The organism is Streptomyces longisporus, from assembly GCF_039532765.1.
GTDB classification, from domain to species: Bacteria; Actinomycetota; Actinomycetes; order Streptomycetales; family Streptomycetaceae; genus Streptomyces; species Streptomyces longisporus.
Genome location: NZ_BAAASG010000011.1, coordinates 286,433 through 399,192 on the forward strand (window position 1 = coordinate 286,433; position 112,760 = coordinate 399,192).

106 protein-coding genes, 3 tRNA genes and 4 pseudogenes (2 of these 113 running past the window's edge) are annotated in these 112,760 nt (G+C 70.1%); 56 read left to right on the forward strand and 57 right to left on the reverse strand.

The annotated features are described in order from the left end of the window. The 3 genes from ABD355_RS23710 to ABD355_RS23720 form a co-directional block, all read left to right on the forward strand. On the forward strand, positions 1-610 hold the 3' portion of the coding sequence (locus ABD355_RS23710; RefSeq protein ID WP_344402586.1) for an FtsX-like permease family protein. The gene continues 2,768 nt to the left of window position 1, outside the view; 610 of the gene's 3,378 nt are visible here — the last part of the coding sequence; its start codon lies off the left edge, out of view; the stop codon is at positions 608-610. 1 nt (position 611) lies between these two features. Further along, on the forward strand, positions 612-3,329 hold the full coding sequence (locus tag ABD355_RS23715; protein WP_344402981.1) for an ABC transporter permease family protein: 2,718 nt from the start codon (positions 612-614) through the stop codon (positions 3,327-3,329). 139 nt (positions 3,330-3,468) lie between these two features. Further along, entirely contained in the window at positions 3,469-4,422 is a 954-nt protein-coding gene (locus tag ABD355_RS23720) for an ATP-binding cassette domain-containing protein (protein ID WP_344402587.1), read from the forward strand. Positions 4,423-4,455: 33 nt separating this feature from the next. Here the strand turns inward: ABD355_RS23720 and ABD355_RS23725 are convergent, their stop codons facing one another. The 4 genes from ABD355_RS23725 to ABD355_RS23740 form a co-directional block, all read right to left on the reverse strand. Continuing rightward, on the reverse strand, positions 4,456-5,133 hold the full coding sequence (locus ABD355_RS23725; protein WP_344402589.1) for a DUF8185 domain-containing protein: 678 nt from the start codon (positions 5,131-5,133) through the stop codon (positions 4,456-4,458). Then, complete coding sequence (locus ABD355_RS23730) at positions 5,130-5,543, reverse strand: acyl-CoA thioesterase (RefSeq protein ID WP_344402590.1); 414 nt, start codon at positions 5,541-5,543, stop codon at positions 5,130-5,132. Before ABD355_RS23730 ends, ABD355_RS23725 begins: the two co-directional genes overlap by 4 nt. Before the next feature lie 6 nt (positions 5,544-5,549). Further along, positions 5,550-7,214 (reverse strand): energy-dependent translational throttle protein EttA, encoded by a 1,665-nt coding sequence (ettA, locus tag ABD355_RS23735; RefSeq protein WP_344402592.1) that lies wholly within the window; start codon positions 7,212-7,214, stop codon positions 5,550-5,552. 205 nt (positions 7,215-7,419) lie between these two features. Next, positions 7,420-7,734, reverse strand: a complete 315-nt coding sequence (locus ABD355_RS23740; RefSeq protein WP_344402593.1) for a hypothetical protein — start codon at positions 7,732-7,734, stop codon at positions 7,420-7,422. Between the two features lie 224 nt (positions 7,735-7,958). Here ABD355_RS23740 and ABD355_RS23745 point away from each other — a divergent pair, with 224 nt between their 5' ends. After that, positions 7,959-8,288, forward strand: coding sequence for a hypothetical protein (locus tag ABD355_RS23745; protein WP_344402594.1), 330 nt, complete (start codon positions 7,959-7,961; stop codon positions 8,286-8,288). Positions 8,289-8,489: 201 nt separating this feature from the next. Here the strand turns inward: ABD355_RS23745 and ABD355_RS23750 are convergent, their stop codons facing one another. Then, positions 8,490-8,891 carry a hypothetical protein gene (locus ABD355_RS23750; RefSeq protein ID WP_344402595.1) on the reverse strand — a complete coding sequence of 134 codons (402 nt, stop codon included), beginning with the start codon at positions 8,889-8,891 and terminating at the stop codon, positions 8,490-8,492. 264 nt (positions 8,892-9,155) lie between these two features. Here ABD355_RS23750 and ABD355_RS23755 point away from each other — a divergent pair, with 264 nt between their 5' ends. Then, on the forward strand, positions 9,156-9,617 hold the full coding sequence (locus ABD355_RS23755) for a PH domain-containing protein (protein WP_344402596.1): 462 nt from the start codon (positions 9,156-9,158) through the stop codon (positions 9,615-9,617). 412 nt (positions 9,618-10,029) lie between these two features. On the opposite strand, the gene ABD355_RS23760 is transcribed toward ABD355_RS23755, so the two are convergent. Then, a complete protein-coding gene (locus tag ABD355_RS23760) occupies positions 10,030-11,238 on the reverse strand; it encodes a M48 family metallopeptidase (RefSeq protein ID WP_344402597.1) in 1,209 nt (402 codons plus the stop codon). A 288-nt stretch (positions 11,239-11,526) separates the two neighbouring features. Between ABD355_RS23760 and ABD355_RS23765 the strand changes: the two are divergent. Further along, positions 11,527-12,507, forward strand: a pseudogene (locus tag ABD355_RS23765) (tyrosine-type recombinase/integrase); the annotation flags it as partial. Between the two features lie 159 nt (positions 12,508-12,666). Here the strand turns inward: ABD355_RS23765 and ABD355_RS23770 are convergent. The 6 genes from ABD355_RS23770 to ABD355_RS23795 form a co-directional block, all read right to left on the reverse strand. Then, positions 12,667-12,963: a zinc ribbon domain-containing protein gene (locus ABD355_RS23770; protein WP_344402982.1), complete on the reverse strand. Its 297-nt coding sequence runs from the start codon at positions 12,961-12,963 to the stop codon at positions 12,667-12,669. 89 nt (positions 12,964-13,052) lie between these two features. After that, entirely contained in the window at positions 13,053-13,427 is a 375-nt protein-coding gene (locus ABD355_RS23775; protein ID WP_344402598.1) for a hypothetical protein, read from the reverse strand. Between the two features lie 116 nt (positions 13,428-13,543). Then, positions 13,544-14,953: a Cys-Gln thioester bond-forming surface protein gene (locus ABD355_RS23780; protein ID WP_344402599.1), complete on the reverse strand. Its 1,410-nt coding sequence runs from the start codon at positions 14,951-14,953 to the stop codon at positions 13,544-13,546. 259 nt (positions 14,954-15,212) lie between these two features. Further along, a complete protein-coding gene (locus tag ABD355_RS23785; protein WP_344402600.1) occupies positions 15,213-15,689 on the reverse strand; it encodes a single-stranded DNA-binding protein in 477 nt (158 codons plus the stop codon). A gap of 283 nt (positions 15,690-15,972) precedes the next feature. Beyond that, the gene (locus ABD355_RS23790) at positions 15,973-17,862 is read right to left on the reverse strand and encodes a GTPase (RefSeq protein ID WP_344402601.1); all 1,890 of its coding nucleotides are present in this window, start codon (positions 17,860-17,862) and stop codon (positions 15,973-15,975) included. 3 nt (positions 17,863-17,865) lie between these two features. Then, positions 17,866-19,473, reverse strand: coding sequence for a dynamin family protein (locus tag ABD355_RS23795; protein ID WP_344402602.1), 1,608 nt, complete (start codon positions 19,471-19,473; stop codon positions 17,866-17,868). Between the two features lie 320 nt (positions 19,474-19,793). On the opposite strand from ABD355_RS23795, the gene ABD355_RS23800 reads away from it, so the two are divergent. Beyond that, positions 19,794-19,866, forward strand: a tRNA-Arg gene (locus ABD355_RS23800). 203 nt (positions 19,867-20,069) lie between these two features. Here the strand turns inward: ABD355_RS23800 and ABD355_RS23805 are convergent. The 3 genes from ABD355_RS23805 to ABD355_RS23815 form a co-directional block, all read right to left on the reverse strand. After that, positions 20,070-21,527 carry a tyrosine-type recombinase/integrase gene (locus ABD355_RS23805; protein ID WP_344402603.1) on the reverse strand — a complete coding sequence of 486 codons (1,458 nt, stop codon included), beginning with the start codon at positions 21,525-21,527 and terminating at the stop codon, positions 20,070-20,072. Continuing rightward, positions 21,524-21,724, reverse strand: a complete 201-nt coding sequence (locus ABD355_RS23810; RefSeq protein WP_344402604.1) for a helix-turn-helix transcriptional regulator — start codon at positions 21,722-21,724, stop codon at positions 21,524-21,526. Before ABD355_RS23810 ends, ABD355_RS23805 begins: the two co-directional genes overlap by 4 nt. 841 nt (positions 21,725-22,565) lie before the next feature. Then, a complete protein-coding gene (locus ABD355_RS23815; protein WP_344402605.1) occupies positions 22,566-22,823 on the reverse strand; it encodes a helix-turn-helix domain-containing protein in 258 nt (85 codons plus the stop codon). A 479-nt stretch (positions 22,824-23,302) separates the two neighbouring features. Here ABD355_RS23815 and ABD355_RS23820 point away from each other — a divergent pair, with 479 nt between their 5' ends. The 4 genes from ABD355_RS23820 (at position 23,303) to ABD355_RS23835 (ending at position 27,648) form a co-directional block, all read left to right on the forward strand. Continuing rightward, complete coding sequence (locus ABD355_RS23820; protein ID WP_344402606.1) at positions 23,303-24,148, forward strand: helix-turn-helix domain-containing protein; 846 nt, start codon at positions 23,303-23,305, stop codon at positions 24,146-24,148. A gap of 7 nt (positions 24,149-24,155) precedes the next feature. Continuing rightward, positions 24,156-24,845: a zinc finger domain-containing protein gene (locus tag ABD355_RS23825; protein ID WP_344402607.1), complete on the forward strand. Its 690-nt coding sequence runs from the start codon at positions 24,156-24,158 to the stop codon at positions 24,843-24,845. 683 nt (positions 24,846-25,528) lie between these two features. Further along, entirely contained in the window at positions 25,529-25,978 is a 450-nt protein-coding gene (locus tag ABD355_RS23830) for a plasmid mobilization protein (RefSeq protein ID WP_344402608.1), read from the forward strand. Continuing rightward, a complete protein-coding gene (locus tag ABD355_RS23835; protein WP_344402609.1) occupies positions 25,975-27,648 on the forward strand; it encodes a relaxase family protein in 1,674 nt (557 codons plus the stop codon). Before ABD355_RS23830 ends, ABD355_RS23835 begins: the two co-directional genes overlap by 4 nt. On the opposite strand, the gene ABD355_RS23840 is transcribed toward ABD355_RS23835, so the two are convergent. Genes ABD355_RS23840 through ABD355_RS23855 form a run of 4 tightly spaced genes read right to left on the reverse strand, consistent with a single transcriptional unit; the run spans position 27,649 to position 30,671 of the window. After that, on the reverse strand, positions 27,649-28,209 hold the full coding sequence (locus tag ABD355_RS23840; protein ID WP_344402610.1) for a flavoprotein: 561 nt from the start codon (positions 28,207-28,209) through the stop codon (positions 27,649-27,651). Next, positions 28,206-29,000 carry a WbqC family protein gene (locus tag ABD355_RS23845; RefSeq protein ID WP_344402612.1) on the reverse strand — a complete coding sequence of 265 codons (795 nt, stop codon included), beginning with the start codon at positions 28,998-29,000 and terminating at the stop codon, positions 28,206-28,208. Before ABD355_RS23845 ends, ABD355_RS23840 begins: the two co-directional genes overlap by 4 nt. Next, on the reverse strand, positions 28,942-29,631 hold the full coding sequence (locus ABD355_RS23850) for a YdcF family protein (protein ID WP_344402613.1): 690 nt from the start codon (positions 29,629-29,631) through the stop codon (positions 28,942-28,944). Before ABD355_RS23850 ends, ABD355_RS23845 begins: the two co-directional genes overlap by 59 nt. After that, the gene (locus ABD355_RS23855) at positions 29,628-30,671 is read right to left on the reverse strand and encodes a helix-turn-helix domain-containing protein (RefSeq protein WP_344402614.1); all 1,044 of its coding nucleotides are present in this window, start codon (positions 30,669-30,671) and stop codon (positions 29,628-29,630) included. The genes ABD355_RS23850 and ABD355_RS23855 overlap by 4 nt, the downstream gene beginning before the upstream one ends. Before the next feature lie 119 nt (positions 30,672-30,790). Here ABD355_RS23855 and ABD355_RS23860 point away from each other — a divergent pair, with 119 nt between their 5' ends. The 6 genes from ABD355_RS23860 (at position 30,791) to ABD355_RS23885 (ending at position 35,046) form a co-directional block, all read left to right on the forward strand. Beyond that, positions 30,791-31,210, forward strand: coding sequence for a hypothetical protein (locus ABD355_RS23860; protein WP_344402615.1), 420 nt, complete (start codon positions 30,791-30,793; stop codon positions 31,208-31,210). Then, entirely contained in the window at positions 31,210-31,626 is a 417-nt protein-coding gene (locus ABD355_RS23865; protein ID WP_344402616.1) for a hypothetical protein, read from the forward strand. The genes ABD355_RS23860 and ABD355_RS23865 overlap by 1 nt, the downstream gene beginning before the upstream one ends. A gap of 356 nt (positions 31,627-31,982) precedes the next feature. After that, complete coding sequence (locus tag ABD355_RS23870; RefSeq protein ID WP_344402617.1) at positions 31,983-32,129, forward strand: hypothetical protein; 147 nt, start codon at positions 31,983-31,985, stop codon at positions 32,127-32,129. Between the two features lie 16 nt (positions 32,130-32,145). After that, positions 32,146-33,336: a cupin domain-containing protein gene (locus ABD355_RS23875; RefSeq protein WP_344402618.1), complete on the forward strand. Its 1,191-nt coding sequence runs from the start codon at positions 32,146-32,148 to the stop codon at positions 33,334-33,336. Next, complete coding sequence (locus ABD355_RS23880) at positions 33,333-34,241, forward strand: aldo/keto reductase (RefSeq protein WP_344402619.1); 909 nt, start codon at positions 33,333-33,335, stop codon at positions 34,239-34,241. Before ABD355_RS23875 ends, ABD355_RS23880 begins: the two co-directional genes overlap by 4 nt. Then, entirely contained in the window at positions 34,222-35,046 is an 825-nt protein-coding gene (locus ABD355_RS23885; RefSeq protein WP_344402620.1) for a phosphotransferase, read from the forward strand. Before ABD355_RS23880 ends, ABD355_RS23885 begins: the two co-directional genes overlap by 20 nt. Positions 35,047-35,578: 532 nt before the next feature. Here ABD355_RS23885 and ABD355_RS23890 read toward each other — a convergent pair. The 4 genes from ABD355_RS23890 to ABD355_RS23905 form a co-directional block, all read right to left on the reverse strand. Further along, on the reverse strand, positions 35,579-36,448 hold the full coding sequence (locus ABD355_RS23890; protein ID WP_344402621.1) for an alpha/beta fold hydrolase: 870 nt from the start codon (positions 36,446-36,448) through the stop codon (positions 35,579-35,581). 130 nt (positions 36,449-36,578) lie between these two features. Beyond that, positions 36,579-37,745: a hypothetical protein gene (locus tag ABD355_RS23895; RefSeq protein WP_344402622.1), complete on the reverse strand. Its 1,167-nt coding sequence runs from the start codon at positions 37,743-37,745 to the stop codon at positions 36,579-36,581. Next, on the reverse strand, positions 37,742-38,191 hold the full coding sequence (locus ABD355_RS23900; RefSeq protein WP_344402623.1) for a DUF6114 domain-containing protein: 450 nt from the start codon (positions 38,189-38,191) through the stop codon (positions 37,742-37,744). The genes ABD355_RS23895 and ABD355_RS23900 overlap by 4 nt, the downstream gene beginning before the upstream one ends. Positions 38,192-38,237: 46 nt before the next feature. Further along, a complete protein-coding gene (locus tag ABD355_RS23905) occupies positions 38,238-38,852 on the reverse strand; it encodes a DUF6230 family protein (RefSeq protein ID WP_344402624.1) in 615 nt (204 codons plus the stop codon). A 187-nt stretch (positions 38,853-39,039) separates the two neighbouring features. Here ABD355_RS23905 and ABD355_RS23910 point away from each other — a divergent pair, with 187 nt between their 5' ends. Continuing rightward, on the forward strand, positions 39,040-39,744 hold the full coding sequence (locus tag ABD355_RS23910; protein ID WP_344402625.1) for a MerR family transcriptional regulator: 705 nt from the start codon (positions 39,040-39,042) through the stop codon (positions 39,742-39,744). 35 nt (positions 39,745-39,779) lie between these two features. Here the strand turns inward: ABD355_RS23910 and ABD355_RS23915 are convergent, their stop codons facing one another. After that, positions 39,780-40,004: a hypothetical protein gene (locus ABD355_RS23915; RefSeq protein ID WP_344402626.1), complete on the reverse strand. Its 225-nt coding sequence runs from the start codon at positions 40,002-40,004 to the stop codon at positions 39,780-39,782. Positions 40,005-40,174: 170 nt separating this feature from the next. On the opposite strand from ABD355_RS23915, the gene ABD355_RS23920 reads away from it, so the two are divergent. From ABD355_RS23920 to ABD355_RS23945, 6 genes and pseudogenes are all read left to right on the forward strand, one after another. Then, positions 40,175-41,779, forward strand: a complete 1,605-nt coding sequence (locus ABD355_RS23920; RefSeq protein WP_344402628.1) for an MFS transporter — start codon at positions 40,175-40,177, stop codon at positions 41,777-41,779. Between the two features lie 136 nt (positions 41,780-41,915). After that, on the forward strand, positions 41,916-42,485 hold the full coding sequence (locus ABD355_RS23925; protein WP_344402629.1) for a TetR/AcrR family transcriptional regulator: 570 nt from the start codon (positions 41,916-41,918) through the stop codon (positions 42,483-42,485). A gap of 311 nt (positions 42,486-42,796) precedes the next feature. After that, the gene (locus ABD355_RS23930) at positions 42,797-43,900 is read left to right on the forward strand and encodes a 4Fe-4S binding protein (protein WP_344402630.1); all 1,104 of its coding nucleotides are present in this window, start codon (positions 42,797-42,799) and stop codon (positions 43,898-43,900) included. Between the two features lie 44 nt (positions 43,901-43,944). Further along, the gene (locus ABD355_RS23935) at positions 43,945-44,325 is read left to right on the forward strand and encodes a winged helix-turn-helix transcriptional regulator (RefSeq protein ID WP_344402631.1); all 381 of its coding nucleotides are present in this window, start codon (positions 43,945-43,947) and stop codon (positions 44,323-44,325) included. Beyond that, positions 44,271-44,465, forward strand: a pseudogene (locus tag ABD355_RS23940) (ABC transporter); the annotation flags it as partial. The gene ABD355_RS23935 and the pseudogene ABD355_RS23940, both read left to right, overlap by 55 nt. A 188-nt stretch (positions 44,466-44,653) precedes the next feature. After that, a complete protein-coding gene (locus ABD355_RS23945; protein WP_344402632.1) occupies positions 44,654-45,223 on the forward strand; it encodes a TetR/AcrR family transcriptional regulator in 570 nt (189 codons plus the stop codon). Positions 45,224-45,247: 24 nt separating this feature from the next. On the opposite strand, the gene ABD355_RS23950 is transcribed toward ABD355_RS23945, so the two are convergent. Continuing rightward, positions 45,248-45,772, reverse strand: coding sequence for a TetR/AcrR family transcriptional regulator (locus ABD355_RS23950; protein WP_344402633.1), 525 nt, complete (start codon positions 45,770-45,772; stop codon positions 45,248-45,250). Between the two features lie 93 nt (positions 45,773-45,865). On the opposite strand from ABD355_RS23950, the gene ABD355_RS23955 reads away from it, so the two are divergent. Next, positions 45,866-46,681: an oxidoreductase gene (locus ABD355_RS23955; RefSeq protein ID WP_344402984.1), complete on the forward strand. Its 816-nt coding sequence runs from the start codon at positions 45,866-45,868 to the stop codon at positions 46,679-46,681. 77 nt (positions 46,682-46,758) lie between these two features. Here the strand turns inward: ABD355_RS23955 and ABD355_RS23960 are convergent, their stop codons facing one another. From ABD355_RS23960 to ABD355_RS23970, 3 genes are all read right to left on the reverse strand, one after another. Beyond that, positions 46,759-47,130: a DUF1330 domain-containing protein gene (locus ABD355_RS23960; RefSeq protein ID WP_344402634.1), complete on the reverse strand. Its 372-nt coding sequence runs from the start codon at positions 47,128-47,130 to the stop codon at positions 46,759-46,761. 32 nt (positions 47,131-47,162) lie between these two features. After that, positions 47,163-47,864, reverse strand: a complete 702-nt coding sequence (locus ABD355_RS23965; RefSeq protein WP_344402636.1) for an SDR family oxidoreductase — start codon at positions 47,862-47,864, stop codon at positions 47,163-47,165. 621 nt (positions 47,865-48,485) lie between these two features. After that, a complete protein-coding gene (locus ABD355_RS23970) occupies positions 48,486-49,256 on the reverse strand; it encodes a transposase (RefSeq protein ID WP_344402637.1) in 771 nt (256 codons plus the stop codon). Between the two features lie 78 nt (positions 49,257-49,334). Between ABD355_RS23970 and ABD355_RS23975 the strand changes: the two genes are divergently transcribed. Beyond that, a complete protein-coding gene (locus ABD355_RS23975; protein ID WP_344402639.1) occupies positions 49,335-49,706 on the forward strand; it encodes a VOC family protein in 372 nt (123 codons plus the stop codon). A 203-nt stretch (positions 49,707-49,909) separates the two neighbouring features. Here the strand turns inward: ABD355_RS23975 and ABD355_RS23980 are convergent, their stop codons facing one another. Then, a complete protein-coding gene (locus ABD355_RS23980) occupies positions 49,910-50,962 on the reverse strand; it encodes a LacI family DNA-binding transcriptional regulator (protein WP_344402640.1) in 1,053 nt (350 codons plus the stop codon). Positions 50,963-51,717: 755 nt separating this feature from the next. On the opposite strand from ABD355_RS23980, the gene ABD355_RS23985 reads away from it, so the two are divergent. The 9 genes from ABD355_RS23985 (at position 51,718) to ABD355_RS24025 (ending at position 63,174) form a co-directional block, all read left to right on the forward strand. Beyond that, positions 51,718-53,067, forward strand: a complete 1,350-nt coding sequence (locus ABD355_RS23985; protein WP_344402641.1) for an ABC transporter substrate-binding protein — start codon at positions 51,718-51,720, stop codon at positions 53,065-53,067. Between the two features lie 95 nt (positions 53,068-53,162). Continuing rightward, complete coding sequence (locus tag ABD355_RS23990) at positions 53,163-54,146, forward strand: carbohydrate ABC transporter permease (protein WP_344402643.1); 984 nt, start codon at positions 53,163-53,165, stop codon at positions 54,144-54,146. After that, complete coding sequence (locus ABD355_RS23995) at positions 54,143-55,045, forward strand: carbohydrate ABC transporter permease (protein ID WP_234311975.1); 903 nt, start codon at positions 54,143-54,145, stop codon at positions 55,043-55,045. The genes ABD355_RS23990 and ABD355_RS23995 overlap by 4 nt, the downstream gene beginning before the upstream one ends. A gap of 57 nt (positions 55,046-55,102) precedes the next feature. Beyond that, a complete protein-coding gene (arfA, locus tag ABD355_RS24000; protein ID WP_344402644.1) occupies positions 55,103-56,608 on the forward strand; it encodes an arabinosylfuranosidase ArfA in 1,506 nt (501 codons plus the stop codon). A 104-nt stretch (positions 56,609-56,712) separates the two neighbouring features. Continuing rightward, positions 56,713-58,758 carry an RICIN domain-containing protein gene (locus ABD355_RS24005; protein WP_344402646.1) on the forward strand — a complete coding sequence of 682 codons (2,046 nt, stop codon included), beginning with the start codon at positions 56,713-56,715 and terminating at the stop codon, positions 58,756-58,758. 94 nt (positions 58,759-58,852) lie between these two features. Further along, positions 58,853-60,508: a ribulokinase gene (gene araB / locus ABD355_RS24010; protein WP_344402647.1), complete on the forward strand. Its 1,656-nt coding sequence runs from the start codon at positions 58,853-58,855 to the stop codon at positions 60,506-60,508. Positions 60,509-60,530: 22 nt separating this feature from the next. After that, on the forward strand, positions 60,531-62,048 hold the full coding sequence (araA, locus tag ABD355_RS24015) for an L-arabinose isomerase (protein ID WP_344402648.1): 1,518 nt from the start codon (positions 60,531-60,533) through the stop codon (positions 62,046-62,048). Between the two features lie 14 nt (positions 62,049-62,062). Beyond that, complete coding sequence (araD, locus tag ABD355_RS24020) at positions 62,063-62,788, forward strand: L-ribulose-5-phosphate 4-epimerase AraD (protein WP_344402649.1); 726 nt, start codon at positions 62,063-62,065, stop codon at positions 62,786-62,788. A 5-nt stretch (positions 62,789-62,793) separates the two neighbouring features. Beyond that, positions 62,794-63,174 carry a VOC family protein gene (locus ABD355_RS24025; RefSeq protein ID WP_344402986.1) on the forward strand — a complete coding sequence of 127 codons (381 nt, stop codon included), beginning with the start codon at positions 62,794-62,796 and terminating at the stop codon, positions 63,172-63,174. 394 nt (positions 63,175-63,568) lie between these two features. On the opposite strand, the pseudogene ABD355_RS24030 reads toward ABD355_RS24025, so the two are convergent. Beyond that, a pseudogene (locus tag ABD355_RS24030) lies at positions 63,569-63,721 on the reverse strand (site-specific integrase); the annotation flags it as partial. Between the two features lie 150 nt (positions 63,722-63,871). Here ABD355_RS24030 and ABD355_RS24035 point away from each other — a divergent pair. After that, positions 63,872-63,936: transfer RNA gene (locus ABD355_RS24035), tRNA-Ser, on the forward strand. A 236-nt stretch (positions 63,937-64,172) separates the two neighbouring features. Here the strand turns inward: ABD355_RS24035 and ABD355_RS24040 are convergent. Continuing rightward, positions 64,173-64,451 carry a hypothetical protein gene (locus tag ABD355_RS24040; protein ID WP_344402650.1) on the reverse strand — a complete coding sequence of 93 codons (279 nt, stop codon included), beginning with the start codon at positions 64,449-64,451 and terminating at the stop codon, positions 64,173-64,175. 60 nt (positions 64,452-64,511) lie between these two features. Next, positions 64,512-64,850, reverse strand: coding sequence for a hypothetical protein (locus ABD355_RS24045; RefSeq protein WP_344402652.1), 339 nt, complete (start codon positions 64,848-64,850; stop codon positions 64,512-64,514). A gap of 137 nt (positions 64,851-64,987) precedes the next feature. On the opposite strand from ABD355_RS24045, the gene ABD355_RS24050 reads away from it, so the two are divergent. The 3 genes from ABD355_RS24050 (at position 64,988) to ABD355_RS24060 (ending at position 66,607) form a co-directional block, all read left to right on the forward strand. Next, the gene (locus tag ABD355_RS24050) at positions 64,988-65,785 is read left to right on the forward strand and encodes an HAD family hydrolase (protein WP_425585782.1); all 798 of its coding nucleotides are present in this window, start codon (positions 64,988-64,990) and stop codon (positions 65,783-65,785) included. 473 nt (positions 65,786-66,258) lie between these two features. Beyond that, a complete protein-coding gene (locus ABD355_RS24055) occupies positions 66,259-66,456 on the forward strand; it encodes a hypothetical protein (RefSeq protein ID WP_344402655.1) in 198 nt (65 codons plus the stop codon). A gap of 69 nt (positions 66,457-66,525) precedes the next feature. Beyond that, positions 66,526-66,607, forward strand: a tRNA-Arg gene (locus ABD355_RS24060). A gap of 40 nt (positions 66,608-66,647) precedes the next feature. On the opposite strand, the gene ABD355_RS24065 is transcribed toward ABD355_RS24060, so the two are convergent. After that, the gene (locus tag ABD355_RS24065; RefSeq protein WP_344402656.1) at positions 66,648-67,571 is read right to left on the reverse strand and encodes a zinc-binding dehydrogenase; all 924 of its coding nucleotides are present in this window, start codon (positions 67,569-67,571) and stop codon (positions 66,648-66,650) included. 77 nt (positions 67,572-67,648) lie between these two features. Here ABD355_RS24065 and ABD355_RS24070 point away from each other — a divergent pair, with 77 nt between their 5' ends. Further along, positions 67,649-68,047 carry a winged helix-turn-helix transcriptional regulator gene (locus ABD355_RS24070; RefSeq protein WP_344402658.1) on the forward strand — a complete coding sequence of 133 codons (399 nt, stop codon included), beginning with the start codon at positions 67,649-67,651 and terminating at the stop codon, positions 68,045-68,047. Between the two features lie 87 nt (positions 68,048-68,134). Here ABD355_RS24070 and ABD355_RS24075 read toward each other — a convergent pair whose 3' ends face one another. From ABD355_RS24075 to ABD355_RS24095, 5 genes are all read right to left on the reverse strand, one after another. Beyond that, positions 68,135-69,856 (reverse strand): LCP family protein, encoded by a 1,722-nt coding sequence (locus tag ABD355_RS24075; RefSeq protein ID WP_344402659.1) that lies wholly within the window; start codon positions 69,854-69,856, stop codon positions 68,135-68,137. A gap of 165 nt (positions 69,857-70,021) precedes the next feature. Then, positions 70,022-70,309: a Sec-independent protein translocase subunit TatA gene (gene tatA, locus ABD355_RS24080; RefSeq protein ID WP_344402660.1), complete on the reverse strand. Its 288-nt coding sequence runs from the start codon at positions 70,307-70,309 to the stop codon at positions 70,022-70,024. A gap of 33 nt (positions 70,310-70,342) precedes the next feature. Then, positions 70,343-72,976 carry a magnesium-translocating P-type ATPase gene (gene mgtA / locus ABD355_RS24085; RefSeq protein WP_344402661.1) on the reverse strand — a complete coding sequence of 878 codons (2,634 nt, stop codon included), beginning with the start codon at positions 72,974-72,976 and terminating at the stop codon, positions 70,343-70,345. Then, positions 72,969-73,331 carry a metalloregulator ArsR/SmtB family transcription factor gene (locus ABD355_RS24090; protein ID WP_115908095.1) on the reverse strand — a complete coding sequence of 121 codons (363 nt, stop codon included), beginning with the start codon at positions 73,329-73,331 and terminating at the stop codon, positions 72,969-72,971. Before ABD355_RS24090 ends, mgtA begins: the two co-directional genes overlap by 8 nt. A gap of 47 nt (positions 73,332-73,378) precedes the next feature. Further along, a complete protein-coding gene (locus ABD355_RS24095; protein WP_344402663.1) occupies positions 73,379-73,657 on the reverse strand; it encodes a hypothetical protein in 279 nt (92 codons plus the stop codon). A 195-nt stretch (positions 73,658-73,852) separates the two neighbouring features. On the opposite strand from ABD355_RS24095, the gene ABD355_RS24100 reads away from it, so the two are divergent. After that, complete coding sequence (locus ABD355_RS24100) at positions 73,853-74,812, forward strand: D-2-hydroxyacid dehydrogenase family protein (protein ID WP_344402664.1); 960 nt, start codon at positions 73,853-73,855, stop codon at positions 74,810-74,812. A gap of 13 nt (positions 74,813-74,825) precedes the next feature. Here the strand turns inward: ABD355_RS24100 and ABD355_RS24105 are convergent, their stop codons facing one another. From ABD355_RS24105 to ABD355_RS24125, 5 genes and pseudogenes are all read right to left on the reverse strand, one after another. After that, positions 74,826-75,698, reverse strand: a complete 873-nt coding sequence (locus ABD355_RS24105; protein WP_344402665.1) for a tyrosinase family protein — start codon at positions 75,696-75,698, stop codon at positions 74,826-74,828. After that, positions 75,682-76,149: a tyrosinase cofactor gene (locus tag ABD355_RS24110; RefSeq protein WP_344402666.1), complete on the reverse strand. Its 468-nt coding sequence runs from the start codon at positions 76,147-76,149 to the stop codon at positions 75,682-75,684. Before ABD355_RS24110 ends, ABD355_RS24105 begins: the two co-directional genes overlap by 17 nt. A 134-nt stretch (positions 76,150-76,283) precedes the next feature. Continuing rightward, positions 76,284-76,780, reverse strand: a pseudogene (locus ABD355_RS24115) (DUF5949 family protein). Between the two features lie 74 nt (positions 76,781-76,854). Next, a complete protein-coding gene (locus ABD355_RS24120) occupies positions 76,855-77,334 on the reverse strand; it encodes a hypothetical protein (protein WP_344402667.1) in 480 nt (159 codons plus the stop codon). A 21-nt stretch (positions 77,335-77,355) separates the two neighbouring features. Next, positions 77,356-78,090 carry a glycoside hydrolase family 16 protein gene (locus ABD355_RS24125; protein ID WP_344402668.1) on the reverse strand — a complete coding sequence of 245 codons (735 nt, stop codon included), beginning with the start codon at positions 78,088-78,090 and terminating at the stop codon, positions 77,356-77,358. 278 nt (positions 78,091-78,368) lie between these two features. On the opposite strand from ABD355_RS24125, the gene ABD355_RS24130 reads away from it, so the two are divergent. From ABD355_RS24130 to ABD355_RS24145, 4 genes are all read left to right on the forward strand, one after another. Next, positions 78,369-78,764 carry a hypothetical protein gene (locus ABD355_RS24130; protein WP_344402669.1) on the forward strand — a complete coding sequence of 132 codons (396 nt, stop codon included), beginning with the start codon at positions 78,369-78,371 and terminating at the stop codon, positions 78,762-78,764. A gap of 351 nt (positions 78,765-79,115) precedes the next feature. Further along, positions 79,116-79,391: a hypothetical protein gene (locus tag ABD355_RS24135; protein ID WP_344402670.1), complete on the forward strand. Its 276-nt coding sequence runs from the start codon at positions 79,116-79,118 to the stop codon at positions 79,389-79,391. Positions 79,392-79,453: 62 nt separating this feature from the next. Further along, the gene (locus ABD355_RS24140; RefSeq protein ID WP_115908088.1) at positions 79,454-79,771 is read left to right on the forward strand and encodes a hypothetical protein; all 318 of its coding nucleotides are present in this window, start codon (positions 79,454-79,456) and stop codon (positions 79,769-79,771) included. A gap of 59 nt (positions 79,772-79,830) precedes the next feature. Further along, positions 79,831-80,151 carry a hypothetical protein gene (locus ABD355_RS24145; protein ID WP_344402671.1) on the forward strand — a complete coding sequence of 107 codons (321 nt, stop codon included), beginning with the start codon at positions 79,831-79,833 and terminating at the stop codon, positions 80,149-80,151. 435 nt (positions 80,152-80,586) lie between these two features. On the opposite strand, the gene ABD355_RS24150 is transcribed toward ABD355_RS24145, so the two are convergent. Continuing rightward, positions 80,587-80,919 (reverse strand): hypothetical protein, encoded by a 333-nt coding sequence (locus ABD355_RS24150; RefSeq protein WP_344402672.1) that lies wholly within the window; start codon positions 80,917-80,919, stop codon positions 80,587-80,589. A gap of 324 nt (positions 80,920-81,243) precedes the next feature. On the opposite strand from ABD355_RS24150, the gene ABD355_RS24155 reads away from it, so the two are divergent. The 8 genes from ABD355_RS24155 to ABD355_RS24190 are packed head-to-tail and all read left to right on the forward strand — an operon-like array spanning position 81,244 to position 90,668. Beyond that, complete coding sequence (locus tag ABD355_RS24155) at positions 81,244-82,380, forward strand: glycosyltransferase (protein WP_344402673.1); 1,137 nt, start codon at positions 81,244-81,246, stop codon at positions 82,378-82,380. Between the two features lie 20 nt (positions 82,381-82,400). Continuing rightward, on the forward strand, positions 82,401-83,864 hold the full coding sequence (locus tag ABD355_RS24160) for an exopolysaccharide biosynthesis polyprenyl glycosylphosphotransferase (RefSeq protein ID WP_344402675.1): 1,464 nt from the start codon (positions 82,401-82,403) through the stop codon (positions 83,862-83,864). Between the two features lie 6 nt (positions 83,865-83,870). Next, complete coding sequence (locus ABD355_RS24165) at positions 83,871-85,289, forward strand: O-antigen ligase family protein (RefSeq protein ID WP_425585783.1); 1,419 nt, start codon at positions 83,871-83,873, stop codon at positions 85,287-85,289. Further along, positions 85,286-86,971 carry a lipid II flippase MurJ gene (locus ABD355_RS24170; RefSeq protein ID WP_344402676.1) on the forward strand — a complete coding sequence of 562 codons (1,686 nt, stop codon included), beginning with the start codon at positions 85,286-85,288 and terminating at the stop codon, positions 86,969-86,971. The genes ABD355_RS24165 and ABD355_RS24170 overlap by 4 nt, the downstream gene beginning before the upstream one ends. After that, positions 86,961-87,752: a polysaccharide deacetylase family protein gene (locus ABD355_RS24175; protein ID WP_425585784.1), complete on the forward strand. Its 792-nt coding sequence runs from the start codon at positions 86,961-86,963 to the stop codon at positions 87,750-87,752. The genes ABD355_RS24170 and ABD355_RS24175 overlap by 11 nt, the downstream gene beginning before the upstream one ends. Next, the gene (locus ABD355_RS24180; RefSeq protein WP_344402679.1) at positions 87,749-88,891 is read left to right on the forward strand and encodes a glycosyltransferase; all 1,143 of its coding nucleotides are present in this window, start codon (positions 87,749-87,751) and stop codon (positions 88,889-88,891) included. Before ABD355_RS24175 ends, ABD355_RS24180 begins: the two co-directional genes overlap by 4 nt. Beyond that, positions 88,888-89,559, forward strand: a complete 672-nt coding sequence (locus tag ABD355_RS24185) for a YveK family protein (RefSeq protein WP_344402680.1) — start codon at positions 88,888-88,890, stop codon at positions 89,557-89,559. Before ABD355_RS24180 ends, ABD355_RS24185 begins: the two co-directional genes overlap by 4 nt. After that, positions 89,556-90,668, forward strand: coding sequence for a GNAT family N-acetyltransferase (locus tag ABD355_RS24190; protein ID WP_344402681.1), 1,113 nt, complete (start codon positions 89,556-89,558; stop codon positions 90,666-90,668). The genes ABD355_RS24185 and ABD355_RS24190 overlap by 4 nt, the downstream gene beginning before the upstream one ends. 8 nt (positions 90,669-90,676) lie before the next feature. Here the strand turns inward: ABD355_RS24190 and ABD355_RS24195 are convergent, their stop codons facing one another. From ABD355_RS24195 to iolC, 11 genes are all read right to left on the reverse strand, one after another. Next, a complete protein-coding gene (locus tag ABD355_RS24195; protein ID WP_344402682.1) occupies positions 90,677-91,969 on the reverse strand; it encodes a glycoside hydrolase family 26 protein in 1,293 nt (430 codons plus the stop codon). Positions 91,970-92,088: 119 nt separating this feature from the next. Then, entirely contained in the window at positions 92,089-94,035 is a 1,947-nt protein-coding gene (locus tag ABD355_RS24200; protein ID WP_344402684.1) for an AMP-dependent synthetase/ligase, read from the reverse strand. 87 nt (positions 94,036-94,122) lie between these two features. Then, positions 94,123-95,685, reverse strand: coding sequence for a vWA domain-containing protein (locus ABD355_RS24205; protein WP_344402685.1), 1,563 nt, complete (start codon positions 95,683-95,685; stop codon positions 94,123-94,125). 147 nt (positions 95,686-95,832) lie between these two features. Beyond that, complete coding sequence (locus tag ABD355_RS24210) at positions 95,833-96,705, reverse strand: ABC transporter permease (RefSeq protein ID WP_344402687.1); 873 nt, start codon at positions 96,703-96,705, stop codon at positions 95,833-95,835. Continuing rightward, positions 96,702-99,506 (reverse strand): CocE/NonD family hydrolase, encoded by a 2,805-nt coding sequence (locus tag ABD355_RS24215; RefSeq protein ID WP_344402689.1) that lies wholly within the window; start codon positions 99,504-99,506, stop codon positions 96,702-96,704. The genes ABD355_RS24210 and ABD355_RS24215 overlap by 4 nt, the downstream gene beginning before the upstream one ends. 181 nt (positions 99,507-99,687) lie before the next feature. Further along, the gene (locus ABD355_RS24220; protein ID WP_344402690.1) at positions 99,688-101,088 is read right to left on the reverse strand and encodes an APC family permease; all 1,401 of its coding nucleotides are present in this window, start codon (positions 101,086-101,088) and stop codon (positions 99,688-99,690) included. Positions 101,089-101,331: 243 nt separating this feature from the next. Then, positions 101,332-102,834: a CoA-acylating methylmalonate-semialdehyde dehydrogenase gene (gene mmsA / locus ABD355_RS24225; RefSeq protein ID WP_344402692.1), complete on the reverse strand. Its 1,503-nt coding sequence runs from the start codon at positions 102,832-102,834 to the stop codon at positions 101,332-101,334. Between the two features lie 14 nt (positions 102,835-102,848). Further along, positions 102,849-104,735 (reverse strand): 3D-(3,5/4)-trihydroxycyclohexane-1,2-dione acylhydrolase (decyclizing), encoded by a 1,887-nt coding sequence (gene iolD, locus ABD355_RS24230; RefSeq protein ID WP_344402693.1) that lies wholly within the window; start codon positions 104,733-104,735, stop codon positions 102,849-102,851. Beyond that, positions 104,732-105,559: a 5-deoxy-glucuronate isomerase gene (gene iolB, locus ABD355_RS24235; protein ID WP_344402695.1), complete on the reverse strand. Its 828-nt coding sequence runs from the start codon at positions 105,557-105,559 to the stop codon at positions 104,732-104,734. Before iolB ends, iolD begins: the two co-directional genes overlap by 4 nt. 7 nt (positions 105,560-105,566) lie before the next feature. Continuing rightward, positions 105,567-106,448 (reverse strand): Cgl0159 family (beta/alpha)8-fold protein, encoded by an 882-nt coding sequence (locus tag ABD355_RS24240; protein ID WP_344402696.1) that lies wholly within the window; start codon positions 106,446-106,448, stop codon positions 105,567-105,569. Further along, positions 106,445-107,419, reverse strand: a complete 975-nt coding sequence (gene iolC / locus ABD355_RS24245) for a 5-dehydro-2-deoxygluconokinase (protein ID WP_344402698.1) — start codon at positions 107,417-107,419, stop codon at positions 106,445-106,447. Before iolC ends, ABD355_RS24240 begins: the two co-directional genes overlap by 4 nt. Before the next feature lie 124 nt (positions 107,420-107,543). Between iolC and ABD355_RS24250 the strand changes: the two genes are divergently transcribed. The 3 genes from ABD355_RS24250 to ABD355_RS24260 all read left to right on the forward strand — a co-directional run bounded on the left by ABD355_RS24250 (position 107,544) and on the right by ABD355_RS24260 (position 109,642). After that, positions 107,544-108,464 carry a sugar phosphate isomerase/epimerase family protein gene (locus ABD355_RS24250; protein ID WP_344402699.1) on the forward strand — a complete coding sequence of 307 codons (921 nt, stop codon included), beginning with the start codon at positions 107,544-107,546 and terminating at the stop codon, positions 108,462-108,464. Positions 108,465-108,784: 320 nt separating this feature from the next. Next, positions 108,785-109,009: a helix-turn-helix transcriptional regulator gene (locus ABD355_RS24255; RefSeq protein WP_344402700.1), complete on the forward strand. Its 225-nt coding sequence runs from the start codon at positions 108,785-108,787 to the stop codon at positions 109,007-109,009. Between the two features lie 60 nt (positions 109,010-109,069). After that, the gene (locus ABD355_RS24260; RefSeq protein WP_344402701.1) at positions 109,070-109,642 is read left to right on the forward strand and encodes a GNAT family N-acetyltransferase; all 573 of its coding nucleotides are present in this window, start codon (positions 109,070-109,072) and stop codon (positions 109,640-109,642) included. Here ABD355_RS24260 and ABD355_RS24265 read toward each other — a convergent pair. After that, positions 109,623-110,666: a zinc-dependent alcohol dehydrogenase family protein gene (locus ABD355_RS24265; protein WP_344402702.1), complete on the reverse strand. Its 1,044-nt coding sequence runs from the start codon at positions 110,664-110,666 to the stop codon at positions 109,623-109,625. The two genes, ABD355_RS24260 and ABD355_RS24265, sit on opposite strands and share 20 nt — an antisense overlap. Further along, a protein-coding gene (locus tag ABD355_RS24270; RefSeq protein ID WP_344402703.1) for an MMPL family transporter crosses the window boundary here: on the reverse strand, positions 110,617-112,760 show its 3' portion. Its footprint extends 163 nt past the window's final position; the window shows 2,144 of its 2,307 coding nt (coding positions 164-2,307); its start codon lies beyond the right edge, outside the window; the stop codon is at positions 110,617-110,619. The genes ABD355_RS24265 and ABD355_RS24270 overlap by 50 nt, the downstream gene beginning before the upstream one ends.

Here is a 112,760-nt window from a genome sequence, read left to right on the forward strand (position 1 = left end):
CGTGAACCGGCTGTTGCAGGCGCGGTACGGGACGAGCGTCACGCCCACGGAGTGGTGGCTGCGGACCGGCCCCGGCGAGTCGGCTGAGGTCGCGAAGGCTCTGCGGGCGCTGCCCGAGCTGGACCCGGCGCAGGTCGTGGTGCGGGACGAGACGGCCGCCCGGCTGCGGGACGATCCGTTCGGCGCGGGCGCGGAGGCGGCGTTCGCGGCGGCGGCCGGGGTGGCGGCGGCGCTGGCCGCGGTCGGTTTCGCGGTGAGCGCGGCGGGCTCCCTGCGGGAGCGGGGCGCCGAACTGGCCGTGCTACGGGCCCTGGGCGCCCCCCGCCGCCGACTGGCCCGCATGATCGCCGTCGAGCAGGGCGTGCTGGTGGCACTGGCGCTGGTGGTGGGGACCGCCCTGGGGACGGTGCTGAGCCGGGCGGTGATCCCGCTGATCCTGCTGACGGCACAGGCCACGCGCCCGGTGCCGCGAGTCCTGGTCGAACTGCCGGTGCCGCATGTCGCCGTACTGCTGGCGGCCATGGCGGCAACCCCGCTGCTCGCGACGGCAGCGCAGGCGATGCGGCGCGGACACCCGGCGGCGTCGTTGCGGGAACAGCGAGGTGAGTGACATCAACGCGATACCGGCCCCCTGGGTACGCACGCGACTGCAGGCCACGCCCGGTGCCGCCTGTGCGCTGGCGCTGCTGGTGGCGCTGACCGCCTGCCTGGCGGCCGCGTTCCCGCGGGCGGTCGACCGGTACGAGGACGCCGCTCTGCGCCGGGCCGTCGAGCGGGCTCGGCCCGCGACCACCGGCGTGGGGGTGTGGGCCGAGCAGCCCAGCCTGCTCCTGCCACGGGAGCAGCGCGAGGAGGCGCTGCGCCCCGGCACGCTCGCCGCGCAGTACGCGAAGGTCCGTGCGGCCGTGCCGCGGCCGCTCGTCGTGGATCCGGACCAGTCGACGTACGGGGTGCGCACCAAGCCCCAGGAGGTCCCGGACCGTTGGCTGCCCCGGCCGAGCGGGCTGCCGGCGCAGATGTCGCTGGCCGCGCAGCACGGCCTTGCCGACCACGCGACGGTACGCAGCGGACGCCTCCCGCACGCCGGCCGGGTCACCGCCGCCACCGCCGAGGTGGAGGCCGCCGTCACCGTCGAGACCGCCAAGAGCCTGCACATCAAGGTCGGTTCGGTCATCCACGTGCCCGGCGTGGAACGCGCCCCGCTGGCCGTCCGCGTCACCGGCATCGTCGCCCCGCGCGACCCCGCGGGCGCCTACTGGGCCACCCAGCCCCTCCTGCGCACCCCCGACCTCGTCCTGCTGCCGGGAAACGGCGCCGACCCCGACAAGTACTGGGCCGGCTCTCTGCTGCTCGCCCCCGAGGCGGCCCCGGTGATGCTGGGAACGGCCGTAGGCCCTTGGCGCTACTGGCAGTTGTCCCCCTCGCCCACCGCGCTCCACGCCCACGAGGCGGACCGCCTGAAGTCCGCCGTCGCCTCCCTCAAGTCCGGCCCCACCCTGCGCAAGGTCCGCATCCTCACCGACCCCTCCACGACGGTGGAGACCGACCTCGACACCGTACTGAACGACTTCACCGGTCTTCGGTCCGGCGTCCGCCCACTCGTGGCCGTCGCCGCCTTCGGCGCCGGCACGGTGGCCGCCGTGGTCCTGCTGATGGCGGGCGGCCTGGCCGCCGACCGCCGCCGCGCCGAACTCACCCTGCTGCGCGCCCGCGGCGCATCCCTGCCGGGCCTGGCGGGCCGCCTCCTCGCCGAGACCGCGGTGGTCGCGCTCCCCGCGGGCGCGGCGGGCCTGGCGTCAGCCCTGCTCGCGCTCCCCGGCGGCCGTGCCCTCTATGCGATCGCCGCGGCGGCAACCGTCACGGCGGTCGCCTGCGCGGCCCTGCCCCTGCGGGCGGCCGCCGCGCACCGGACCGTCCGTATCCATGGCGGCCGTGCGGACGTGGCCTCCGTACGGCCGTCCCGGCGCCGTACGGTCGCCGAGCTCACCCTGGTCGTGGTGGCCCTGGGCGCGGTCGGGACCCTGCGCAGACGGGGCGCGACCGGCGATCAACTGACGGCGTTGGCACCGGTGTTGGTGGGCGTGGTCGCGGCCCTGGTGCTCGTCCGTCTCTACCCGCTCCCGCTGCGCGGCCTGGCCCGTCCGGCGGCCCGGCTGCGCGGCGCGCTGGGCCATCTGTCGCTGGCCCGCGCGGGCCGCACCTCCGCCTCCGCGGTGCTGCCCCTGCTGGCGCTGCTCACCGCCCTCACCACGGCGGCCTTCGGCGGCTCGGTCCTCGCGGGCGTACGCGAGGCCCGCGACCAGGCGGCCCTGCTCGCGGTCGGCGCCGACGCCCGCATCGAGACGACGTCCCCGCTGCCGGCGGGCCTGCCGGACCGGATCCGCCGGACGCCCGGCGTACAGGGGCTCGCGGTCGCGAGCATCACGTACCAGGCCAAGCCGACCGACCTCACCCGGCCGGTACCGCTGGCCGGGGTGGATCCGCGGGACTACGCGGAACTGGCGGGCCGGACAGGCCTCGGCCCCTTCCCCGAAGGGGAGTTGAAGGACCCCCGGGGCCACGGTCCGCTCCCGGCACTCGCCTCCCCCGCGGTGGCGGGAGCCTACGGCACCCGGCCCTTCCCGATACGTCTGGAGGACGGCACCACGGTCACCGTCCGCATCACCGTCGTCCGGGACCGCACCCCGGCCGTCGCCGGCGACAACTTCCTGGTCGTGGACCGCGCCGGCCTCAACGGGCAGGCGTCCCTCCCCACCGCACTGCTGCTGACCGGCACCCACTTGAACGGACCCGCCCTGCGCGGAGCGGCACCCCACTCGGCGAACGTACAACTACGTGCCGAGGAACGCGCACGATACGCGGACTCCCCCCTCCAGACCGGAGCCGAACGCGTCTACACGACGGCGGTCGCCGCGGGCGCCGGCTACGCCGTACTGTCCCTGCTCCTGTCCCTTCTGCGCACGGCCCCCGATCGCACGGCCCTCCTGGCCCGCCTGCGCACCATGGGCCTGACCCGCACCCAGGGCCGCCATCTGCTGATCCTGGAGTCCCTGCCCCAGGCGGTCCTGGCGGCAGCCGGTGGCACCCTGACGGGCTGGGCAACGATCCGACTCCTGTCACCGGGCGTCGACCTGACAACCATCGCACTGTCCTCGGACCGAGCCCCGGCAACGGATGCGGTGCTACGAACGGACGCGACATCACTGCTGCTGCCGGCAGCGGCGATCGTCCTGCTGACGGTGGGGGTCTCGGGGGTCCAGGCCTGGTGGACGGGTCGCCGGGGGGCGGTGGCGGAACTGAGGGCGGGGGACGCGAGCGCACCGCCCTAGCTGGGGGCAGTCCTGCCGCTAGGGGCGGCACCCGTCCCAAAGAGAGCGGCACCCCGCGAGCGCGGGCAAGCATCCCCGCCCCAACAGCAACCCCCGCCCCGGGCCACTGTCAATTGAAACCGATGCCCAGGAGACCCAGATGCCCCCGGCACATCCCACCCTCACCGACCTGGCCACCCGCGCCGCAGCAAACCGCAACCGCCCCACCTACGGCCACGACGCCCTCATCACCTGCGACCGTCTGGTCCGCATCTTCACCACGGACGGCACAGAGGTCCAGGCCCTCCAAGGCCTGGACCTCCTGGTCCACGAGGGCGAACTCATGGCCCTCGTCGGCGCATCCGGCAGCGGCAAATCCACCCTCATGAACATCCTCGCGGGCCTCGACACCCCCACCGCCGGCACGGCCCGCGTAGCCGGCCACAACCTCCTGACCATGACCGCGAAGGACCGCCTGACCTACCGCCGCACCACCGTCGGCTTCGTCTGGCAGCAGACCTCCCGCAACCTCCTCCCCTACCTCACCGCGGCCCAGAACATCACCCTCCCCATGCAGCTCACGGGCACCCGCACAAAGCGCAGCACGCACACCGAACGCGCCATGGAACTCATGGAGTTGCTGGAGGTCGCCGACTGCCGCGACCGCCGCCCCCACCAGATGTCCGGCGGTCAGCAGCAACGAGTCGCCATCGCCGTGGCCCTCGCCAACAACCCGGCGGTCCTGCTCGCCGACGAACCCACCGGCGAACTCGACTCCCACACCGCGCAGCAGGTCTTCGCCGCTTTCCGCACCGCGAACGAACGGCTGGGCACCACCATCGTCATCGTCACCCACGATCAGGCGGTCGCCGGCGAGGTCCGCCGCACGGTCGCCATCCGCGACGGCCGCACCTCCACGGAGGTCCTGCGCCGCAGCGAGGTCGACGCGGCCACCGGCCACGAGACGGTGGTCGCCCGCGAGTACGCGATGCTCGACCGTGCCGGCCGTCTCCAGCTCCCGGCCGAGTACACCGAGGCCCTGGGCATGCGCGACCGCGTGGCCCTGGAACTGGAGCCGGACCACATCGCCGTACGACCGGACGACGGCAACTGATCACGTGGGGTGACCGCCGGCCTGCCCGGACGGCTACCGGACGCTGACGTCCAGCGCCCCAAGTCCCGCACGTCGTACGGCAATCGACCCGTACGGCGTACGCAGCCGCAGCCAGGCACCGGACGAGACCAACGCGAGGTCCTCGGCGCCCTGCGCGGACCGCAGGAACCCGAGCGACTGCGCCGCGTGCACCGCCCGTACCGGAAGGTGGGTGTCGCCGACGGTCCGGGACCAGATCTCCCGTCCGATGCGGTCGAGTTCGGGGCGTGTGCGCAGCTCGGGCGCCAACTCCCCGGTGCGGGAGCGGAATTCGGCGACGGCCGCGCCGACCATGGCCCGCAGGGCGTCGGGTGCGGGCAGCCCGGGCTCGGGCCGCCAGCCGCCGCGCGGCGGGAGGACGCCCGCCCAGGGCGGCCCGGTGACCGCCGCAGGAACGCCGGCCGTCGCGGCCGACTCGTCCACCGTCTCCAGGAGTTCACCGGCGGACACGGTCACGTCGAGCGTGACGTCGAGCCCCTTCTCGTACGGCTTGGCGAGCCGCACCGCGCGGATCGCCAGCACCTCGAAGGACGGCGGCCGCCCGAAGACGGCGAGCGCGGTCCCGGCGGCCTGGAGGCGTACCGCGGCACCGCGGTCGTAGTGGAGCAGCCTCGAGAGGAAGGCCGCGAGGTCCGCCGCCTCCCTCTCGTCGGCAAGGTGGAGCACCGTCATGCGGCGACGGCCTCCTCCTCGGTGTCGTCCCGGTACCCCTCGAGGAACTCCCGCTCCTCGGAGGTGATCCGGCGCGGCCGCTGCGTCTCGAAGTCGAACGGCACGACGACGGTCAAGGCCCGCACATAGACCAGGTCCTCGTCCTTCACCTCGTAGGTGACGGTGAAGGACGCGGCCCTGATCTCGGTGACCCACAGCTCGATGTCCACCGGGTCGGGCCGGTGGACGAGCTGCCGCTTGTAGTCGATCTCATGGCGCGCCACCACGGACCCCTGCTTGGACTCCTTGCCCCGAAGGGACAGGAAGTCGATGCGGGCCTCCTCCAGATACCGGAGGAAGATCGCGTTGTTGACATGGCCGTATGCATCCATGTCCGACCAGCGCAGGGGGCAGCGGTAGATGTGACGCAAGATCGATCAGCCCCGGGTCAGCTTCTTGTAGGTGGCGCGGTGCGGACGCGCGGCGTCCGGTCCGAGCCGCTCGATCTTGTTCTTCTCGTACGACTCGAAGTTGCCCTCGAACCAGAACCACTTGGAGTCACCCTCGTAGGCGAGGATGTGCGTGGCGACGCGGTCCAGGAACCAGCGGTCGTGGGAGACGACCACGGCCGCGCCCGGGAACTCCAGCAGCGCGTTCTCCAGGCTCGACAGCGTCTCGACGTCCAGGTCGTTGGTCGGCTCGTCGAGGAGCAGCAGGTTGCCGCCCTGCTTGAGGGTGAGCGCGAGGTTGAGGCGGTTGCGCTCACCACCGGAGAGGACACCGGCGGGCTTCTGCTGGTCGGGGCCCTTGAAGCCGAAGGCGGACACATACGCCCGCGACGGCATCTCGACCTGGCCGACATTGATGTAGTCGAGCTCATCGCTGACGACGGCCCAGAGGGTCTTCTTCGGGTCGATGTTCTCGCGGCTCTGGTCGACGTACGAGATCTTGACGGTCTCGCCGACCTTGATGGAGCCGGAGTCCGGGGTCTCCAGACCCTGGATCATCTTGAAGAGGGTGGTCTTGCCGGCGCCGTTCGGGCCGATGACACCGACGATGCCGTTGCGCGGCAGGGTGAAGCTCAGGTCGTCGATGAGGAGCTTGTCGCCGAAGCCCTTGCTGAGGTTGTTGACCTCGACGACCACGTTGCCCAGACGCGGGCCCGGCGGGATCTGGATCTCCTCGAAGTCCAGCTTCCGCATCTTGTCGGCCTCGGCGGCCATCTCCTCGTAGCGGGCGAGACGCGCCTTGGACTTGGCCTGCCGCCCCTTGGCGTTCGACCGCACCCACTCGAGCTCTTCCTTGAGCCGCTTCTGCCGCTTGGCGTCCTTCTGCCCCTCGACCTTGAGGCGGGTGGCCTTGGTCTCGAGGTACTTGGAGTAGTTGCCCTCGTAGCCGTGCAGGCGGCCGCGGTCGACCTCGCAGATCCAGCCGGCGACGTTGTCGAGGAAGTACCGGTCGTGGGTGACGGCGACGATGGTGCCCTCGTACTTGGCGAGGTGCTGCTCCAGCCAGTTCACCGACTCGGCGTCGAGGTGGTTGGTGGGCTCGTCGAGCAGCAGCAGGTCGGGCGCCTCCAGCAGCAGCTTGCAGAGCGCGACGCGGCGCTTCTCACCACCGGAGAGGTTGGTGACGGGCCAGTCGCCGGGGGGGCACCCGAGGGCGTCCATGGCCTGTTCGAGCTGGGCGTCGAGGTCCCACGCGTTCGCATGGTCGAGCTCTTCCTGCAGCTTGCCCATCTCGTCGAGCAGCGCGTCGGAGTAGTCGGTGGCCATCAGCTCGGCGATCTCGTTGAACCGGTCGAGCTTGCCCTTGACCTCGGCGACGCCCTCCTGGACGTTCTCCAGGACGGTCTTGTCCTCGCTGAGCGGGGGCTCCTGGAGCAGGATGCCCACGGTGTAGCCCGGCGACAGGAACGCGTCACCGTTCGACGGCTGCTCCAGCCCCGCCATGATCTTCAGGATGGTCGACTTACCGGCACCGTTCGGGCCGACCACACCGATCTTCGCGCCGGGCAGGAAGTTCAGCGAAACGTCGTCAAGGATGACCTTGTCGCCGATTGCCTTGCGCGTCTTGCGCATGGTGTAGATGTACTCAGCCAAGAGAAACCGTCCGGCAGCTTGAAATCTGGCAGTGGGCAGATACACCCCATCTTGCCTGACCGCCACCCCTGGGGGGAAACGGGTAAGGCCAGGGGGCTCTGACCTGCGACTCCTCCGTCACCCGCCCCGGCGCATCTGTCACTGTCGGTCGCCCTTGAGTAGCCTCGGGCGCCGTCGCACGGCCCAGAGACGGCCCAGGGGACGATCACTCGGCAGACATCCGCCACTCATCCAGTCGGACCCTGACCTGGTGGTTGTGGGCGTGCCAGACGACCTCCCCCTCGGCGGAGGCCCCGATGACAGGTAGCTCCATCCCCGGCGGCATGGCGGTGATCTCGGCCAGCGCCACGGCAGCGGGCACACCGTCTATGCGTATGAAGACGCCAAAGGGCTGGCGGCCGATGACCTCTCCAGTGATGCGGGTCCCGACTGGCAGAGCTGCGACGGTTGCCGCCCAGCTCCCGAGAACTACGTCTGCGTCCGGCAGGTCGGGGCCCGTAGGCCACGCGTACTCATCCATCGGCAGATCATGACGCAGCGATGGGCCGACGACAGTCACCCTCGACGGCGGGCGTGCCGACCGACCACGCACGCGTGTGCCTCGCCGCACCATCACCGGCCTCACCCGCGCCGCTGGTGCCGTCGACCGGAGCAAGGCGCGCCGGCAGACCCGTGGGGAGAACGCCGAAGCGGCTCGACTCCGAAAAACCCTCAGCTTGGGAGGCTCGGGCGCTTGAAAGAGGGATGGCTGCTGACCTGCGGGGCAAGGCCCCCTGCCATCGTCTCCTGCGACAATGCCGCGATGCGACGCTGGTCGTGGGGTTGGGGAAGGGAACGGCGTTGATCATTCGTGGGGTGCTCGGACTGCTCCTGTTGCTCGCGGTCAGCGTCTGCACGGCGGTGGCATGTGGCTACCGCGGTATCGACGTTTGGGTCTGGGATTGGGCAGACGTGGTGGTCACGCGTCGGACCCGGTACGGAACGCCCTGGAGGAGCCTTGCCACCATGCGGATCTACTTCGGCGTCATGGGGATCTTCTTTTTGGCGGGAGGGCTGCATACTCTGGCCGGCTGACAGCACTGGGAGTCGCTGGCGTCAGCGTTTACCGAGCATGCACAGGGTTCCGGTCCCACTGCCCTGAGTGGATGGGCGGCCCGACTCCCGCTGTAGCAATGTTCTGATCCGTAGCTCTACGGAGATCGGTCAGGAGAGGTCGTACAGGTTGCCCGGGGGCCAATGAGAGCCGGTGTGGGGTGCTGCCGGTTGCTGGGGGCCTCACCACCTCCGCCACCTGTCGGTGAGCTCGTACCTGCCCAAGCCGTGGCGGGCGGTCAGCCCGGGGACGTCCACGCCGCGCTCTGCGAGCGACTCGTCGATGTAGTCGCACAGCTGCTCGCGCTCGCCGGTCTCAAAGGCGCTTCCGTTGCGGGCGTCATTCACTCCATTGAGGGCTACGACGACTCGTTCCACCACGCCAAGTACATGTTCGTCGCTGGCCTCGCCAAGTCCAGGAAGCTCGCCCTCGAAGGCGTCAAGGACTTCGTCGGTCGCCGTAAGCAGCTCCTCGGGGAACAGCGCCGCCATGCAGGCGCACTCGGGATCCAGGGTGCCGGCGGCAAGCTCCTCGGCTTCCTCAGCTATGCCGTGACGCCAGCTCGTAGTCGGTCTCTCAGCCATGGCGGGACCGTACAGGCCAGGACTGACAGCACCTGTGCCACGGGAGTGCTCTCGACACTGAAAGCACGCTTTCCAACTGTGTTGGTGGTGGTGCGCGTCGTTCGGGGCCGTTCATCTGGGTTCATGGGTGGTTGGCCAGTGACGTGGAGGCGACTCCGGGGCGCGCCTGAACGACCGTGAAGGGGCTGGATGAGACGCAAACTGAGACGGTGGCCATGGACCGCTGGTTGGAGGCGGCAGTACCTTCGCACGGAGGAGGGTGCGGTGTCTGAGCAGGATGGTGTCATCGCAGTATGGCGAGCCAGCTCCCACGGACTGTTGGTCGGCTACGCCCTGGCTCTCTTGCCTGCCGTCGGAGCCGTTGTGCGGTGGCTGGCCCTGGCGGTCCGTCCTGATCTCGAGAACCTGGCTTCCGCGGCCGTGATGACGGCGATCGCACTGGCCTTCGGCCTGTTCTCGTGGTGGACCGTGCTCCGTGTGCGGCTCGAACTCGGTGCTGAGGTCATCCTCATGGTGAATCCCTGGGGGACGCAGCGTCTGCCCTGGTCCCAGGTCCGGGGCGTCACTCTCGGCGGGTGGGGTGCGGAGTTTCATACGCTCGACGGTTTCAAGTTCACGGCGAGTGCCCTCGGCAACTTCGGAGAACGCGGCCGCCGGCAGGACGAGCGGTTCGCCGGTCTCCAACGCCTGGTCGAATCGCGACTCGCGGATCGCCACCGGTTTTAGGAGTTCGATCACGGCCCGGCTCGGCCGTGGAGGTGCGTGATCGCCTTGGCCGAGCTGAGCCGTGCCCGTGTACTGGCGTGCAGGACCGTTGATGCCACTTCGTGGATGTCCGGTTGGGCTGGCGCTTGATGGACCGGACACCGGGAGGTACCTGTCACCACCTTCCGCTGATACCGACCACCTGTCTTCGTCGGCGCGCCACACTTCGCCATGCCGTCTCCCCTCCCCTGACCCACCAATCTGGAAGACGGTATATGGGAACGGCGGCTGACCTGGTAACTCCCTGACCTGGTCCGGAGCGCAATCGCCGTGGCTCTCGACGACGGCCACCCTGGGACGGAGCAACCGTCATTACCCGTAGCTGGGCGTTGCGCCCCGTCTAATCGTCCGTGGAATGAGTATGGGCACTAATTCAGGTCTGGATGCAGTCTTGAACGACTTTGCGAGCCAGCAAGCGCTTCGGTTCGCACAGTTCGTCCTCGATGGCATCAGCCTGGGCCGCGTCGAGCATGACCGTGGCCGGGTACGTCGTACCAATGGACAGCCGAGCAACACGCAGCTCGATGGCTGGGAGACCGGAATCCTTGGCTTGGCGGCCCAGAGGGTCGGAATCTGTAGTTTTCCCGTTGCCTGAGCTGACACCGTTGCGCTTGTTCCGTGCGCTGTCGGGCAATGATGCCGTGTGTGCGCCAACCTTCTCCCAAAGGGCCTGGTCTACGCTCCGCACATTGCCGGTCCGGCCGAATGTTCGTGCCGCAATCGCCAGTCGGTGTACTTCGACGGTGACGATGTCGGCCAGTTGCCGGTCGCGCAAGGCTGAGACAGCCGCCTGCGTAGAAGCTACACGAGCAGCCACAGCGTCCGCCTGGAACTCTGTGCGCCGAGCACTTGGCAGCGTGAGCCGAACCAACAGCCAAACGGCGCCCTTCATCAGCAATCCTGGGATCCAGAGTGCCCAATTCGTAGTTCGGCTATGAGCCTTGAAGCGCGCTGCTGCTAAGGCCATCTCGCCCGCATACAGGGCGAGCGGGGACGCAGCGAAGGCCGCCTCTGCTGTAGCGGGCCGGTGCTCCATCAGATCCGCCCCGCCGGCCAGGGAAGCGAGCGCGATACCCACCAGCGCCCCGCGTCGGACATCGCGAGATGCAAAGTGCCCCAATTCATGTGCGACAGCAGCAACTCTCTGCTGCGGTGCAAAGGTCAGCCAGAGGGGGTAGCCGAGTACCAGTCGCCGTCTGCGTCGTACGCCGTAGGTGGAGACCCGTACGGCAAAGTCCGTGCTGACCTGCACGACGTCGAGGCGCCGTACGCCGACCGCGTCCGCTACGTCATCCAACAGCGCGTACAGGGCGGGCGCTTCTTCCCGTAGCAGCGTGGGTAGGTGTGGGTCGAGTCTGTCGAAACGGGGACGCAATAGGGCGGCGCACACGAGTAGCACGAGCCCGATCAGCGGTTGCACAACCGTCCTGAGGCCCAGAACGATCAGCAGCAGACCGCCGATCAGTAAACTCACCGTCAGGATATGCAGCAGACAAGCGACGCCATAAGCAGCAGCCGTAGCCAAACTCGCCCGGTCGGGCATGTCAGCCTCGGCCTCAGCGGATACCCCCTGACCCTGCATGGCTCTCTCCCCCGGCTGGTCGCTGAAAGGGACATCCTCCTCGGGCCACAGAGCGCTGACAAGATGCGAGTTTTCGTGCGAGGTGCAGTTTCGCTGGGCCGCCAACCGATTCGTGTTTCTGGTCTCCTGACCGTGTGTGCCCTGTATTCGCCGTGTCTTACCGCGTGATCAGGCACGCATAAGGCACGCTTCCGACCACAAGGCGCGCTCGACGACTGCCTCTTCCACCACTCACCCCAGCTCCCATCCCGTACGCCGTCGACCCACACAGTCGTGGAGCGGGCGTGGTTCCCGGACAAGCAGAAGCGCTTGGCCGACACGTGGCTCACCAACATCGAAGCTGACATGGCGCGCGGGCAGTACATCGACCCCAAGGCGGCCCGCGTCACTTTCCGCGAGTACGCCGACCGCTGGCTCGCCGCCCTCACCATCGACCTCACCAGCCGGGCCGCCGTGGAAGGTCGCCTACGCCTCCACGCGTTGCCGTACCTCGGCTCGCGCCCCATCGGGTCGTTCCAGCCGGAGCACATTCGCGACTGGAGCCGCCAGCTCGAAGACTCCGTAGCGTCGGCGCAGTACCGGCGCCTGATCTTCGACGCTGTCTCCTCGGTGCTCAACGCGGCCGTAGATGACCGCCTGCTGGCCTCGAACCCCTGCCGGGCTCGATCGGTCAAGGCGCCTCGTCGCGTCGACAACATCGGAGACCTCGGCTGGCTCTACGTCCGCCAACAGGTCAAGAAGGTGCGCGGGACGCTCGTCTTCGCCCCACCCAAGCGGGGCAAGCTCCGTGATGTGCCCCTCGACCCCGAGGTGTCGGCCGCGCTGGACGAGCACATGAAGCAGTTCCCGCCCGTCGAGGTGACCTTGCCGTGGCTTAGGCCGGACGGCCCGAAGGTGACACACCGCCTCGTCTTCACGAGCGCCATCGGCGCCGCCATCTGGAGTCAGGGGTTCAACGACCAGGCTTGGAAGCCCGCTCTGGCGTCCGCCGGGATCATCCCTGTCCCCGAGAAGGGCCAGCGATACGCCCCGGCCCGCGAACACGGCATGCACGCCCTACGGCACTTCTACGCCTCAGTGCTCCTGGACGCCGGAGAGAACATCAAGGCGCTGAGCCTCTACCTCGGCCATAGCGACCCAGGGTTCACGCTCCGCGTCTACACGCACCTGATGCCGTCCAGCGAGACCCGGACCCGGAAAGCCATCTCCGCGATGTACCGGGCCGCCGGTCACGCTCATGACGGCCCAGAGACGGCCCAAGCCGCCTGACACGGCCCCTCATCGGTGGGAAACCCGCTGGTGAGGGGCTGTTTCATGCCCTCTCACGGCAAGTAACACCCCATCTTGCCTGAGGTCCAGCCTTGGGTGGTAACCCATATGGCCGGACGCCTGTGACCTGCGGTTTCGCTGCCGGGCGTCGGTGGGTGCTCAGGCTCCGGGGTGCTGGTGGGGCTGCTGCGGCTGTCCGTAGGGCCGGCCTCCCGGAGCGCCTGTGGGCTGGGTCTGGAGCTGTTCCGCCTGTTCCTTTGTGATCTTCTGTTCCGTGCCGCAGAAGGTGCACTGCGTGGCGTACCTCGTCGAGATGGGGAACAGCGGCACGAAGAACAGCGTGAACTTCACGACGCGCTTCCTCAGCGTGTGCGCGGCAGGGTTGCCGCAGCCTCCGCACACCAGCGTGAGTATCGCGAGCTGATACAGGTATCCCTTGGTGCCAAAGATGATCACGAGATCGGCCCTTCTCGGGTCGGTGTCCGCCGCCGGGTGGAAGACGCTGACCGAGATCTTCTCGCAGATTCCCCCCCCTCGGCGCATGGTCACTTTCCGTGGCCACCGTTCACCTTGGGCAGTCGCTGAGCCAGGAGCAGGGCAGCTACGCCCGTCGCCCCGACAACACCCGCCGAGCGGAAGGCACGGGAGGAACGCCAGGACAAGACCGACCACCGGGACTGCGCGGACAGCAGCGACCCCGTGCTCAGCCATGATCCGGCCGAGATCAGCGACAGCGCCGAACCGATCGACCCGCCCGAGAGCACGCTCCCGACCGACGCGACGGACAGGGCCGACCCGACGGACCCGATGGACAGCACCGACCCCACCGAGCCGATCGACAGCACCGAGTCCTGCGACCACAGGGACAGCACCGAACCCGAGGAGGTGCACGGCGCCGGCGATACGGATGACTTCGTCATGAGGCCATCCTGCCCATCGATCTCACCGGGCTCCAGGTATGTCGCCGAACACGCCGAGAAGGGGCGGGTGTTGGGGAGGCGTCCCTTCTCGTCGGTGTCGGGCTTACTCCGACGGCTCAGTCCTGTGTCGGTGCGTCCTTCTTTCCTACGAGGACCAGGGCCGCGCCGCCGATCAGCACGAAGGCGATGGCGATGCCCGCGATCAGCGGGGTCGTGCTGGAGCCGCCGGTGGCGGCGAGGTTGGTGTCGTCTGCCGTGCCGCCCACCGTCGCGGGGCTCGGTTCGCTGAGGATCTGGGTCGTGTTGCCGGTCTCGGAGGTCTGGGTCCTGCAGTCGAGAATGCCGGTGAAGCGCTCCTTGAGGCCCGCGGGTCCCGTGATCGTGAAGTCGTAGGGCTGGTCTTCCTGCAGGGGGATCGTCACCGTGCGGGACCCGCCCGCCGGGATGCTGTGCTCGATCCCCATCAGCTCGAAGGTGAACGCCTCGTCGCCCTGGTTGGCGGCGGTGATGTCCACACCCTCCTTTGCGCAGTTCCTCGTGGCCGAAAGGGCCGGTATCGCGCCCTTCTTCGCCCAGGTCGCACCGGCCGTCGCCGAGACCGTCGACTCGCTGGAGCCGGCCAGGACCTGCGTCTGGCTGCGGGTGTCGGAGGCGAAGGCGCGGCCCACCGGCACGGTGGTCGAGGCCTGCACGGTGAGCTCGGCCGAGCCGTCGGCGGCGTGCTCGGGCACGTCGAAGAAGAGCTGGCTGCCGTCGGCCGCGGAGGTGAGGGGCTTGCCGTCCTTGCCGACGATCCGTACCCCGCTGGTCGCCGCGCCCATCGGCGGCGTCACGGTCACGCCCGCCGCGTTGGTGTGCACGGTCACCGGGCCGAGCAGCTTGCCGGGGTGGCCGGAGACCGCGGGCGGGTCCAGCGTCAGCGACGCCGCGGGCTCCGCCAGGTCGACGGCGCTCTTCTGCAGGTAGTCCGCGAGTTTCTCGGCCTGCGGTTCGACGGCGTCCACGTCGGCGTGGTCCGAGTAGCGCCAGATGGCCACCTGGGTGCCCGCCGCCGCGTCCTGCTCGGTCAGGCCGCCCTGGACGCCCGCCTTCGCCGCGAGCGTCGCCAGGTCGTTCACCTGCGGGTAGGAGTTCTGCAGGATCCAGCGGATCCGGCCGGCGTTCTTGTTGGCGCCCAGCGAGGTGCCGCTCCACGCGGTCTCGTGGTACTTGGCGTCCCGCTGGGTGGGGTTGTGGATGTCGACGCAGTACGTCTGCAGAGTGCCGCCGCCGTCGACGGACATCTCGAACAGGCCCGCCGAGACCTGCTGGTCCCCGGTCTTCTCGTGGATCACGGCGGTGCCGTACGTCTTGAGGCCGCCTATGGTGGCGGTCGCCCCGCCCTGGCTCTGTGTCGTCTCCCCCGCGGTGGCCGTACCGGCTCCGGAGAGCACCCCGACGGCCACAAGACCGGACACCAGCGTCGCGGCGGCGAGACGCACGGCCCCTCGCCCGCGCGCGGACGGCGCAGAGAAAGAAGAAAACACCAAATTCCCCTTCGAGCAGGACCATTGACGTGGGGGGTGTGGTCCCACCAGCAGAATCAGAAGCCCCAAGAGCTATGCCGGGCATCCTATGGACGCGGCGCACCACGCTTGCTGGTCATACCGTCGGACAAGCGATCCGACTCGGAATCGTTATCGCCAAGACGGCCCATGAGCAGGGCTTATCGACAAATCCACCGGACCGTTCGGAACGCATTCGCCGATAAGCCGCAGTACGGTCAGCTCGGGGCACTGCCTGACATCACGTCACTGCTGCTGGCTCCGGCTCCCGTTGGGCCGATTCGGTACCTGAACCGCCCGGTGATGTCTCCCAGTTGGGCTCGGGCTGCTGGGGCCCTGCAGCGGACGTCTCGGGCTCCGGCCTGCCCGGCCGCCGGAAGGCCGAGGTCCCCCGGGTGAGGTCATGGCCGATCGCCACCGCGTCGAGGTCGGCCGAGACCCAGTTCTGTCCCTCACGCACATCCTCACGCACCTTGAGCCTGCCCTGCACGATGACGGGGTCTCCCACGTCGAGCGAGGCCGTCACGTTCGTGGCCAACTGCCGCCTGGCCCACACCGTGAAGAAGTTGGTGTGGCCGTCGGTCCACTCGTTCTTCTCGCGGTCCAGATAGCGCGTGGTCACCGCGAGCCGGAAGCGCGCCGACGGCCCCGACGCCAGATCCCGGAACACTGGCTTCGTCGCCACGTTCCCCACGGCGCAGATGATCGTCTCGTTCATCACGACCCCCTCCCTCGCCCGGCCGCCGGGGCCGGGCGGACATGCCTACGGGCCCGTCCCGTACGGCTGCGTCTGCCGCGGCGACCGTGTACCTCGGTGTACCTCGCGCTCGCCGCACCGCCAGACTGCCTCCGTCGGGCCGAGCCCGCTGAGCCCTGTGGACCGTCCCCCGCCTGTGGACAACTCCATCACCCGGACGAGTGAGTCCAGGAGGACCCCGACGAGTGATCATCTGCAGAAAGGCTCACCGTCACCCTCCGCAACCCGCCGCCCCGTCCGGGTGTCACCGGGGCCCGGTCCCCACCCCCGTCACCCGCCCGTACTGCTCCCGCACCTCCCGGTAGCGCAGCAGCTCCGCCGCCACCGGATCCAGCACCCGGGCCCGGCCGCACCCGGCGGCCGCCTCCCGCAATCGCCGTTCCGCGTCGGTGCCATAGCGGCGGGCCGGTCCGCGCGCCGCCATCCGGCAGCTCCACTCGACGATCGGGCCGCCGATGATGCCGGCCGCCATCAACAGCACCGGCACCCCGAGGTTGGGCGCCATGAACCCGATGATCTGCCCCAGCAGCCACAGACCGCCCACGACTTGAAGGAGCGTCATGGAGACCTGGGCCATGACGGCCAGCGGCCACCAGCCGGGCCGCGGTGGCCGGCCCGGCGGCAGACCCGCCCGCACCGCCAGTTCGTCGAGCGCCTCGGGCAGCCCGTGGGAGCCGCGTACGGCCGCCTCGCGCACCGCCTGCGCCCAGGGCGCGGGCAGCCCGGTCGAGGCCCGGTCGGCGAGCGTGCGTACCGCCTGCTCGACGCGCTGGCGTGCCGTGACCTCCTCGTCCGTCTGGGTCGGCAACGGCACCCGCCCGGTGGTCGCTTCGGACCGGTCCCGGTACCAGCGCCACAGCCGCAGCCAGGGCGTTCCGCAGGCGCGGTTGGCGTTGCGCAGCCAGGCGCGCTCGGCCGCCTCGCCGGCGGCGGAGGCGCCCACCGCGTCCGCGAGCCGGGCGGAGAACTCGTCACGCGCCTCCTCGCTCAGGCCGGTCCGCCGCCGCGCCGCGTAGAGGGGCCTCAGTTCCTCCGCGGCCGCGTCGAGATCGGCCGAAATTCGCCGCGCCGGGGCTCCGCGTTCCGCCACAAACTGCCCGAGTGCCTCACGCAGTTCAGCGACGCCGTCCCCGGTGAGCGCGGACAGCGCGAGCACGGTGGCCCCGGGATCGCCGTACTCGCCCAGTGCGATCCCGTCCTCGTCGAGCAACCGCCGCAGGTCGTCGAGGACCTGGTGGGTGGCCTCGCCGGGCAGCCGATCGGTCTGGTTGAGGACGACGAACATGACCTCCGCATGCCCCGCCATGGGCCGCAGATAGCGCTCGTGCAGGACGGCATCGGCGTACTTCTCGGGGTCGACGACCCAGATGACGGCGTCGACGAGGGCCAGGACCCGGTCCACCTGCTCGCGGTGCTGTACGGCCGCCGAGTCGTGGTCGGGCAGGTCGACGAGGACCAGCCCGCGCAGTTGCGCCTCCGTCTCGGGGTTCTGCAGCGGGCGCCGCCGCAGCCGGGGCGGGATGCCGAGCCGCTCGATGAGGCTCGCCGCGCCGTCGCTCCAGCTGCAGGCGATGGGCATCGCGGTGGTGGGCCGCCGTACACCGGTCTCCGAAATGGGCACCCCGGCCAGGGCGTTGAACAGCTGCGACTTGCCGCTGCCGGTGGCGCCCGCGATGGCGACGACGGTGTGCTGCCCGGAGAGCCTGCGCCGCGCCGCCGACTCGTCGAGCACCCGTCCGGCCTCGGCGAGCGTCTGGCCGTCAAGGCGGGTGCGGGAGAGCCCCACCAGTTCCCGCAGCGCGTCGAGCCGCGAGCGCAGGGGGCGGTCATAGGTGAGCGGGACCGTCGGCTGGGCGCTGAGCGCCCGGGTCTCCACCACCGGGGCCTGCTCGGACCCGGTGTTCTCCTCGGTGGCGCGCCGGGCGATCAGCCCGTCGTCCCAGGCACTCGCGGAGTCCGTACGACGGGAGGTGGCGACGTCCACCACGCGCGCGTGGCCACCCTTGTCACGTACGCCGGACTCCCGCTCGCCGGACCCCTGCTTCGCCGTCCGGTCCTTTCCCGTAAGGCTCTTGGCGCTCTCTTCGGGGTGCTCGGCCCGGCCCGTGTGGTCCTCGTCTGTGACGGCAGTCACCGGTCACCTCTCCTTCTGCAGTAGGGACAGCGCGGCGATGAGTTCGGCCTGGGGTTCGGGGTGGATCTCCAGGGCGTCGAGGGGTGCCAGACGGCGCTCGCGTTCGGTGTGCATGACCCGGTCGAGGTGCTCGGTGAGCAGTCGCCCGCCCCGGTCGCGCAGCCGCAGCGCCCCGTGCGCCCCGATCCGCTCGGCGAGCCCTTCGCCGGCCGGACGCGCCCGGCGGCCGCCCAGCAGCGCGGTGGTGACGAGGGCCGCGACAACCTCGGGGTCCGGCGCGACATTGCGGTCGAGGTCGCGGACCTCTTCCTCGGCGTACTCCTCCAGCTCGCGCCGCCACCGCCGTACGGCCATCCCGATGCGGTCCTCGGCGCTCTCCGCGGACGGTTCCTGTTCCGTCAGCTCCGGGGCGCTCGCCGCGGGTTCACGCCGCCAGGCCTCCCGGATGCGCTCGTCGGCGGCGGTGACGGCGCACAGCAGAAGCGTGGCCAGGCTCTCCACGAGCGCGTCCAGGAGCTCTCCGGCGGAGCAGTCCAGGGGGAACGCACGCCACCGTTTGAGGGCGTCTCCGGCGAGTACGGCGCCTGCCTGCAGCCGCCCGCGCACGCGCGCGTGCTCGCTGTCGTACGCGCCTTCGACGGCGTTGGTGAGCCGCAGGGCCGCCGCGTACTGGGCGGAGGCGGCACTGGCCAGTTCGGGCAGCCGGGTCCTGAGGGAGTCGAGCATCCCGTTGGCGGTACGGGCCATGGCCTGCTGCCGGGCGGCCGGGTCCTGAGCCAGGTGTACGAGCCAGGTCCGCAGCGAGGCCACGGCGGTGGCCGGCAGCAGGCCGCTTCCCCAGGCGGACTCGGGCAGTTCGGGCACGGTGAAGCGCGGCACATCGCCGAGTCCGGCCTTGGTGAGCAGCGCGCCGTACTGCCGGGACACCTCGGAGACGACCTGGTGCGGCACGCGGTCGAGCACCGTCACGAGGGTGGCGTCGTACTCCTTCGCGGTGCGCAGCAGATGCCAGGGGACGGCATCCGCGTAGCGGGCGGCCGTGGTGACCATGACCCAGATGTCGGCCGCGCAGACGAGTTCGGCGGCCAGGACACGGTTGTCGGCGATCAGGGAGTCGATGTCGGGGGCGTCGAGGAGGGCGAGCCCGCGCGGCATCGTGTCGGCGGTCTCGACGCGCAGCACGCGCGCGGGGTCCTCCCCGGGGAGCAACAGGTCCTCCCCGGCGTCCTGATGGGGCACCCACACGCGCGTGAGGTCGGGCAGCACTCTCATCCCGCTGAACCAGTGATGGTCCTCCGGGTGGCACACGAGTACCGGTGTCCGCGTGGTCGGCCGCAGCACGCCCGCCTCGCTGACCCGCCGCCCCACGAGGGAGTTGACGAGGGTCGACTTGCCGGCTCCCGTCGAGCCGCCCACGACGGCCAGCAGGGGTGCTTCGGGCTCCCGCAACCGGGGCACCAAGTAGTCGTCGAGCTGTGCGAGCAGTTCGTCGCGGTTGGCACGCGCGCGTGGAGCCCCGGCCAGGGGCAGCGGGAAGCGTGCGGCGGCGACACTGTCCCGCAGGGCGGAGAGTGCGTCGAGCAGCTGAGGCCGTACGTCCAAGGTCACCACATGCGGAGAATGCCCGATTTTAGGGGAATTCTGAAGCATATGAGCATGTCTGCGCGCCGACAGGACACAAGGGACGGAAGGGATGACTGGGACGCAGGCACAGTCCAGGCATAACGAGTGCACAACACCCGGTGCGTGAGGGCCCAAAAGCGATGCACGATTCGTACCTGCCTGCGATTATCAGGACCGCTTCACCGAACCTCCACATCGAGCCACGGAGGCGAAGCAACAGGGACAAGGACACGGGAGCCCTATCCTTGTCCCCGGCAACGTCACGGAACGGCCCACACCCGGGCACCCACGACAGCGGCCACACACCGGCCCCCGTAGCTCAGTGGATAGAGCAGGCGCCTTCTAAGCGCTTGGCCGCAGGTTCGAGTCCTGCCGGGGGCGCTTGCGTCCGAGCGTGTCAGGCCCTCCGCCCAGGAGGGCCTTTTTGCTGGTCGGGGCACATTAGCCAGTCCGGAGTAGCACGGGCGTAAGCGTTGACTGTCACGCTGGTGGGGCAGGCGGCAGTCCGAGTGGGAGCGGTTCCGCACGGCTTTTGGCGGGTGTTCTTCCCGAAAACTTCCCGAAGTTTTGGAGCGTGGTCTCTCTCAGCGCGGGCGGCGGGGCGGCGAGGACGGGGGTCTGGGAGGGGTCCCGGCAGGTGGTGCTGGAGGGAGAGCTGCGCTCATGACCGCACCCGGGAGTCGCTGTGGCCCTTCGATGCGCTGCTGGAGTTCGGCGAGCTGGCCCGTGATGCACCGGGCGTACGTCGCGAGCAGGACCGGGACGCTGTTGCCGGCCCATGCGGCGACCTGAGCGGGCGGGATGCCGTTGTTGAGCCAGGTGGTCAGGCAGGTGTGGCGCAGGTCGTACACGCGCTTGCCGGTCGGTGAGTCGTATTCGTGCTCGGGCAGGACGGCCTTGCGGGCCTTGTTCCAGGCACGGCGGAAGACCGATCCGGCGAGCAGGCCGCCCCTCTCGCCGGGGAAGAGGAGGTCGTCGGGCTGAAGGTCATCCTGCTTGATCAGGTCGCGGAGGATGGCGACGAGCGCGGGGTGGACGGGGACGGGACGGGTGTCCCCTTCGGCGCGGCCCTTGAGATGGCGGGTCTCGTGGACGTCTCCGTCGTCGGTCCACTGGCTGCCGACCTCAGGTTCGGTGGTGTGGACGAGCAGCTCGCCCCAGCCCTCGGCGGGCAAGGTGGCCGCGCTGACTCGCAGGGCGACGGCTTCCTCGGGGCGCAGGCCCGCGTAGTAGAGAGTGGCGAAGAAGGCGTGGAGGCGGTAGCCGGTGCGGGGGCGGTCAGCGATCCACGCCAAGAGGGCGGCGACCTGAACGGGGTTGAGCAGTGACCGCTTGTCGACGGCCTCCGCGACCTTGGGTGCCGCGTCCTCGTCCTTGCCCTTGGGCAACGGGTTGGAGGTGAGGATCTTCTGGCGGATGGCGTACTTGATCGCCACGTTGAGGATCCGCCGCTCCCGTCTGACCGAACTGGCGGCGGCCGGGGTGCCGTCCAGGAGGGTGTCGAGCGCGCGTAGGACGGTGTCGACGCGTTTGGTGTCCTCCCAGGCCGTCATGGGCAGGGAGTTGCGGCCGATCCACGACAGGACCGTGCGGATCTCGGGCGGAGCCTCGTCGCGCCGCAGCTTGTTGAAGGCGTACTCGCGCAGAGCCCGACGCACCTCGACCGGGTCGAAGCGGTCAGGGACTTCGGTCCGCAGGAGCGCGAGGGTGGCCTTGGTGAGGGCCTTGGCGGTGTTCTTGCGGTTGTTCGCCGAGATGCGCGGCCACTTCACGTCGACGTACTGGAGAGCGAACTCGTACCAGGTGCCTTCGGCCGCCGGCGTGCTCTGGGAGAGCGGCAGTCCGGTGTCGAGGTCGAAGGGCTCGCCGTTGTTGGCGGCGACGAGCAGCATCGCGCGAAACGATTCGGCCAGCGCGCTGGTGGGGAAGCCCTGGCCTCGGCGGTGGCCGTTGACGGACCAGCGGACGGTGTAGGTGGTCTTGCGCTTTCCCTTGTAGACCTCCGTGTCGTAGAAGCGGACCTTGAAGGACCGGTTGCTCACGCGTGGTCCTCGCAGTCGGTCAGCCAGTTCTCGTAGTCGGCGCGGCGGATGCGCAGGGCGCCATTGGGGATACGTATGCAGCGCGGGGCACGGCCCTTCTTACGCCAGTCGTAGAAGGTCGAGCGGGAGATGTGGAGGTCGGCGCAGAACTCTTCGACGGTGAGTTTGTCGGTGAGGCGACGGGACGGGGACGTCAAGCGGTGTTCCTTTGGCGGGTGGGGGTGGGGATCGGCTGCGCTCGACGCGGGCGGGCGCGACGAGGGCAAGCCGGATGGCGGGATTACAGGCTGGTGGCGGGGCAGAACCGCGCCCGTGCTCCCTCGGGATCCGGGAGCCGGGCGTAGGAAGCGCGCAGGGCGGAAGGCGTTCGGAGCCCGCGTTCACGGTTTGCGGGTTGGTCGGGTGCCGATGCCGCTGACCCGTCGCCGCGGGTTTGGTGTTCCTTTCGTTCGGCTGCGCGGCGTCGATCAGGGCACCCAACCGAGGTGAGCCGCAACGACTCGGCCTCGATCGGAGCCACAACGATCCAGAGAATCCCCGGTTTCGGTAACCGGGGATCGCGTGCTATACCGCAGCACGCGAACTTGATGACCGCGCCGGTCGGGTCGGCGACGGTGCCGTGCTTGCCCTCCCTGAGCTTGTATCTGCCGGCGGGGTCGTCGGACCCGGAGGCGCGGAGCGGGGAGGCCGAGGGCTGGGCTTGGCGGGTCAGAGGCGCGGAAGGCTGGCCGGCGGCAGCATGCGTTGTGCACGCTGTGGCGTCGACTCATCGAGGATGCGGATGATCTCTGCGAGGAGGTCCGGGTGCAGCAGTATGCGCGGCCCACTCAGGTGTGCGGTATCAGGCGTCGGCGCGCTCGATCCTTGACCCATCAGGCCGAGCAGCCGAGGGTCTCGGCGATCTCCTCGGGGCGGTAGAGGCGGGGCAGGGTGAGTTCGCCGTAGGTGCGATGCTGAAAGCGCTCGGAGGCAGGTGGGGCAAGAGAGGTGAGCCCTCACTCGGGGCGGGTGCCCTATCGGTGGTGCTGGCCGCTCTTCTCAGGCGGTACCCGATCCCCGCAGCAGCACGAGTGGGGAGACGGCAAGGGCTTCGGCTATCGCGGCAAGGTCGTCGATGTCGCAGCGCCGCTGGGCACGTTCGATGCGGGACAGCATCGTGTTGGTCATCGGACGGCCGAGGGCGGTGACGCGGGCGGCGAGCTCGCGCTGGGCGAGGCCGCGTTCGGTGCGGAGGATTTCGATGGTGCGGGCGGTCCGTATTCCGGCCGGTCCGATTTCCAGGGATCGTGCTGCCATGGCTCCATTTGTAGCTTGCATTCGCCGGTTTGGTTAACCGGCGATCGTCGGCTATGTTGCGCCCGCCGGACGGCCGGGAGTTACCTCTCGGCTAGGGATCCAGGTGTCCGGTGGGCGTTGTCTCTGCCGCCTCGACGCGTGCTCTGACGTGGGGTGTTGTGTTGTAGCTTGCGCCGCAGCGGGGAGTCAACGATGCCCCGATGTGATCCTTCTGGCTCCAGCTGACGGACCGTTATTTCGTCAACCGCCGATCCGGGTTTATCGTTTTGAAGATGCCTCGCAGCACACGTTCGCCGTCAGCTGTCTGATTTCCCAGCGGAATGCTGGACTAGTGCGGCATTGATGTGGCTGTCTTGGCTATACGACGCCACCAGCCCTCCCCCGCGCCTTCGGACCGGGGCTGTGCGCCCCCCTTCCCCGTGCACCGCCCGACGACGGCCGACCGCGCCTCTCCGCCCTCACCTAGGAGCCGCCGCCCGATGAGCTACGACGCCCGCGAATGGGTGTGGGACCACAGCCACAGCAAAGGCACCGCCCGCATGGTCCTCGCCCTGATCGCCGACCGGTGCCGCGACCGGCACTGCGTCGCGTACGCGTCCGTGCCCACCCTCATGAAACGCGCCAACGCCTCCCGCACCGCCGTGCGCGACGCCCTGGCCAAGCTGATCGCCAGCGGCGAGCTCGTGCCGCTCGCCGGCCGCAAGGGGCCACGGGGCGAGACGTACTACTGCCTCCCCCTCGCTGCCCGGTTCCTCGCGGAGCAGGCCGCGGAGGGGGACCGGAATTCGGCCCTGCAGGGGGATCAGATTCCGACCCTCGGGGGGTCGGAATCCGACCCGGTCGAGTCCTTCGAAAGGGGATCGGAATCCGACCCCGGGGAACGGAATCCGGCCCCCAGGGGGTACGGATTCCGACCCGGTGGGGGTGCAGATTCCGACCCCCAGAACTGTAGAGAACCGAAGGTGAACGGTAAGAGCAGCAGCAGCTCTGCCCCGCTCATCTCCGCAACAGAGTGGGAGATCGACGACGACGCCCGTGCCTGGCTGCAGCAAAACGGCCACCTCGACCGACTCGGCGAGCACGCCCTGCACGCCGCCGACGAGAAGTGGCGCACCTACCGGGCCACCTGGGCGCCCCGCACCGCCGCCGCGTGGGCGGCCGACTGGCGCGCGTGGATCGCCCGCGAGCACACCCCCACCCCTGGCCGCCCCAACCTCTACGCCGTGCCCGGCGGCCCGCCCACCCCAACCACCGGCATGACGCGCTCCGAGGCGCACATGGCCGCTCTGCTCGCCGCCCTCGACGAACCGACCGGAACGGAGTGATCCGCCTTTGGACCGACGCGAAGTCGCCGCCGTCCTCGCCTACATCGGCCGCCTTGACCCTCGCACCATCCGCACCGGCACAGACGATGCCCGTGACCAGATCACCCAGTGGCAGGAGCTGCTCGACGACGTGCCCTTCGTCACCGACCACGGCTGGGACGTCCGCGAGGCGATACGGTCTCACGTCCTCGACTCGCCGTACCCGATCCTGCCCGTGGACATCGCCCGCAGATGGCGTGCCCACCGACGCGACCGCCTCGACCGGCACACCGACCCCACACCGGCTGCCGACCCGGACGATCCGGCCGCCTGGCGAGCCGAGTTGCTCCGCGCCCGGAACGCGGTCGCCGCCGGCATAGCCTCCCCTTCGACGCATCGGCAGATCACCAGCGGTCGCCGGCCTCGCGAGGTCGAGGAGCGGCTGCGCGAGATCGGGTCGTGCATCCCGCCAGCCGTCCGCGCCGAGCTGGCCCCCTACCGTCCGACCCGCGCCGCGCGCGAGGCCGCCGTCGCCGAGGGCGTCCCAGACGCGCTGGCTGTCCGGTGCGACTGGTGCCACGCGCCCGTGGGCTCCCCTTGCCGTCAACGCAGGGCGAGCCCCGACGGAACCGCCCCGGGCAACGCCGTACGAGCGACTCCCCACCCGTCACGCGTCGACCTCGCCGCTGCCCGGACAGGCCGACACCGAGCTGCGTGACGGGGACGGGCTTCGCTCCTCGCGGCAGCTACGTGGGGATACGGCCGTCGGTCCCCGCACCGCGTACACGGTCCCGACGAACACTTTGGGGACCGTGTACGCGGGGACTGTGCCGACGACTACTGGGGATGGTCCCCTCTGAAACCGCAGCTCAGAGGGCCTTTCATGCCGTCCCCAGAGCGTCCCCAGAACGGGGACCGTCCCCACAGCGGCCCCTTCGGTCCCCTCCGGGACCGTCCCCGCGACGACGTGTCAGGGGGACCGTCCCCGTGACGACGTGTCAGGGGGACCGTCCCCGATGAGCGTCGCATCCTCGTCCCCAAGCGTCTGGGGACGGTGCACCGCAGCGCCTTGGGGACCCGTATCCGTCCCCTCGTTTCAACCGCAGCCCTCGCTCGAACAGCGCCTATCTCGGTTGCCTGTCCAGACCTCAGCCCACCACCGCTGAACCGCTCCGGCCGCTGCCCTCACACGGCACCTCAGCGGCGCTCCCCTATCGAACACACCCAGGAGAACCACACGTGCACGACCGATACCACGAACACACCAACCAGCAGGAGACACCCATCGCCCCAGACAACCGCGCAGCAAGTTGTCGGGTAAGGAGTCCTTACCCGGCCTCCGCCCCTGGGGTGGCGGAGGCACCCGGCGCCGAGGGGGCACCGAGGTCGGCCGGCCCGGGGGTGCCGACCGAGACGGGAGCCACCAGACCGTCGCCCCACGACGCGCAGACGCCGACGCCGCAGCGCCGCCTGCGTCAGCCGCGCCTGCGTGAGCGCCGCGTCCATCCCCGTTACAGCGACAGCGAGTTCACCGATCTGGCCCACGCCGCCGCGCTCAGCGGTATGCAGATCGGCGGCTACGTTGCCGAGGCGTCGCTCGCCGCAGCCCGCGCTGAAGACCCCACCGCCGCGATCGCCGACTATCGCGCCATGGTGAAGGCGCTGATGGCCGCCAACCGGCAGCTCGGCATGATCGGCAACAACCTCAACCAGCTCACCTGGCACCTCAACAAGGACGGCGCCTGGCCCGAGCCGGACGCCGTCCACCGGCTCCTGGCCCGCGTCGAAGCGTCGATCGCCGACGTGGACACTGCCGTCGCCCAGGTCACCGAGGGAAGGCAGGGCCGGTGATACCGAAGATCATCACGGGCAAGGGCAGCACCCGCCGTCTGATCGCCTACCTCTTCGGCAAGGGCGACGCCAACGAGCATGTCGACCCGCACCTGGTCGCGTCCTGGAATGACTTCGCCCCCGACCCGGGTCGCAGCCCTCACCGCGACCCGAAGGAGGTGGAGAAGCAGCTCTTCACTCAGCTCGACCAGCCGGTGGCGATGCTCGGGCGACGGGCTCCCCAGACGACGGTCTGGCACTGCCCGGTCCGCGCCGCCCCCGAAGACCCGATTCTGTCCGACGCCGAGTGGGCGGAGATCGCCCGCCGGGTCGTGGCCGCCGCCGGCATCGCACCCGCCGGAGACACTGAAGCCTGCCGCTGGGTTGCCGTACGGCATGCCGACGACCACATCCACATCGCCGCCACCCTCGTCCGCCAAGACGGACGCCGCCCCAAGCGGGACTACGACGTCCGGGCCGTCCAGCGCGAGGCCCGCCAGATCGAAGTCGACTATGGGCTGAGGCGGTTGAAGCCGGGCGACGGTACCGCAGCCAAGCGCCCCACCAGCAAGGAGCACTTCAAGGCCAAGCGCCTGGGCCAGGACGCCACCTCTCGCGAGATCCTGCGCCGGCGCGTCCGCCGCGCGATGGCCGCCGCCTCTACGGAGACCGAGTTCTTCGTCCTACTGGAGGCGTCCGGCGTGGTGGTGCGGCTGAAGACAGAGCCGTCGGGAGATGTGTCCGGCTACAGCGTCAGCCTGCCCGGCGACGTCAACAAGCAGGGCGAACCCATCTGGTACGCCGGTTCCACTCTCTCCGGCGACCTCTCCCTGCCCCAGGTCCGAAAGCGCCTCGCGACGACGGCTCCCGCCCCGGTCACCGTCCAGCCGGGCAACCCGTGGCACCAGGCCACTGCCGCCGCCGAACGCATCCCCCACCACCTCACCCACAGTGACGACGGGGTCGCCCAGGGCCAGCTGGCCGCGCTCGGTGGAGCACTCGACCTGCTCTCCCTCACTGCCCCGGCCGCAGCACGGGCCGAGCTGGAACGAGCCGCCGCGGCATTCGAGCGGGCCGCTCGCTCCCGCATCGCCGCCGACCACGCCAGTGCCCGTGTCCTGCGCCGCAGCGTCCAGGCGATCTGGAACGACCCCGTACGCCACGGGGAAGGTGCCGGACTGGCGATGCTGATCGACGCCGCGCTCACCGCCGTCGCCTACGCCGTGCACTGGCACCGCACCCGTCAGCATGCCCAGCAGGAAGCGGCAGCAGAACGGGCCCTGGTCCATCTGCAAGCGGCGTACGCGCAGGTCGCGGAACCCGTCTTGGTGGGGCTCGCCCACCGCTCACCTGGTCTGCAGAGCAAGCGCCGCTATGCCCACCACCTCCAGGAGGCGGTTCCCGAGCACGCCGAGCGCATCCTCAACGACCGTGCCTGGGATGCCCTGGCCACGGTGCTCGCTGAAGCGGAGGCGGCAGGCCACAATGCCTCCGCCCTCCTCGACCAGGCCGTCCGCCAACGCACGTTGGACGACGCCCGCAGCCCTGCGCGCGCCCTGACCTGGCGCATCCATCGCCTCGGCCAGCGCCACGCACCCGGCCCACAGGCACAGGCAGCCACCGCCCGCCACACCGTGCAGCGCCCGGCCACGCCCCCGCTCTTTCCGGAGGCCAAGGGACGACAGCGCTGATCACGTCGCCACGGACACCCCAGGGCCGAGGAGTTCCAATGCCTCCTCCCACCGGTATCGGTCGGCGCCTCCGCCGGCCTTGGGCTTGTGGGGCTCGTACGAGCCGATCAGGACGCCCATCTCGAACAGCTGGTCCAGACTCCGGCGGTAGGCGGGGTGGGCGGCCTGGGCCGAGTTCAGATACGGCAGGACGGCGGTGGGGATGCCCATGCCGTACGCCTCGCACAGGATGCCCAGCGCGAGGGTGTCGGAGATGCCGGCGGCCCACTTGTTGACCGTGTTGAAGGTGGCCGGCGCGACGGCGATCGCGTCCGCGGGCGGCAGCGGACGTGCCTCACCGGGAGTGCGCCAGGCCGAGCGGATCGGATAGCCGGTCTGGGCCTCGATCGCCTCGGCGTCGAGGAAGCCCAGCCCCTGCGGGGTGGCGACGACCCCGACGTCCCAATGCCGCTCCTGTGCGGCGGTGATCAGCCTGCCGACGTCACCCGCGATGCCGGACGCGCAGACGACGACGTACAGGAAGGGCTTCTTGCCCGGTTCCTTGGTGGTGGGCTCGGTCACGCGGGGGCTCCAGGATGGTGGGCTTCTCGTTGGGCGGCCAGCTGATTGGCCAGCGCATCGGGCCCGATCTTGCTCAGAGCCCACAGGCTGCTGGATCGACGGGCCCACCGCCAGAGCGGGTTGTCCACAGGGATGTGGAAGGGCAGCACGGGAATGCCGTGGGTGTCGAAGGGAGCGGCGTCGAGGTAGCGCAGACCACCGGTGCCGCACAGATAGCGGGTGCTGCCGGTGGCTGCCGCAAGGTCGGCGAGGCGCTCGGAGCGGCCTTGCCGGGTCGGGATCTCACTGCTGTCCCGCACCTTCCCCGACCAGCCGAGAACGCTGAGCAGGGCGATCGTCGATGCCCTCGCGAGGTCGGCCACACGGTCCGTGTCGTCGAGCGCGTCCAGCACCTCGGACACAGCGCCCCAGTAGGGGCTGCGGCCGTAGTACTGGCGAACGAGAAGTTGGACCGTCCGGCGCGAGCGACGCGGATCAACGAGCCGCGCCTGGTTGATCAGCGTCGGGCGCCCGTGGGGAAGGTGCGTCGGGAGCGTGAGCCACTGCTGTCGGGATGGATCGTCCAGGGCAGCGAGACGGGCGCGGTGCTGGTAGTCGCGCCGGGCGAACTGCACGTCGTCCAGAACGATCCAGCGGTCGGCGGAGAACAGCTTCGCCAGCGTGGACAGCCTGGGAAACAGGTTGGGTTGGTGGATCGCGCACAGCCCGCCTGACGCATCGGCACTGGGCGGTTCAGGTACTGATGAGGCGGCTGTCGAAGCCGGCGCCCAGGAGGCGCTCGTAAGCGTCATGCACATCCCCCGGTACGTCCTGCTCGACGGCGAAGCCGAGCTTCGGGTACTCGATCACCCGTTGCAGGTCGCCGACGAGCATGTCGACGACGAGCTGCTCGTCGCCGATGGACTTGATGTAGTCGTCCAACTCCAGCGGCTCCGAGGCGCAGACAACCTCAACTTCGGGCCACAGCTTGCGGCAGGTCGCGTACGAGCGGCGCTCCATGTACGGCTTGGAGATCAGCAGCAGCGACTGCACGTCCACCCCTGCCTCCGTCAGCAGCTCGCGGGAGAAGGTGATGTTCTGGCCGGTGTTGGCGGCCTTCGGCTCGACCAGGATCGCTTCGTCCGGCACACCCAGGCTCAGCGCGTGCTCGCGGTAGTGCACAGCCTCGCCTCGCGGGAAACGGGCCCGGGTGGTGGGACTGTTGCCGCCGCTGAAGACCACGACCGGAAAGAGCCCGGCGCGGTACAGGTCGACCGCCGCGGTGGCGACCCCGAGGTCGTGGCTGCCCAGGCCGATCGCCGCCGAGCAGGGCCGCTGCTCGTGGCCCATCTGGTGGTAGTTCCAGATCAGCGTCGCGTCGTCGAACTGCTCGTCGGTGATCTGGCGCTGCTCGTGCTCCGGCACTGGCACTCCCTGGCTCATCCTTGCTGGCCCTTTCGGATGCCCTCAATACTGCGCAGCTGGTGGCTCAGCCCGTACTGGCGGGCCACCTGTGCCGCCTGATCGAGGACGGACAGCCCATCATTCCGGGTCGCCGCATCCGACAGAAGGATGTGCCCGTACGCGGTGTCCAGCCTCACCCGCTGCATCGGGGAGTCGACCGTGCCGGTGGTGCGCGCGATGTCGATGCAGTGCAGGGCCTGCTTCAGGTCGCCAGCACCCCGGTGGGCCAGGGCCAGCTTCTGGTGGGCGACCGACCAGTCCTCCGGCTCGCCCAGGTCCTCGAAGGCACGCGTGGCGGCCGTCATCGCGTTGGTGGCGTACGCGTTGTTGCCCTCCTTGCTCAGGGCCGTTCCCACCCAAAGCTGCGCCCTGGCCCGGTCGCGCGGGCTCAAGCGCTCGTCCCCAGCGAGGAGTTCGTACTGGCGGGCCGAGACCTCCAGCTGGCCGGACATCTCCTGGACCACGGCGAGTGAGAGCTCGGTCTGGGCCACACGGCGCGGGATGTCGAGTTCGGAGAACATGCCGCGGGCGGTCAGGTACGAGTGCCGGGCGGAGAGCGGGCCGAGGATCGCTCCCTGGTCACGCTGAAGGTCGCCGAGAAGGACGAGGGAACGGCCGTAGAGGTAAAGACCCTTGTCATCCAGGCGATGCGGGTCGTGGCTGCCCAGCCAACGGTTCAACAGCGTGGCGGCGAAGGGGAAGTTCTGGCGGCCGACGCAGACGACAGCACGCTCGATGTCCTCGGTCCAGGTCTCATAGTCCGCCGGCCGCGCGCTCTTCCGCTCGGGGAACAACAGCGCCTCGAACCTGGAATGGGCGGCAGAGTCTGCACGGGCGAGGGCGGTGTCGAGGATGGCCTGCGTGTCCGGTCGGGGCTGGGTTTCGCTCCCGAGGCTCTCCCACTTGGCCACCGTGCGCAGCGCGACACCGAGGTGCTCGGCGAAAGCGCGCGTACTCATGCGCAGCGCGGCGCGCAAGGCGCTCGCCTCCCGACCCGTCCATTGCTGCACGCTGACCACGGATGACCTCCCTCCGTCACGTATGGAAGCACTCTCGGTGACGACTTGGGGCGGGAAGTGCAACGGAAGTACAACAGCAGGTCATTTCAAGGCCGTTGGCGACGGTCGACGCTGTGGGCATGGACGACGAACTCATCACCGAACGCCGCTCCGTAGCCTTCCCCCAGGTCTTCGGCTACCTGCGCCACGTGACCGGCGGCCTGGCCCGCCACGCGGCGCTCGTCGGCTGCCTCACCGAGTACTGCCGACAGCATGAGCTGACCTTGTGCGGCGTATTCACCGACCGAGACTCTGCGGTGGCCGTCCGTTCCCCCGCCTTCGTCGGCCTCCTGGACGCACTCGAACTGCCCGATACCTATGGCGCCGTGGTTCCCGCCCCCAGCCACCTCGGCCCGAAGCGCGTTGCCGGCGAGCGGAAGCGGCAGATAACAGCGTCGAGCGCCCGGCTGATCGTGGTCCGCTCCACCACCAGGCCGACGACAGCATCCGCGCCCTCCCTCGAAGCGAGTGCCGGCCCCCACCGCCAGGGAGATACCTGATGTCCGTTCGCGAGGCGCTGCGCAGCGCCCCCATGGTCAACGACGTTCCCGGACTGCGCCTGCTCCGAGTCGGCGACGGCCGGGACTTCGTACGAACCCCCGCAGAGCTGGGTTTCCTGGCCCTTGCCCACCTGCGGGCAACTGGAGCTGTGATCGGCCCCGTGCTGTACGACGGGCCCAACGAACGCCTCTACTACGCCATCCAGACCGGCACCTCCGGCGGCTGGAGCGACCTGCCGGTACGGCACCTGTCCATCAACTCATGGCTCATCGCCCCCAGTCTGGAGTTGATCGATGACTGGTTCGGCGGCTGGTGCGAACTCCCCGACGACGAGACCCTCACAGACGCCGACACCCTCCACGCCGCCCTCCAGCACCCATATATCGGCGCCTCTCTGGAAGAGGCGAGCCGGTGAACACCCACGCAATCGTGCCGGAGGCCATCACCCGGACGCGGCAGGCGTGGTGGAAGCCGTGATGGGCCGCGCAGTGAACCGGCCGGCCCGCTACACAGGCCCGCTGCTGATCGTGCTGATCTCTGCCTCGTGCGGCTTCGTGATCGGCGTCGAGGTCTCCACCGCCCAGGCCGGCCCCTGAGTTCCCGTCCCTGCCGGACGTAGCCGATCGGAAGGCTCCCCACCCCGAAAAGCCCCGGCAGGGGCGGGCCGCAAACCCCCGCCCCGGGCTGATCAACCGCCCGCGCCCTTGGACAGGTCGAGCGCCGTCCGGGGCGGGCCCGCAAGGCCACTTCAACCCAACCACAGGAGGAGCAATGCAGAACAACTCCGCCACCGCCCCGCCGACCGGGCCGACCCAGGCCGGACTAGTCAAGGCACGCCGCCGAATCCAGGCCGCCCGCGAGCGCGGCGTCACTCCGTCCGACGGCGGCAGCACCGGCCGCACCGACGGCAACGACTGATCCGGGAGGAAACACGTTGTCGCCGCTGAATCTGGCGGCGCGCCTGGGCCAGGACGAGTTCCTGGCCCAGGCGCTCCACCGCCGCTACCGCCACGTCCCCGCAGCCATCCAGAACCCGGACAAGCTGATCACCTGGGACGACGTCAACACCATCCTGGCCACCCACCGCCTGGAGCCACCTCGTCTCCGCCTGTCCGCGGACGGCGAGATGCTGCCGGCCCACCGCTACACCGCACCGGTCACCACCCGCCGACACACCATCTGGCAGCGCCTGCACCCCGCGGAACTGCACGCCCGACTCGCCGAAGGCGCCTCCCTGGTCATCGACGCCGTCGACGAACTGCACCCGCCCGTCGCCCGCGCCGCCATGGAGCTGGAACGGTGGCTGCGCACCGGGGTGCAGGCCAACCTGTACGCCTCGTGGACCGCACGCGAGGGCTTCGGCGTGCACTGGGACGACCACGACGTCGTCGTCACCCAGATCGACGGCGCCAAACGCTGGAAGCTATACGGCCCAACCCGTACCGCCCCTATGTACAAGGACACCAACGAACCCGAACCGCCGCCGGAGAAGCCGGTCGCGGAACTCGTGCTCCGGCCTGGGGACATGCTGTATCTACCTCGCGGCTGGTGGCACTCGGTGGCCGCCTCCGAGGGCGAACACTCGCTCCACCTCACCTTCGGCGTCCAGACCACCACCGGCGCCCAACTCCTGTCCTGGCTCGCTGACGACCTGCGCCGACACGACGTACTGCGTGAAGACCTGCCCATACACACGACCGCCGCCGCACAGGCGATCTATCTGGAGCGGCTGCGCAAGGAAGTCACCACCGCCCTGGAAGACCCAGACCTCATCGGCCGGTACGCGGCGATGCGCGACGGAACCGACCTCACCCGCCTGCGGCCGAGCCTCCCCCACCTCACCTGCGTGCCCGCAGTCCCGAACGTTCGCGTCAGGCTCACGACCGCCCGGTCGCTCTTGGAGCCCAACCAAGACGGGATGGTCTTCCGGGCCTGCGACAACGAGTGGGAGATGGCGAAGGAGGTCATGCCGCTGCTCCAACGGCTGATGTCAGCAGCGCCTGCCGCCGTCTCCCTCGGCGAGCTCGCCGAGGTAGCCGGAATCTCGGTCGCGGATGCGGCAGCCGTCGTCTCCGAACTCATGGTCGGCCAAGCGATCACGGTGGAGAGGAAGAACGAGCGATGACGAAGGCAGCCCTGGGCCTGGGCACCTACCGCATCCGGCCCTCTGCGCTGAGCGACTCTGTGGCCCGCGTGGCCACAGATCCAGCGGCAGCGTGGATCGACACGGCGCCCAACTACCTTGATGGGATGGCCCAGCCGCTGCTGGCGCCGGGCCTCGCTCGGCACCCGGTCCCGGTATCCACGAAGGTCGGATACCTCACCTCTCAGACCGCTAAGGACGCCGTTGACGATGGGGCCATCACGTCCGGCGACGCGGAACGAGGACATTGCCTAAGCCTCCCGTACGTGCACTGGCAGTGCGCCCGCAACCGAACCGAGCTCGGCCGCGACCGCCTCGACCTCGTCTTCGCACACAACCCCGAACGCGCCGACGGCGACCCACACGATGCCCTACGCCACACCTTCACCGCCCTCGAAGCAGAAGCGGCAGCCGGAGCCCTCACCGCGTACGGCGTCGCCACCTGGGACGGCTTCGACACCGGTGCTCTGAGCGTCCCCGCCCTGCACCAGCTGGCCACCGAGGCGGCCGGCACGGAGCAACACCACCTGCGAGCCGTCCAACTACCCGTATCCCTCGTCACCGCCACCGCCTTCGTCCAAGCCCTGGACGGCGAAGGCCCCATTGCGCAGGCCGCCGAACTCGGATGGCAGGTGTACGCCTCGGCGCCCCTGTTCGGCGGCGAACTGCCGAACCTGGCCACGCGCGAACTCGCCGCACTACTGAACCCCGAACTCACCCCCGCCCAGGCATGCCTCCTCGCGACAGCCTCCTGCCCGGGGGTGACACGAATTCTGCTCTCCTCCTCCACCCCGGCACACTGGGCCGAGGCACAACAAGCCCTGCAGAGACCTGCCATCCCGGACTCCACGTTGCGAAAGGTGCTGGATGTACTCGCCCCCGACTGACCCCACGGACCAGCAGCGCATGCGCCGGGCCTTCGCGCGGTCAGCGGAGACGCTGGGCGCCACAGTCACGGGCCCCGAAGTCTGGGGCTGGCACGGCCGAACCCTCAGCGCCCGCGCCCAGTACTCGGACCAGAGGGCCTGCTGGCTCCGGCTGCTCTCGGCCCCGGAAGACAAAGCCGCCGGCAAGATCTGGGAGGGTAACCGCGAGGCCGCCGCGTTATTCGACGGGCGCATCCGCAAACCACTGCTGTACGACACCACGCAGTCGAGCAGCAACGGCCATGCGTACCGGGCTGAGTTGCACCAGTACATCTCCGAGCCCGTCGTCTCCTCCGACCCGGTCCTGCGCGCGGATCCGAATCTTCCGGCCCGATGGTGGGAGTCGCTGCGCACAGACCTGGAGCACGTCAGCAGCGTCGCGACCGACCGTGTGGCCGTACAGCAGGAGTGGGTTGATCGCACCGTCCCGCGCTACCTCCGCATGCCCGGCCCTCGGATCACGGACTGGGCGACGGCCCACGGCGACCTGCACACCGCCAACCTCACCAGCCTCACCCCCTACCTCCTCGACTGGGAAGGCTTCGGCCTGGCGCCCACCGGATACGACGCCGCCATGCTGCTGGCGTACTCCCTCCTCGTGCCCACATTCGCCCACGGGGTACGCGACACGTTTCCCGTGCTCAAGACAGAGACCGGACGCACCGCGCAGATCATCGTCATCACCGAGTTGCTGCAGTCGGCCTCGCGCGGTGACCATGCCGAGCTTGTCCCCGTATTGCGCGCCGTGGCCGCAGAAATCGCCTGACCGGACCCCGCTCGACAGCCAAGCTGCGTAGCCGTGCATCGGATGCACATCCGCCACCAGGCCCCACCGGTCGCGGCACGCCGAACGCAGACCGACTGCAGCGTGTTGGAACAGGAGGACGGGGCTGTTCGCCGAAGCGCTGCCGGGCTGAGGAACCAGCGCTTCTCGTACGACAAGGGCGGCTCGTCAGGCGGCGGCCGGAGCCGGGCCGGGCCGACCAGCTGGGACAGGGACGTACTCCATGGTCATGAAGCCGACGACCCGCCCGTCTCCCCGGTGACGGCCGCCAGGTGACTGCCGTCGACGCAGGGCGGGGAGCGTGTCGTCCTGAGCCGGGACGAGGCTCGCCGACCGGCCGGGTGACCAGCTCCAGCGCGTCCCTCAGCCGTTCTCCGTCGGCGGGAACCTCGGCACCGCTCAGCTGTGAAGAACCGGATCCCCTGACGCTTGCCGCACGGAAGCAGATCGGCGCACCGCACGGAAACCGATCGGTTTCCGTCGTGCGCCGCTCCTCGGGCCGCGGTGGTGGTGGTCAGGCCGCTGCGTTCAGCAGGTCGGCCAGCACGTCGGGCCGTTCCAGGGCGATGAAGTGCCCGGTCTTCGGCACCTGTGTGAACTCGGCGGCAGGCAGCAGCCGCCGGTTGGCTTCCCGGTCCGAGGGACGGGACCAGTCTTTCTCGCCGTAGACGAGGTGGACGGGCGCCTTGACCTCGGGATATCGCGAGCGGGCCGCGATCAGACTGGGCAGAGCCTGGTACACGGCCCGCGCGACGGCCGGGTAGCCGGGGCGGGCGCCCACCTGAAGGAGCTCGTCCACGTAGTCCTCGCGCAGCGCGCTCCTGTCGCCGAGGCCGCCCTCAAGGATCTTGCGGAGGGCGGGCTTGGGCTCCACCCCCGCGATCACCGGGCCCACTCCGGGGGCGAGGACGCCGCTGACCACCACACGGGCGAAGAGGCCGGACCGGGCGATCCCGCCGGGGAAGTCGTAGGCATTCACCGCGACGACCCGCCGGACCCGCTCCGGGAGATCGGCCGCCGCGGTAAGGGCCAGCACCGCACCCATGGACTCCCCCACCAACGTCACGTCCTGGAGGTCGAGTTCGGTCAGGAGCCGCTCGACGCCCGCGCGCATGGCCGGCTCGTCGTACGACGCCCCGGGCACGATCTCGGAGTAGCCCATCCCGGGCAGGTCGAGGGCGTACACGGTGTAGCGGTCCGCGATCAGCGGGATGAGGTTGCGGAAGTGCTCGGCCTGGGTGCGCACGGTGTGCAGCAGGACCACGGGGGCGCCGGTGCCCGCCTCGAGATAGCGCAGCTGTCCCTCACGGCCGCTGCGAGGGGGGATCGTGTGGCTGGTGGTCCCCGGAATGTGGATCGTGGAACGTGAATCTTGGCTGGGCATCTCGCCGACTCCTTCTGCGTGAGGGGGTTACCAAAACGGTCATGACTCTCTCCGGAGAAGGAGAAACCGATCGGTTTCCATCAAGGTAAACCGATCGGTTTCCAAGTGCAAGCCCGGCAGGCTCCCGGCTTCACCGCGGCGTTCCGTACCCGTGGATCCCCGGGATGACGAGCGCTCCACCTGTCTGTCCGGCCTGGTCGATGTCGGCATCGTCCAAGCCGAGTTGGAGCTTGAGGTCGCGTTTCCCGACCGTGTCGTAGAGCCACTCCGGGACGGTGTCGGGCGTGAGGTGGAGGCGGAGGACTGGAGGCAGGGGGGCACCCTCGACGCCGGAGAGGGTGCCCGTCAGGCTCTCGACGTACATGGTGATGCGGTCGCCTCGCAGCGCAGACGTCGAGCCGGACGCTCCGTCGATGTGCTGGATCTGCGGGCCGACGGGTACGGCCATCCTCAGGTCGCGGATCGTGACAGCCGCCGCGGAGAACTTGAGCACCCGCTTGGGCCCGGCGGCCGTGTCCACGGTCACCACGCCGCCGAAGACGAGGTCGCGCAGTTCGAGGCGGCTTCCCTTCATGTTCCAGGATTCGGCGGCGAATCGGCCGGCGCTCGTGTCCTCGGGAGCCTTGAGATCGCTGATGTCACAGGCGCGGGAGGCCCCTGTGGCGGGCGCCGGCCGGGACGACGGCTCGGTGGTCCGATGGCCGGGGGTGGGTGACGCGTGGGGTGCGGCCGGCGGCGCGTCGGACGGTTCCGCGGTCGTCGGCGTCGGAGCGGCCGGAATCGGTGCGGGACTCGTGTCGGGTGGCGGACTCTGCTCCTCAGTGTCGCCGTGGAGGAGAGAACCGAGGAGGTCCGCAAGACCGGTGGTGGCGGCGATCGCGCTCGGTGAGGCGGTCGGAGCCGGGGCCGGGCCCGTTTCCTCGTCGGCCTCGTGCTCCAATGGCTCGACGGGCTCATCGCTCGTGGGGGCAGTGGGCGTGCCGGGAGCAGTGGAAGGAGTAGGCGCGGGGGCCGCGGTCGGGGCTGCTGTGTCGTCGGGGCGGTCACAGTCGACGCCGCCGACAAGCTCCTCTTCGGGAGCGGAATGAGCCGCGGTAGCACTTGTGTCGGCCGCGGGCGGACGCTGACTCGCCAGGACGAGGACGGTCGGCAGCACGGTGAGTGCGAGAGCCTTCCCGAGCGGCAGGCGCAGTCGGGTCAGCGCGGACGTACGGGGAACGGCATGACGGCCTCTCGTCGGCCGCGCGTAGTGGGGTGCTACGGCCTCGCCGCGGAGGTCGGGCGACTGGTCAGTCATTCCCCACTCCTCCGCGACGGCCCCTCGGTGTCGTCGGCCGTGTTCACCGGGCCCCACGCCAGGGCCAGGAGCCCACCCGTGGCCGCACACAGCGTGCCGACGAAGAATCCGCCGAAGTTCGAGATGGGCAGCGACAGGACACCGAGGAAGACGGCCACGCATCCGGCGAAGAACCTGATGATCGGCTGGAACCACAGGAGTCCGCCGAGGACGATCAGCGTGAGGCCGATGACCAGGGACCCCGCCCCCGCGGTGGTGGACATCGCGACAGACAGGGCACCAAGGGAGAGGTCGAAGTACGGGAAGTAGATGATCGGCGCGGCGGCCAGGAGTACCAGCAGGCCCGCCCAGAAGGGGCGGGTGCGCCGCCAGTCCCTGAAAGCCTGGGGAGCGTGGGCGAAGCCGCTGTCGCTGCGGGGGTGCGCGGGTGCGCCGGCACTCGTCATTTGAAGGTTCCCGGATCGTCAGCGGGTGGGAGAGGTCGGGTCACGGTCAGAAGCAGTCGTGGCGGCCGGCCGCGATGTTCATGTGCAGGCCCGACAGTTCGAACGTGCCCGCAGAGGTGGCCCAGACCGTCTGATGGGCATCGATGATCTCGACCGAATCCGCCTGCTGGGCGTAGCCGTTGGGATCCACGTGGTCCTTCGGGTTGACCTGGCCCTTGGTCATGGCACCGGTGGCGACGCCGATGTCGACGTTCTTGAACGTGCCCTTCTTGGCCTTGAGGTCGGTCATGTCGATGTACAGGCTCTTGGCCTTGACCGGCGTACCCGAGCCGCCGGCCCTGAGCGACATCGTGTAGGTCCCGAGCACGGGGATGTCCACCGGCACGGACTGGCACATGTCGACGATCGTCGCGTCCTTGATGGACGACACGGAGACGGGCACGTGCTTGCCGTTCTTGGCGACGTCCACCGTGGCGTAGTTACCGAACCCGGAGCCGCTCAACTTCCCGGCCGAGACCTTGAAGTCGGAACCGGAGATGCTGAACGAAGCGGCCAGCGCGCCCTGTGCCATGGAGACGGCGACGGCCGCCGTGGCGATCACCGTCGGCACCGCACCGATGGCGAAACGCTTCCAGTGGGTCCTGCCTATTCGCTGGGACATACGTGGCCCTCCGTTGTCGAGGTGTACGAGGTGTACGAGGTGAGTGGAGGCCGGGTGCGCAATGTGGGCACACCGGAGGAGCACTTGATAGCTCCACTATCGAGTGCCTGATAGTGCCACTATCGAGCTCGGTGGGGCAACCCCCGGTAACGCGATACTGGAGGGACAGTTGAGCGTGAGGGAGCGCATGAGGATTTCGGAGCTCAGCCGACGGTCCGGGGTGCCGGTGGCGACCATCAAGTACTACCGACGGGAGGGGCTGCTCCCTGAGGGGCGCGCACTGAACCCGACCACGGTCGAGTACGACGAGGAGCACGTCCAGCGGCTGCGTCTGATCCGTTCCCTCATCCAGCTCGGCGGGCTGTCCGTCGCCCGCACCCGTGAAGTGCTCGAAGCCGTCGAGCAGCCGCTGGACGCATTCGAGACCCTGGCCGTCGTCCACCACGCCCTGCCCGTTCCCTCCGCGGAGACGAGCGGGAAGGGCGGCGAGGATCACGAGGGTGCCGCCGAGGAGGCAGCATCCGGCGGAGCCGTCGAGCGGGTCGAGGCTCTCATCGAGAGCATGGGCTGGCGGATCTCCGACGCGTCCCCGCACCGCCCAGCTCTCGCCGAGAGTCTCGCGGCACTGAGCCGCCTCGGCACCGACTACACGGCCGACGACCTCATCCCCTACGCACGGCTCGCCACCTCCACCGCGGACCTGGACTTCGCGCAACTCGAAGGGATCGAGGACCAGATCGCCCTTGCCGAACGGGCGGTGGTCCTCAGCGTGCTGTTCGAGCCGGTCGTCCGGCTGCTGCGGCGCTTGGCCCAGGAGGACGCGAACCATCGTCGCCACGATCGCCGTGCGTGCGGGCGGGGGGGAGCAGCCGGCGAAGTGAGTCCCCGCTAGGGTGCCGACGGATCACGCCACCCCGCTCGCAGGGCTCAGCCCGCGGCGATGGGTACCGGCTTGCCGGCGGGGCCGTCGGCCGACATGTCGGATTCCTTGATGCCGAGCCGGTCGCTGCAGCGGGCGTGCGGGCCCGGAGCCCACCAGGCCGCTCTTCTCAGCAGTCTCGCGACGGCCGTTCCCAGCAGGACGGGCACCACCAGCAGGTCCAAGCCAAGCGCGTCCCGGGTGTCGCCGTAGACCGTCGGCCCACCGGCCAAGCACGCCCGGGCGTCCCGCGGTTCTGACGGTACGGCACAAGGTGTCGACGTCGACACGGACGCCGCTTCGGCAGCACAGCCGTACCGCGACGCCGAGCAACCAGTCACTTACCGAGGCAGCGTCGTCGGCCTACGCGGACTTCGACCCCGTCAGATCACTCCCGGGCCAGATGCGACACGTTCACTTGCACCGAGGAAACCGATCTGTTTTCCTAGGTGGAAACAGATCGGTTTCCGACCGAGGGTCGGCCCATGACCAGCGACTAAGGGGAAAAGTGAGTACCACCTTCGACCGCGGGGCGCCCGCCTCCGGGAAAACAGACTCGGGCCGCCGCGGCTCACATGCCGTGCGCTGGTGGGTGCTCGTCGTGCTGGGCGTGGCACAGCTCATGGTCACGCTCGACGCGACCGTCGTGAACATCGCGCTGCCCGAAGCGCAGCATGACCTCGGTTTCAGTGACGGCAGCCGGCAGTGGGTCATCACGGGGTACGCCTTGGCATTCGGCAGCCTGCTGCTGCTCGGGGGTCGACTCGGCGACCTGTTCGGCCGACGTACGACTTTCGTGACCGGCCTGTTCGGTTTCGCGGCCGCCTCCGTCGTCGGCGGCGCAGCCGGCAGCTTCGAGATCCTCGTCGCGGCACGCGTGGCCCAGGGCCTGTTCGCCGCGCTGCTCGCGCCCGCGGCGCTCTCACTGCTCAGCGTGACCTTCACCGACCCGACCGAACGGCCGAAAGCCTTCGGCATCTTCAGTGCGTTGTCCGGTGCGGGCGCCGCGGTCGGACTCCTGCTCGGCGGCATGCTCACCGAGTGGGCGTCGTGGCGCTGGGTGATGTACGTGAACGTCGTCTTCGCGGGCGTCGCGCTGGCCGGTGCGCTGCTGTTGCTGGCCAAGCCCGCACACGCCGAGCGGCCCAAGATCGACATTCCTGGCACCGTCGTGGTGAGCGCCGCGCTGTTCGGCATCGTCTACGGGTTTGCGCACGTCGAGTCCACCAGCTGGACCGACCCGGTCGCCCTTGGCTCCATGATCAGCGGTGTGGTGCTGCTCGCGGTGTTCGCCTGGCTGGAGCTCAGGGTCGCGCATCCGCTGCTGCCGCTGCGAGTCGTGCTGGACCGGACCCGAGGTGGTTCGTTCCTGGCCGTGTTCGTCCTGGGCATGGGGATGTTCTCGATCTTCCTGTTCCTGACCTACTACCTGGAGGCCAGCATCGGCTACTCGCCGATCGAGGCCGGTCTGTCCTTCCTGCCGATGGTCGGGGGCATCGTCGCCGCGTCGACCACGGCGCCTTCGCTGCTTCTGCCCAGGGTCGGCCCGAAGGTCGTGGTCAGCGCCGGCTTCCTGGTCTCCGCGTCCGGTATGGCCCTGCTGACCCGGCTCACGCTGGACAGCGGCTACGTCGCGAACATCATGCCGGGCATGATCCTGTTGGGTCTCGGTATCGGTGGGGTGATGACCACCGCGTTCCAGGGTGCGACCGCGGGAGTGCACCACGAGGACGCGGGCGTCGCCTCGGCACTGATCAACACCAGCCAGCAGGTGGGCGGCTCGATCAGCACGGCACTGCTGACCACCGTTGCCTCATCGGCCGCAACCGACTACCTGTCCTCGCACAAGCCGGGCCCGCTGACCATGGCGCAGGCCGGGGTCGAGAGCTACACGGCCACCCTGGCGTGGGGCGCCGGGATCTTCGTGGTCGGTGCGGTGCTCACGGCGTTCCTGATGCCGAATCGGGCTCTCGCGCCGTCGGAGGGTGAGCCTGTGATCGCCCACTGAGCCGGAGACCGCGATGGGGGTGCCGACGTCCGGACGCACCCCCATCAAGGCGCCGCCCGACTTCTACCGCTTGCTCGCAGCGTGCCCCGTAAACCGATCGGTTTCCAATGGGCCGGAATCGAGTTAACCTCTCAACATGACGACCGAAGCAATGCCAAGCTCCCGAGAGCGACTGCTGGAGGCAGCGGCCACGCTGACCTACCGAGACGGCGTCAACATCGGCGTCGACGCGCTGTGCAATGCGGCCAGGGTGTCCAAGCGCTCCATGTACAAGCTGTTCGAGAGCAAAGGCGAACTACTGGCGGCGAGCCTGGAGGAACGCGCCTCCGCCTACGTGACGGCACTCCTTCCCGCGGCGGACGACAACCGTCCACCCCGCGAGCGGATCCTGCACGTCTTCGCACAGGCGGAGGCACAGGCGGGTGCACCCGACTTCCAAGGCTGCCGGTACCTCGTCGTGCAGATCGAGCTCAAGGACCCGAGCCACCCCGCGAGCCAGGTGGCCCATCGGGTCAAGGAGAACCTGACAGCCTTCTTCCGAGCCGGGGCCGAACAGGGCGGGGCGAGCGACCCGGACCTGCTGGCCCGGCAGCTGATCCTGGTCTTCGACGGCGCCAGCGCCCGCGCGGGAATCAAAGCCGACACGCAGGCCGGGCTCATCACCCCCACCGTGGCCGCCCTGCTCGATGCGGCGGACATGCGCTGACGCATCAGTGACGAGCAGCTGCGGCGAGCGATGCGCTCGACGAGTCGCAGCCGACACCCGGCGACCGAGCAACCCCCATGGACCCCACACGCCCGTTGCCGGTCGAGGGCCAGCTCCCTGACCTGACTCGCGGGATGGGCCCTGATCGCCTGACGATCGATCGCCGACGCCCGCGAGGAACCCGATCGACAGTCCGAAGGAGAGGCTCACCGCTTGGCCTTGCGCGTGGAAACCGATCGGTTTACGGTGGTGAAACTGATCGGTTTCTCGCCCTGGAGGCGAGCATCGCACCCGAATCACAAGGAGCACGGATGACTGCCGCGCGCGACGCCGAGGGGCAACCGACGGACCCCAGACTTCCGGCGAAGCTGGCTGCCCACCCGTCAGTGAAGGCCGTACTCGCCCGGCGCACGACGGGTGACGAAGCGCGCCCGCCGGCCGTGATCGACGCGGCCTGGCTGCGCGAACTGTGTCTGGCGGCCGGCGCGGACGACGCGGCCGCGGTCAGCCTGGACCACCCCGACCTGACCGGCGAGCGCGAGCACGCACAGGCCGCGCTGCCCGGCACCCGCACCCTGATCGCGATGGCAGTCCGGATGAACCGCGACAACTGCCGCTCCCCCGCCCGTAGTGTGGCCAACCAGGAGTTCCACCAGACCGACGAACAGGCCAACCAAGCCGCCCGCAGCGTCACCCAGGCACTCCAGGACGCCGGTTACCGGGCGCTCAATCCCTCCGTCGGCTTCCCCCAGGAGATGGACCGCTTCCCCAGAGAGCGGATCTGGGTGGTGGCGCACAAGACGGTCGCGGTGGCCGCCGGACTCGGGGTGATGGGCCTGCACCGCAACGTCATCCACCCGAAGTTCGGCAGCTTCATCCTGCTCGTGACCGTCCTGGTGGACGCGGAGGTGAGCGAGTACGGACAGGCGCTGGACTACAACCCCTGCATCGACTGCAAGTTGTGCGTCGCGGCCTGCCCGGTCGGCGCCATCGCCAAGGACGGCGCCTTCGACGGGCTGGCGTGCACCACGCACAACTACCGCGAGTTCATGAGCGGGTTCACCGACTGGGCGCAGACCGTGGCCGACAGCGAGGACGCCGCCGACTACCGCTCCCGGGTCACCGACTCCGAGAGCGCCTCCATGTGGCAGAGCCTGTCCTCGCCCCCCGGCTACAAGTCCGGCTACTGCCTCGCCGTCTGCCCCGCCGGCGAGGACGTCCTCGGCCCCTACCTGGACGACCGCAGGACCTTCATGGACACCGTGCTGCGACCACTCCAGGAGAAGAAGGAAACCCTCTACGTCCTGCCGGGCTCCCACGCGCAGGATTACGCGCGGCGCCGTTTCCCCCACAAGCCGGTCAAGGAAGTCACCGGTGGCTGGCACCCCCCGCCGAAGCGTCCCCCAGCCTCCTGACCCGGTGTCCTCAACCCGCTCGCCCAGCACAGAGGTTGTCACTCATGCCCGCTGCCGACCGGCCGCACCCGCACGCCTTCGAGAACGCCGTCGCCGTCGTCGGCGACTACTGGACCCTCCTCGTACTGCAGGAGGTGTCCTTCGGCGCTCGACGCTTCCGCCGGATCATGACGAACACCGGCATCAGCTCGAACGTGCTGGCCGTCCGGCTGAGGAAACTCATCGAGCGTGGCGTCCTGTCCAAGGAGCTGTACGAGTCTCGTCCTCCCCGCTACGAGTACACGCTGACGGAAGCCGGACGCGAACTGCAGCCGGTCCTGCTCGCCCTGGCGGAGTGGGGGAACCGCCACGCATGCCGGGGAGAGTCACTGATGGAGCGCCACGCTCGATCCCCTACTACGACGCCCAGGGCGACGCGGGTCTGACGCGGGGCTGGGTCATGCTGGCGGCCGGACTCGTGGCGGCCGCACTGTTCGGCTTCGGCGTACTGAGGTGGTACGACCGCAAGGGACTGCACCGCATACCGGCGGAGTCGAAGCCGGAGAAGACCTCCGTACCGGCATAACGGCAGGTCACCCAACACGGGCCATTACTCGGAGTGGCCCCGGTGTGCGCCGCCCTGACGGGGACGACAGGCGCGCGCACCTTCATGGCTCGGCGACGGCCCTTCCCCCAGGCCGTCGCCGAGCCTCTGTCCGGAGCCCTGAAAACCGATCGGTTTTCATTTCGTCCGCTTCGGGTTAACCTCGCGGTATGACCACCGAAGTGAAGCTGAGCCCCAGGGAGCGGTTGCTGGAGGCGGCGGCCACGCTCACCTACAGAGACGGCGTCAGCATCGGCGTCGAGGCGCTGTGCAAGGCGGCCGGAGTATCGAAGCGCTCCATGTACCAGCTGTTCGAGAGCAAGGACGAACTCCTGGCAGTGAGCCTGAAGGAGCGCGCCTCCGCCTACGTCGCAACTCTCCTGCCCGCGGCGGACGACGGCCGGTCACCCCGCGAGCGGATCCTGCACGTTTTCGAGCAGGTGGAATCGCAGGCAGGGGCGCCCGAGTTCCGGGGCTGTCGGTATCTGGCCGTGCAGGTCGAGCTCAAGGACCAGAGCCACCCCGCGAGCCGCGTGGCCCACCAAGTCAAGGCGAATCTGACGGACTTCTTCCGCGCCGAGGCCGAGCGGGGTGGGGCGGGCGATCCGGATCTACTGGCCCGGCAGCTGAGCCTGGTCTTCGACGGCGCGAGCGCCCGCGCGGGGATTCAGGCCGACAACCTGACCGGGCTCGTCGCGCCCACCGTGGTCACCCTGCTCGACGCGGCAGGCGTGCACTGACGCATCCCCATACGGAACGCCCTCTCACCTCCCGGCGTTCACGGGAAGCCCGATGGCCGTGAGTGCATTGCCGAGCATGCCGCAGGCGAAGAAGCTTGCGGTCGTCTCGGCATCAGCGCCCAGCGACAGGTGCACGGTTTCCCAGATACTCATCCAGCCGGCCCGAACGACCTCACCGACCAAGTCGTCACCCTGCGCCTCGGCGGCCGCCACGGTGGCGTATGCCTGCATCTGCATCAGGAGCGTTTCGGGGCGCGTCGAGATCAGCTGCGCGTAGGCGTCAGCCATCACCTGCCAGGCCCGCTCGCCGTCCGCCACCCCGTCGGCTGCCCTCTCGAAAGCCAGGCGGGTGTCATCCGCGCTGCGCACCAGAGCGGCGACGAAGATCGCCTTCTTGTCCGGGAAGAGCCGGAAGAGATACGGCTGCGTGACGCCCACCCGCTTGGCGATCGCCGCGGTGGAGGTGCCGCGGTAGCCCGTGCGCGCGAACTCGGCGATCGCCGCACGGATGACGCTCTCGCGCCTCTCCAGCGCACTCATCCTGCCCATGACGCCATTCTCCCTGCTCGACCTTGCACCCGAAAACCGATCGGTTTACCTTAGAGGAAACCGATTGGTTTCGAGTGAGTGCGGGAGTCCATGATGACGACAGATCGGCCGGTGGCCCTCGTGACGGGCACCTCCTCCGGCATAGGGAAGGAAACCGCGCTCTCCCTGGTCGCAGCCGGATTCAACGTGGTCGGCACAAGCCGTGACACCTCACGCGTCACCCCGCTCGACGGCGTGACGTTCCTCGGACTCGACGTCGCCAGCGATGCCTCGGTCGCCGCAACGGTCCAGGAAGTGAGCGAGCGGTTCGGGCGGATCGACGTCCTGGTCAACAACGCCGGCGTCGGCTCGATGGGGGCGGCGGAGGAAACCTCCGTCGAGCAAGCCCGGTACCTCTTCGACACCAACGTCTTCGGGGTCATGCGCATGGTCAACGAGGTCCTGCCGCACATGCGCGCTCAGCGACGCGGGCGCGTCATCAACATCTCGTCCGTACTCGGGTTCCTGCCCCAGCCCTACATGGCCGCCTACGCCGCCTCCAAGCACGCGATCGAGGGCTACACCGAGTCCCTGGACCATGAGGTTCGCGACCATGGTGTCCGGGCGCTCATCGTCGAACCCGCCTACACCAGGACCGGGTTCGAGGCCAACAGCGCGAAGCCCGACACCCCGCTGCACGCGTACGCGCAGCAGCGGCAGACCGTCGACCGCGTGATGGCGGAGGCGGTCAGGACCGGCGACGCCCCCGCCGTCGTCGCCCAGGCGATCGTCGCGGCGGTGACCGACCCGAAGCCGAAGCCGCGCTACACCGCCGGCCCCCTGGCCGGACGCGCACGTCTCCTGCGCCGCCTCGCTCCCGCCGCAGTCTTCGACAAGCAGATCCGCAAGATGAACCAGCTGGCTGGCTGACGCAGGTTTCGGCGCCTCAGCCAGCAAGGCGAAAGGGCCCGCCGACTCCACTGGCGGGCCCTCACGAAAGATCGAGGCTATGGCTTGAGCACGGCCAGTACATCGTCGAGCGAAACGTCGGCGGGGTTACTCATATCGGAACCATCGAACGTCTGCCAGATATAGGACGCCGTCCCGCTCTCCCGCAGCGGATGCAAGTCGGCCAACTCCGAATCGTCCCGGAAGCTGTTGAACGCCTCTTCGGACTCCCATTCAACGAGGAACAGAACCTGCCGTGGCGCGAGGTCACCGGCTACGTTGTCCCGGAAGCGGCCGAACGCCACCATCCGGCCACCATACTGCGGAGCCGCTTCGGGCAAGCGACTGAAATACGCGAGGTACTTCTCCAGGTCGACCACGTCAAACATATTCAGGGCGTAGAACTTCTTCGTCTCTGAATTCGCACTCATCGCACTGCCCTTTCCGGTCTCAGAAAACTGGTCTACTTGGCGAGTTGGGGGTAAAGCCCTGCCAGGTCGCCGGCCAGGCCCGCCTTGACCTGCCGGGAGACGTCGTCGGCGAGCACCTCGTACGCGCCGGTCTCCACACCGTCGAGGGCGAGGGAGGCGACGTCACGCGGGTCGGACTTGGGTGCGTCGACGCCGACCGTGAGGTCCGTGTCGACGTAGCCGACATGCAGCCCGGTCACCGCGATGCCGCGCGGCTGGAGTTCGAGGCGCAGGGAGTTGGTCTGCGACCACAGGGCGGCCTTGGAGGCGCTGTAGGAGCCGCCGAGGGCCAGCCAGGACAGCACGGAGTGCACGTTCAGGACGTGGCCGCCGCCGTTGCGCTCGATGACCGGGACGAAGGCCCGGGCGGCCAGGAGCGGGCCGTAGAAGTTGGTCTCGAACTCCCGGCGTACGTCGTCCACCGGGGAGCCGAGGAAGGAAGCGCCGACCGACGCGCCGGCGTTGTTGATCAGCACGGTGACGTCCTGGGCCTGCGCGGCGGCCGCCGCCACCGAGGCCGGGTCGGTGACCTCCAGCGCCACCGGGACCGCGTCCGGGTGCGTCACGGTGCGCGGGTCGCGGGCGGTGGCGTAGACCTTGCCGGCGCCGCGCGCGTACAGCTCTTCCACCAGAGCCTTGCCTATGCCGCGGCTGCCGCCGGTGACGAAGACGTTTGCGCCCTTCAAAACAGTCATGACTCTCTCCCCGAGAACGAGAAACCGATCGGTTTCCAGAAGAGTAAACCGATCGGTTTCCCGACGCAAGCACAAACGGCGCCCGAACCCCGCCACGTCGACGGGTGGACTCGGGCCGAGGGCGACCATGTAGCGCTTTTGGGGCCCTTCAGGGCCTGTTCGGCGGATCACGTAACGGCCGACGCCCCAGAAGGGGCCAGCCGTCCCTGCGCACACGCAAAGGCTCCGCGCAGTCGGCCCCTGGCACAGATGACCCCATGCAAAAGGTGGGCCACGTCGACGCGGCAACCGGCCGTCGCCGAGCGCCGCGCCCATAGCGTGCCCATAAGACCGGTGAACCACGGTCAACTACGGTGCAAACCTGCGCTCCCGAGCGCCACGCCAGAGCACGTATACCCAGGCCAGAAGCCATCCGGCTCCCCAAGCGCCGTCGCTTCCCAAGCTGAGAGCGCGAGTTCGATTCTCGTCACCCGCTCCATGTTGAAACCCCAGGTCAGTGGCCTGGGGTTTATATGTTGTTGCGAGACGGGAACAGGAGCATCCATCTCGCCCAGGGCCCCTCCCTAAGTCTTGTCCCGTAAATGATCTCCAGCGTGCTGACTGACCTGCTCGTCTTCTCGGTCACCAGGCGAGGGCGAGGTTGTGCATGCGGGCGATGCCGAGCATGGCGTGGTGGACACCGTCGCCCTTGAGGCGGCAGTCGCGCAGGATCTTCCAGGTCTTCATGCGGGCGAAGGCGTGCTCGACGCGGGCCCGAACTTTGCGGTGGGAGGCGTTGTGTTCCTCCTTCCAGGCCGGGAGTTCGCCCTGGCTCTTCTGTCGGCGGTGTGGGATGACCAGGCCGGTGCCGCGGTAGCCGCCGTCCGCAATGACGGTGGTCGTGCCGACGGCGGCTTTCGCCCCGGACAGTTCCCATGCCGTGCAGTCGTTGCGATTGCCGGGGAGAGGCCGGCCGACGGCGACGACCAGACGGGTGTCGGCGTCGATGACGACCTGGTGGTTGGTGGAGTACCGGTAGTTTTTCGACTGCTCGGCGATGGTGTGATCGCGAGTGGGGACCAGAGTTCCGTCCACGATCAGCACGGCGTCCTTGCGGAATCTCTTGCGCTGCTGGAGCGCGAGCGAAGGACCGAGGTGGCCGATGATGCGGTCGGCGGCCGACTTTGACACCCCGAACAGCGGTGCCAGCTGCCGCAGCGTGAGGTTGGTGCGCCAGTACGCGACGACCAGCAGGACCCGGTCTTCCAACGGGAGACTCCATGGCCGGCCCTTGCGCACCGAGTCCGCGCCCTCGCGCCGCAACGCGGTGATGAGCTTGCCGAACTGACGTGGGCTCAGCCCGGCGAACGGGGCTATCCAGGAAGGCTCCGACGCCGTGATCACACCAGGCACGGCAAGATCATGTCACCCCTGACCGGCAGGCTCCTTGTCTCCAGGACCTGTGTCCGACCCTCGATCTACGATGCCGGGATGCAGCCACACTTCACCGGCACGGCCCTGATCACCGACGATGTCCCGGCCCTCGCCGCCTTCTATGCCGCGGTCCTGGACGCAGATGTCGAAGGGAGTGACCCCTTCGCCCGGGTGATGGTCCCCGGCGCAGTCCTGTCGTTCTTCTCCACTCAGGGCATGGAGTCGATGGTGCCCGGCTCTATGGCTGCTGCTGCGAGCGGAGGCTTCACCCTGGAGTTCCAGGTCGCCGACGTGGACGCACGCCACGAACGGCTGCGGGCTCGGGGCGTCGAGATCCTCAAGCCGCCGACCACCCAGCCTTGGGGCCGCCGCTCGGTGTGGCTGCGCGATCCCGACGGCAACATCGTCAATCTCTACCAGGACGCGTGACGACTGGTTCCCTGCACCCGGTTCGCTCATTGCGGGACAGCCTTTAGCGAGCGAAGCCGAGCGTTGGGGGGGAGTCGGCGACCGACGGCAACGCCGCTGGGGGTGCTCCTTTGGAGGGGAGTGCAGGTCAGTGCCCGCCTCGCCGAGCTGATCGTGCGACCACCCCCTGACGGCGCCAGGGGCGAACCCCTCGCCCCCAGCGCTCACGGCCCGTCAGTCGTATCCGGCGTCGGCGCCTGCCGTCCCATCGTGCTCGCCCGGGGGATGAGCCGGTAGGGCGCCCGAATCTCCATGCCGGGGACCGGTGTTGAGCTGCCGATCCGCTTGAGCAGGCGCTCCACGGCCGTCTCGGCTATCACGTCCTTGGCCGGCGAGATCGTGGTGACGGGCGGGTTCGAATAACGGGCGTCCTCGATGTCGTCGTAGCCGACGATCGCGACGTCCTCCGGGACGCGCAATCCGCGTGCGGCCAACGTGTGCAGGGCGCCAAGGGCGATCAGGTCGCTGTAGCAGAAGACCGCGTCGGGAGGTTCCGCGAGGTCGAGCAGGTGTGCCATGGCAGTGGCGCCGTCGGAGCGGTTGAAGCGGGGGGTGGAGATGACGTACTCCTCGCGAACGGGCACGCCGGCGCGCTCATGGGCCAGGCGGAAGCCCAGGGTGCGCAGCTGGGCGGCCTCTCCGGTGCGGTACGGCTGGTCGCCGATCGCGGCGACGCGGCGCCTGCCGAGGCCGAGCAGATGCTCGGTGGCCTCTCTGGAGGCGGCGACGTCGTCGATGCCGACATGGTCGAAGCCGCCGTCGCTGACCCGCTCACCGAGCACGACGAGCGGGAGGCTCGCGTCGCGCTCGGACAGGTCGGGCTGGGCCAGGCCCAGCGGGCTGAAGATGACGCCGTCGAAGAGCAGTTGCTGGGAGCCACGGGTGAGGAACGTCTTCTCGTGTTCCGCGTCGCCGTCGGTCTGGTCGATCAGGACGTTGTAGCCCTGCACCCGGGCCGCACGGATGATGCCCTGCAGCAGTTCGGCGAAGTAGGGCGTGTCCAGGTACGGAACGACCACGGCGATCTGGCCCGAGCGCCCGGCGGCGAGGTTGCGGGCCAGCACGTTGGGCCGGTAGCCGAGCTCGTCGACGGCCTGCTGCACCCGCGCGCGAGTGGCCTCGGAGACCGGCGCATAGCCGTTGACCACGTTGGACACGGTGCGGCTGGAGACTCCGGCCAGCGCCGCGACGTCGCGGAGCGTGACGCCATTCGCCATACGGTCACCTTCATCATCCCGGAGGGGCAATGTGGAAAGTTTCCCCGAAGCTCTTGCAGCGTGGCAATCCCTCGGTTAACACTTTTGCAGCGCTGCAGAGCCTAGCAGGGGTGGCCCGAGTGGATGATCGGGCACTGCCCCCTCTCGCGATGGGGCGCAGTCCGTCGACGGCTGTGCCGTGCCCGGTCAAGGGTGCGTCGCCGCCGGAGCCGGGCGCAGGTCCGAGGTGACGCCGCGCCACGGACCGGATCCCCGGGAGTACTCGCGGGGAACGATCAGCAGGAGCCGCAGTGACACCAGTGACCGCTTCCCTTTCGGCGGCCGTCCTTCCCCGGACAGGGCGCCCGTTCTTACTCGCCGTGCTCTGACGGCGCCCGCCTCTTCGCGTCCGGTATCCCGAACTCCGTTCGGTATGCGCCGAGTTCGCCGTGTGGACCCACGGTGCCCGCCGACCCGGGCCCGACCGGCCCGTCCCCACTCCCCTCGTGTCACGTACGCCCACTCCGCCGCGTGCGCCGACGTCCACCCGCCCGGATCCCCGGCGGGCACCACCTGAGTCCCGCCTGCCAGGCGATCGGCGACGGCCCGCACCCCAGCCGCCGCACCCGCCGGCGGCCAACGCCCCGGCGCCCGGGCCTTCCTGCGGCGCAGCCGTTTCCCCCTGCTCTTAGCCCCGCTCTTCACTCGGGAGGGCGGTACCTCCCCATACCTCCCTCTTCTGCCTGCTCTCAGGCACCTCACCCAGGAGAAAGCCCATGTCGTCCACCAGAAAGCCCCGTTCCCTGCGCCGTACCGCGGTCGCGGCCACCTCCGCCGCCCTCGCCGGCGTTCTCCTCGCAGCCTGCGGCTCCGGCGGCACCAGCGGCTCCGGCGGTACGCAGAGCGGCCCCGTGCACATCAAGGTGTGGGCCTGGTACCCACAGTTCAAGCAGGTCGTCGCGGAGTTCAACAAGACCCACAAGGACGTTCAGGTCGACTGGGTGCAGGCTGGTGTGGGCCAGGACGAGTACACCAAGCTGAAGACCGCACTGAAGGCGGGCCAGGGCGCCCCGGACGTCGTCATGCTGGAGTTCCAGGAGCTGCCGACCATCCAGCTCAGCAAGGGCCTGCTGGACATGGGCAAGTACGGCGCGACCGCGGACAAGGGAAACTACGTGGACTGGGCGTGGAAGCAGGCTTCGGACGGCGACCATGTCTACGCCATCCCGGTCGACGGCGGTCCGATGGCGATGATGTACCGGGCCGACCTCTTCAAGAAGTACAAGCTGAAGGTCCCGACGACCTGGGCGGAGTACAAGGAGGAGGCCGCCAAGCTGCACAAGGCCGACCCGCAGGCGTTCATGACCGACTTCGGCAGCGACGAGACGGCCGGCGGCTGGCGCCAGGGCCTCATGTGGCAGGCCGGCTCCCGCCCCTACACCTACTCGGCGAGCAAGCTGCCGAACATCGGGGTCAACCTGAACGACGCCGGCGCCAAGAAGGTGTACGACTACTGGGGCGACCTGGTCAAGAACAAGCTGGTCGACACCCAGTCGTACGCCACCACGGACTTCTACAACGGCCTCAGCACCGGCAAGTACGCCACCTACATCGCGGCCGGCTGGGGTCCGGGCTACCTCTCCAGCGTCGCGAAGGCGACCGCGGGCAAGTGGCGCGTGGCCCCGCTGCCGCAGTGGACGGCGGGTGGCAACGCCCAGGGTGACTGGGGCGGTTCGAGCTTCTCCGTGACCTCGCAGACCCAGCACCCCAAGGAGGCCACCGAGGTCGCCCGGGAGCTCTTCGGCACCTCGCAGGCCGCCTGGAAGATCGGCATCGACCAGGCGTACCTCTTCCCGCTGTCCAAGCCGATCCTCAACGGCTCGTACTTCGGGGAAAAGAAGTACGACTTCTTCGGCGGCCAGCAGATCAACAAGGTGTTCGTACCCGCCGCGAACGGAATCGGCAGCTTCGACTGGAGCCCGTTCCAGGACTTCGCCTACAACACCGACACCAGTGAGGTGGGCAAGGCCCTCCAGGGCCAGAGCGACTGGTCCGCCGTGAACGACAACGTCCAGAGCCAGGTGACCTCCTACGCGGCCAAGCAGGGATTCAAGGTCAGCAAGTAACCGGCCCGAGTCCCCCAGTCACCACCGCCCCCGCCGGCGCCCCGCGCCTGGCACGTCCGCCGCCGGCGGGGGCCGCACGACCGCAAGGAGATGTGATGAGCCTGCTCCGACAGCAGGGATCCACCGTGACGGCGCCGCCAAGTGCCGCCCCCGCGAAGGGGCCTCGCGCGCCCGTGGGGGGCCGGCGCACCGGCGGGCTGTCCGCCCGCACCCGGCACAAGGGCATGGGCCTGCTGCTGATCAGCCCGTTCCTCCTGCTCTTCCTGGCCTTCCTGGTGGCCCCGCTGGGCTACGCCTTCTGGCTCAGCCTCAGGACCTCCACCCTGGTCGGCGGCGACCACTTCAGCTGGTTCGCCAACTACCAGCAGACCTTCACCGACCCGCACTTCCTGTCCGGCGTGCGCAGGGTGGCCGTCTTCGGTGTGTTGCAGATCCCGGTGATGCTCGGCTTCGCCCTGCTCGGCGCACTGATCATCGACGAGGTGACCAGCAAGCTCGCCAAGGTCTTCCGGATGACCCTGTTCATGCCGTACGCCGTGCCCGCGGTGATCGGCGCGCTGATGTGGGGCTTCCTGTACAGCCCGACCTTCGGCCCGGTGAACGCGATCAGCAACTCGCTGGGGCTGGGCAAGGTCGACCTGCTTTCGCACACCCTGATGCTGACCTCGCTCGGCAACATCGTGACCTGGCAGTGGACCGGCTACAACATGATCGTCCTGTACGCCGCTCTGCAGGGCCTGCCCCGCGAGGTCTACGAGGCGGCGAAGCTCGACGGTGCCGGTCAGATCCAGACGGCCCTGCGCATCAAGATCCCGATGATCTCCTCGGCGGTGGTGCTCGCGCTGATGTTCACCATCATCGGCACCCTGCAGTTCTTCACCGAGCCGCGGGTCCTGGAGAAGACCGCGTCCTCGGTGATCACCCCGGACTACACGCCGAACCTCTACGCCTACAACCTGGCGTTCCAGTACTCGGAGTTCAACTACTCCGCCGCCATCTCCTTCTCCCTCGGAGCGGTGGTCTTCATCGGCTCCTACCTCTTCCTGTTCGCCACACGCAAAAGGAGCGGACTGAAGTGACGACCGCCGCAGCCCCCGCCCCCGCCGTCACCGCCCCGGCCGCCCGCCGCGAGTCCGGCGCCCGTGGCCGCGTCACCGTCAACGTGGTGATGGTGGCGATGATCCTCTACTTCCTGATGCCGTTCTGGTGGCTGGTCGTCGCCGCCACCAAGGACAACGACGCGCTGTTCTCCACCGCAGCCCTGTGGTTCCACTCGCCGGGCTCCTTCTTCACCAACCTCCAGCAGCTGTTCACCTACAACGACGGCGAGTACCTGCGCTGGATGGGCAACACCGCCGTCTACGCAGGCGTGAGCGGGGTGGGCGCCACCGCCGTGGCGACCCTCGCGGGCTACGCCTTCGCCAAGTACCGCTTCCCCGGCCGCAACCTGCTCTTCTCCAGCCTCCTCGGCGCCATCATGGTGCCCGCCACCGCCCTGGCCATCCCCACCTACCTGCTGCTGAGCAAGGTCGAGCTGACCAACACCATGTGGGCGGTCATCCTGCCCCAGCTGCTCAACCCCTTCGGCGTCTACCTGGTGCGGGTGTACGTGCAGGAGTCCCTGCCGGACGAGCTGCTGGAGGCGGCCCGCATGGACGGGGCCGGCGAGATGCGCGTGCTGTGGTCGGTGGCGCTGCCCACCCTGAAGCCGGCGCTCGTCACCGTGCTGCTGTTCTCCATGGTCGGCACCTGGAACAACTTCTTCCTGCCGCTGGTCATGCTCAACAACGACAAGCTGTTCCCACTCACCGTCGGCCTGCAGTCCTGGTACGAGGGCGCGATGATCCAGTCCGGCGCCAACGCGCTGTTCACCCTCGTCATCGCGGGATCCCTGGTCGCGATCCTGCCGCTCATCGTCACCTTCCTCCTCCTCCAGCGGTACTGGCGCGGCGGGTTGACCGTCGGAAGCCTCAAGTGACCTGACGGGCCCGCCCGTTCTCCCTCCTCATCTCGTGCACCTCCCGGAGCGACCTTCATGCTGCACGCATCCCTGACCGTCGACCCCGCCTTCCGCGTCGCCGACGTGAGTCCCCGTACCTTCGGCTCGTTCGTCGAGCACATGGGCCGCTGCGTCTACACCGGCATCTACGAACCCGGCCACCCCCTTGCAGACGAGGACGGCCTGCGCCGTGACGTCCTGGACCTCGTGCGCGAGCTGGGCGTGACCGCCGTGCGCTATCCCGGCGGCAACTTCGTCTCCGGCTTCCGCTGGGAGGACAGCGTCGGCCCGGCGGCCGAGCGCCCCACCCGCCTCGACCTCGCCTGGCACAGCACCGAGACCAACGCCTTCGGTCTGCACGAGTTCCACCGCTGGGCCGAGAAGGCCGACGTCGAGCCCATGATGGCCGTCAACCTCGGCACCCGGGGCGTCGCGGAGGCCCTGGACCTGCTGGAGTACTGCAACCACCCGGGTGGGACCGCGTGGTCCGACCAGCGGATCAAGAACGGCGCCCCCGACCCCTTCGGCATCCGCATGTGGTGCCTGGGCAACGAGATGGACGGCCCCTGGCAGACCGGCCACAAGACCGCCCAGGAGTACGGCCGTATCGCCGCCGAGGCCGCCCGGGCCATGCGCATGATCGACCCGAAGCTCGAACTGGTCGCCTGCGGCAGCTCCAGCTCCTCGATGCCGACCTTCGGCGCCTGGGAGGCCACCGTCCTGGAGGAAGCCTACGACCAGATCGACTACATCTCCTGTCACGCCTACTACGAGGAGCTCGACGGCGATCTCGGCAGCTTCCTGGCCTCCGGCGTCGACATGGACCACTTCGTGGAGTCGGTCGTCGCCACCGCCGACCACGTACGGGCCAAGCTGGGCCGCAAGAAGCGGATCAACCTCTCGTTCGACGAGTGGAACGTCTGGTACAACACCCGGTTCGAGGCGGCGGAGAAGCCCACGGAGTGGGCCGTCGCCCCGCGCGTGATCGAGGACGAGTACAACGTCGCCGACGCCGTCGTCGTCGGCGGGCTGCTGATCAGCCTGCTGCGGCACAGCGACCGCGTCACCGCCGCCTGCCTCGCCCAACTCGTCAACGTCATCGCCCCCATCCGCAGCGAAGCCGGCGGTCCCAGCTGGCGGCAGACCACCTTCCACCCCTTCGCCCAGGCGGCCCGGCACGCCCGCGGCACCGTCCTGCGGGTGGAGCCGGTCGCGCCGACGTACGAGACGAAACGTTTCGGCGAGGTCTCCGTCGTCGACGCCGTGGCCACCCACGACGGCGACGAGCTCACCGTCTTCGCGATCAACCGGCACCAGAGCGACAACGTCGAACTCACCTTGGACCTGCGGGCGTTCCCCGGTTACACCCCGGTGGAGCACTCGGTGCTGAGCGACCCGGACCTGCGCGCCGTCAACACTCAGGACGACCCCGATCGGGTCCGCCCGTACACCGCCGGCACCGGTTCGGTCACCGACGGACGCCTCACCGCGAGCCTGCCGCCCGTCTCCTGGAACGTCGTCCGGCTGCGCCGCGCCGGCTGACACACCCCCTCCGACACCCGCAGCTCCCGACTCCCCCCTTTTCTCCCGGGAGCGGCGGGCCCCGCACCACCCCCTTCTTTCCGGACATCCCTTGGGAGCCGCCCATGTCCACCACCAGGGAAGGCGCAAGACTCCGCGCCGTACCCCGACCCCAGGCGATCACGCTGCTGCTGGCCCTGCTCGCAGCCACCGTCGCCCTCGTCCTCCCCGCCGCCGGCCAGGCGCACGCGATCTCGCGCGCGACCCAGACGATGTACACCTCACCGTCGACCGCCCCGTCGCCCGGCGCGCTCTACCCGCGCGCCGTGCGCCTGCAGTACAGCGGTGCGTCCAACGGCACCATGCTGGCCACGTTCGAGCAGTACAGCTCGGGCACCCCCGTCTTCCCGATCTACCGCAGCACCGACAACGGCAACAGCTGGACTCAGATCTCCAGCATCAGCGACACCCACAACGGCTTCGGCATGCGCTACCAGCCGGTCCTGTACGAACTGCCCACCCAGATCGGCAACTTCCCGGCCGGCACGATCCTCGCCGCGGGCAACTCCATCCCGAACGACCTGTCCTCGACCGAGCTGGACGTGTACGCCAGCACCGACCACGGCGCGACCTGGTCGTTCGTCAGCAGCATCGCCCAGGGCGGCAGGGCCGACGTCACCAACGGCCAGACCCCGGTGTGGGAGCCGTTCCTGATGGTGTCCGGCTCTAAGCTGATCGTGTACTACTCCGACCAGCGTGACCCCAACCACGCTCAGAAGATTGTCCACCAGACCAGCACCGACGGCCTCACCTGGTCCTCGGTCGTGGACGACGTGGCCATGCCGACCTACACCAACCGCCCCGGCATGCCGGTCGTCGCGCAACTGCCCAACGGCAACTACGTGATGACGTACGAGTACGGGGGCGCACCGGAAGCCAACTTCGCGGTCTACTACAAGATCTCCTCCGACCCCGAGGCGTTCGGCTCCGTCACCGGCACCGTCCTGAGGTCCACCGACGGGTACGTGCCCACCAGCGCGCCGTTCATCACCTGGCTTCCCATGGGCGGTCCCAACGGCACTCTGGTGGTCAGCGGCCAGAGCACCACCGACCTCTTCCTGAACACGCAGAACGGCGCGGCGGGCGCCTGGACGCGGATCGCCTCCACCGTCCCCCGCGGCTACAGCCGCGGCATGGTACCCCTCGCCGACGGCCACAGCCTGGAAATCTTCAGCGCGGGCGTGGTCAGCAACACCGTTGAGAACCCGGTCACCTACGGCACGATCGACCTGGGGGGCGGCATCTCCGACGGTGCCACCTACACCATGTCCAACGCCAACAGCCACCTGATGCTGACCATCGTCGGCGGCACCACCACCAACGGCACCTTCGCGACCCAGCAGAACGCCGACAACGCCACCGACCAGCAGTGGAAGTTCGTTCAGCAGCCGTCGGGCTACTTCAAGATCTTCAACGTGGCCAGCGGCAAGCTCCTGGGCGTGCAGAACGCCTCCACCGCCAACGGCGCCAAGGTCCTGCAGTGGGACGACAACGGCACCCTCGACCACGAGTGGGCCGTCGCCCCCAACCCTGCGGGCGGCTTCACCGCCACCAACCGGAACAGTGGCAAGTTCCTAGAAATCCCCAGCGCGTCCACGACCGTCGGCACGGCCGCCGGGCAGTGGTCCGACACCGGCTGCGCCTGCCAGCGCTGGAACCTCACCCAGACCGCCCTGCCGAACCTGGCCACCGGTCAGTACCGCCTGATCAACAAGCACAGCGGCGAGCTCATGGAGATCCCCGGCGCATCCACCGCCACGGGCAAGCAGGCCGGCCAGTGGGTGAACACCGCCAACAACTGCCAGCTGTGGACCTTCACGGCGCAGAGCGGCGGGGCGTGGACCGTGAAGAACGTCAACAGCGGTCTGTTCCTGGACAACAACGGCTCGACCTCGTCGGGGGCGGCCGTCGTCCAGAACTCGTCCTCCGGCGCGAGTTCCCAGAAGTGGACGCTCACGGACGCGGGAGGCGGCTACTTCAAGCTCGTCAACTCCGCGAGCGGCCTGGTGGCGGACGTCGCCTCCGCCTCCACCGCCAACGGTGCGCTGATCGTCCAGTCCACGGACACCGGTGCCGATGACGAACTCTGGCAGATCGTCCGGGTCAACTGACCTGTCCCGGGGGCCCGGTCACGGCCGGGCCCCCATTCTTCCGTCCAGTATCTCGAACGATGACTGTCATACCGAACAAGAGAGGTGGGGCGTCGTGCCTGAAGAACCCTGCGTTGTGGGTGTCGACTTCGGAACCCTGTCCGGCCGTGCCGTGGTCGTCCGCGTCCGCGACGGCGCCGAGCTCGCATCGGCGGAGCATGTCTATCCGCACGCGGTGCTGGACCGTGAACTGCCGGACGGCACCCGGCTGCCTATCGACTGGGCGCTGCAGGTGCCTTCCGACTACGTCGACGTGCTGCGCAACGCCGTACCGGAGGCGCTCGCCCGCGCGGGTGTCCGGAGCGGACAAGTCATCGGCATCGGCACCGACTTCACCGCCTGCACGGTCCTACCGACGCTCTCCGACGGCACCCCGCTGTGCGAACTCCCCGAGTACACCGGCCGTCCGCACGCCTACGTCAAGCTGTGGCGCCACCACGCCGCCCAGGGTCAGGCCGACCGGATCAACGCGCTGGCCGCCGAGATGAAGGAGCCATGGCTTGAGCGGTACGGCGGGAAGATCTCCTCGGAGTGGGAGTTCGCCAAGGCCCTCCAGGTGCTGGAGGAGGATCCCGAGGTCTACCGGCGCACCGAGCGGTGGCTGGAGGCGGCCGACTGGATCGTGTGGCGGCTGTGCGGGACGTACGTCCGCAACGCCTGCACGGCGGGCTACAAGGGTCAGTACCAGGACGGGCGTTACCCGTCACCCGAGTATCTGGCGGCGCTGCACCCGGACTTCGCCGGCTTCGTGGCCGACAAGCTGGACCACCCGATCGGCCAACTAGGTGCTGCAGCAGGGGCGTTGACGGCGGAGGCGGCCGCCTGGACGGGGCTGCCGGAGGGCATCACCGTCTGCGTCGGCAACGTCGACGCCCATGTCACCGCCCCGGCGGCGGTCGCCGTGGAACCCGGCCAGATGGTCGCCATCATGGGCACCTCCACCTGCCACGTCATGAGCTCCGACCAGCAGGGTGTCGTGCCCGGCATGTGCGGGGTCGTGGACGGCGGCATCCTCCCCGGACTGTGGGGTTACGAGGCCGGGCAGAGCGGCGTCGGCGACATCTTCGGCTGGTTCGTCCGCACGGGCCTGCCCGCCGAGTACGCGGAGCGCGCCGCCGCGGCCGGCCAGACCCCGCACGAGTACCTGACCGCCCTCGCGGCCGGGCAGAAGGTGGGCGAACACGGTCTCCTCGCCCTCGACTGGCACAGCGGCAACCGGTCCGTCCTGGTCGACCACGACCTCAGCGGCCTGCTGATCGGCCAGACGCTCTCCACCCGCCCCGAGGACATCTACCGCGCCCTGCTGGAGGCCACCGCCTTCGGCACCCGCACCATCATCGACGCCTTCGAGTCCGCCGCCGTACCGGTGCGGGAACTGATCATCGCGGGCGGCCTGACCAGGAACGCCCTGCTCATGCAGATCTACGCCGACGTCACCCGCCGCCCCCTGAGCATCATCGGCTCCACCCAGGGTCCGGCCCTCGGCGCCGCGATGCACGCCGCCGTCGCCGCCGGGGCGTACCCCGACATCCGCGCCGCGGCCCACGCCATGGGCAAGGTGCACCGCCGGGCCTACCTGCCGGACCCGCAGCGAGCGGCGTCCTACGAGCGCCTCTACTCCGAGTACCGCGTGCTGCACGACTACTTCGGCCGCGGCACCAACGACGTCATGCACCGCCTGCGCCACATCCGCGCGGAAGCCTCCGCCTGACCCACTGTGAAGGGAAACCCTCATGACCACTTCCGAAAGGCCCTACGACAGCCAGGAGATCTGGTTCCTCACCGGAAGCCAGGGCCTGTACGGCGACGACGTCCTGCGTCAGGTGGCCGAGCAGTCGCGGAGCATCGCCGAGACCCTCGGCCGCCCCGGGAAGGTCCCGGTCAGGATCGTGTGGAAGCCGGTCCTGACCGACGCCGAGTCGATCCGCCGGATGTGCCAGGAGGCGAGCGCCTCCGACGCCTGCGTCGGCGTGATCGCCTGGATGCACACCTTCTCCCCGGCGAAGATGTGGATCGCCGGACTCAGCGCCCTGGACCGGCCGTTGCTGCACCTGCACACGCAGTACAACCTGTCGCTGCCCTGGCCGAGCATCGACATGGACTTCATGAACCTCAACCAGGCCGCCCACGGCGACCGGGAGTTCGGGCACATCGAGTCCCGCGTCGGCGTGGACCGCAAGATCGTCGCCGGTCACGCGACCGACCCGAGGGTGATTGGGCGCGTCGCCGCCTGGGCCCGGGCCGCCGTCGGCCGCCACGCCTCGCGCACGCTCCGGCTCGCCCGCTTCGGCGACAACATGCGCGACGTCGCCGTGACCGAGGGCGACAAGGTGGAGGCCCAGCTGCGGTTCGGCTTCTCCGTCAACACCTATGCCGTCAACGACCTGGTCGCTGTGGTCGACGACGTCGAGGACAAGGCGGCGGCCGAACTCGCCGACGAGTACGTGGAGTCGTACGACGTCGTCCCGGCCCTGCGTCCCGGCGGCATCCGCCACGACTCGCTGCTGTACGCGGCCCGCCTCGAACTCGGCCTGCGCGCCTTCCTCACCGACGGCGGCTTCACCGCCTTCACCACCAACTTCGAGGACCTCGGCGGGCTGCGCCAGCTGCCCGGCATCGCCGTCCAGCGGCTGATGGCCGACGGCTACGGCTTCGGCGGCGAGGGCGACTGGAAGACCTCGGCGCTGCTGCGCACGATGAAGGTCATGGGCGCCGGACGCCCCGGCGGCACCACCTTCATGGAGGACTACACCTACCACCTCGGCCCCGGCACCCCGCGTGTCCTGGGCGCCCACATGCTGGAGGTCTGCCCCTCCGTGGCCTCCGACCGCCCGCGCTGCGAGATCCACCCCCTGTCCATCGGCGGCCGCGAGGACCCGGTCCGTCTGGTCTTCAACGCCTCCGAAGGGCCCGCCGTGGTCGTCGGCCTCTCCGACCTCGGCGACCGCTTCCGCCTGACGGCCAACGCCGTCGACGTCGTCGCCGCCAGCGAACCGCTGCGCCGGCTGCCGGTGGCCCGAGCCGTGTGGAAGCCGCGTCCGTCCCTGGCGGAATCGGCGGAGAGCTGGCTGCTCGCCGGCGGCCCGCACCACACAGTGCTCAGCTCCGCCGTCGATCTGGAGACGCTCACCGACTACGCGTCCATGACCGGCGTCGAACTGCTCACCATCGACGAGAACACCACCACGGCGCGGTTCGCCCAGGAGATCCGCTGGAACGCCGCCTACCACCGCCTCGCCCAGGCTCTGTGACCAAGGAGACCACGATGACCACAGTTGTCCGCCAGGGCCTGCGCCGAGAGGTACTGGAGGCGAACCTCGCCATCCCCCAGGTCGGCCTGGCGACTCTGACCTGGGGAAACGTCAGCGGGATCGACCGCGAGGCGGGCGTGTTCGTCATCAAGCCCTCCGGGGTCCCCTACGAGGCCCTGACCATCGACGACCTGGTGACGGTCCGCCTGTCCGACGGCGCCGTGGTCGAGGGCGACCTGCGCCCCTCCACCGACACCGAGACCCACCGCTGCCTCTACCTGGCGTTCCCCTCCATCGGCGGCGTCACCCACACCCACTCCACCCACGCGGTCGCCTTCGCCCAGGCCCGCCGCGAGATACCCGTCCTCGGCACCACCCACGCCGACACCTTCAACGGACCCGTGCCCGTCACCCGCGACCTCACCGAGCAGGAGTGCGCGAAGGACTACGAGTACAACACCGGCCACGTCATCGTGGACCTCCTCGACGGCGACGACCAGCGGGCCGTCGAGGTCCCCGCCGCCCTCGTCGCGGGCCACGGCCCCTTCACCTGGGGCGCCACCGCCCGCAAGTCCCTCGAACACGCCATCATCTGCGAGGCCGTCGCCGACATCGCCCTCCACACCATGTCCCTCTCACCGACGACACCGCCACCTCCTCACCTCCTGAACCGCCACTACACCCGCAAGCACGGCCCCTACGCCTACTACGGCAATCCGGCCGCCACGGCGATGCGGTGACGGCGATGCACAGAAGCCGCGTATACGCCGTACTGATCGACGCACCCCAGGCCGAGGCTGCCCGGGCAGCGGACTTCTGGTCGGCGGCTCTCGGTGTGACCGCCCAACCGTTTCCACCGGCACCGCAGTTCACCACGCTCCACCAGGCCCTGCCAGGACTGATCACCGCAGTCCAGGCAATCGACGACGCACCTCGTATCCACCTCGACATCGAGACCGACGACGTCGAATCGGAAACCGCGCGCTTGATCGCCCTGGGCGCCGAGCAGGTTTCGCAGTGGCAGGAGTGCCGCGTGCTACGAGTCCCTGGCGGTCATCTGCTGTGCGTACTACCTGTGGAGAGCGATACCGATACTTTCCGGGCACAGGCCAACGTTTGGCCCTGACGAGCACTCGTGCGGTCTCGGGCGACCTGCCCCCACCCCCAGGTCGGCCGGGACCTGCGAGGGGACCGTGGTTCAGAGGGCGGGGAGGAGGGGTGGCTCTACCCGGGCGGCCGCAAGGGTCTGACACACGCACTCAACCCGCTCCGGCGCCACCATCAAGGACACGATGGTCGGCGCCGGCCAGTCCTCCGAGGCGGCGGCGCTGATCTCTCAACACTCCGACGACGGCTGACAGCTCTCCACCGACAGGAGCCCCGCCGAGCGACGCAATCCGAGACACGGCAACTTCCCTGCGCAAAACTGCCCGCAAGACGCAAGCCTGGGCTTCTCTCCAGGAAGGCACTCTCTTCGGCTCGGACTCCTTGCCCGGGACCGCTCTGCGTGAGCGACGGTGCGGGCGACGCTCCCCGATCCGCTCGACGGTCTTCCCGACAGCGATCCCGTAGTTCCGGACGGTGTTCGGATTTCCGAGCGAGTCGAGGAAGGCACCGGCCACCGTCCGGACCGTCAGCGCCTTCCCCGCCGGCAGCAGCAGGACCGCGGGCACCGTCTCTCCCGTGCCACAGATGCTGTACGCAGATCGTCGCACCATTGCATATAGGCCCCGCAGTCGGGACCAGCGGGATCCTTCCCGAAAACGCCGGAAGATTCACTGACTACCGCTCAGGCCATCACGTAAGAGCAGGTCAAAGGCACAGCACCCGTGCCCTCGCCAAGCGCCTTCTAAGCGCTTGGCCGCAGGTTCGAGTCCTGCCGGGGGCGCCCAGTCTCCGCCCTCCTTCGGGAGGGCGTTTTTGCCGGTCAGGGCACATACCAGGTAACCACGGCGAAGCCCCGGGCGCCCTCTTTGTGATCAAGGGCAGACTCCGGGGCCGTCCGGCTGTCACCGGGTTTTTGCGGGTCGCCGTGTCGAATACGTGTCGAAGTTCTTGGCCGAAGATCAATCAATGGCGGGCAGCTCGGGGAGGTCTCCGGCGGCTTCGACGCGCTTCTTCAAGTCAGGAAGTTGCCCATCGACGCATCGGGCGTATGTGGCGAGGAGCACCGGCACGCTGTTTCCGGCCCACTCGGCCACCTGGGCTCCGACGGATCGCGGAGCCCGCGAGAATGCCGCCGTTCTCGCCCTGGAACAAGAGATCACCCGGCTTGAGTTCTTCGTCCTCGATGTGCTGCCGCAGGATGCGCGTCAGGGCGGGATGGCCCGGAACCGTGCGCGTGTCCCCTTCGGCGCGGCCTTTGAGGTCGCGCTGCTCATGGTGGACGTCCCGCACATACATGGCGACGGCCTCTTCGGGGCGCGGTCCGCAGTAGTACAGCGTGGCGAAGAAGGCGTGAAGTCACCTGCCGCCTCGGGGCCGTCGGCGGATCCAGTCGAGGAGGGCCGCCGCCTGGTCGGGGTTCATCAAGCTGCGCTTGTCCACGGCGTTGCTCGTCCTGGTGGCGGTCGTCACCTCCTTGCCCTTGGGCAGGGGGTTGGTGCGCAGGATGCGCCGCCGGATGGCGTAATGCATGACGACGTTGAGGATGCGTCGATGCCGCTTGCGGGACCAGGCCGCCGCCTGCTTGCCGTCGAGTCGGGTGTCGATGGCCCGTAGGACGTCGCCGACCTTCTCTGGGTCCTCCCAGACCGAGACCGGGAGCGAGTTCCGCTCAACCCATCGGAGGATGGTCACCACGTCCCGCGGTGCTTCCGGTCGACGGTTGGCGTTGAACGCCCACTCTCGCAGAGCTGTACCACGTCATGACGATCGGATTCGAAAACAGCCCCACGACCAACGCGGACCGTCGCAGCAGGTAAGGAGCCCACCGTCCCATGGTCAGGCGCCCAGCCAAGTTGCTTCGGGACCTGACACACGCTCTAGCGACTTCTGTTGTGACGCAGACTGATCGGGTGACGGTAGAGACAGGGAACTTGCGAGAACTGATCACCCGCGCCCGTTTCGTGCTCTTCGACTTCGACGGACCCATCTGCCGGCTGTTCGCGGGGCATGCGGCGGAGGACATCGCCGACAGCTTCGTGGAGTGGCTGGAGATCCGGGGGTTGTCCGGGGTGCTGACGGACGAGGAGCGGAAGTACAAGGATCCGCAGGCACTGCTGCGTGTCGTGGACCTCCGGCATCCGGGCAGCGACCTGGTGACGGAGATGGAGGAACGTCTCACCACGGAGGAGATCAAGGCCGCTTCGACCGCGATGCCCACTCCCTTCGCCGATATGTTGATCCGCACCTGGACGGCGGTGGGCTGCCGCTTGGCCATCACCGCCAACAACTCGGCCAGGATGATCCACGAGTACCTGGCCAACCGCGGACTGCTCTCCTGCTTCGCGCCCCACATCTACGGCCGTACCCGCAACCTCGGTCAGCTCAAGCCCGATCCGCACTGTCTCAATCGCGCCCTGCGCGCCATGGGGGCAGCACCGTCCGAGGCCCTGATGATCGGCGACTCATCCGCGGACGTAGAGGCCGCACGCCAGGCCGGCGTGCCGTTCCTCGGTTACGCGCGTAACGAGGACAAGTCGAACTTCCTGAGGAACGCGGGCGCCGAGAACGTGGTCGACTCATTGTCGCCTCTGCTGGAGATAGTGAAGGCGGCCGGCCATACGAGTGAGTAGTTCGCTGAGCGGTTTTTCGGAATGATCAGCGAGGTAGCTTGGTGGCGACTGTGTCCTAGACGAGGCGGGAAACCATGCGTGCACGTAGAGTCTTCGCCATCTCGATCGCCACCCCTGTCCTGCTTGCCGCGATCGGAGTGGCTGGTGGATCGGCCGTCGCTATGCAAAAACCCGCCTCCGAAGGGGCAAGTGCTCGACCCAAACCTACCGCTGAAGCTGAAAGCAGGCACGGCGAGGTCAAAAGATCTACCGATGAAGAACCTGAACCGGAAGAAGGCCTACTCGGCACTGTCGGAGGTGAACTCCTCGATCGCGTTTCTTCCAGATGGGCGTAATGGCTCGTAACGCGATCATGATCGTGAGTGGACCAGCCTGGCGACGATTCGGGGAGTTTGAGGGGTTGAGATCCCCATCAACCGCCAGCAGGACGGGTCCGCGTCAGGTCGTAGCTCCTACGCTCGTATCGTGACCGCATGCGCAACGAGCGGCACGATGAGCGGCTGTCGGACGACGAGTTGGAGCTGTTCCTCCAGTACCTGCACAGATTCGCGAACCATGACCTTGATCTCTTCGCCCTCATGCAGGTTGGAGACCCTGAGCACCCGGCCTACGTGTCCTTCAGCAGGACGCCGGAAGCGGGTGTCGACCCCTCGGCCTACCGGCGACCGTGAACCGGCTCCGAGCCTTGTCGAATGCGTGTCTACGGCAGGTGACAAGCCGCCAGCAGAACGGGTAACTGCCCCAGGTCAGTGGCCGGTTGCAGGCAAACACGCGAGGCGCCCTCTAAGCGCTTGGCCGCAGGTTCGAGTCCTGCCGGGGGGGTGCCCCGTCTCCGCCCTCCTTCGGGAGGGCGCTTTTGCTGTCAGAGCGGGGTTCCCAGCGCCATGACCGCCTTCCCGAAGACGCGGCGTCCGCGGAGGGCCTCGGCTGCCTCGTCGAAGTGGTCCCAGGAGCCCTGCCAGCCGATCTCGACCCGGAGGAGTCCCTCAGCGGCCAGCTGGGTGAGAACGGCCAGGTCCGCGCCGGCCTCGCCCTCGATGACGAAGGAGGTCAGTGTCTTGGCCGGGCCGACGGTCGCGTACGGCGCGAAGACCGCCGGTTCGCCGGAAGTCCAGCCGACGCTCTGCACGCTGCCCCCGGGAGCGAGCAGGTTCCATGCCGCGACCAGTTGAGAGCCGCCGACGCTGTCGATGACCACGTCGACCGGTCGATGGAGACCCTCCAGCCCGATCAGCACCTCGTCGGCGCCGGCCTCGGTCAGCCCCTCTCCGCGGGCTGCCGAGCCCACCGACGCGATCACATGGGCACCGGCCTGCGCCGCCAGCTGGACCGCGAACCGGCCGACCCCGCCGGAGGCCCCGGTGACCAGCACCCTTTTGTCCGGTCCGAGCCCCGCGGCCCGCAGCGAGCGCAGTGCGGCCACTCCGGCGACCGGCAGAGCCGCCGCCTGCGCCGGCTCCAGTCCCTTCGGCACCTCGGCGAGCGCACCCACGTCGATCGCCACGCGCTCGGCGAACGCTCCCGCGGTCAGCGCCACCACCCGGGTGCCCACCGCCGGGCCCGTTCCGTCGGCCGCGGCCCGAACGACCACCCCGGCAGCGTCCGAACCGAGCACCGCGCCCACGGGGATGCGCCCGGAGCGGGCGTCGTTGAGGTCGCCGTAGTTCAACGAGGCGTGGGAGACGTCCACGAGGACCTGGCCCGGCCCGGGCACGGGGTCGGGCACCTCGGCGAGGCGGACGGCCGCGGATGCGGACGGATCGACGACGAGAGCACGAACTGTCATGTCTTTCCCCTTGGTTCACGACTTGTAACAGCAGTCATCATCGATAACCTTGCTGGTCGCCGGAAGGAGGAACTTTCATGTCACGCAGTCACACCCGTGTTACCGAAGCGCTGAGAGACGAAGCCTGCCCGGTCACCGAGGTGCTCGACCGCGTGGCGGGCAAGTGGAGCATCGGGATCCTGATCGCAGCCGCCCACGGCCCGGTTCGCTTCACCGAGCTCGAACGGGCCATCAAGGGCATCAGCCGGCGGATGCTCACCCTCAACCTGCGCCGGCTGGAGCGGGACGGACTCCTCGTGCGCACCGTGTATCCGACCGTGCCGCCCAAGGTCGAGTACAGCCTCACCCCCATGGCCCAGGAGCTCCACGCCTCGCTGACCGGGCTGGTGGGCTGGGCCGAGCGGCACCGTTCCGCCATCGCCGAGGCCCGCGCCGCCTACGACACCGCGGCGGAGCAGAGCCCCGACACCGACTGAACCGCTGCCCCTTCGTCACCGCCGGCCCGCCCTGCACGGCTGCGGCTTCCCCCCGGACCCGCCGGTCTCATGCAGCGAGGGGACCGATCAGGGCGCCGAGTCCTCCTTGCCCCTCGCCGCCGCGTACGCCTGGGACGGCGTCATCGGCACCCCGTTGATCTGCACCGTCTTGTAGGGGCTGACCTTGGCGCAGGTCTTGGCCTTGTCGGCGGTCTGGGCGTGCGCGTCGGCGACCGCGGCGTGCGTGTCGGCGGGGGCGGCGGCCGACGAGCCGCCCGAGGAGCCGTACGCCGTGCCGCTCGGCCAGTCGGCGCCGATGACGAGGACCACGCCGCTGCTGCTGCCCTGGGTGAGGTGCGAGCTGGGCAGTCCGAGGGCGGAGGCCGCCGTCTGCGCCTCGGCCTTCTGCCCGGGGCCGTAGGTGATCGTCGTCCTCGACGACAGCGCGGGGGCGTTGCCCGTGGTGGTGTTCGAGCTGAAGCCCTTGGTGAGGAGGGCCTGTGCGACCACCGAGGCGCGTCCGCCGGTGCTGGTGCCGTTCTCGACCTGTACGGCGACCTCGGAGGCCGGCACGGTGGGCGCCGCCGACGCGGACGGGGACGGTGCGGACGTCTTCTTCTTGCCGTTGTCCGAGGTCAGGGACTGGTCGTTCTCGATGGTCGCGAACAACGACTTCGCGGCGGCCGCGGGGACCACCCGGTCGGCGTTGGTGGGGTCGGCCGCGGTCTGCATCGTGGTGAACGTCATCCGCTTGGACGGGACCTTGTTCAGATCGGTCGCCAGGCTCACGAGCTTGCTGACGCTGCCCAGGCCGGTGTCCACGGTCAGCGCCTTGGTGGCGGCGTCCGCCAGGGAGTAGACCTTCGTCGGGTCCGTCAGGGTCCCCGCGCTCTTGAACTTGCGGATCATGGCGCTGAGGAAGAGATGCTGGGAGACGGTACGACCCAGGTCGCTGCCGTCGCCGAAGCCGTGCCGGGAGCGGACGAACTCCAGCGCCGCATCGCCCTGGAGGGTGTGGGTTCCCTTGGCGAGCTTCAGATGGGAGTAGGTGTCGTAGACGTTGTCGCTGACGCAGACGTCGACGCCGCCGACCGCGTCGGACATCTTCACCACCCCGGCGAAGTCGAGCATCACGAAGTGGTCGATGGTGATGCCGGTGAGCTGGTGAATGGTTTTGACCTGGCACGCGGGGCCGTACTGGAGCGCACTGTTGATCTGCCCGTAGTAGCCGGACGTCGCCTGGGTGCTGTCCGGGTCCTTGCAGGCGGGGACGTGGGTCATGGTGTCGCGCGGGACGCTCATCACGGTGGCGTTGGAGCGGTCGGCGGAGACGTGCACCACCATCTCCACGTCCGCGTTGTGCCCGACGGTCGAACTCGCGGAGCCGCAGCCGCCGCCCAGTTTGCAGTCGGCCGCGTTGTTCCGGCCGTCGGAGCCGATCACCAGGATGTTGATCGGGGTCCGCCCGAAGGCGTCGGCCTTCTCTTTCCCGCCGGCGCCGTCGTCGATCGCGACGCTCTTGATGTTGCCGTTCAGATGCTCGTACAGCCAGGCACCGGCTCCTGCGGTGACCAGGATCAGCGCCGCCACCGTGAACAGGGCTATGCGGGCGACCCTTCTGCGCCGGGCGACGGGCTTGGCCCGGCGGCCCGCGCCGCGCCCCCGTGAGCGTGCCGCCTGCCGGGCCGCGGCCCGGCCGCCCTGCGGTGGACGGGACGTGCCGTCACCGGACTCCCGCTGACGGGGAACGCTCGGTGAACGATCTCGGGTGGCCGCATGGCCACGACTTCCACCCCAGGGGTCGCTCAACTCCCACTCCCTACGCTGTGGCCGACGCCAACCGACGGCGCCACGGCGCACCCCTCGGGTTGGTTGATTGCGCAATATAGCAAGCGTTATCCAGTTCGCAGGTGGGCTGTGTCACACCTCCCACCTGCGCCGGCCCGGTACGCCGTACCGGCACGCCTCTCCGGCTCAGCGAACCGTGCTGTCCTCGGAGACCGGACGGGCCGAGGCGGCATCTCCCGGGGAGGACTGGATGACACGGGCGGCCGTAGCGTCGGACGCGGGCTCGGACTGCGGCTGGGCGGCGGGTGCCGGGGCGGTGCCGTCCTCCTTCATCGCCTTCGCCTCGCTCTTGAGGATGCGCATGGACTTGCCGAGACCGCGGGCGGCCTCGGGCAGCTTCTTGGAGCCGAACAGCAAGATGATGACGATTGCCAGGACCAGCAGGTGCCAGGGTTCCAGTCCGTTGCGGAGCATCCCGCCCACCCCTTCTCACTTCTCGCATGGTTGCTACGTTGCGCAACTGTACAACCAAGGTGCCTTTCTGACAGCCATCAGTCCGAGGGTGTACAGCGCGAGAACCGCGGCCAGCAAAAGGTAGTAGAGCAGCGGCAGCGGCGTCAGCCCGAGCAGCGAGCCGAGCGGACAGACCGGCAGCAGCAGCCCTACGGCGGCCAGCGCGCCCGCCGCCCAGCCGATCGGCCCGGGTCCGCGCCCCGCCGCGAGGCGCCCCGTGCGCAGCAGGACCATCACCAGGGCCTGGGTGAGCAGGTTCTCGGTGAACCAGCCGGAGTGGAACACCGCCCGGTCGTCCAGCCCCCCGGGCCCGTGCAGGGCGAGCTCCAGCACGCCGAAGGTGGCCAGGTCGGCGACCGCGTTGAGGACGCCGAAGCCGATGATGAAGCGCAGCAGGTCGCGCGGGCGCAGCAGCGTGGGGCGGCGCAGCACGGACGGATGGGGCCGGTCGTGCGCGAAGGCCAGCTGGGCGGCGTCGAAGCACAGGTTCTGCGCCAGCACCTGGGCCGGCAGCATCGGCAGGAAGGGCAGCAGGAGGCCCGCCGCGAGCATCGCGATGACGTTGCCGAGGTTGGAGGAGAGGGTGATGCGCAGATACGTGGCGATGTTGCCGCCCGAGTACCGTCCGGCCGCGATGCTGTGGTCGATCGCGGTGAGGTCCTTGTCGGCCAGGACCACGTCGGCGCTCTCCCGGGCGACGGCCACGGCGTCGCGCGGTGCGATGCCGACGTCGGCCGCGCGCAGGGCGGGCAGGTCGTTGACCCCGTCGCCGAGGTAGCCGACGGTGTGCCCGCCGGCCCGCAGGGCGGCGGCGAAGCGGGCCTTGTGCGCGGGGGTGCAGCGGGCGAGGACGACGGTGCGGGCGGCGGCCGCGGCGAGTTCGGCGTCGGTGAGGTGGTCGATGGCGTCGGCGGTGAGGACACCGTCCGGCGGTACGGCGATCCCCAGGTCGCGGCAGGCCCGGACGGCGGTGCCCGGGTGGTCGCCGGTGAGGATCCTCACAGCGACACCCCGGTCGGCGAGGACCTTCAGCGCTTCGGCGGCGGTGGGGGCGAGCGCGTCCTTGAAGGTGACGAAGCCCTGGAAGTCCAGGCCGCGTTCGTCGGCGGCCGTGTACTCGCGGATCCGCGCGGGACATTGCGCGGTGGCGACGGCCAGCACCCGCAGCCCGTCGTCCGCGTGCCGTGCCGCGAGCGCGAGCAGTTCCCCGCGCTCGTCGTCCTCCAGTACGCAACGCTCCAGGACGGCCTCGGCGGCCCCCTTGACGACCAGGGTGTGCGTGCCCAGCCGTCCCGGCGTGCGCACGACGGCGGTCGCAAGGCGGCGCAGCGGATCGAACGGAAGGGCCGCCACCCCGTCGTACGCCATGACCTCGTCCTCGTCGGCCGCATCCAGGACGGCGTCGTCGAGGGCGTCCGGGGCGGGCAGGTCGGCGAGCTGCAGGGTCCACCAGGCGTTCACCGCGGCCCAGTGCAGCACCTCGGGCTCGTCCCGGCCGCCCGGGCCGAGGGCCTGGTGGAGGACCGGCCGGTCCTGGGTGAGCGTGCCGGTCTTGTCGAGGCACAGCACGTCGACGGCGCCGAGGTCGTGCAGCGCGGGCAGCCGCTTGACGATCACGCCGTGGCTGCGGGCCAGCAGCGAGGCGCCGCGCGCCAGGCACATGGTGACGATGACCGGCAGCATCTCCGGCGTCAGCCCGACCGCCACCGCCACCGCGTACGGCAGCGTCTCCAGACCGCGGTCGCGCAGCGCGGCATTGGCCATCAGGACCAGCGGCGGGGTCAGCAGCATGAACCGGATGAGGATCCAGGAGATGCCGTGCACGGACCGGTCGAAGGCGCTGGCCTCGGGCCGGGCGTCGCCACGGCCGTGCGCCGCGGCGAACCGGGTCCGCGAGCCGGTCGCCACGACGACCGCGGTGGCGCTGCCGGACGCGACACTGCTGCCCTGGAAACAGAGCTCGGGCCGGTCGAACAGGCCCCCGGCCACCGTGCCCGCCCCGTCGGCGGCGTGCTTCGCCACGGGGGCCGACTCGCCCGTGAGCACGGCCTGATGCACGGTCAGGCCCTGCGCCCGCAGTAGTCGTACGTCCGCGGGCACCAGGTCGCCGGGTCCGAGCCGGATCACATCGCCCGGCACCAGCTCGTCCACCGGGATCTCCCGGGCGTCCGGCGGCAGATCCTCCCCGGCGCGGCGCAGGACGGTGGCGGTGGTGGCGACCAGGCTGCGCAGGGCGGCCATGGACCGGCCGGCCCGGTGCTCCCCGGACGCGCGCAGCACACAGCTCACGGCGACCAGCAGGAGGATCACACAGGCGGTGCCCCAGGAGGCGACGGCCGCCGACACCAGCCCGAGGCACAGCAGCACGGCGGTGAACGGATCGCGCAGACTGCGCAGCAGCACCCTCGGCCAGGAGGCCTCCCGGTGCGTCGGCAGAATGTTGGCCCCGAAGCGGGCCTGCCGCTCCTCGGCCTGCGCCTCCGTCAGCCCGCGCGGCCCGCTGCCCAGCCGCCGCAGCGTCTGCAGCAGGGTCGAAGGGCCCTGCGCCGCATCGGCGACCGGTCCGGGCCCTCCCGCGGAATCGAACGTCTGGGGGTCGGGTTCCGGGGCCGCGCTGCTGTCAGCCACCGGCCCCGCGCAGCGCATGCACGGACGCGGACGACCCGTCGGCACGCGCAGCCAGCTGCCCCACCATCACCCGGACCACGGTCACGACGTCGGGATCGTCGACGAAGTAGATCTGCCGCCGCCCCTCCCGCCGGGACCGCACGAGCCCGGCGAGCTTCAGCTTCGCCAGGTGCTGGCTGACCGCGGGCAGGGCCCCGCCCACCCGGTCGGCGAGGTGGGTGACATCGCTCTCACCCTGCGCCAGCGCCCACACCAGGTGCAGCCGGGCCGAGGAGGCCAGCAGTCCGAAGGCGGCGGCCGCCTCGGCCAGTACCTCGGCGGACGGATCCTCGAAGCCCCCGATGTCTGCCGCCACAGTCCTCTCCCGTCCCACCCGATAGCCGCACCGCGTGCCGGACCAGTCTAGGTGTCCGGCTGTGCCCGGACCTCCGTCTCGGTGCCGCCTGCCGCCGCGTCGTCCGGCTCGGAACGGCCGCGGGCCGCCATCAGGAACCAGGCGACGTCGCCGACGGCCGTCCCGGCGGCCACCGCCCCGGCGACCAGGCCTGCCGTGATCAGCCCCTGGCCGACGTAGGGCCGCCCGGCGAACGCGCCCGCCCCGAACCCGAGGAACAGGAACACGGCCGCGGCAACGGCCGGCACGCCGGTCACGAGCATCGCCCGTACACACACGAACCGCATGTATCTCCCCGATGGATGGACGCCTGCGGCATGGAGTGGCGAGTGTAATGGTTCTCGGCTTGCGCAATCTTTAAAGGCTTACTTGATCTACGCGTACTCGATCAACGTGTGCTCGAGTGGCTTGCGGATCCGCTCATGCGCGACCATTGCTGATCACGCCCTGCCACCCGACCCCACCGAGGAAAGGGACCCGCCGTGCGGCTGCGCTGTGCTGTGCTCGACGACTTCCAGCAGGTGGCGACGGAGCTCGCCGACTGGTCACCCGTGGCCGACCGGGTGGATGCCGTCAGCTTCGCCGAACACTTCGACACCGAGGACGCACTCGCCTCCGCTCTGCATGACTTCGACATCGTCGTCACCCTGCGCGAGCGCGTTCCCTTCCCGGCCTCACTGCTCGCCCGCCTGCCCCGGCTGAAGCTGCTCGTCGCCTCCGGCATGCGCAACAGCGTCATCGACTACGCCGCCGCCGAGGCGCACGGCGTCACCGTGTGCGGCACGGCGAGCACCTCGACCCCGCCCGTCGAACTGACCTGGGCGCTGCTCCTCAGCCTCGCCCGCGGCATCGTCGAGGAGAGCAACTCCCTGCGGTCCGGCGGCCCTTGGCAGCAGACGGTGGGCGACGACCTGCACGGCCGCCGCCTGGGACTGCTCGGCCTCGGCAAGATCGGCAGCCGTGTCGCCCGGGTCGGCACCGCCTTCGGCATGCACGTCAGCGCCTGGAGCCAGAACCTCACCAAGGAGTACGCCGACGAGGTGGGCGTCGAACTCGCCGCCTCCAAGGAGGAGTTGCTGGCCGGCAGCGACTACGTCTCCGTCCACCTGGCCCTGAGCGAGCGCACCCGGGGCCTGCTCGGCCCGGCCGAGCTCGCCCTCCTCAAGCCCACCGCCTATCTGATCAACACCTCCCGGGCCGCGATCGTCGACCAGGACGCCCTGCTCGCCGCCCTGCACGAGGGCCGGATCGCGGGCGCGGGCATCGACGTCTTCGACATCGAGCCCCTCCCCGCCGACCACCCGATGCGCACGGCTCCCCGTCTGCTCGCCACCCCGCACCTCGGCTATGTGTCGCGGGCGAACTACGAGACGTACTACCGGGAGGCGGTGGAGGACATCCGGGCCTTCCTGGACGGGGCTCCGGTACGCCGGCTGGGCTGAAACGGGGGATCGGTCAGGCGTACCGGTAGATCCGGCTCACGTCCTCCATCTCGTCCGGGGTCACCCCCCACGGCGGCATCGGCTCGTGCCGGGCGACGATGCGCCCGCGCTGTCCGCTGCGGGGACCGGGCTGCTGGGCCGGCAGATAGCGCGGGGCGCCGTTCCTGTGCAGTCGCTGCCAGCGGGTCCACTGCAGGTCGACGAAGGCGTGGTGCAGCCAGAACACGGGGTCGTTGACGGAGGCGCCGCCGAGCATGGCACCGCCGACCCAGCGGTGGACGCGGTTGTGGTTGCGCCAGGCGACGCCGTCCTGTCCGGTCCCCCAGCCCTCCAGCTTGTTGCGGAACCCCTCGTCGCAGGTGGAGTCCCAGGGCGAGGTGTCGTAGACCGGGTCGGCGAGCGCCTCCTGGAGTTCCTCCTCGGTCGGCAGCTCGATGGGGTCGTCGGCCCGGCCCAGGTCCCGGGTGAGGAACTCGACGTCGATGATGCCCTCCCGGATGCGCCAGTAGCCCTGCGCATAGGCGAAGGGCCCGCTGACGACCTGGTGGTCCCAGCTGCGCCCGTTGCCGCCGAGGAGGTCGTCGCTCCAGGGCACGGAGGTCGTGGAACGGTCCCGCGTCCAGTCCCAGTACGGCACCGTCACCGACGGGTCGACCCGTTGCAGCGCCCGCTCCAGGTCCAGCAGGAAGCGGCGGTGCCAGGGCAGGAAGGAGGGCCCCATGTGGGCGGGACGCAGGCCGGTCTCGCCGTCGGCCTGGTAGTACGCGATGTGCACCCGCACGAACTCGTCGTACTCCCCCCGCCATTTGATCTGGAGCAGCGCGTTGACGAGCCGCCGCCGCTCGTCGCGCGTCAGCGTGCTCACGTCCTTACGCACGTACACCATGGCGCTCCCCCATGTGCAGATGGCTTCCGCCGAGCAGTCCCGGCGCCAGGTCGCGCAGCCGCTGCCCGGGGCCGAGCTCGTCGACGGCCGCCCGGGTGACCTCCAGCAGGGTCCGGTACGAGCAGTAGTGGTTGACCATGCTCAGCCAGCTGCCGTCGGAGCGGCGCATCAGATGCAGCGGGCGGCCGTCCACGGTCACCTGCCACGCACGGCCGTCGGCGCCGCATCCCGGAGCGGGGAGCAGGACACCCCGGATGCGACGGCCACGGTAGACCTCGTCGAAGGCCGACTCGGCTGCCTCCCCGGCGCCTTCGGCGGTCCGCGGGGCGCGCGAGGCGGCGAGGACGGGGGTGAGCGCGAGCGCGGCGAGGCAGGCGAGCACCCGGCGCCTCATCGCCCGCCACCCCGGCGGCTCGGCGCCGCTCGGTACTCCATCGGCACTGACGACCATGGCTCGCTCCCTCGTAGGGCCAACACCAGTACGTTCATACGATGCTGCGCCCACGCGGAACGTCGGCGGAGCCGGTACGTCGGCTCGTCCATAAATCCCACAAACGGGTCAGGATCGGCAGGCCGACGACGCGCTCAGCGCGGGGTGAGGGCCGGCAGGAGCACGTGCGCGGCGGCCCTCAGGGTCTGCTCGGCGCCGGCGAAGGGGGCCGGCGCCGCGGGCTCGATCGGCCGGCCCGGCCTGCCCTCGGGCCAGGGGCGGGTGGTGAACACGAGATAGGCGTAGCCGCGTTCGGCGACCGCCGCGAGCCACTGCGGCGGAGCGGCGCACCGAGCGCCCAGCTCCGGCAGGGTGACGAAGGCCTGCCCGGCCTCGAGGAACAGGCTGACGGCGATCCGGGCCCCGGTGGTGCCGTCGACGAGGCCCCCGCCGACCCGCAGCCCGTTGCCGGCCGGCAGCGCCTCGACCGCGGCGGACGTCGCCTGCGGACCCCCTCGGCGTCCCCGAGGGAGTAGGCCAGCAGATACGGCAGGTCGCCTCCGTCGGCGGCGGCGCCGCTCCAGGGCAGCACGACGAGGGTGCCGAGGTCGGTCATGCGGAAGGGGCGCGTCTCGGTCGGGGCTGAGGTCATCGCGCGACCCTATCGACGGGCCACCGAACGGCCCGCTGCCTTCTCACCCGAACGACCGACGGCCCGGGCGAGGTTCACCCGACCGTTGCCGCCGCGGCGAGGACCTTGCCCAGAGCGGCCACCATGCCGCTGACGGCCGGGGGGACCTTTTCGGCGTCGCCGGAGGTGGCGGCCACGATCAGGGCGTCGACCGCCTTCTTCAGAGCGGTCAGCGCGTCCCCCTTGACCGCCTTGGTCCTCAGCGGGGTGGCCTTGGCGATGGCGTCCTTCACGGCGTCGCCGAGCTTCTGCGCCTCGACGACGGACAACTGGCCGCCGTCGGCCTTCAGCACGGCGTTGAGCAGTCTGGCGACCGGAGTGAGCACACCGCCGATGTCGCCGAGCTTCTTGATCTGCGGGATCAGTTCGTCCGCCCCGGGGACGGGTCCGAGGGACGACGTGGGGGTGCGTTCCCGGGCGGAGCCGGCCGCGACGGCGGCCGGGGCGGCGAGGCCGACCAGGAGGGCGGCGCTCAGAGCGACGGACGCGATACGCCGTGCGGGCAGTGCACGCATGGGGGCTCCTTTCGAGAACACTCAGCGGTAGACGCGAAGGTGGGCGACGGCGAAGGTGAGGGGGCCCGGACCGGAGGGGGCCGGGTGGTACTGGCCGGCGCTCAGCGACAGATTGAGGATCAGATACGCCGACCAGTCGGCGCCCACTCCGGTGCGGTCGCGGAAGACCCGCTCGCCGTTGACGTACCAGTCGACGGAGTGCTCTCCGTACCAGCTGCCGATGGTCACCCACTCGTCCGGGGCGATCGTGTCGGCATCCGTGTGATACGCGCAGCCGTGGTTGACGTGGTTGGACAGCTCCAGCAGGTGCGGGTTGTCGGGGTGGTACTCGAAGGTGTCGATCTCGTTCCCGCCGTCCTTCCAGGTCCACAGCGCCGGCCAGGCGCCGGTCCCCGAGGGCAGTTCGACCCGGGTCTCGGCGTAGTCACCGGTGCGCACCTGGAAGCCCTCGGCGGAGTACTCGGTGGTGAGCAGGCCGGTGTGCCAGGCCTGCCGGCCGTTCTCGAGGGTGTGGCCGGCCGGGGAGGCGGTGAAGGTGGCCACGCCTTCGGAGACGGTCACACAGCCGGGGCTCAGCCAGTCCAGCTTGTTGTCGTCCGGATTGTGGTTGCCGTAGCGGTAGGCGCTGGTTCTGTCGCCGACCCATTTGGTCCCCCAGGCGATGGGGGCGTCGAACTCCTCCGACCAGGTGAGCGACTTGCCGGTGGCGATGGCAGGGGACGCGGTCGGCATGGGCTGGGCGCTGTCGGCGGTCATGGCGGTGAGGGTAGGGCCGCGAAGCGGCCGCCCCGGCCGAAGCAGCGACTGCACCGCTGGAATTCCTCTTTCACACTACCCATCCGGTCGAAACCGCACCCACCATACGATCAATTGATTCACCGACCATGTGAATCCCTTTGACGACACCGTAAGCAAAGCATTGTTCACCCCTCTGACTTTCATGCGTATGGAGTAACGCATCGCTTTTACGGAGGGCATGGACTGCTATGTTCTCCAGCCGTCGGATCAGAGGTAACTTTCAACCGAGGTGAATCATGAAGAAGGCAATTTTCACCACTGCGGCGTTGGCCATCGGCGCGGGCCTCGTGGGTGGGTCCGCCGTCGCGGCGTCGGCCGCCACCCCGCCGGCCGCACCGGCCGCGTCGGGCGGCCTGCTCGGTCTCATGTCCCCGACCAAGGTGACTCCGGCGGTCGTGCCGGCGGCCGACGTCGTCTCGCGACTGGCCCGCAACGGCAAAATCGCCAACGGTAGCGCCTTCGACAAGCAGAAGACGCCGGGCGTCTCGGGCGTCTACCTCGACGGCATGGACCCGAACGCCTCCAAGAAGCCCACGATTCCGGTGCGGAACCCGGCCGGGAACGGCGTCGTTCAGGTCCACCCGCTGCAGGCCCCGACCTCCACGGGTCTGGGGAGCCTGCTCAGCAAGTGACAAGACGGACACCGTAGGAGCCGGCCGTACCGGCGGAAGCCCTCATACGAAGCATTTGTCCGGCCCACCGGCCCTCTCCCCTCCGGTGGGCCGGACACATGTCGGTGCCCGTTCCCTCTTCGGATTGTCGTTCATTTACGCCACACGGATTCCGGATCCAATCCGGTCCGACCCCCAGGAACCTGCGGCATTGCGCCATCCGACGGAATAAACCTTGTTTAGGCGCCCGTCCCGTGACTTATACGCGCATATCAAGGTTTCCTGGTATGCAAGCGTGCGCAACCGTGAATTGAGGAAGGAACTAAGTTGCCCAGGAAGTTCGCGGTCATCACTGCCCTCACCCTCGGCGCTATGGTCAGCAGCGTCGGTTTCGCCTCGGCCAACGACACCAACACCACCGTCAAGGGCGGCAGCGGCTTTGCGGAGTCGCCGGTCGTCGTGAACGCCCCTCAGCAGGGCGTTCTGGTTGTCAACGGGACGCTCGTTGACGGTCGTTGCATCGCCCCGTGGTCCAACGGATCCGTGCTCGGTGGCGTCGTCGCGCCGAATTCCCACTACGCCGCGTGCAACACGGCGGCCATCGACCAGTCGCAGAACGCTCCGTACGCGGGCGGCCTGCTCTTCTGACCCCTGTGCCGAGTAACTCGGAGCAGGTGCAACACCCAAAACAGCCCGGAAAGGCGCATCTCATGCGTAACAAGGTTTCGGCCATTTCCGCCCTCGCCGCGGGCCTCGTCCTCGCGGCGGCCGGCACTGCCGCGGCCGAGGACTGCACCGACGTCTCGGGTGGTGGCGGCTTCTCGTCGTCCCCGGTCGTCGTCAACGCTCCCCAGCAGGGCGTTGCCGTCGTCAACGGCTCGGTCGCCGACCTCCGTTGCGTCGCGCCGTGGTCCAACGGTTCTGTGCTCGGCGGCGTCGCGGCCCCGAACTCGCACTACGCCGCATGCAACACGGCGAAGATCGACCAGTCGCAGAACGCCCCGTACGCGGGCGGGCTGCTCTTCTGACCTGCTCCGAGCAATTCGGAGCACGGAAATCCCAACCGCCCCACCGAAAGGCGCATCCTATGCGTAACAAGGTTACGGTCATTACCGCCCTCGCCGCGGGCTTCGTGCTCGCGGCCGGTGGCGCCGCCGCGGCCAACGACTCCAACACCACCGTCACCGGTGGAAACGGCTTCTCGCAGTCCCCGATCGTCGTGAACCAGCCCCAGCAGGGCATCGCCGTCGTCAACGGCTCGCTGATCGACGGGCGCTGCATCGCGCCGTGGTCCAACGGTGCCGTCCTCGGTGGCATCGTGGCTCCGAACTCGCACTACGCCGCGTGCAACACGGCGGCCGTCGACCAGTCGCAGAACGCCCCGTACGCGGGTGGCCTGCTCTTCTGAGCCGCACTTCACTCGATGGCGGTCCGCCGGAACTCCGGCGGGCCGCCATCGGCTTTTCCGCACCCTGCTTTCCCCGGTCCTGTTTCCCTGCTCCTGTCTTCCTGCTCTTGTTTTCCTGCTCCTGCTTTCCTGATCTTCTTTCCTTGCTCTTCTTTCCCGCTCTCTTTTTGAGCTTCTTTTACGGGCTCCGCACATGCCCGCGGGGCCTGTCTGCATCTACAGCAGACAGGCCCCGCGACAAGGAGGTGGCCGACGAAGAGCGCGCCAACAAGGAGGGAAAGGCGCTCCAGCAGGTCATTCCGATGGGCACAACGGCGTCCTGCCGCCTGCGGTCACTCCGATTCCACCGTTCGGCCCAGTGCGCGAAGTGCGGACGCATATGCCGAAGGGCCGACTCCGAGGAATGCGGAGCCGACCCGAATCGTGGATCCCCGGCTACTTGCCGACCGGAAGCCCGCCCAGCAGCTTGCCGTCGGCGGCGGTCGCGGGAAGGGCGGGGTTCGGCAGGGTGCCGCCGACGACGGGGCCCTTCATGCCCGCCTCCTTCATGCTGCCCTTCACGCTGTCCTTCACGCTCTGCGCCACCTGACCGACGTTGTCGCCCACGAAACCCGTCGACACCTTGGCTGCCGTGGGGACACCGCTCGCGACCGTCTTCCCGCTGTCCACGAGTCCCCCGGCCGGCATGTCCGCCGCGCCGGCGGGCACGGCCACCCCGGCAAGGGCGAGGGAACCGGCTACTACGGCGGCAGCCTTCAGAGTCTTCATCGTGTGCCTTTCTTTCGTAAGTCGTCTTCGAGCGGCCTAACGAGAGTGCGGCTTCCGGGAAACCCTGTTGCAGTTGCCATAGCTCCAAACGGGTGATCCGGGGCGACAAATAGCTCATTGAAACGCCACCATTCCGACACAGATGACCGGTCCGCAGATAAATACGGGTGAGCGGCTAGAGTGGCTCACCTCGTGATTTCAGCGATGCCGGTTGAACAACGAACCTCACGCTCTCGAACGGGTGCGGGTTTTTATATCAAGAAGCACGAGCCGCACGTCCTGGCCCCGGCTCGGACTCTTTTGTTCGGAAGGGCATCCTCTCCCATGCGTTTTTCCCCACGCGTGCCGCACATCCTGCATGTCACGCAGCCCGTCGAGGGCGGCGTCGCGCGGGTCGTGGCGGACCTGGTGGCGGCTCAGCTCGCCGCCGGGCTGCGGGTGACCGTGGCCTGTCCGGAGGGTGGCTCGCTGACGGACGCTCTGCGCGCTCCGGGCTGCACGGTGCTGCGCTGGGACGCGACCCGCTCGCCGGGGCACCGACTTCCGGGCGAGGTACGGGGGTTGGCGCGGATCCTGAGCGAGGTGCGGCCGCACCTGGTGCACGCGCACAGCGCGAAGGCGGGACTCGCGGCCCGGCTGGCCGTACGCGGCAGCCTCCCGACCGTCTTCCAGCCGCATGCCTGGTCGTTCGAGGCCGCCGAGGGAATCGTCGCGCGGCTGGCGCTGGGCTGGGAGCGGTCGGGGGCGCGGTGGGCGACGCGCATCGTGTGCGTCAGCGAGGCGGAGCGGCGGACCGGGGAGCGGTGCGGGATCAGCGCCCCGTGGCGGGTGGTCCCCAACGGGGTCGACACGCTCAGGTTCCGGCCGGAGGGAGACGTCTCCCGGTCCGGGCAAGGGCCGCTCGTCGTGTGTGTGGGCCGGCTGTGCCGCCAGAAGGGGCAGGACGTGCTTCTGCAGGCGTGGCCCGAGGTCGAACGGCAGGTGGCCGGGGCCCGGTTGGCGCTGGTCGGCGAGGGCCCGGACGCAGACCGGCTGCGCTGCACTGCGCCCGCGTCCGTGGTGTTCGCCGGTGCGGCACCGGACGCGGCCCCCTGGTACCGGGCCGCCGACGTCGTGGTCCTGCCGTCCCGCTGGGAGGGCATGGCGCTCGCCCCGCTGGAGGCGATGGCGTGCGCCCGGCCGGTCGTGGTCACGGACGTGGACGGGGCGCGCGAGAGCCTGCCGCCCGAGCAGCTGCCGTACTGCCTGGTGCCGCCCGAGGACCCGGGTGCGCTGGCGCGGGCGCTGACCGCGTTGCTGCGGGACGAGCCGCTGCGCGCGGCGCTGGGCGCGCAGGGCCGCCGGCATGTGCTCGCCGCCCACGACCTGCGGCAGACGGCGGACGCCGTGACCGACGTGTACCGCGAATTGCTCGGCGAACTGCTCGGCGTCGTTGTCGCGCCGGTCGCCGTACCCAACTAGAGCAGGAAGTGCATCACCAGATGACTGCGGAAAGTACCGTTCCCCCTCGTACGGGGCAGCAGCCGCGGGCGGCAGAGCACGCTGTCTCCGTTCTCGCCCCGCGCGACCCCGCAGCCGGACGTCGACTGCCCGCCGGACACAGAGAGAGCCGGCCGCGGCGGGCCTTCAGGGGGACCCTGCCGCTCGTCGACGGCGGCGCCGCCCTGCTGGGGGTCCTGGTCGTGCCCGGGGCCCCGAGGTATCCGCTGGTCGTCGCCCTGCTGGTGCTGGGGGTGATCGGGCTGAACCGGCGGGCCCGTCTGTACGACAGCTCCCGGGTGCGCGGTGTGCTCGACGAACTCCCCGCCGTCTGCGGACGGATCGCCGTCGGCTGGGGGGCTGTCGGGGCGCTCTCGCCGCTGCGGCCGCTCCCGCCGGCCGTACTGGCCTGCGCGTTCGCCGTGCAGTGTGCGGCGGCCTGTGCGGGCCGCGCTGCGGTGCACGGACGGCGGGCGCGACGGCGCCTGCCCGATCCCGCGCTGGTGGTCGGTCCGGTCGCGACGGCCCGGAAGGTGGCGGCCGCGTTGCTGCGCCAGCCGGGCTGCGGGGTGCGGCCGGTGGGCGTGGTCGGCCACGGCCTCGACGTCCCGGCCCGGCCCGGCGAAGGCCACGAACTGCCGCTGCTGACCACGGACCAGGCGGCGCGCCGGGCGGTCATCCAGAACGGTGTCGAGACGGTGCTCGTCGTGGGCGCCGCCACCCGCGTGGAGAAGACCGCTCTGCTGCGGGACCTCGCCGCGTACGGCTGCGTGGTGTGGGAGCTGGACGCGGACGCGCCCTCGTACGGCCTCGGCGGGCGCCGCGAAGCGGGCGGGCATCTGGCGGGTTTCCCGCGCAGGTTGCTGTGCCCCGGGCGCGGACGGCGGCGGGTCGGCGTCGGCAAGCGGGTGCTGGATGCGGTGCTGTCGGGCTCGCTGCTGCTGCTCGCCTGCCCGGTGCTGCTGGTGTGCGCGGCGGTGCTGCGGATCATGGACGGGCCCGGTGTGCTGTTCCGGCAGGAGCGCATCGGCAAGGACGGGCGGCCGTTCACCCTGCTGAAGTTCCGCACCCACCGGCCCGCCAGCGCGCACGAGGCGGCGACCCGCTGGAGCGTGGCGAACGAGCAGGAGATGGGCCGCTTCTGCCAGTTCCTGCGCCGCACCTCGCTGGACGAACTGCCGCAGCTGTGGAACGTCTGCCGTGGAGACATGAGCCTGGTCGGACCGCGGCCCGAACGGCCTTATTTCGTCGCCAAGTTCAGCCAGACCTACCCGGGTTACCGGGAGCGTCACCGGATGCCGACCGGGATCACCGGGCTCGCCCAGATCCACGGGCTGCGCGGCGACACCTCCATCGAGGACCGCTGCCGCTTCGACAACGCCTACATCGACAACTGGTCGCTGTGGCAGGACATCTGCATCCTGGCGCGTACGGCGGCCCTGTTCGTACGGCCGACGGGGAGCTGAGCGCGGGTGAGCACTACCTCGGCGGCCTCGGTACCGCTCGTGCCGCCGCTTGCGGCGCTGCGCCGGGCCGCTTCCGTGCTGCCCGTCCTGGCGGTGATCGCCCTGCTGGGGCTGCCGGCCGAGGCGGGCAGCGGCGCCACGCCCGCCGACGCGGCCTGCGGGCTGGTCGTGCTCTGGGCCGCGGTCCGGACCGTACGGCGGGCGCGGCGCCCGCTGACGCGGACGGCGGCGGTCGTGCTCGGGCTGCCCGTGGTGGGCATCGCGGTGTCCGCGACCGGGGCGGTGACGGCCGGCGACGCGGTCACCGGACTGGGCCGCTATCTCCAGGTGTTCGTGCTGGTGCCGCTCGCGATGGTGCTGCTGGTGCGCGACCGGCGCGATGCCCGCCTGGTGCTGTGGGCGCTGGCCGGACTCGCGCTGTGGCAGGGGGCGGTCGGGGTGCACCAGTACCTCACCGGCACCGGGGCCTCGTACCAGGGTGCCGACATCCGGGCCGTCGGGACGTTCGGGCCGTCCGACGTGATGGGGATGGCGGCCGTCGTCGCGTCGGGAGTGGTGGCGCTGACCGGCCTCGCGCTCGGGACGGGTCCGCGGCGGCAGCGGGTGGTGGCCGCGGGATGTGCTCTGGCGCTGCTCGTGCCGCTCGCGCTGTCCTTCAGCCGGGGCGCCTGGATCGCCACCGCCGTGACCTGCGGGGCGCAGCTGCTGCTCGCCGGGGTACGGCGGGCGCTGACGGTGTTCGCGGCGGCGACCGCGGCGGCGGTGGTGCTGGTGGGCGGGTTCGGGGTGGGCGGCTCGGTGCTGCAGGAGCGGCTGGACAGCATCGGCCGGGTGGCCGGCGCACCGGACCAGTCGGTCGTCGACCGGTACACCATGTGGGCGGCCTCCGTCGACATGTGGCGCGAGCACCCGCTGACGGGCGTGGGTCTGAAGGCGTTTCCCGCCTACCGGGACTCGCACGCCTCGCTCGCGCTGTCCTCGGGCAGCGACACGGAGGGCGCGGGCCAGGCCTTCCGCCGTCAGCCCCTGCTCTCCCCGCACAACATGTACATGCTGCTCCTGAGCGAGCAGGGCCTGCTGGGTCTGCTGACGGTCGCGGGCAGCTGGCTCGCCCTGCTGGTGGGGGCGCTGCGCCGGCTGCGCCGGGCGGGACCGGCCCGGGACTGCGCGCTCGCGGCCGGCGGGCTGCTGCTGTGGCAGCTGGTGGACTTCCTGTACGCCGACATCGGCGGCCCCTCCACCACCCTGACGGCGGTCTGCTTCGGCGTCGCCGCCTGGTGGTCGCTTGCGGGGCCCGCCGCCGGCCGTACCGCGCTGTGCCGGCGGTCGTCCGCAGCGCCGCCATGGCTGGTCGCGCCCGAAGCCGCAGAGGGACCCGGCCCCGCGCGCCTTCGGGGCCCCGCCGCCGAATCGGGCCCGCGATGAACCCCGGACCCGCGCCCACCACGGGCACTTCCGACGCGACCGGCCTGGACGGCACGCTCCCGGCCGACGGCCTCGCCGGCGCGCCCGCTGCCCGGCAGGCCGACACCCCCTCGGCCCGCTTCCTGGCCCGGGCGACGCTGCTGTCCGCCGCGCTGTCCATGGCCGGGGCGGTCCTCGGGCTGGCACGGGACCAGGCGCTCGCGCATCTCTTCGGTGCCGGTGCGGAGACGGACGCGTTCCTGGTGGCCTGGACGGTGCCCGAACTGGCGGCGACCCTGCTGATCGAGGAGGGCATGGCGTTCGTGCTGGTGCCCGCGTTCAGCGTGGCGCTGGCCCGGCGGGCGCTCGGGAACAGCACCCCCGATCCGGTGCGCGCCCTGGTCGCCGCCTCGCTGCCGCGGCTGTGCCTCGCCTTCGCCGCCACGGCCGCCGCACTGGTGGTAGGGGCGCCCCTGCTGGTGGACGCGCTCGCGCCCGGTCTGCCCGACCCGTCGCTCGCGATCTCCTGCACGCGGCTGACCGCGACCTGTGTGCTGAGCTTCGGCCTCGCCGGGTACTGCAGTGCCGCGCTGCGCGCCCACCGTTCGTATCTCGCGCCCGGTGCGATCTACATCGCGTACAACGTCGCGATCATCTCCACGATGTTCGTCCTCGGTGTGCACTGGGGCGTGCGGTCCGCCGCCCTCGGGGTCGCGCTCGGCGGGTGCCTGATGGTCGCCGTACAGACTCCGTCGCTGGTACGGCGGCTCGCCGGGCGGTCCGGCCTGGGCGACTGCGGGTACGAGGACGACGGCGGGCGGCCGCTCGCGCCGGGCCTGGTCTGCGCGGTTCTGCTGTTCGCGCTGTGCCGGCAGTCGCAGGTCCTCATCGAGCGGCATTTCGCGTCCGCGCTGCCCGCCGGCGCCATCTCGCACCTCAACTATGCGCAGAAGGTCGCCCAGTTGCCGATGTCGCTGTCGATGATGGTGTGCATCGTCACCTTCCCGGTGGTGGCGCAGGCCATCGCCGAGGGCGACACCCGGCGGGCCCGGGACCGGGTCGAGCGGGACGTGCTGCTGATGGCCTGTCTCGTCCTGCTCGGTGCCGCGGTGGTCGTGGCCTGCGCCCCGCAGATCGTCCAACTCCTCTTCCAGCGCGGCGCGTTCACCGCGCAGGACACCGCCGCGACCGCCGCCGTGATGCGGGTGTACGCGGCCGGGCTGCTCGGGCAGACGCTGGTCGGGGCCCTCGTGCGGTCGTACTTCGCGGCCGGCCGCACCACCTGGTTCCCGCTGGGCGCGATGGGTGTGGGCGCGCTCGCCACCGTCGTCATCGGCGCCTGGGCCGTAGGGCCCTGGGGTGCCTGCGGCATCGCCGCGGCCAACGCGACCGGCATCACCCTCACCGCGCTGCTCATGCTGCACGGCCTGGGACCGCGCAATGTGCCGGTGCGGGTGCGCCGGGTCGTCGCCGAACTGGTCCGGCCGGTGTGCGCGGCCGCGTGCGCCACCGGGGCCGGACTGGTGGTCGCGGGACTGTTCACCTCACCCGCGGCGGCCGTCGCCGCCTGCTGCGTCTGCGTGACCGTCGTCTTCCTGCTGCTGGCCTGGGTCCTCGACGCGGCGGACGCCCGGTCACTTCTGCTTCCCCTCGCGCAGTCACTCCGTCATTCCGTCACACGAAAGCTGGGTCATGGTCGCTGACGTCTCCGCTGCACCGCGCAAGGCCGAACCGGATCCCAGATCGTCCGCGAGAAGACGGTCCAAGCGGGGTCCCGCCGTCTGGGTGGCCATGTACCACTCCGTCTCGGACTGCCCGGACGACCCGTACAACGTCACCGTCACCCCCGCCCGCCTCGACCGCCAGTTCGCCTGGATGTCGAGCCGCGGCCTGCGCGGGGTGAGCATGCGCGAACTGCTCGCGGCGCGCGCCCGCGGCACCGAGCGCGGCCTGGTGGGGCTCACCTTCGACGACGGATACGCCGACTTCACCGGCGACGCGCTGCCCGTGCTGCGCCGCTGGGGTTTCACGGCGACCGTGTTCGTGCTGCCCGGGCGGCTCGGCGGCGAGAACGCCTGGGAGCCGCTCGGGCCGCGCAAGCCGCTGCTCGACGTGGACGGCATCCGCCGTGCCGTGGCCGCGGGCATGGAGGTCGCCTCGCACGGCCTGACCCACCTCGACCTGACCAAGGCCACCGACGAGGTGCTGCACTGCGAGGTCAGCGACAGCCGCCGGCTGCTCGCCGGGATCACCGGCACCGACGTGGAGGGCTTCTGCTACCCGTACGGGTATCTCGACGAGCGCGTCGCCGCCGCGGTGCGCCTGGCCGGCTACCGCTACGCCTGCGCGATCACCCCCGGCCCGGACGGCTGCGGCGACTTCGCGCTGCCCCGGATCCATGTCGGGGAGGTCGACACCGTCGTACGGCTGGAGCTGAAGCGACGGCTGGCCCGGTTCTTCGGCCGCTCCGTGGAGGCCGTGTGAGGGCCCTGCATGTCATCACCGGCCTCGGCGTCGGCGGAGCGGAACAGCAGCTGCGGCTGTTGCTGCGGCACCTTCCCGTGCAGTGCGACGTGGTGACCCTGACCAACCCAGGCCCGGTCGCCGCGGGCCTGGCCGCCGACGGCGTCCGCGTCGTCCACCTCGGCATGGGCGGCAACCGCGACCTCGGCGCACTGCCCCGGCTGACCCGGCTGATCCGCACCGGCGACTACGACCTCGTCCACACCCATCTGTACCGGGCCTGCCTCTACGGCCGGATCGCCGCGCGGCTCGCGGGAGTGCGGGCGGTCGTCGCCACCGAGCACTCGATCGGCGACACCGCGCTGGAGGGCCGGCCGCTGACCGCGGGCGTCCGCGGGCTGTATCTGGCCGGCGAGCGCCTGGGCCGCGCCACGGTCGCCGTCTCGCCCACGGTGGCCGAGCGGCTGCGCCACTGGGGCGTGCCCGGAGCACGCATCCGCGTCATCCCGAACGGCATCGACGCGCCCAGGTTCCGCTTCGACGAGGTGGCCCGCAAGGAGGCCCGGATGCACTACGGGCTGCCCGAGGACGCCTATGTCGTCGGCGGGGTGGGCCGCCTCGCCCCGGGCAAACGCTTCGACCTGCTGCTGCGCGCCCTGTCCCGGCTGCCCGGTGACGTACGGCTGCTGCTGGTGGGCGGCGGGCCCGAGGAGACGGTGCTCAGGCGCACCGCGCGGGCGCTGGGGGTGGCCGACCGGGTGGTGCTGACGGGCGAGCGGCCGTATCTGCCCAGCCCCCGTGACGACGCGCCCGGGCTGGTCGATCTGCTGTCGGCGATGGACGTGCTGGTCTCGCCGTCGACGCAGGAGGCCTTCGGGCTGGCCGTGGTGGAGGCGCTGGCGGCCGGGCTGCCCGTGCTGTACGCGAGCTGCCCCGCCGTCGAGGACCTGCCACCGGACGCGGCACCCGGCGCGCGGCGCGTCAGCGGCGGCACCGGGGCGTACGTACGGGAGTTGCTGCGGCTGCGGGCGGCGGGGCCGGGCGAGCGATGCGTCCCGGACGCCGTGCAGCGCTACGACATCGCGTGCAGCGCCCGGCAGTTGATGGATGTCTACACGGCCGCCCTGGCCGGCTCGACCCTGGAAGTGAGTGCTCCATGACCGACAACCCCGTTCAGCGTGCCCGCCTGTCGCGCCGTGAGCGCGCCCGTGTGCAGCGGTTGCCCGCGTGGTGGCTGCTGCCGGCCGGTGCGCTGCTCGGTGCCGTGGCCGGCGGCACGTACGGACTGGTGAAGCCACCGCAGTACACCGCGACGAGTTCCGTCGTGGCCGTCGCGGCCGGCCGGTCCGACGTCGACTGCGCCGACGCGCTCGGCTTCGCGCAGGCGTACGGCCGGGTGGCCCCGCAGCTCGCGGTGCTCGGGGACGCACAGGTCGAGGCGGGCGTACCGGCTGCGTTCCTGCGCAAGAGCGTGCAGGTCGCGACCTCGCCGGACGCACCCATGGTCTCGGTCTCGGCGACCTCGTCGAGCCCCGCCCAGGCCGCGGACATCGCCAACGCCGTGTCCGGCGCGCTGGTCACGCAGGCGGGCCACACCAAGGCCGGCACCGGCATCCGGCTGGAGCCGCTCGCCCGCGCGATGCGGCCCGCCGAGCCGTCGTCCGCGTCCTGGAAGCTGACCTCGCTGGTGGGGGCGTGTGCCGGTGGTCTGCTGGGCGGGCTCGCCCTGCTGGCACGGCCGCGGCGCAAGGCGGACGACGACAGCCCCGGCCAGCCCACGGTGCCCGCCCCGACCCATGCCGCGGACGCCCGCGGGACCCTCGGATGACCGCGTCCGGCCATACGCTCTCGGTGGAACTGTGCACCGACGAGCGCACGTTCGCCGCGCTGGCCGGGGAGTGGGGACGGCTGCACGACGCCTGCCCGTCGGCGACACCGTTCCAGAGCCACGCCTGGCTGCACTCCTGGTGGCTCTCGTACGGCACACCCGACGGGCTGCGGCTGTTCCTGGTGCGCCGGGGCGGTGAACTGGTGGCCGCCGCACCGCTGATGCGGGTACGGCATCCGCTGCCGAAGCTGGTGCCCATCGGCGGCGCCATCTCCGACTTCTGCGACGTACTGCTCGACGAGAAGGAGGCCGAGCACGGCAGCCGTGCCCTGGCCGACGCCCTGACCGAGGCGGCCCGCACCGCGCTGATCGACTTCCGGGAGGTACGGCCGGGCAGCGCGGTCGAGCAGGTCTACGGCCGCTGGCGCGGTCCGCGCCGCCGGCTGCGCGACTCGACCTGCCTGGAACTGCCCGCCGTACCGATGACCGAGCTGGTCAAGCGGCTGCCGCCGACGCGCGCCCAGCGGGTGCGCAACAAGGTGAACAAGCTCGGGCGGCTCGGCGTCGAGTGGCGGGTCGTCGGCCACGACGAGACGGAGACCGCGCTGCGGCGGCTGCTGGAACTGCACCGACTGCAGTGGCAGGGCAAGAAGATGACACCGGAGCACACCCGGCCGCAGTTCCTGGAGCACCTGGTGCGGTCGGTGGTCCCGATGGCCCGCTCCGGGCAGGCCGCGGTGACGGAGTTCCTCCTCGAGGGCGCGGTGGTGGCGGTCAATCTGCATCTGCTGTCGGGCAGACTGCTGGGCGACTACATGTACGGCTTCCACCCGGGGCTGCGGGAGCGGAAGGTGGACGTGGCGACGATGCTGCTGCGCGCGTCCACCGAGCATGTCGCGCCCGCCGAGGAGGGCCGGGTGCTGAGCCTGATGCGCGGCGACGAGCCGCACAAGTACCGCTGGTGCCCCGACACGGTCTACAACCAGCGTTTCCTGCTGGCCGGGCGGCGCACGGCGCCGCTGCTGGCGGCCACCCTCTGCGCGGCCGCCGCCCGGTACGGGGCCAAGTCGGTCCGGCGCATGGTCCCCGACTCCAAGGACCACTGGTAGCACCGCCCTCAGGGCGAGGGGGCGGGCGGGACCTGCGGAGTGACGGGCGGCGTGGGCACGGCGGGCACCGGCGGGGTCGGCGCCGCCGGCGCCGGGGGCTCGGGAACTGCCGGAGGCGGGGGCGTGGGCACCGGCGTCGGCAACGGCACCGGTGTCGGCTCCGGTGGCACGGGGATCACGGGAGCGGGCGGGACGGGCACGACCGGCACCGGCGTCGGCTCCGGCAGCACGGAGCTGGCCAGCACCGCACGGTAGGTGGCGGCGGCCCTGGGATTCTCGGTGCACAGCCACACGCCGTGCGGGCAGTAGTCGGTGATCGTGTTGTACAGCGGCTTGTGCTCGTCCATCCAGGCGAGCATGCGCAGCATGTACGTGACGTTGTCGCCGTTGCGGTACAGACCCCACTCCGGATACGAGATCGGCTTGTGGTGCTGCCGTGCGAAGTCCACGTGGAACTGCAGGCCGTAGGGCTCCGACACCTCCTCGTCGAACGACATGCCACGCGGCTGGTCGTAGGAGTCCATGCCGACGATGTCGACGAAGTCGTCGCCCGGATAGCACTTGGGCCAAGGAATTGAATCCGCCCCCCGGTTCGGGGCGAAGTCGAACCTGAACTTCTGGCCGGGAATCGAACGCATGACGGTGACGATGCGCCGCCAGTAGCGGATCCAGTCCTCCGGGTCGGGGCCGCAGCGGTGGGTGTACGTGACGCCGTTCATCTCCCAGCCGAGCACCAGGACGGTGTCCGTCGCACCCAGGTCGACCAGGCGCTTCGCCAGCAGCCGGAAGTGCTCGTCGAACTCGCCGGCCGCGGCGCGCCGCAGCAGCCGTGCGACGGCGATGTCGGAGACCTGCGCCTCGTTGTGCTCCATCAGCGGGACGTTGAGCACGAGCAGCCGGTCGGGCTTGGCGAGGCGCCACTTGGCCCAGCTGTCGAGGAAGTTGTAGCCGCCCTCGATGTTCTCCCACACATCGCCGGGCAGATAGGTGTGCCCCACGCGCAGTTCGGTGCCGCCCAGCCAGCCGCTGAACTCCCTCAGGCGGACCAGCCCTTCGGGCTCGGAGTCGAGGAAGGCACCGAACGCGGCCCGGCGCACATCCGCCACCGAGTAGGCGCGCGCGTCGTTCGTGGGCGCGGGGGTGGGATCCAGCGCGCCGGGCATCACGGCACGCTGGGCGGCGGGGTGCCGTGCGGCATCGGCCGGGGAGGCCGGGCCCCAGGCAAGAGCTGCCGACACGATCGCTCCCGCGGTGATGATCGCCAGCCGCCTGTGGGCGGACCGGCGGCGATGAGGTGTCATTCATCCTCCTTTGCCGCAATTCCGCACATTAATGACACATAGTCATATATCACTTAATTGCACCACTTGAGTCGGGTGACCGGACATGGATCACCCGCATGAGTGACCTGGTCTGGCCGTCAGCCGCCGTACAGCGCCTCGATCTGCTCCGCGTACGCCGCCGTCACGGCGTGCCGCTTGATTTTCAACGACGGGGTGAGCAATCCGTTGTCCTCCGTGAACTCACCCTCGACCAGGGCGAAGGCACGGACCGACTCGGCGCGGGAGACGGCCTCGTTGGCGTAGTCCACGGCCTTCTGGACGTCGGCGTGCATCCGCGGATCCCGGACGACCTCCGACATCGGCGTGTCGGCCGGCAGCCTGCGGACCGTCAGCCAGTGGGCGACGGACTCGGGGTCGAGGGTGATCAGGGCGGCGACGAAGGGACGGTTGTCGCCGACGACGATGCACTGGCCGATCGGCGGGCGGCTGCGCAGCCGGTCCTCCAGGACGGCCGGGGAGACGTTCTTGCCGCCGGAGGTGACGAGGATGTCCTTCTTGCGGCCGGTGATGGTGAGGTAGCCGTCCTCGTCGAGGGAGCCGAGATCGCCGGTCGCGAACCACTCGTCCTGCAGTACGGCGTCGGTGGCGGCCGGGTTGTTCCAGTAGGCGCCGAAGACGACACCGCCCTTGATGAGCACCTCCCCGTCGTCGGCGATGCGCACCGCGGTGCCGGGGACCGGGACGCCGACCGTGCCCGGACGGGGCCCCAGGGGCGGGACGATGGTGGCGGCCGCGCTCGTCTCCGTCAGGCCGTAGCCCTCGTAGACGATGATTCCGGCGGCGTAGAAGAACAGGTTGAGGTTGCGGTCGAGCGGGGAGCCGCCGCTGATGGCGTAGCGCATACGGCCGCCGAGTTCCTTGCGGACACGGCGGTAGACCAGCAGGTCGTACAGGGCCCAGGCGGCATAGAGGGCCGGGTTCGGACCCTTGCCGGTCCCCAGGAACTTGTTCAGGTACGCCTGGCCGAAGCGGACGCCGATGCGGTCCGCGCGGTCGAAGGAGGCACCGCGGCCGATCTTCTCGGCGGTCGCCCGGCCCGTGTCGTGGATCTTCTCGAAGAGGTACGGGACGCCGACCAGGAAGGTCGGGCGGAACTCCTTGAGGGCGGGCCGCAGTTCGTCGGGCTTGACGCTCGGGCAGTGGCCGATCTCGATGCGGGCCATCAGACAGGCGATCTGGAGGGTGCGGCCGAGGATGTGGGCGAGCGGGAGGAAGAGGAGGGTGGAGGCGACCTGGCGGGTGACCTCCTTGAAGATCGGGTGGAGCAGTTCGACCGTGTTGGCGGCCTCGGCGTGCAGATTGGCGTGGGTGAGGACGCAGCCCTTCGGTTTGCCGGTGGTGCCGGAGGTGTAGCAGATCGTCGCGGTCGTGTCCGGAGTGAGAGCGGCGCGGCGCTTGGCGACCTCCTCGTCGGGGACGTCGCGGCCGAGGGTGATGAGGTCGCTCACGGCGTCTCCCGCTGCGGCAGCAGCCGATGTCGGCGTCAACTGCCAGATCCGCGGCTGCCGTTCGTGGCGGGCCGTGCCCGTCGTCACCGTGGCGGTGTTCTCAGCGGTCTCGGTGACGACGAAACGGGCGTCCGAGTCGCGGACGATCCACTCCACCTGCTCGGCCGAGGAGGTGGCGTAGATCGGGACGGTCTGGCCGCCCGCCGCCCAGATCGCGAAGTCCAGGACCGTCCACTCGTAGCGGGTGCGGGACATGACGGCGACCCGGCCGCCCGGTTCCAGGCCCGCGGCGATCAACCCCTTGGCCACGGCGGTGACTTCGCGGGCGAAGGCTGCCGCGGTCACCGGCTGCGAGGTGCCGTTGTCGTGCCTTCGGCGCAGCACCACGGCATCGGGGGCCTCCGCCGCGTTGATGAAGGGAAGGTCGGCGGTGCTGCCGGCGGCCGGGCGCGGGGCGAGGGCGGGGGTGCGGGCCTCGCGCACGACTCCGTCCTCGTCCTTGACGACCTCGACCCTGGTGCGGGACGCAAGGTCGGTGCGCCGTTTTGCCCTTTTCAGGTCCCTGCGTACGCCCATGACGGCTCCCGGTCGGCTCTGACTGGGAGGTCAACTTACTCACAAGTAAGAAAAGGTCAATGGGGCAGCGGTGAGTGGACTGACGTTCTAGCCCTGGCTGCGGTCGGCCTGGTCTATCGCGTCGGCGAGCTGCTGTACGTCCTTGTCCTCGGTCTTCCTCGCCAGCTGCTCGGCACGGTCGTGGAGTTCACCGAGGCCGGGTTCGCCGGGGAGGGGGCGCCGGCGTTCGTCGCCCTGGCGGAGGGCGTCGGCGAAGTAGGCGGCCACGGCGGTGACCTGGAAGCGCGGGCTCGCCTTCCCGAGGGAGTCGCTCAGGGCGCCGGTCTCCAGTTCGCCGGACTTCTCGTGCGGGTCGCGGGTGTCGGGGTCGAGCCAGCGGACGGTCGCCGTCGCGAGGTGGCCGTCGGCCCCTGGCCTGGTGCGGACGGCGTAGAGGGCGGTGACGGTGTGGCCGGGGCCGACCTCGCCGCCGTCGACGCGGTCGTTGCGGAAGTCGTCGTCGGCGACCCGGCGGTCGTCGTAGCCGACGAGGCGGAACTCGGCGACCGTGGCGGGGTCGAAGGCGACCTGGGCCTTGGCGTCGCGGGCGGTCAGGTCGATGTTCTGCGGAAGCTGGTCGCAGAAGACCTTGCGGGCCTCGTCCTGGCCCGACACATACACGGTGTGGCCGTCGCCCTTGTCCGCGAGGCGTTCCATGAGGGCGTCGCCGTAGTCGCTGCCGACGCCGACGCCGAAGAGGGTGATGCCGTACTCGCGGCGGGCCGAGGAGATGCGGTCCAGGATCGAGTCGGGGTCCGTGTCGCCGTCGTTGGCGAGGCCGTCGGATATGAGGACGACGCGGTTGGTGGCGTTCTTGCGGCGGCCCTCGACGGCGGTGGCGTAGCCGGTCTCCACGCCCGCGCCGAGGTTGGTGGAGTAGGTGGGTTCCAGGCCGTCGATCGCGTGGTGGATCTCGCCCCGGTGGCCGCCGAGGCGGGTCATCGGCAGGACCTGCTCGGCCTTCTCGCTGAAGGTGACGATGGCGACCGAGTCCTCGTCGCGCAACCGGTCCGTCATCGTGTCGAGGGACTTCTGCGCGAGGTCGAGCCGGCCGGGCTCGGACATGGAGCCGGAGATGTCGATGACGAAGGTGAGGGCCGCGGGCGGGCGTTCGCCGCTGTCAGCGGCCGGACGGGTGGCGAGGCCCACGCGGACCAGCGACCAGTTCTTCTGGTCGGTGCGGGCGCCGTCGACGGTGACCGTGAAGCCGTTGCCGTCGGGGCGTTCGTAGTCCTGGCGGAAGCTGTTGACGAACTCCTCGGGGCGGATGGTCGAGGGATCGGGGCGCTGTCCCGCGGCGAGGGTGCGGCGGGCGTAGCCGTAGGAGGCCGTGTCGACGTCCAGGGCGAAGGTGGAGAGGTGGTCGTCCGGGGTCGGGGACGGGCCGACGAACCTGTCCTCGCCCTGCTGCCCGCCGGCCGTCGGGGCGGCGGGGGCCGGAAAGCCGCCGTGCGAGCCGTCCGAGGCCTTGTTGCTGCCGTTGGAGCCGCCGCCCGCACCGCAGGCCGTGAGCAGCAGGCCGCTCGTCGCCGTGAGGGCGAGAAGAGCTGCGCGCAGCCGTCGGGTGCGGCGATGTGGCGTGCCCGGGCGTGGTGTTCGGTACCGCTCCATCTTCCGTGCCCCCTTGGTGGGTTGACGCCGACGTCTGTGACTGTGACGGCGCCGGGGGTCGGAATGTGCGGCACGGGGTGTTGCGGATGAATCTCAAGACGGCCACGATCATGGCCGGTCGAGACCGGTGGGTGATCCTCCGTTGACCTAGGACACCACGTCCTTGCGGGCGAAACCCCTGAAGGCCAGGGCGAACAGCACGAGCGCGTACGTTATGGAAATCGCCGTGCCCTGGATCATGCCGGACCACTCCGGGTGCGGCTGGACGGCGTCCGCCCAGGCGAACTGCCAGTGCGCGGGCAGGAAGTCACGCCAGTGGCCGAGGGCCGTCACGGCGTCCAGGACATTGCCGACGATGGTGAGTCCGACGGCGCCGCCGACCGCCCCGAGGGGTGCGTCGGTCTTCGTCGAGAGCCAGAACGCCAGCCCCGCGGTGACCAGTTGGGACACGAAGATGAACGCCACGACCACCAGCAGGCGCTGGGCCGCCGTCCCCGAGTCCAGCGCACCGCCGGTGGGGATCTGCAGCGGGCCCCAGCCGTACGCGGCCGTGCCCACGGCCAGTGCCACCACCGGGAGCAGGATCATCGCGGCCAGGCTGAGGCCGAGTCCGACGACGAGTTTGGACCACAGGAGGCGGGCCCGTGGGACCGGGGCGGCCAGCAGATAGCGCAGGGAGGACCAGCTCGCCTCGGACGCCACCGTGTCCCCGCAGAACAGGGCGACCGGGATGACGAGCAGGAAGCCCGCGGAGACGAAGAGGTTGACGGCGGCGAAGTTGGCCCCCGACGCGGTGGCCGTGTCCATCAGCGTCACCCGGCCGTCGCGGCCGTTCGGGTCGCCGCCGATCGCGAACGCGATGAGCAGCACGAACGGCAGCGCGGCGAGGATCCCCGCCATGATCAGCGTCCGGCGCCGCTTCAGCTGCCGGGCCAGTTCGACCCGTAGGGGCAGGGTGCGGGCGGGCCGGTAACCGGAGGCGGCGTGGAGGGGCTCGGTGTGCTCGGCCAGCGTGCTCATGCGGAACCTCCGATCAGGGTGAGGAAGGCGTCCTCGAGGCGGCGGTGGGGGCCGAGGGAGGCCACCGGGACTTCCAGGCGCACCAGCTCTGCGAGGAGGTCGGCGGCAGTGCCCTTGCGGGCGGCTGGGGGCGGTTCGGTGAGTGCCGCGATTGGCCGTCGTTCGTCTGCGGCGCCGTCGTGGCTGGTCGCGCAGTTCCCCGCGCCCCTTAGGGAGGCTGCCGCACCGGAGGTGCCTTCGCCTCCCCTGCCCGAGACGCCCCCCTCGCCGGGAGCGAGCCGGACCAGGAGGCCTCCATCCGTCCGCACAGCCGACTCGACGCCCGGCAGGGCCGCAACCTTCTCCAGCAGCGGGTCCGGGATGTCGGCTGCCAGGCCCACCAGGAGGGTGTCGCCTGAGCCGATGATGTCGGACACCGGGCCTGCCTGGATCAGGCGGCCGCGGTCCATGACGACCAGGTGGGTGCAGGACTGTTCTACCTCTGCCAGGAGGTGGCTGGAGACGATCACTGTGCGGCCGGCGGCCGCGTAGCGGATCAGCACCTCGCGCATCTCGCGGATCTGCGGCGGGTCGAGGCCGTTCGTCGGTTCGTCGAGGATGAGCAGGTCCGGGAGGCCGAGCATGGCCTGGGCGATGGCCAGGCGCTGGCGCATGCCCTGGGAGTAGGTGCGGACCGCGCGGGCCAGTGCGTCGCCGAGGCCCGCGATCTCCAGGGCCTCGTCCAGGTGGGCGTCCTCGGGCGGGCGGCCCGTCGCCTGCCAGTACAGCTCCAGGTTCTCGCGGCCCGAGAGGTGCGGGAGGAAGCCCGCGCCCTCCACGAACGCGCCGACCCGGGACAGGACCGGGGCGCCGGGGCGGATCGCCTGGCCGAAGACGCGGATCTCACCGCCGTCCGGCCTGATCAGGCCCATCAGCATGCGCAGGGTTGTGGTCTTGCCCGCGCCGTTGGGACCGAGGAGGCCGAGCACCTGGCCCTTCTCCACGCGGAAGGACAGGTCCCGTACCGCATAACGGTCCGCCGACTTGGCGTACCGCTTGCTCAGGTCCGTGATCTGGAGCGGCACTTCCGCCAGCTCGGGGGCCGGGGCCGGCGCGATCGTGCGGCGGCGGCCCGTCAGCAGCAGGGCCAGGGCGAGCACCGCGCCGGCCAGCGGGAGCCACCACACCCAGGACGGCAGCGGGGCGGCCGCGGCCGTCACGCCGGGTGCCGTCGGCACCTTCAGATCGCCCTTGAGGGAGACGGTGTACGTCGCCGGGGCGGCCGGGGAGGCGTAGCCGAGGTCGGTGGAGGCGAGGACCAGGCGCAGCCGGTGGCCCTGCTCGACCTCGTGGTCGACGGCCGGGAGCGTGATCGTCACGTCCTTGCCGGCCTTCGCGCCCTCGACGCGGACGGGGGCCACGAGCTGCGAGGGCAGCACGGGTGCGCCGCCGCCGGGACCGACGTCGTACACCTTTCCGAACAGCACGGCGTCGTCGCTGGTCGACCTGACGTGGACGGTGACCGTGGGCGATCCGGTGATCCGCAGGCCGCTGCTCACCGGTGCCGACTCGAATTGCGCGTACTGGCCTGGGAAGTCCAGTGACACCCCGACGCCGAGCGAGGACAGCTGGGCGAGGCCGCCGGAGCCGCCGAGGCCGGGCAGCGCGGAGACGGCGGGCGGGCTGGCACCCGCGGGGTTGGCGAAGCTCTGCTGCGAGCCCCGGAGCCGCACGGAGCGTTGTCCGCTCTCCAGGCCCGGGTACGTGTCGTCGGTCGCTCCCCGCAGCACGGCCGCGCCGTCCGTGGAGTCGACGCCTCCGGTGCGGGTGATGCGGAAGGCCGGGCCCGTGTCCGTGCCCTTCTCGTCCTTGAGGTACTGGTCGAACCAGGCACGCACGCGTGTCTGGACGCGGCTCGTCTCCATGTCGCCGCCGTCGTGCCCGCCGGCGATCCAGTCGACGTCGACCGGGGCGCCATGGCCACCGATGGCCTTCGCCGCCGCGTCCGCCTGGCCGAGCGGGAAGAGGGAGTCCGTCTGGCCCTGCACCAGGAGCGTCGGCACCTTGATGCGGTCGGCCACGGCGGACGGGGAGCGGGCGGCGAGCAGCTCACGCGCCTGCGCGTCCGGTTTGCCCGACTCCGCGACCCGCTCGTACATCCGGCACAGCTCGGGCTGGAACTTGGCGCAGCCGCCGCCGGAGTTGATGAAGATGCCCGCCCACAGCTTCTTGAAGACGCCGTTCGGGAACAGGGCGTCCGCCAGGTTCCAGTAGGTGATCGCCGGGGCTATGGCGTCCACCCGGTGGTCGTACCCCGCTGCCAGCAGGGAGATCGCGCCGCCGTACGAGGCGCCCGCGACACCCACGCGCGGGTCGCCGGGCTTGTCGAGCTGGACCTGCGGCTGCTTCGCCAGCCAGTCGATCAGCTTGGAGACGTCGGCGACCTCGCCCTGGGGATCGTTCAGCCCGATCTTGCCGGTGGACTTCCCGAAGCCGCGGGCCGACCAGGTCAGTACCACGTAACCGTCTGAGGCCAGGTCCTCCGCCTGCTGCCGGAAGTCCTGCTTGCTGCCGCCGAAGCCGTGGGCGAGCAGGACGGCGGGATGGCGTCCGCCGGTGGAGCCCGGGGTGAAGTACGAGGTGTCGATCCGCACCCCGTCCATCGCCATGATGCGGTCGGTCCGGTGCACCGGGGCCTTGTCGTCCGAGGCGACGGCCGTCCACGTTCCCGCGCCCGCGAGTACGACGACGGCGGCCCCGGCGGCGAGTAGCCTCCGGGGCCCCCGAAGCAGCCCTCGCGGACGGGGCAGTCGAAGATCCATGTCTCAACGGTACGGGGCGTCTCTGACAGTCGGGGCAGACCGCGGGGTGAACCTGGGGCCGGCTGTGTACCGCGGTTGGTGTACGGCTGATGGCCCGGTCGCTTCCCTTGTCTGCCGACCGCGACTGCGTCGTGGCTTGTCGCGCAGTTCCCCGCGCCCCTGAACGCCCCTGCGGGGCGAATCAGGTCCGCTGGTCCTCCGGGAGTGAGACCAGCCAGCGCGTGTCCTTGCGCGGGCGCAGGTAGAAGGCCCAGTACAGGGTCGCCACCGCTGTGATGCCGCCCGTCCACAGCAGGTAGCTCGTCTCCTGCTGGCTGAGGATGTAGGCCAGGACCGCGATCAGGAGGATCGGCATGGCCGGCCACAGCGGCATGCGCCAGGCCGGGGTGTGTTTGTGGGAGCCGCGGCGGGAGAGGAGGGCCGCTACCGCCACCAGGAGGTACATGCCCGTCACCGAGACGCCCGTGACGCCGTACAGGGTGTCCAGGTTCACGAAGCAGAGCAGGGCGCCGGGGACTCCGACGGCGAGGGTGGCGACCCAGGGGGAGCCGAAGCGGCCGAGCTTGGCGAAGACGTTGTTGACCGGCTCCGGCCAGGCCTTGTCGCGGGCCGAGGCGAACAGGACACGGGAGTTCTGGATGACCATGACGATGCCCGCATTGATGATCGCGAGGGCCACGCAGAGGCTGACGAAGGTGCCGACCGCGGAGTTGGACCAGGCGGTGACCATGGAGCTGATGTCGCCGCCGGTCAGCGTGGAGAGGTCCGAGGCGCCCATGGTGATCGCCACCACCGGGACCAGGATGATCACCGTCGAGATGGCGAGGGTGGCCAGGACCGTGCGGGCGACGTTGCGGCGCGGGTGCTCCAGTTCCTCGGAGAGGTAGACGGCGGTCGAGAAGCCCTGGGTGACGAACAGGGCGATCGCCAGCCCGGACACCACCATCATCGCCGTCACCGTGTCGGTGTGGTGGCCGGAGCCCGCCACCTGCATCGAGACAAGGCTCCCGGCGCCCCGCTGGCTGTGTGCGAAGCCCAGGACCGCCACCACGGCCGCCGCGATGACCTCCAGGACCAGGAAGATGCCGGTGATCCAGGCGTTGGCCCGCAGGTCCAGCAGACCGGCGAGCGTCGCCAGGAGCATGACTCCCGCGCCCGCGATCGCCGGGTCCAGATGGACGACCGGTGCCAGGTAGTCCGCCGTGCCCATCGCGATCACCGGCGGGACGATCATGACGACCAGGAGGGAGAGGACGAAGACGAGCCAGCCCGCGAGCCGTCCGGCCATCGTCGAGACCATCGCGTACTCGCCGCCCGCGCTGGGGATCAAGGTGCCGAGCTCCGAGTAGCAGAACGCCACGGCGATACAGAGCAGGGAGCCGATGGCGATCGTCAGGGCGGTGGCGGTGCCGAGCGAGCCGAACAGGTCCGGGACGACCACGAAGAGCGTGGAGGCCGGGGTCACGCAGGAGAGGGTGAGGAGAGTGCCGCCGACCACCCCGATGGAGCGTTTGAGGGCCTTGGGGCTGCTGTCCGCCGTCTTGGGGACGGCGGTCTCGGCAGGGCGGAGCATGTCGGTCATACGGCGGATTCCGATCGACTCGTGCGGATGCCTCCGGCGGCTGGGTGGCTGCATGGAATCCCGACGGAAACCGTCGCGTCAATGGTTCACCACCTACGGAATCCGTAGCCAAACGTCCTTACGGATGTTGATTACGACACAACGGGTCGGTCGGTATGGGCGCTTGTCCCGCTACGGGAACCGCAGCGTGCGCCCGCAAAAAAATGGGGCCGTCCGCATGGCGGACGGCCCCTGACGCCTTCGTCAGTGGTTGCGCGGGAAGCCCAGGTCGACGCCGGAGGGGGCGTCGGCGGGGTCGGGCCAGCGGGTGGTGACGACCTTGCCGCGGGTGTAGAAGTGCGTGCCGTCGTTGCCGTAGATGTGGTGGTCGCCGAAGAGGGAGTCCTTCCAGCCGCCGAAGCTGTGGTAGCCGACGGGGACCGGGATGGGGACGTTCACGCCGACCATGCCGGCCTCGATCTCCAGCTGGAAGCGGCGGGCGGCGCCGCCGTCCCGGGTGAAGATCGCGGTGCCGTTGCCGAACGGCGAGGCGTTGATGAGGGCCACGCCCTCCTCGTAGGTGTCCACACGCAGGACGCACAGGACCGGGCCGAAGATCTCGTCCTGGTAGGCCTTGGCGCTGGTCGGCACCTTGTCCAGCAGCGAGATGCCGATCCAGTGGCCGTCCTCGAAGCCCTCGACCGTGTAGCCGGTGCCGTCGAGCACGACCTCGGCGCCCTCGGCCGCCGCGCCCGAGACATACGACGCCACCTTGTCGCGGTGCACCTTCGTGATCAGCGGGCCCATCTCGGAGGTCGGGTCGTTGCCGGGGCCGATCTTGATCTTCTCGGCGCGCTCGCGGATCTTCTCCACCAGCTCGTCGCCGATGGAGCCGACCGCGACGACCGCGGAGATGGCCATGCAGCGCTCGCCCGCGGAGCCGTAGGCGGCCGAGACGGCGGCGTCGGCGGCCGCGTCCAGGTCGGCGTCCGGCAGGACCAGCATGTGGTTCTTGGCGCCGCCCAGCGCCTGCACCCGCTTGTGGTTCGCGGCGGCGGTGGTGTGGATGTAGCGGGCGATCGGGGTGGAGCCGACGAACGACACCGCCTTGACGTCCGGGTGCTCCAGGAGGCGGTCGACGGCCACCTTGTCGCCGTGCACGACGTTGAAGACGCCGTCCGGCAGGCCGGCCTCGGCCAGCAGCTCGGCGAGCTTGACGGAGGCCGACGGGTCCTTCTCGGACGGCTTGAGGACGAAGGTGTTGCCGGTCGCGATGGCGATCGGGAACATCCACATCGGGACCATCGCCGGGAAGTTGAACGGCGTGATGCCCGCGACCACACCCAGCGGCTGGCGGATCGAGGAGACGTCGACGCGGCTCGCGACCTGAGTGGACAGTTCGCCCTTGAGCTGCACGGTGATGCCGCAGGCGAGGTCGACGATCTCCAGGCCGCGGGCGACCTCGCCGAGCGCGTCGGAGTGCACCTTGCCGTGCTCGGCGGTGATCAGCTCGGCGATCGCGTCCCGGTTCGCGTCCAGCAGTGCGCGGAAGCGGAAGAGGATCTCCGTGCGCTTGGCCAGCGAGGACTGGCCCCAGGTCACGAAGGCGTCCTTGGCCGCCGCCACCGCCGCGTCGACCTCGTCGACCGAGGCGAAGGCGACCTTCGTGGTGACCGCGCCGGTCGCAGGGTCGGTGACCGGCCCGTACGTACCCGACGCGCCTTCGACGGTCTTGCCGCCGATCCAGTGGTTGACGATCTTCGTCATGCCCAGTTACTCCTTCACAGATGGCGGCGTCGGGTCGAGACGTGCCGTTCGTACAGCTCGCGGGCCTTCACCGCCGACGGTCGGGTCGCGGTCTCGGCCACAGGTACATCCCACCAGGCCTGCGCCGGCGGCGGGCCCGACACAGTGTCGGCCGTTTCGGTCTCGACGTAGACACATGTGGGTGTGTCGGCGGCGCGCGCCGCGGCGAGCGCCGTCCGCAGGTCCGCCACGGTCTTCGCGCGCAGCACCCGCATGCCCAGGCTGGCGGCGTTGGCGGCGAGATCCACGGGCAGCGGCGCCCCCGTGTACGTACCGTCGTCCGACCGGAAGCGGTACGCGGTGCCGAACCGCTCGCCGCCCACGGACTCGGACAGGCCTCCGATGGACGCGTACCCGTGGTTCTGGATCAGCAGGACCTTGATCGCGATGCCCTCCTGTACGGCGGTCACGATCTCCGTCGGCATCATCAGATACGTTCCGTCGCCGACCAGCGCCCACACGGGCCGGTCCGGGGCGGCCAGCTTCACGCCGATCGCGGCGGGTATCTCGTAGCCCATGCAGGAGTAGCCGTACTCCAGGTGGTACTGGTCCCGCGACCGAGCCCGCCACAGTTTGTGCAGGTCACCGGGGAGGGAGCCGGCCGCGTTGATGATCACGTCCGACTCGTCCACCAGCGCGTCCAGGGCGCCGAGGACCTGCGGCTGCGTCGGGCGTACGTCCGGCTCGTCGGCCTCGTAGCAGGCGTCGACGCGCTGTTCCCAGCGCTCCTTGTCCTCGGTGTACTCGGTGACATAGGAGGCCGGGACTTCGTACGCATGCAGGTCGAGGGCCGCGGTCAGCTCCTGGAGGCCGCTGCGGGCGTCCGCGATCAGGGGCAGACCGGCGAGCTTGTGGCCGTCGAAGGGCGCGATGTTGACGTTGAGGAAGCGCACGCCCTCGCCGCTGAAGAGGGTGCCGGAGGCCGTGGTGAAGTCGGTGTACCTGGTCCCCACGCCGATCACCAGGTCGGCGGTGCGGGCGAGTTCGTTCGCGGTCGCCGTGCCGGTGTGGCCGATGCCGCCGACGTCCTGGGGGTGGTCGTGGCGCAGGGAGCCCTTGCCTGCCTGGGTGGAGGCGACCGGGATGCCGGTGGCCTGGGCGAACTCGGCGAGGGCCTCCTCGGCGCGGCTGTGGTGGACGCCGCCGCCGGCGACGACGAGCGGCCTGCGCGCGGACCTGATCCCCCGTACCGCCTCGGCGAGTTCGGCCGGGTCGGCGCCCGGACGTCGTACGACCCAGGTGCGCTCGGCGAAGAACTCGTCCGGCCAGTCGAAGGCCTCCGCCTGCACGTCCTGCGGGAGGGCCAGGGTCACGGCACCGGTCTCGACGGGGTCGGTCAGCACCCGCATGGCGTTCAGGGCCGACGGGATCAGGGCTTCCGGCCGGGTGATGCGGTCGAAGTACCTCGACACCGGTCGCAGGCTGTCGTTGACCGACACATCTCCGGCGTAGGGGACTTCGAGCTGCTGGAGGACCGGGTCGGCGGGGCGGGTGGCGAAGACGTCGCCGGGCAGGAGCAGGACCGGGAGGTGGTTGACGGTCGCGAGGGCGGCGCCCGTGACGAGGTTGGTGGCGCCCGGGCCGATGGACGTCGTCACCGCGTGCGTGGACAGGCGGCCCGACTGCCTCGCATAACCGACCGCCGCATGCACCATGGCCTGTTCGTTGCGGCCCTGGTGGAACGGCATGTCGTCGGCGTACTCGACGAGCGCCTGGCCGATGCCCGCCACGTTGCCGTGGCCGAAGATGCCCCAGGTGGCGCCGATCAGCCGCTGCCGGACGCCGTCGCGCTCGGTGTACTGGGCCGACAGGAAGCGGACGAGTGCCTGCGCGACCGTGAGCCTCGTCGTTGAGGACGTCATCGGTAACCCTCCGTGTGTTCCGGATGGAAGCAGATCCGCCACTCCCGGGTCTCGCCCGGGCCCGCCATGACATTGAGGTAGTACATGTCGTGGCCGGGCTGGGCGACGGACGGGCCGTGCCATCCGTCGGGGACGAGGACGGCATCGCCGGAGCGGACCTCCGCGAGGACGTCCGATCCGCCCTCACGGGAGGGGGATACGCGCTGATAGCCGAAACCGTTCGGCCCGTCGATCTCGAAGTAGTAGATCTCCTCCAGCTCCGCCTCCACGCCCGGCCGGTGCTCGTCGTGCTTGTGCGGCGGGTACGAGGACCAGTTGCCACCAGGGGTGATGACCTCGACGGCGATGAGCTTGTCGCAGTCGAAGGCGTCAGCAGAGGCGAAGTTGCGGACGTGCCGCAACTGGGTGCCGCTGCCGCGCTCTTCGACGGGGACCTCCGGCGCGGGGCCGTAGCGGGCGGGGAGTTGTCGCTCGCACTTCGCTCCTGCCAGGGCGAAGCGGCCTCCCGCGCCGGAGGCGATCTGGACCCGGGCGTCACGGGGTGCGTACGCGAAGTCGGAGACCGACGCGAACACGTTGTCCCTGCCCAGGAGTTGGAACTCTGCGTCGCTTGTGCCGTCGGCTGTGCGCACGGTACATCCGCCCTGCAGCGGAAGCACGATCCACTCACTGTCGCCGGTGGTGAAGGTGTGTGTACCACCCGGCTCCAGCTCGACGATCCGCAGACTGCAGTACGCCCAGCCGGCCCGCTCGGGGTCGATGTCGAGGGCGTAGTTGCCATCCGCGGTGGTGCCCCGCGCTACGTACAGCTCCTTGCTGCTCATGCGGTCCTCACAGCAGTCCTACGGCGGTGTCCACGGCGGCGGCCACATCGCCGTCCGCCGGGTACAGCAGCGAACGGCCGACCACCAGGCCGCGCACGGTGGGAAGTTGGAGGGCGCCGCGCCACTTCTCGTACGCACCGTCCTGATCGTCGCCCACCTCGCCGCCCAGCAGCACGGCCGGCAGCGTGGAGGTCTCCATGACCTCGGACATGTCGTCCGGGTTCTCGGTGACCGGCAGCTTCAGCCAGGTGTAGGCCGAGGTGCCGCCCAGCCCGGAGGCGATGGCGATGGACTTGGTGACGGCCTCGGCGGACAGGTCGTTCTTCAACCGGCCCTCGTCCGTGCGGCGGCTGAGGAACGGCTCGACGAAGACGGGCAGTCCGCGCGCGGCCATGTCGTCGATGGCGCGGGCGGTGGACTCCAGGGTGGTGAGGGAGCCCGGATCGTCGTAGTCGATGCGCAGGAGCAGCTTGCCGGCGTCGAAGCCGAGGCGCTCGATGTCCTCGGCGCGATGGCCGGTGAAACGGTCGTCGAGCTCGAAGCTGGCGCCCTGGAGGCCGCCGCGGTTCATCGAGCCCATGACGACCTTGCCGTCGAGGGCGCCGAGGAGCAGCAGGTCGTCGAGGATGTCGGCGGTGGCGAGGACGCCGTCGACGCCGGGCCGGGAGAGCGCAAGGCAGAGGCGTTCCAGCAGGTCGGCGCGGTTGGCCATGGCGAACCTGCGGTCGCCGACACCGAGCGCGCCGCGGGCCGGGTGGTCGGCGGCGACGATCATCAGCCGGCCGGAGTCACCGAGCAGCGGCCTGCGGGTGCGCCGGGCGGCGGCCTCCGCTATCGCCTCGGGGCGGTGGGCACGGATGCGGACGAGCTCCGCCACGTCGACGGTCACAGTACGGCCCCTGCCAAGAGCGCGGCCTCGATCTCGTCGGTGGTCGGCATGGCGGAGGAGCACTCCAGGCGGGAGGCGACGATCGCGCCGGCCGCGTTGGCGTGCCGCATGATCGTCTCCAGGTCCCGGCCCTCCAGCAGACCGTGGCAGAGGGAGCCGCCGAACGCGTCGCCGGCCCCGAGGCCGTTGAGGACGTTCACCGGGAGGGGCGGGACCTCGGCGGACTCGCCCTTGCTGTTGACGGCGAGGACGCCCTTGGGGCCCTGCTTGACGACGGCGAGTTCGACGCCCGCGTCCAGCAACGCCTGGGCGGCGGCGCGCGGTTCACGCACTCCGGTCGCGACCTCCACCTCGTCGAGGTTGCCGACCGCGACGGTGGTGTGGCGCAGGGCTTCCTCGTAGAAGGGGCGGGCGGCTGCGGGCCCGCGGCGGGAGCCGCTGGTGTCACTGCTCCAGAACATGGGGCGCCAGTCGAGGTCGAAGACCGTCGTACCGGCCTTGGCCCGGTGGGCGAGGGCCGCCAGCGTCGCCGTGCGGCTGGGCTCCTCGCTCAGACCGGTGCCGGTGACCCAGAAGATGCGGGCGTCGCGGATGGCGTCGAGGTCGAGCTCGTGGGCGTCTATCTCCAGGTCGGGGGCCTTGGGCTGCCGGTAGAAGTACAGCGGGAAGTCGTCCGGCGGGAAGATCTCGCAGAAGGTGACCGGAGTGGGCAGGCCGGGGACCGGGGTGACCCAGCGGTCGTCGACGCCGAAGCCCCGCAGGGCCTCGTGCAGATAGGTGCCGAAGGGGTCGTCGCCGGTGCGCGTGATCACCGCCGTACGGCGTCCGAGGCGGGCCGCGGCGACCGCGACGTTCGTCGCCGAGCCGCCGAGGAACTTGCCGAAGTTCGTCACCTGCGGCAGCGGGACACCGGTCTGGAGCGGATACAGGTCCACTCCGATCCGCCCCATGGTGATCAGGTCGTACGCCATCGACTTCCCTTCGTTACGGCTCTCCCCGCGTTTCTAGCCCCGCACGCGGAGCCCTGTCAATGTTTTGTCCAGACATTCGGACGAGACCTTGACAGCGCTTACCGTCGCACCGAAGCTGACCGGCATGACGTCGTTGTCGCCCTCTTCCTCCTCACTGTCCCGCATCCGGATCGGGTCGGCTCCCGACTCCTGGGGTGTGTGGTTCCCCGACAACCCGCAGCAGGTCCCCTGGCAGCGCTTCCTCGACGAGGTCGCGCAGTCCGGCTACGAGTGGATCGAACTGGGCCCGTACGGCTACCTGCCGACCGATCCGGCCGTACTCACCGAGGAGACCTCACGGCGCGGCCTGAAGGTGTCGGCGGGGACCGTGTTCACGGGCCTGCACCACGGTGAGGCGGTGTGGGAGAAGACCTGGGCGCATGTCGCGGACAACGCGGTGCTCGCGCAGGCCATGGGCGCCTCCCACCTGGTGGTCATCCCGTCCTTCTGGCGGGACGACAAGACCGGTGAGGTGCTGGAGCCGGACACGCTGACGACCGAGCAGTGGCGCAATCTGACCTCGCTGACCGAGCGGCTCGGGCGAGAGGTGCGGGAGCGGTACGGGCTGCAGATCGTCGTCCATCCCCATGCCGACACGCATGTCGACAGCGAGGAGAACGTCGTCCGGTTCCTGGACGGGACGGACTCCGATCTGGTGTCGCTGTGCCTGGACACGGGGCACTACGCGTACTGCGGCGGGGACAGCGTCAAGCTGATCGAGACGTATGGGGAGCGGATCGGGTATCTGCACCTCAAGCAGGTGGACCCGGAGATCCTTGCTGACGTCCGCGCCAACCAGGTGCCGTTCGGACCTGCGGTGGCGCGGGGTGTGATGTGCGAGCCGCCGGCGGGCGTGCCGGCGCTCGGCCCCGTTCTGGAGGCCGCGCAGAAGCTGGACGTGGATCTGTTCGCGATCGTGGAGCAGGACATGTATCCGTGCGAGCCGGACAAGCCGTTGCCGATCGCTCAGCGGACTCGGGCGTTTCTGCGGTCGTGCGGGGCGTAGCGGGCGCCTACTGATGTGCCGGGTCCTGTGCGACTGCGGTCGTGCGGTGTTCGTGACTTGTCACGCCCTCCAGGCCGATGTCAACGCCCCACGCCCCTGAGCCCGCCGGTGCGTTTGCTGCGCTCGTGTCACAAACACCACCTCGCTGTCACGGGTGTCGCAGGTGCGCGAGGCTTGTGTCACACCCGTCCCACAGACCCTGCCTTCCCCTCACGCTCCGTCGTTGACCGGGCACAGATCTGTGATCGCCAGCGCAGCGCCCGGTTCCCCCGACGGCCGCCCCCGGCCGCCCCCGCGGTGCGCGCGGGGAGGTGCTACCCATGACCGACCGAAGGCTCTGGTCGTACAAGGAGATCGCGGCGCACATCAAGGTGCAGCCGGACACCGTGCGGTCCTACCGCAAACACGGGCTGCTGCCGCCGCCCGACCATGTCGAGGGCGGCAAGCCCTTCTGGTACGCGGACACGGTCCGGGCCTGGGTCGCCTCCCGGCCCGGAAACCGCGGCCGCAGAGACGACGAGGCCCCCGACCACCCGTTCTCCTGACCTCCTGACCTGCCGAAAAACGACCTGTGCCCCACCTGACCAGTGGGGCACAGTCGTCCCATGAGCGACTTCTCCGTGAAACCGGTACTGACCGGCGAGAAGACAGTCCTGCGGCCCTTCACCGCGGCCGACGCCGAGACGATGTGGGAGATCATCGGGGACCCCGAGGTCATCCGCTTCACCTATGAGCCGTCGACCGAGCTCAGTCCGGAGCGCCTGCGGTCCTGGTACGGCTCCCGGGCCACCGTCCCCGACCGGCTCGACCTCGCCGTCACCGACCCGGACAGCGGCGAACTTCTCGGCGAGGTCGTCCTGTACGACTGGGATCCGGCGGCGCGCGGTTGCACGTTCCGCACCCTCATCGGACCGCGGGGGCGTGGTCGCGGCATCGGCACCGAGGCCACTCGGCTCATCGTCGGGTACGGCTTCGAGCAACTCGGCCTCCACCGGATCCAGTTGGAGGCCTACGCCCACAACCGACGCGCCCTGCGCGTCTACGAGAAGGTCGGGTTCGTCGTCGAGGGCGTACGGCGGGAGGTGCAGCTACGGCACGGGGAGTGGGCCGACGAGGTGATCATGTCGATCCTCGACCGGGAGTGGGCCGCCCGCTCGCTCAACTCCACGGCTCGATGACCGTCACCCCCGCTCCCGGCGCCGTCCCCATCGCAGCCAGCGCGTCCGGGGTCGCGTCCAGGGTGATCGTGGACGTGACCAGCAGGTCGGGGCGGAGCACGCCCGCTCCGACCAGCTCCAGCATCGGCGGATAGGTGTGCGCCGCCATGCCGTGGCTGCCGAGGAGTTCGAGCTCCAGGGCGATCGCCCGCGCCATCGGGACGGGGGTCGTGCCGGTGGGCGACGGGAGCAGGCCCACCTGCACATGGCGTCCGCGGCGGCGCAGACCGTTCACGGAGGCGGCGCAGGTGGCGGGTGAGCCGAGGGCGTCGAGGGACAGCCGGGCGCCGCCGCCGGACAGCTCACGGATCGCCGCGGCCGTGTCCGGTGTCCGCGTCGCGTCCACACACTCCGCCGCGCCGAACTTCCGCGCCAGGTCCAGGGCCTGAGGCGATACGTCCACCGCGATCACCCGCGCCCCCGATGCCGCCGCGATCATCACCGCGGACAGGCCCACACCCCCGCAGCCGTGCACCGCGACCCACTCCCCCGCCGCCACCCGGCCCTGCTGCACGACCGCGCGGAACGCCGTCGCGAACCGGCAGCCCAGCGCTGCCGCTGTGGCGAACGACAGCTCCTGGGGTACCGCTACGAGGTTCACGTCGGCGTGGTCCAGCGCGACGTACTGTGCGAACGAGCCCCAGTGGGTGAAGCCCGGCTGGGTCTGGCGTTCGCAGACCTGCTGGTCACCCGCCGCGCATGCCGCGCAGCTGCCGCAGGCGCAGACGAAGGGGACGGTGACGCGATCGCCCGGGCGCCAGGCGGTCACTGTGGCCCCGACCGCCTCTACGACGCCGGCCAGTTCGTGGCCCGGTACGTGCGGCAGGGTGATGTCGGGGTCGTGGCCCTGCCAGCCGTGCCAGTCGCTTCTGCAGAGGCCGGTTGCCTCGACCCGGACGACCACTCCGTGGTCGGCGGGTCGAGGGTCGGGTACCTCACGTACGTCGGGCCGGCTCCCGTACTGCTCGATCACCACTGCCCGCATCTGCGCTCCCATCGCCGTTGGTGTCTGCGGGTACATCGTGGCTGGTCGCGCCCCGCGGCGGAGCCGCACCCCGATGCGGCCCCGGGCCCCCACTGGGGCGCTCATCCTCGCCCTCGCTCAAGCCGAACCGTTCGTGGAACCTCCGCAGCGGCGCCGGCGCCCACCAGGTGGCCCGTCCCGTCAGCCTCATCACCGCCGGCACCAACAGGCTTCGTACGATCATCGCGTCCATCAGTACCGCCAGGGCGATGCCCAGGCCGAGCATCTTGGTGTTGGTGACCCGGGAGGTGCCGATGGCGACCATCACCACTGCCAGGATCACCGCCGCCGCTGTGATCAGGCCGCCCGTGCGCTGGAGGCCGTGGCGGACCGCCTCGTTGTGGTCGCCCGTTCTGTCGTACTCCTCCTTGATGCGGGAGAGCAGGAAGACGCCGTAGTCCATGGAGAGACCGAAGGCCACGCAGAACATCAGGACCGGCAGGGTGGTCTCTATGGAGCCGGGGCTGGTGAAGCCGAGCAGGCCCGACAGGTGGCCGTCCTGGAAGACCCAGACCACCGCGCCGAACATGGCGGTCAGGCTGAGTGCGTTGAGAACCACCGCCTGGATCGGTATCAGCACGCTGCCGGTCAGCAGGAAGACCAGGAGCAGGGTGACGATCGCGATGAAGGCGGCCGCCCAGGGCAGGCGCTCGGCTATCGCATGCTTGGAGTCGACCAGGACGGCCGCGGTGCCGGTCACCTTGGTGTCGAAGGGCGCGTGCGTGGCGCGCAGTTCACCCACCAGGCGTTGGGCCGCGTCGTCCACGGACTCCCCCTTCGGCAGCACGGTGAAGTACGCCGACTGCCCCTTCACCAGCGGGCCGTCGACCCTCAGCACGCCGGGCAGATCGGCTATTCGGTCCTTGTACGCGGTGTACTGGGCGGGGGTCGAACGGCCCTCGGCGAGCACCTCCAGGCCACCGCCGGGGCTGCCCGGGAAGCCGTCGCGGATGTGCTGCTGGACCACGTGGGACTCTGCGGTCGAGGGGAGCTGACGATCGTCCGCGGTGCCGAACTTCACGCCCAGGAAGGGCAGTCCGAGAACGATCAGCACCGTGGTGGTCGCCACGGCGAAGAGCGGGGCCCGGCGCATCACGAGGGTCGCCATGCGCGCCCACGCGGTGCCCTCCTCCCCGGAGGCCTTCGGCGCCCGTCCGCGCCGGAACAGACGGCGCAGATCCAGGGAGTTGACCCGGTGTCCGAGCAGCACCAGGGCGGCCGGGAGCAGGATCAGCGCGGCCGCTGCGGCCAGCAGGACGACCGCTATGCCGGCGTATGCGAAGGACCGCAGGAAGTACTGCGGGAAGAGCAGCATCGCCGCGAGGGAGACCGCGACCGTGAGGGAGGAGAAGAGGACTGTGCGGCCGGCTGTGCGCAGGGTGGTGCCCACCGCCGTCAACGGGTCGTCGCCCGTGGACAGTTCCTCACGGAAGCGGCGGACGATGAACAGTGCGTAGTCGATGGCCAGTCCCAGGCCCAGGGCCGTGGTGAGGTTCATCGCGAAGACCGAGACGTCGGTGAACTCGGTCAGGCCGCGCAGCACCGCGTTCGTCCCGAGGATCGCGACGATGCCGATGCCCAGCGGCAGCAGGGCGGCGATCGCCGATCCGAAGACCATCACCAGCAGCACGAGCGTCACCGGCAGGGCGATCATCTCGGCGCGGGTCAGGTCCTCCTTGATGATCGTCTGCATCTCGTGCCGCACGGCGACCAGGCCGCCGACCTTCACCTGCACCGGGCCGTGGGTGCCGCGGTAGTGGGGCGCGATGCGGTCCAGGGTGTCGCCCATCGCCTTCTCGTCGCCTGTGATGTGCGCGGCGATCAGCGCCTCGTGGCCGTCCTCGGCCCGGAGGGCGGGCGATGTGGACTGCCAGTAGGAGCCAACACCTATGACGCCCTTCTCACCGGCCAGGCGCGCGGTGAGGCGCCGGGCCTGGGCGGCGACGGCCGGATCGTCCACCGAGGAGCGCCCCGCGTCGACGAGCAGCAGCAGGTTGGGCTGGGAGTCCGGGAACTCGCGCTCCAGCGCCTTGGTCGCATACGTCGACTGGGCGG

Coding starts and splice junctions, on each gene's coding strand:
- ABD355_RS23865 (WP_344402616.1), top strand. CDS start 31,210: ATGTCCGTTCGCGAGGCGCTGCGCAGCGCCCCCATGGTCAACGACGTT.
- ABD355_RS24160 (WP_344402675.1), top strand. CDS start 82,401: ATGACTGCGGAAAGTACCGTTCCCCCTCGTACGGGGCAGCAGCCGCGG.
- ABD355_RS24150 (WP_344402672.1), bottom strand. CDS start 80,919: ATGAAGACTCTGAAGGCTGCCGCCGTAGTAGCCGGTTCCCTCGCCCTT.
- ABD355_RS23890 (WP_344402621.1), bottom strand. CDS start 36,448: ATGCCCAGCCAAGATTCACGTTCCACGATCCACATTCCGGGGACCACC.
- ABD355_RS24070 (WP_344402658.1), top strand. CDS start 67,649: ATGTCACGCAGTCACACCCGTGTTACCGAAGCGCTGAGAGACGAAGCC.
- ABD355_RS23975 (WP_344402639.1), top strand. CDS start 49,335: ATGCAGCCACACTTCACCGGCACGGCCCTGATCACCGACGATGTCCCG.
- ABD355_RS23905 (WP_344402624.1), bottom strand. CDS start 38,852: ATGTCCCAGCGAATAGGCAGGACCCACTGGAAGCGTTTCGCCATCGGT.
- ABD355_RS23880 (WP_344402619.1), top strand. CDS start 33,333: ATGACGAAGGCAGCCCTGGGCCTGGGCACCTACCGCATCCGGCCCTCT.
- ABD355_RS24250 (WP_344402699.1), top strand. CDS start 107,544: ATGACGTCGTTGTCGCCCTCTTCCTCCTCACTGTCCCGCATCCGGATC.
- ABD355_RS24260 (WP_344402701.1), top strand. CDS start 109,070: ATGAGCGACTTCTCCGTGAAACCGGTACTGACCGGCGAGAAGACAGTC.
- ABD355_RS24210 (WP_344402687.1), bottom strand. CDS start 96,705: ATGAGCACGCTGGCCGAGCACACCGAGCCCCTCCACGCCGCCTCCGGT.
- ABD355_RS24200 (WP_344402684.1), bottom strand. CDS start 94,035: ATGGGCGTACGCAGGGACCTGAAAAGGGCAAAACGGCGCACCGACCTT.
- ABD355_RS24130 (WP_344402669.1), top strand. CDS start 78,369: ATGAAGAAGGCAATTTTCACCACTGCGGCGTTGGCCATCGGCGCGGGC.
- ABD355_RS23720 (WP_344402587.1), top strand. CDS start 3,469: ATGCCCCCGGCACATCCCACCCTCACCGACCTGGCCACCCGCGCCGCA.
- ABD355_RS24155 (WP_344402673.1), top strand. CDS start 81,244: ATGCGTTTTTCCCCACGCGTGCCGCACATCCTGCATGTCACGCAGCCC.
- iolC (WP_344402698.1), bottom strand. CDS start 107,419: ATGGCGTACGACCTGATCACCATGGGGCGGATCGGAGTGGACCTGTAT.
- ABD355_RS24215 (WP_344402689.1), bottom strand. CDS start 99,506: ATGGATCTTCGACTGCCCCGTCCGCGAGGGCTGCTTCGGGGGCCCCGG.
- ABD355_RS24135 (WP_344402670.1), top strand. CDS start 79,116: ATGGTCAGCAGCGTCGGTTTCGCCTCGGCCAACGACACCAACACCACC.
- ABD355_RS24220 (WP_344402690.1), bottom strand. CDS start 101,088: ATGACCGACATGCTCCGCCCTGCCGAGACCGCCGTCCCCAAGACGGCG.
- ABD355_RS23925 (WP_344402629.1), top strand. CDS start 41,916: ATGACGACCGAAGCAATGCCAAGCTCCCGAGAGCGACTGCTGGAGGCA.
- ABD355_RS23860 (WP_344402615.1), top strand. CDS start 30,791: ATGGACGACGAACTCATCACCGAACGCCGCTCCGTAGCCTTCCCCCAG.
- ABD355_RS23965 (WP_344402636.1), bottom strand. CDS start 47,864: ATGACTGTTTTGAAGGGCGCAAACGTCTTCGTCACCGGCGGCAGCCGC.
- tatA (WP_344402660.1), bottom strand. CDS start 70,309: ATGCTCCGCAACGGACTGGAACCCTGGCACCTGCTGGTCCTGGCAATC.
- ABD355_RS23885 (WP_344402620.1), top strand. CDS start 34,222: ATGTACTCGCCCCCGACTGACCCCACGGACCAGCAGCGCATGCGCCGG.
- ABD355_RS23750 (WP_344402595.1), bottom strand. CDS start 8,891: ATGGCTGAGAGACCGACTACGAGCTGGCGTCACGGCATAGCTGAGGAA.
- arfA (WP_344402644.1), top strand. CDS start 55,103: ATGCTGCACGCATCCCTGACCGTCGACCCCGCCTTCCGCGTCGCCGAC.
- ABD355_RS24205 (WP_344402685.1), bottom strand. CDS start 95,685: ATGGAGCGGTACCGAACACCACGCCCGGGCACGCCACATCGCCGCACC.
- ABD355_RS24170 (WP_344402676.1), top strand. CDS start 85,286: ATGAACCCCGGACCCGCGCCCACCACGGGCACTTCCGACGCGACCGGC.
- ABD355_RS23725 (WP_344402589.1), bottom strand. CDS start 5,133: ATGACGGTGCTCCACCTTGCCGACGAGAGGGAGGCGGCGGACCTCGCG.
- ABD355_RS24095 (WP_344402663.1), bottom strand. CDS start 73,657: ATGCGGTTCGTGTGTGTACGGGCGATGCTCGTGACCGGCGTGCCGGCC.
- mmsA (WP_344402692.1), bottom strand. CDS start 102,834: ATGACGAAGATCGTCAACCACTGGATCGGCGGCAAGACCGTCGAAGGC.
- ABD355_RS23920 (WP_344402628.1), top strand. CDS start 40,175: ATGCGACACGTTCACTTGCACCGAGGAAACCGATCTGTTTTCCTAGGT.
- ABD355_RS23935 (WP_344402631.1), top strand. CDS start 43,945: ATGCCCGCTGCCGACCGGCCGCACCCGCACGCCTTCGAGAACGCCGTC.
- ABD355_RS23785 (WP_344402600.1), bottom strand. CDS start 15,689: ATGAACGAGACGATCATCTGCGCCGTGGGGAACGTGGCGACGAAGCCA.
- ABD355_RS24040 (WP_344402650.1), bottom strand. CDS start 64,451: ATGTATGTGCGGGACGTCCACCATGAGCAGCGCGACCTCAAAGGCCGC.
- ABD355_RS23930 (WP_344402630.1), top strand. CDS start 42,797: ATGACTGCCGCGCGCGACGCCGAGGGGCAACCGACGGACCCCAGACTT.
- ABD355_RS24255 (WP_344402700.1), top strand. CDS start 108,785: ATGACCGACCGAAGGCTCTGGTCGTACAAGGAGATCGCGGCGCACATC.
- ABD355_RS24050 (WP_425585782.1), top strand. CDS start 64,988: ATGGTCAGGCGCCCAGCCAAGTTGCTTCGGGACCTGACACACGCTCTA.
- ABD355_RS23990 (WP_344402643.1), top strand. CDS start 53,163: ATGAGCCTGCTCCGACAGCAGGGATCCACCGTGACGGCGCCGCCAAGT.
- ABD355_RS24265 (WP_344402702.1), bottom strand. CDS start 110,666: ATGCGGGCAGTGGTGATCGAGCAGTACGGGAGCCGGCCCGACGTACGT.
- iolB (WP_344402695.1), bottom strand. CDS start 105,559: ATGAGCAGCAAGGAGCTGTACGTAGCGCGGGGCACCACCGCGGATGGC.
- ABD355_RS23895 (WP_344402622.1), bottom strand. CDS start 37,745: ATGACTGACCAGTCGCCCGACCTCCGCGGCGAGGCCGTAGCACCCCAC.
- ABD355_RS24055 (WP_344402655.1), top strand. CDS start 66,259: ATGCGCAACGAGCGGCACGATGAGCGGCTGTCGGACGACGAGTTGGAG.
- ABD355_RS23955 (WP_344402984.1), top strand. CDS start 45,866: ATGACGACAGATCGGCCGGTGGCCCTCGTGACGGGCACCTCCTCCGGC.
- ABD355_RS24125 (WP_344402668.1), bottom strand. CDS start 78,090: ATGACCGCCGACAGCGCCCAGCCCATGCCGACCGCGTCCCCTGCCATC.
- ABD355_RS23850 (WP_344402613.1), bottom strand. CDS start 29,631: ATGAGCCAGGGAGTGCCAGTGCCGGAGCACGAGCAGCGCCAGATCACC.
- ABD355_RS23775 (WP_344402598.1), bottom strand. CDS start 13,427: ATGACGAAGTCATCCGTATCGCCGGCGCCGTGCACCTCCTCGGGTTCG.
- ABD355_RS23745 (WP_344402594.1), top strand. CDS start 7,959: ATGGCTGCTGACCTGCGGGGCAAGGCCCCCTGCCATCGTCTCCTGCGA.
- ABD355_RS23815 (WP_344402605.1), bottom strand. CDS start 22,823: ATGGCAGCACGATCCCTGGAAATCGGACCGGCCGGAATACGGACCGCC.
- ABD355_RS23960 (WP_344402634.1), bottom strand. CDS start 47,130: ATGAGTGCGAATTCAGAGACGAAGAAGTTCTACGCCCTGAATATGTTT.
- ABD355_RS23985 (WP_344402641.1), top strand. CDS start 51,718: ATGTCGTCCACCAGAAAGCCCCGTTCCCTGCGCCGTACCGCGGTCGCG.
- ABD355_RS23870 (WP_344402617.1), top strand. CDS start 31,983: ATGCAGAACAACTCCGCCACCGCCCCGCCGACCGGGCCGACCCAGGCC.
- araD (WP_344402649.1), top strand. CDS start 62,063: ATGACCACAGTTGTCCGCCAGGGCCTGCGCCGAGAGGTACTGGAGGCG.
- ABD355_RS23980 (WP_344402640.1), bottom strand. CDS start 50,962: ATGGCGAATGGCGTCACGCTCCGCGACGTCGCGGCGCTGGCCGGAGTC.
- araA (WP_344402648.1), top strand. CDS start 60,531: ATGACCACTTCCGAAAGGCCCTACGACAGCCAGGAGATCTGGTTCCTC.
- ABD355_RS24195 (WP_344402682.1), bottom strand. CDS start 91,969: ATGACACCTCATCGCCGCCGGTCCGCCCACAGGCGGCTGGCGATCATC.
- ABD355_RS24025 (WP_344402986.1), top strand. CDS start 62,794: ATGCACAGAAGCCGCGTATACGCCGTACTGATCGACGCACCCCAGGCC.
- ABD355_RS23900 (WP_344402623.1), bottom strand. CDS start 38,191: ATGACGAGTGCCGGCGCACCCGCGCACCCCCGCAGCGACAGCGGCTTC.
- ABD355_RS23845 (WP_344402612.1), bottom strand. CDS start 29,000: ATGACGCTTACGAGCGCCTCCTGGGCGCCGGCTTCGACAGCCGCCTCA.
- ABD355_RS24185 (WP_344402680.1), top strand. CDS start 88,888: ATGACCGACAACCCCGTTCAGCGTGCCCGCCTGTCGCGCCGTGAGCGC.
- ABD355_RS24140 (WP_115908088.1), top strand. CDS start 79,454: ATGCGTAACAAGGTTTCGGCCATTTCCGCCCTCGCCGCGGGCCTCGTC.
- ABD355_RS23760 (WP_344402597.1), bottom strand. CDS start 11,238: ATGCAGGGTCAGGGGGTATCCGCTGAGGCCGAGGCTGACATGCCCGAC.
- ABD355_RS24190 (WP_344402681.1), top strand. CDS start 89,556: ATGACCGCGTCCGGCCATACGCTCTCGGTGGAACTGTGCACCGACGAG.
- ABD355_RS23945 (WP_344402632.1), top strand. CDS start 44,654: ATGACCACCGAAGTGAAGCTGAGCCCCAGGGAGCGGTTGCTGGAGGCG.
- ABD355_RS23910 (WP_344402625.1), top strand. CDS start 39,040: ATGAGGATTTCGGAGCTCAGCCGACGGTCCGGGGTGCCGGTGGCGACC.
- ABD355_RS23740 (WP_344402593.1), bottom strand. CDS start 7,734: ATGGATGAGTACGCGTGGCCTACGGGCCCCGACCTGCCGGACGCAGAC.
- ABD355_RS24175 (WP_425585784.1), top strand. CDS start 86,961: ATGGTCGCTGACGTCTCCGCTGCACCGCGCAAGGCCGAACCGGATCCC.
- ABD355_RS24120 (WP_344402667.1), bottom strand. CDS start 77,334: ATGCGTGCACTGCCCGCACGGCGTATCGCGTCCGTCGCTCTGAGCGCC.
- ABD355_RS24105 (WP_344402665.1), bottom strand. CDS start 75,698: ATGGTGTACGTGCGTAAGGACGTGAGCACGCTGACGCGCGACGAGCGG.
- ABD355_RS23820 (WP_344402606.1), top strand. CDS start 23,303: ATGAGCTACGACGCCCGCGAATGGGTGTGGGACCACAGCCACAGCAAA.
- ABD355_RS24145 (WP_344402671.1), top strand. CDS start 79,831: ATGCGTAACAAGGTTACGGTCATTACCGCCCTCGCCGCGGGCTTCGTG.
- ABD355_RS24065 (WP_344402656.1), bottom strand. CDS start 67,571: ATGACAGTTCGTGCTCTCGTCGTCGATCCGTCCGCATCCGCGGCCGTC.
- ABD355_RS24005 (WP_344402646.1), top strand. CDS start 56,713: ATGTCCACCACCAGGGAAGGCGCAAGACTCCGCGCCGTACCCCGACCC.
- ABD355_RS24110 (WP_344402666.1), bottom strand. CDS start 76,149: ATGGTCGTCAGTGCCGATGGAGTACCGAGCGGCGCCGAGCCGCCGGGG.
- ABD355_RS23950 (WP_344402633.1), bottom strand. CDS start 45,772: ATGGGCAGGATGAGTGCGCTGGAGAGGCGCGAGAGCGTCATCCGTGCG.
- iolD (WP_344402693.1), bottom strand. CDS start 104,735: ATGACGTCCTCAACGACGAGGCTCACGGTCGCGCAGGCACTCGTCCGC.